The 115343-nt window shown below is 72.8% G+C and carries 96 protein-coding genes and 4 tRNA genes (2 of these 100 cut by a window edge); 51 read left to right on the forward strand and 49 right to left on the reverse strand.

What is annotated here, in order from left to right; genetic code table 11:
• Positions 1-459, reverse strand: the 5' portion of a protein-coding gene (locus HA039_RS23960) for a GntR family transcriptional regulator (RefSeq protein ID WP_167033282.1). Its footprint begins 357 nt before the window's first position; 459 of the gene's 816 nt are visible here — the first part of the coding sequence; it begins with the start codon at positions 457-459; the stop codon falls past the left edge of the window.
• 367 nt (positions 460-826) lie between these two features.
• Between HA039_RS23960 and HA039_RS23965 the strand changes: the two genes are divergently transcribed.
• From HA039_RS23965 to HA039_RS23995, 7 genes are all read left to right on the forward strand, one after another.
• Complete coding sequence (locus HA039_RS23965) at positions 827-1993, forward strand: ABC transporter substrate-binding protein (RefSeq protein WP_243869701.1); 1167 nt, start codon at positions 827-829, stop codon at positions 1991-1993.
• On the forward strand, positions 1993-2886 hold the full coding sequence (locus tag HA039_RS23970; RefSeq protein WP_167033286.1) for an ABC transporter permease: 894 nt from the start codon (positions 1993-1995) through the stop codon (positions 2884-2886). Before HA039_RS23965 ends, HA039_RS23970 begins: the two co-directional genes overlap by 1 nt.
• A complete protein-coding gene (locus HA039_RS23975) occupies positions 2874-3839 on the forward strand; it encodes an ABC transporter permease (RefSeq protein ID WP_167033288.1) in 966 nt (321 codons plus the stop codon). The genes HA039_RS23970 and HA039_RS23975 overlap by 13 nt, the downstream gene beginning before the upstream one ends.
• A gap of 2 nt (positions 3840-3841) precedes the next feature.
• Positions 3842-4954: an ABC transporter ATP-binding protein gene (locus HA039_RS23980; protein ID WP_167033290.1), complete on the forward strand. Its 1113-nt coding sequence runs from the start codon at positions 3842-3844 to the stop codon at positions 4952-4954.
• On the forward strand, positions 4951-5742 hold the full coding sequence (locus HA039_RS23985) for an HAD family hydrolase (protein WP_279592861.1): 792 nt from the start codon (positions 4951-4953) through the stop codon (positions 5740-5742). Before HA039_RS23980 ends, HA039_RS23985 begins: the two co-directional genes overlap by 4 nt.
• Positions 5743-6175: 433 nt before the next feature.
• A complete protein-coding gene (ppdK, locus tag HA039_RS23990; RefSeq protein WP_243870245.1) occupies positions 6176-8827 on the forward strand; it encodes a pyruvate, phosphate dikinase in 2652 nt (883 codons plus the stop codon).
• A gap of 534 nt (positions 8828-9361) precedes the next feature.
• Positions 9362-10399: an ArsR/SmtB family transcription factor gene (locus tag HA039_RS23995; protein WP_208298696.1), complete on the forward strand. Its 1038-nt coding sequence runs from the start codon at positions 9362-9364 to the stop codon at positions 10397-10399.
• On the opposite strand, the gene HA039_RS24000 is transcribed toward HA039_RS23995, so the two are convergent.
• Positions 10369-11523 carry an alkaline phosphatase PhoX gene (locus tag HA039_RS24000; RefSeq protein ID WP_167033294.1) on the reverse strand — a complete coding sequence of 385 codons (1155 nt, stop codon included), beginning with the start codon at positions 11521-11523 and terminating at the stop codon, positions 10369-10371. The genes HA039_RS23995 and HA039_RS24000 overlap by 31 nt on opposite strands.
• A 260-nt stretch (positions 11524-11783) precedes the next feature.
• On the opposite strand from HA039_RS24000, the gene HA039_RS24005 reads away from it, so the two are divergent.
• Positions 11784-13436 carry a glycosyltransferase family A protein gene (locus tag HA039_RS24005; RefSeq protein ID WP_167037505.1) on the forward strand — a complete coding sequence of 551 codons (1653 nt, stop codon included), beginning with the start codon at positions 11784-11786 and terminating at the stop codon, positions 13434-13436.
• A 123-nt stretch (positions 13437-13559) separates the two neighbouring features.
• Positions 13560-14339 carry a sulfite exporter TauE/SafE family protein gene (locus tag HA039_RS24010; RefSeq protein WP_167033296.1) on the forward strand — a complete coding sequence of 260 codons (780 nt, stop codon included), beginning with the start codon at positions 13560-13562 and terminating at the stop codon, positions 14337-14339.
• A 37-nt stretch (positions 14340-14376) separates the two neighbouring features.
• Here HA039_RS24010 and HA039_RS24015 read toward each other — a convergent pair whose 3' ends face one another.
• Together HA039_RS24015 and HA039_RS24020 are read right to left on the reverse strand one after the other, a co-directional pair.
• Positions 14377-15057, reverse strand: a complete 681-nt coding sequence (locus HA039_RS24015; RefSeq protein WP_167033298.1) for a class F sortase — start codon at positions 15055-15057, stop codon at positions 14377-14379.
• 99 nt (positions 15058-15156) lie between these two features.
• A complete protein-coding gene (locus HA039_RS24020) occupies positions 15157-15828 on the reverse strand; it encodes a hypothetical protein (RefSeq protein ID WP_167021952.1) in 672 nt (223 codons plus the stop codon).
• 286 nt (positions 15829-16114) lie between these two features.
• Between HA039_RS24020 and HA039_RS24025 the strand changes: the two genes are divergently transcribed.
• On the forward strand, positions 16115-16834 hold the full coding sequence (locus HA039_RS24025; RefSeq protein WP_243869705.1) for a hypothetical protein: 720 nt from the start codon (positions 16115-16117) through the stop codon (positions 16832-16834).
• A gap of 10 nt (positions 16835-16844) precedes the next feature.
• Here the strand turns inward: HA039_RS24025 and HA039_RS24030 are convergent, their stop codons facing one another.
• Complete coding sequence (locus HA039_RS24030) at positions 16845-17636, reverse strand: aminotransferase class IV (protein ID WP_167033300.1); 792 nt, start codon at positions 17634-17636, stop codon at positions 16845-16847.
• Between the two features lie 77 nt (positions 17637-17713).
• On the opposite strand from HA039_RS24030, the gene HA039_RS24035 reads away from it, so the two are divergent.
• The 3 genes from HA039_RS24035 to HA039_RS24045 all read left to right on the forward strand — a co-directional run bounded on the left by HA039_RS24035 (position 17714) and on the right by HA039_RS24045 (position 19840).
• A complete protein-coding gene (locus HA039_RS24035; RefSeq protein ID WP_167033302.1) occupies positions 17714-18424 on the forward strand; it encodes an NADPH-dependent FMN reductase in 711 nt (236 codons plus the stop codon).
• 122 nt (positions 18425-18546) lie between these two features.
• Positions 18547-19032 carry a gamma-glutamylcyclotransferase family protein gene (locus HA039_RS24040; protein ID WP_243869706.1) on the forward strand — a complete coding sequence of 162 codons (486 nt, stop codon included), beginning with the start codon at positions 18547-18549 and terminating at the stop codon, positions 19030-19032.
• 43 nt (positions 19033-19075) lie between these two features.
• The gene (locus HA039_RS24045; protein WP_167033304.1) at positions 19076-19840 is read left to right on the forward strand and encodes a class I SAM-dependent DNA methyltransferase; all 765 of its coding nucleotides are present in this window, start codon (positions 19076-19078) and stop codon (positions 19838-19840) included.
• Positions 19841-19861: 21 nt separating this feature from the next.
• Here the strand turns inward: HA039_RS24045 and HA039_RS24050 are convergent, their stop codons facing one another.
• The 9 genes from HA039_RS24050 to HA039_RS24090 all read right to left on the reverse strand — a co-directional run bounded on the left by HA039_RS24050 (position 19862) and on the right by HA039_RS24090 (position 38316).
• Positions 19862-20623, reverse strand: a complete 762-nt coding sequence (locus HA039_RS24050; protein ID WP_167033306.1) for a SanA/YdcF family protein — start codon at positions 20621-20623, stop codon at positions 19862-19864.
• 95 nt (positions 20624-20718) lie between these two features.
• Positions 20719-22554, reverse strand: coding sequence for a hypothetical protein (locus tag HA039_RS24055; RefSeq protein ID WP_167033308.1), 1836 nt, complete (start codon positions 22552-22554; stop codon positions 20719-20721).
• Positions 22551-26381, reverse strand: coding sequence for a vWA domain-containing protein (locus HA039_RS24060; RefSeq protein ID WP_167033311.1), 3831 nt, complete (start codon positions 26379-26381; stop codon positions 22551-22553). The genes HA039_RS24055 and HA039_RS24060 overlap by 4 nt, the downstream gene beginning before the upstream one ends.
• The gene (locus HA039_RS24065) at positions 26368-27531 is read right to left on the reverse strand and encodes an AAA family ATPase (RefSeq protein WP_167033313.1); all 1164 of its coding nucleotides are present in this window, start codon (positions 27529-27531) and stop codon (positions 26368-26370) included. The genes HA039_RS24060 and HA039_RS24065 overlap by 14 nt, the downstream gene beginning before the upstream one ends.
• Complete coding sequence (locus HA039_RS24070; RefSeq protein ID WP_167033315.1) at positions 27528-32540, reverse strand: hypothetical protein; 5013 nt, start codon at positions 32538-32540, stop codon at positions 27528-27530. Before HA039_RS24070 ends, HA039_RS24065 begins: the two co-directional genes overlap by 4 nt.
• 56 nt (positions 32541-32596) lie before the next feature.
• A complete protein-coding gene (locus HA039_RS24075) occupies positions 32597-33493 on the reverse strand; it encodes a DUF4132 domain-containing protein (protein ID WP_167033317.1) in 897 nt (298 codons plus the stop codon).
• 219 nt (positions 33494-33712) lie between these two features.
• Positions 33713-35164 carry an amino acid permease gene (locus tag HA039_RS24080; protein WP_243870246.1) on the reverse strand — a complete coding sequence of 484 codons (1452 nt, stop codon included), beginning with the start codon at positions 35162-35164 and terminating at the stop codon, positions 33713-33715.
• A 211-nt stretch (positions 35165-35375) separates the two neighbouring features.
• On the reverse strand, positions 35376-36422 hold the full coding sequence (locus HA039_RS24085) for a hypothetical protein (protein ID WP_167033319.1): 1047 nt from the start codon (positions 36420-36422) through the stop codon (positions 35376-35378).
• A 553-nt stretch (positions 36423-36975) separates the two neighbouring features.
• Positions 36976-38316, reverse strand: coding sequence for a helix-turn-helix domain-containing protein (locus HA039_RS24090; protein ID WP_167033321.1), 1341 nt, complete (start codon positions 38314-38316; stop codon positions 36976-36978).
• A gap of 308 nt (positions 38317-38624) precedes the next feature.
• Between HA039_RS24090 and HA039_RS24095 the strand changes: the two genes are divergently transcribed.
• The 4 genes from HA039_RS24095 to HA039_RS24110 all read left to right on the forward strand — a co-directional run bounded on the left by HA039_RS24095 (position 38625) and on the right by HA039_RS24110 (position 44873).
• Positions 38625-39947, forward strand: coding sequence for a deoxyguanosinetriphosphate triphosphohydrolase (locus tag HA039_RS24095; RefSeq protein WP_167033323.1), 1323 nt, complete (start codon positions 38625-38627; stop codon positions 39945-39947).
• Positions 39948-40063: 116 nt separating this feature from the next.
• Positions 40064-41350, forward strand: a complete 1287-nt coding sequence (locus HA039_RS24100) for an NAD(P)/FAD-dependent oxidoreductase (RefSeq protein WP_167033325.1) — start codon at positions 40064-40066, stop codon at positions 41348-41350.
• A 70-nt stretch (positions 41351-41420) separates the two neighbouring features.
• Entirely contained in the window at positions 41421-43364 is a 1944-nt protein-coding gene (gene dnaG / locus HA039_RS24105; protein ID WP_167033327.1) for a DNA primase, read from the forward strand.
• 318 nt (positions 43365-43682) lie between these two features.
• On the forward strand, positions 43683-44873 hold the full coding sequence (locus HA039_RS24110) for an RNA polymerase sigma factor (RefSeq protein ID WP_425086379.1): 1191 nt from the start codon (positions 43683-43685) through the stop codon (positions 44871-44873).
• 100 nt (positions 44874-44973) lie between these two features.
• Here the strand turns inward: HA039_RS24110 and HA039_RS24115 are convergent, their stop codons facing one another.
• The 4 genes from HA039_RS24115 to HA039_RS24130 form a co-directional block, all read right to left on the reverse strand.
• On the reverse strand, positions 44974-46905 hold the full coding sequence (locus HA039_RS24115) for an ABC transporter ATP-binding protein (protein WP_167033329.1): 1932 nt from the start codon (positions 46903-46905) through the stop codon (positions 44974-44976).
• Positions 46905-48638, reverse strand: a complete 1734-nt coding sequence (locus HA039_RS24120) for an ABC transporter ATP-binding protein (RefSeq protein WP_167033331.1) — start codon at positions 48636-48638, stop codon at positions 46905-46907. Before HA039_RS24120 ends, HA039_RS24115 begins: the two co-directional genes overlap by 1 nt.
• A 171-nt stretch (positions 48639-48809) precedes the next feature.
• Positions 48810-50255 carry an FGGY family carbohydrate kinase gene (locus tag HA039_RS24125; protein WP_167033333.1) on the reverse strand — a complete coding sequence of 482 codons (1446 nt, stop codon included), beginning with the start codon at positions 50253-50255 and terminating at the stop codon, positions 48810-48812.
• A gap of 79 nt (positions 50256-50334) precedes the next feature.
• Positions 50335-50664 carry a YtxH domain-containing protein gene (locus HA039_RS24130; RefSeq protein ID WP_167037517.1) on the reverse strand — a complete coding sequence of 110 codons (330 nt, stop codon included), beginning with the start codon at positions 50662-50664 and terminating at the stop codon, positions 50335-50337.
• Positions 50665-50875: 211 nt separating this feature from the next.
• Between HA039_RS24130 and HA039_RS24135 the strand changes: the two genes are divergently transcribed.
• The 4 genes from HA039_RS24135 to HA039_RS24150 all read left to right on the forward strand — a co-directional run bounded on the left by HA039_RS24135 (position 50876) and on the right by HA039_RS24150 (position 52711).
• A tRNA-Asn gene (locus tag HA039_RS24135) sits at positions 50876-50948 on the forward strand.
• Between the two features lie 5 nt (positions 50949-50953).
• Positions 50954-51026, forward strand: a tRNA-Asn gene (locus tag HA039_RS24140).
• Positions 51027-51192: 166 nt separating this feature from the next.
• Positions 51193-51266, forward strand: a tRNA-Ile gene (locus HA039_RS24145).
• Between the two features lie 422 nt (positions 51267-51688).
• The gene (locus tag HA039_RS24150; protein WP_167033335.1) at positions 51689-52711 is read left to right on the forward strand and encodes an LLM class flavin-dependent oxidoreductase; all 1023 of its coding nucleotides are present in this window, start codon (positions 51689-51691) and stop codon (positions 52709-52711) included.
• A gap of 37 nt (positions 52712-52748) precedes the next feature.
• On the opposite strand, the gene HA039_RS24155 is transcribed toward HA039_RS24150, so the two are convergent.
• Complete coding sequence (locus tag HA039_RS24155; protein ID WP_167033337.1) at positions 52749-53150, reverse strand: MarR family winged helix-turn-helix transcriptional regulator; 402 nt, start codon at positions 53148-53150, stop codon at positions 52749-52751.
• Between the two features lie 135 nt (positions 53151-53285).
• Between HA039_RS24155 and HA039_RS24160 the strand changes: the two genes are divergently transcribed.
• The gene (locus HA039_RS24160; RefSeq protein WP_243869708.1) at positions 53286-54755 is read left to right on the forward strand and encodes an MFS transporter; all 1470 of its coding nucleotides are present in this window, start codon (positions 53286-53288) and stop codon (positions 54753-54755) included.
• 28 nt (positions 54756-54783) lie between these two features.
• Here HA039_RS24160 and HA039_RS24165 read toward each other — a convergent pair whose 3' ends face one another.
• Positions 54784-55692, reverse strand: a complete 909-nt coding sequence (locus HA039_RS24165; protein WP_167033341.1) for a serine/threonine-protein kinase — start codon at positions 55690-55692, stop codon at positions 54784-54786.
• Between the two features lie 70 nt (positions 55693-55762).
• Between HA039_RS24165 and HA039_RS24170 the strand changes: the two genes are divergently transcribed.
• From HA039_RS24170 to HA039_RS24190, 5 genes are all read left to right on the forward strand, one after another.
• Complete coding sequence (locus HA039_RS24170) at positions 55763-56326, forward strand: RNA polymerase sigma factor (RefSeq protein WP_243869710.1); 564 nt, start codon at positions 55763-55765, stop codon at positions 56324-56326.
• A gap of 88 nt (positions 56327-56414) precedes the next feature.
• Positions 56415-57086 (forward strand): hypothetical protein, encoded by a 672-nt coding sequence (locus tag HA039_RS24175; RefSeq protein WP_167033345.1) that lies wholly within the window; start codon positions 56415-56417, stop codon positions 57084-57086.
• A gap of 140 nt (positions 57087-57226) precedes the next feature.
• Positions 57227-57946 carry a hypothetical protein gene (locus HA039_RS24180; RefSeq protein ID WP_167033347.1) on the forward strand — a complete coding sequence of 240 codons (720 nt, stop codon included), beginning with the start codon at positions 57227-57229 and terminating at the stop codon, positions 57944-57946.
• 203 nt (positions 57947-58149) lie between these two features.
• On the forward strand, positions 58150-58986 hold the full coding sequence (locus HA039_RS24185) for an SAM-dependent methyltransferase (protein WP_167033349.1): 837 nt from the start codon (positions 58150-58152) through the stop codon (positions 58984-58986).
• A gap of 94 nt (positions 58987-59080) precedes the next feature.
• Entirely contained in the window at positions 59081-59914 is an 834-nt protein-coding gene (locus HA039_RS24190) for an ATP-grasp domain-containing protein (protein ID WP_167033351.1), read from the forward strand.
• A gap of 49 nt (positions 59915-59963) precedes the next feature.
• Here HA039_RS24190 and HA039_RS24195 read toward each other — a convergent pair whose 3' ends face one another.
• The 3 genes from HA039_RS24195 to HA039_RS24205 form a co-directional block, all read right to left on the reverse strand.
• Positions 59964-61568, reverse strand: a complete 1605-nt coding sequence (locus tag HA039_RS24195) for a GAF domain-containing protein (protein ID WP_208298697.1) — start codon at positions 61566-61568, stop codon at positions 59964-59966.
• Between the two features lie 17 nt (positions 61569-61585).
• Complete coding sequence (locus tag HA039_RS24200) at positions 61586-62725, reverse strand: rod shape-determining protein (RefSeq protein ID WP_243869712.1); 1140 nt, start codon at positions 62723-62725, stop codon at positions 61586-61588.
• A 173-nt stretch (positions 62726-62898) separates the two neighbouring features.
• Positions 62899-63462: a hypothetical protein gene (locus tag HA039_RS24205; protein WP_167033353.1), complete on the reverse strand. Its 564-nt coding sequence runs from the start codon at positions 63460-63462 to the stop codon at positions 62899-62901.
• A gap of 130 nt (positions 63463-63592) precedes the next feature.
• Between HA039_RS24205 and HA039_RS24210 the strand changes: the two genes are divergently transcribed.
• The gene (locus HA039_RS24210; protein WP_167033355.1) at positions 63593-64393 is read left to right on the forward strand and encodes an SCO2400 family protein; all 801 of its coding nucleotides are present in this window, start codon (positions 63593-63595) and stop codon (positions 64391-64393) included.
• Positions 64394-64399: 6 nt separating this feature from the next.
• Here the strand turns inward: HA039_RS24210 and HA039_RS24215 are convergent, their stop codons facing one another.
• Positions 64400-64834, reverse strand: coding sequence for a MarR family winged helix-turn-helix transcriptional regulator (locus HA039_RS24215; RefSeq protein WP_167033357.1), 435 nt, complete (start codon positions 64832-64834; stop codon positions 64400-64402).
• 150 nt (positions 64835-64984) lie between these two features.
• Between HA039_RS24215 and HA039_RS24220 the strand changes: the two genes are divergently transcribed.
• Both HA039_RS24220 and HA039_RS24225 read left to right on the forward strand, forming a co-directional pair.
• Positions 64985-66004, forward strand: a complete 1020-nt coding sequence (locus tag HA039_RS24220) for an NADP-dependent oxidoreductase (RefSeq protein ID WP_167033359.1) — start codon at positions 64985-64987, stop codon at positions 66002-66004.
• Positions 66005-66083: 79 nt separating this feature from the next.
• Positions 66084-66512 carry an organic hydroperoxide resistance protein gene (locus tag HA039_RS24225; protein ID WP_167033361.1) on the forward strand — a complete coding sequence of 143 codons (429 nt, stop codon included), beginning with the start codon at positions 66084-66086 and terminating at the stop codon, positions 66510-66512.
• 106 nt (positions 66513-66618) lie between these two features.
• On the opposite strand, the gene HA039_RS24230 is transcribed toward HA039_RS24225, so the two are convergent.
• A complete protein-coding gene (locus HA039_RS24230; RefSeq protein ID WP_167033363.1) occupies positions 66619-69228 on the reverse strand; it encodes a M14 family zinc carboxypeptidase in 2610 nt (869 codons plus the stop codon).
• A 126-nt stretch (positions 69229-69354) separates the two neighbouring features.
• On the opposite strand from HA039_RS24230, the gene HA039_RS24235 reads away from it, so the two are divergent.
• The gene (locus tag HA039_RS24235; protein ID WP_167033365.1) at positions 69355-70224 is read left to right on the forward strand and encodes an EI24 domain-containing protein; all 870 of its coding nucleotides are present in this window, start codon (positions 69355-69357) and stop codon (positions 70222-70224) included.
• 49 nt (positions 70225-70273) lie between these two features.
• Here HA039_RS24235 and HA039_RS24240 read toward each other — a convergent pair whose 3' ends face one another.
• Both HA039_RS24240 and HA039_RS24245 read right to left on the reverse strand, forming a co-directional pair.
• The gene (locus HA039_RS24240) at positions 70274-71569 is read right to left on the reverse strand and encodes a pyroglutamyl peptidase (protein WP_167033367.1); all 1296 of its coding nucleotides are present in this window, start codon (positions 71567-71569) and stop codon (positions 70274-70276) included.
• A 123-nt stretch (positions 71570-71692) separates the two neighbouring features.
• Entirely contained in the window at positions 71693-72277 is a 585-nt protein-coding gene (locus tag HA039_RS24245; protein WP_167033369.1) for a TetR/AcrR family transcriptional regulator, read from the reverse strand.
• 116 nt (positions 72278-72393) lie between these two features.
• On the opposite strand from HA039_RS24245, the gene HA039_RS24250 reads away from it, so the two are divergent.
• The gene (locus HA039_RS24250; protein WP_425086380.1) at positions 72394-74877 is read left to right on the forward strand and encodes a glycoside hydrolase family 3 protein; all 2484 of its coding nucleotides are present in this window, start codon (positions 72394-72396) and stop codon (positions 74875-74877) included.
• A 112-nt stretch (positions 74878-74989) separates the two neighbouring features.
• Here HA039_RS24250 and HA039_RS24255 read toward each other — a convergent pair whose 3' ends face one another.
• The gene (locus HA039_RS24255) at positions 74990-75979 is read right to left on the reverse strand and encodes an aldose epimerase family protein (RefSeq protein WP_243869716.1); all 990 of its coding nucleotides are present in this window, start codon (positions 75977-75979) and stop codon (positions 74990-74992) included.
• A gap of 99 nt (positions 75980-76078) precedes the next feature.
• Complete coding sequence (locus tag HA039_RS24260; RefSeq protein ID WP_167033373.1) at positions 76079-77056, reverse strand: GDSL-type esterase/lipase family protein; 978 nt, start codon at positions 77054-77056, stop codon at positions 76079-76081.
• 399 nt (positions 77057-77455) lie between these two features.
• Between HA039_RS24260 and HA039_RS24265 the strand changes: the two genes are divergently transcribed.
• Together HA039_RS24265 and HA039_RS24270 are read left to right on the forward strand one after the other, a co-directional pair.
• On the forward strand, positions 77456-77950 hold the full coding sequence (locus HA039_RS24265; protein WP_167033375.1) for a DUF3145 domain-containing protein: 495 nt from the start codon (positions 77456-77458) through the stop codon (positions 77948-77950).
• Between the two features lie 22 nt (positions 77951-77972).
• Positions 77973-78872 (forward strand): NAD(P)-dependent oxidoreductase, encoded by a 900-nt coding sequence (locus HA039_RS24270; RefSeq protein ID WP_279592884.1) that lies wholly within the window; start codon positions 77973-77975, stop codon positions 78870-78872.
• Positions 78873-78981: 109 nt separating this feature from the next.
• Here HA039_RS24270 and fabF read toward each other — a convergent pair whose 3' ends face one another.
• The 5 genes from fabF to HA039_RS24295 all read right to left on the reverse strand — a co-directional run bounded on the left by fabF (position 78982) and on the right by HA039_RS24295 (position 83866).
• Positions 78982-80244 (reverse strand): beta-ketoacyl-ACP synthase II, encoded by a 1263-nt coding sequence (gene fabF, locus HA039_RS24275; protein WP_167033379.1) that lies wholly within the window; start codon positions 80242-80244, stop codon positions 78982-78984.
• A 79-nt stretch (positions 80245-80323) separates the two neighbouring features.
• A complete protein-coding gene (locus tag HA039_RS24280) occupies positions 80324-80572 on the reverse strand; it encodes an acyl carrier protein (RefSeq protein ID WP_167033381.1) in 249 nt (82 codons plus the stop codon).
• A 65-nt stretch (positions 80573-80637) separates the two neighbouring features.
• Positions 80638-81639, reverse strand: a complete 1002-nt coding sequence (locus HA039_RS24285) for a ketoacyl-ACP synthase III (protein ID WP_167033383.1) — start codon at positions 81637-81639, stop codon at positions 80638-80640.
• Positions 81640-81653: 14 nt separating this feature from the next.
• Complete coding sequence (locus HA039_RS24290; RefSeq protein ID WP_167033385.1) at positions 81654-82595, reverse strand: ACP S-malonyltransferase; 942 nt, start codon at positions 82593-82595, stop codon at positions 81654-81656.
• Between the two features lie 89 nt (positions 82596-82684).
• Positions 82685-83866, reverse strand: coding sequence for a PucR family transcriptional regulator (locus tag HA039_RS24295; protein WP_161311900.1), 1182 nt, complete (start codon positions 83864-83866; stop codon positions 82685-82687).
• Between the two features lie 75 nt (positions 83867-83941).
• Here HA039_RS24295 and HA039_RS24300 point away from each other — a divergent pair, with 75 nt between their 5' ends.
• Complete coding sequence (locus tag HA039_RS24300) at positions 83942-84640, forward strand: pirin family protein (RefSeq protein WP_167037526.1); 699 nt, start codon at positions 83942-83944, stop codon at positions 84638-84640.
• 43 nt (positions 84641-84683) lie between these two features.
• Here HA039_RS24300 and HA039_RS24305 read toward each other — a convergent pair whose 3' ends face one another.
• Entirely contained in the window at positions 84684-85502 is an 819-nt protein-coding gene (locus HA039_RS24305) for a serine hydrolase domain-containing protein (protein ID WP_167033387.1), read from the reverse strand.
• A gap of 17 nt (positions 85503-85519) precedes the next feature.
• The gene (locus tag HA039_RS24310) at positions 85520-86011 is read right to left on the reverse strand and encodes a GNAT family N-acetyltransferase (RefSeq protein ID WP_167033389.1); all 492 of its coding nucleotides are present in this window, start codon (positions 86009-86011) and stop codon (positions 85520-85522) included.
• A gap of 85 nt (positions 86012-86096) precedes the next feature.
• Here HA039_RS24310 and HA039_RS24315 point away from each other — a divergent pair, with 85 nt between their 5' ends.
• A complete protein-coding gene (locus HA039_RS24315) occupies positions 86097-86561 on the forward strand; it encodes a MerR family transcriptional regulator (protein ID WP_167033391.1) in 465 nt (154 codons plus the stop codon).
• A 6-nt stretch (positions 86562-86567) separates the two neighbouring features.
• Entirely contained in the window at positions 86568-87596 is a 1029-nt protein-coding gene (locus HA039_RS24320) for an aldo/keto reductase (RefSeq protein ID WP_167033393.1), read from the forward strand.
• Positions 87597-87632: 36 nt separating this feature from the next.
• On the opposite strand, the gene HA039_RS24325 is transcribed toward HA039_RS24320, so the two are convergent.
• From HA039_RS24325 to HA039_RS24335, 3 genes are all read right to left on the reverse strand, one after another.
• Positions 87633-88541, reverse strand: coding sequence for a DUF4429 domain-containing protein (locus HA039_RS24325; protein ID WP_167033396.1), 909 nt, complete (start codon positions 88539-88541; stop codon positions 87633-87635).
• Between the two features lie 56 nt (positions 88542-88597).
• Positions 88598-89818, reverse strand: a complete 1221-nt coding sequence (locus HA039_RS24330) for an alpha/beta hydrolase (RefSeq protein ID WP_167033398.1) — start codon at positions 89816-89818, stop codon at positions 88598-88600.
• A 175-nt stretch (positions 89819-89993) separates the two neighbouring features.
• Positions 89994-90701, reverse strand: coding sequence for a TetR/AcrR family transcriptional regulator (locus HA039_RS24335; RefSeq protein ID WP_243869718.1), 708 nt, complete (start codon positions 90699-90701; stop codon positions 89994-89996).
• Positions 90702-90827: 126 nt separating this feature from the next.
• Between HA039_RS24335 and HA039_RS24340 the strand changes: the two genes are divergently transcribed.
• Both HA039_RS24340 and HA039_RS24345 read left to right on the forward strand, forming a co-directional pair.
• Positions 90828-92435 (forward strand): MFS transporter, encoded by a 1608-nt coding sequence (locus HA039_RS24340; RefSeq protein ID WP_167033400.1) that lies wholly within the window; start codon positions 90828-90830, stop codon positions 92433-92435.
• Between the two features lie 179 nt (positions 92436-92614).
• Positions 92615-92995, forward strand: coding sequence for a peptidase inhibitor family I36 protein (locus HA039_RS24345; RefSeq protein WP_167033402.1), 381 nt, complete (start codon positions 92615-92617; stop codon positions 92993-92995).
• Between the two features lie 187 nt (positions 92996-93182).
• Here the strand turns inward: HA039_RS24345 and aceE are convergent, their stop codons facing one another.
• Complete coding sequence (aceE, locus tag HA039_RS24350) at positions 93183-95927, reverse strand: pyruvate dehydrogenase (acetyl-transferring), homodimeric type (RefSeq protein ID WP_167033404.1); 2745 nt, start codon at positions 95925-95927, stop codon at positions 93183-93185.
• Positions 95928-96341: 414 nt separating this feature from the next.
• Here aceE and HA039_RS24360 point away from each other — a divergent pair, with 414 nt between their 5' ends.
• The 6 genes from HA039_RS24360 to HA039_RS24385 all read left to right on the forward strand — a co-directional run bounded on the left by HA039_RS24360 (position 96342) and on the right by HA039_RS24385 (position 100984).
• Positions 96342-96779 (forward strand): DUF3052 domain-containing protein, encoded by a 438-nt coding sequence (locus tag HA039_RS24360; protein ID WP_161310881.1) that lies wholly within the window; start codon positions 96342-96344, stop codon positions 96777-96779.
• Positions 96780-96899: 120 nt separating this feature from the next.
• Positions 96900-97367, forward strand: coding sequence for a peroxiredoxin (locus HA039_RS24365; RefSeq protein ID WP_167033406.1), 468 nt, complete (start codon positions 96900-96902; stop codon positions 97365-97367).
• Between the two features lie 152 nt (positions 97368-97519).
• The gene (locus tag HA039_RS24370) at positions 97520-98095 is read left to right on the forward strand and encodes a TerD family protein (protein WP_161310879.1); all 576 of its coding nucleotides are present in this window, start codon (positions 97520-97522) and stop codon (positions 98093-98095) included.
• Positions 98096-98274: 179 nt separating this feature from the next.
• Positions 98275-98850: a TerD family protein gene (locus HA039_RS24375; RefSeq protein WP_161310873.1), complete on the forward strand. Its 576-nt coding sequence runs from the start codon at positions 98275-98277 to the stop codon at positions 98848-98850.
• Between the two features lie 50 nt (positions 98851-98900).
• Positions 98901-100049: a DUF475 domain-containing protein gene (locus HA039_RS24380; protein WP_167033408.1), complete on the forward strand. Its 1149-nt coding sequence runs from the start codon at positions 98901-98903 to the stop codon at positions 100047-100049.
• Between the two features lie 194 nt (positions 100050-100243).
• Positions 100244-100984, forward strand: coding sequence for a TerD family protein (locus HA039_RS24385; RefSeq protein ID WP_167033410.1), 741 nt, complete (start codon positions 100244-100246; stop codon positions 100982-100984).
• A gap of 56 nt (positions 100985-101040) precedes the next feature.
• Here HA039_RS24385 and HA039_RS24390 read toward each other — a convergent pair whose 3' ends face one another.
• A complete protein-coding gene (locus tag HA039_RS24390) occupies positions 101041-101928 on the reverse strand; it encodes a TerD family protein (RefSeq protein ID WP_167033412.1) in 888 nt (295 codons plus the stop codon).
• A 186-nt stretch (positions 101929-102114) separates the two neighbouring features.
• Between HA039_RS24390 and HA039_RS24395 the strand changes: the two genes are divergently transcribed.
• From HA039_RS24395 to HA039_RS24405, 3 genes are all read left to right on the forward strand, one after another.
• Positions 102115-103278 carry an HpcH/HpaI aldolase/citrate lyase family protein gene (locus HA039_RS24395; RefSeq protein WP_167033414.1) on the forward strand — a complete coding sequence of 388 codons (1164 nt, stop codon included), beginning with the start codon at positions 102115-102117 and terminating at the stop codon, positions 103276-103278.
• 71 nt (positions 103279-103349) lie between these two features.
• The gene (locus HA039_RS24400) at positions 103350-105998 is read left to right on the forward strand and encodes a phosphoribosyltransferase (RefSeq protein ID WP_167033416.1); all 2649 of its coding nucleotides are present in this window, start codon (positions 103350-103352) and stop codon (positions 105996-105998) included.
• The gene (locus HA039_RS24405) at positions 105995-106879 is read left to right on the forward strand and encodes an HAD family hydrolase (RefSeq protein ID WP_425086381.1); all 885 of its coding nucleotides are present in this window, start codon (positions 105995-105997) and stop codon (positions 106877-106879) included. The genes HA039_RS24400 and HA039_RS24405 overlap by 4 nt, the downstream gene beginning before the upstream one ends.
• 107 nt (positions 106880-106986) lie before the next feature.
• Here the strand turns inward: HA039_RS24405 and HA039_RS24410 are convergent, their stop codons facing one another.
• The 4 genes from HA039_RS24410 to HA039_RS24425 form a co-directional block, all read right to left on the reverse strand.
• On the reverse strand, positions 106987-107208 hold the full coding sequence (locus HA039_RS24410; protein ID WP_167033418.1) for an FmdB family zinc ribbon protein: 222 nt from the start codon (positions 107206-107208) through the stop codon (positions 106987-106989).
• Between the two features lie 44 nt (positions 107209-107252).
• Positions 107253-107846 (reverse strand): DUF4383 domain-containing protein, encoded by a 594-nt coding sequence (locus HA039_RS24415; RefSeq protein WP_167033420.1) that lies wholly within the window; start codon positions 107844-107846, stop codon positions 107253-107255.
• 625 nt (positions 107847-108471) lie between these two features.
• The gene (locus tag HA039_RS24420) at positions 108472-109836 is read right to left on the reverse strand and encodes a coiled-coil domain-containing protein (protein ID WP_167033422.1); all 1365 of its coding nucleotides are present in this window, start codon (positions 109834-109836) and stop codon (positions 108472-108474) included.
• A 73-nt stretch (positions 109837-109909) separates the two neighbouring features.
• Complete coding sequence (locus tag HA039_RS24425; protein ID WP_167037535.1) at positions 109910-110665, reverse strand: DUF4097 family beta strand repeat-containing protein; 756 nt, start codon at positions 110663-110665, stop codon at positions 109910-109912.
• 254 nt (positions 110666-110919) lie between these two features.
• Between HA039_RS24425 and HA039_RS24430 the strand changes: the two genes are divergently transcribed.
• Positions 110920-110994, forward strand: a tRNA-Val gene (locus HA039_RS24430).
• Positions 110995-111055: 61 nt separating this feature from the next.
• On the opposite strand, the gene HA039_RS24435 is transcribed toward HA039_RS24430, so the two are convergent.
• On the reverse strand, positions 111056-111973 hold the full coding sequence (locus HA039_RS24435; RefSeq protein WP_167033424.1) for a hypothetical protein: 918 nt from the start codon (positions 111971-111973) through the stop codon (positions 111056-111058).
• Positions 111974-112438: 465 nt separating this feature from the next.
• Here HA039_RS24435 and HA039_RS34680 point away from each other — a divergent pair, with 465 nt between their 5' ends.
• A complete protein-coding gene (locus HA039_RS34680; RefSeq protein ID WP_388337820.1) occupies positions 112439-112570 on the forward strand; it encodes a hypothetical protein in 132 nt (43 codons plus the stop codon).
• Here the strand turns inward: HA039_RS34680 and sigJ are convergent.
• Both sigJ and HA039_RS24450 read right to left on the reverse strand, forming a co-directional pair.
• Complete coding sequence (gene sigJ, locus HA039_RS24445; RefSeq protein ID WP_167033428.1) at positions 112557-113555, reverse strand: RNA polymerase sigma factor SigJ; 999 nt, start codon at positions 113553-113555, stop codon at positions 112557-112559. The two genes, HA039_RS34680 and sigJ, sit on opposite strands and share 14 nt — an antisense overlap.
• Before the next feature lie 95 nt (positions 113556-113650).
• Positions 113651-114796, reverse strand: a complete 1146-nt coding sequence (locus HA039_RS24450) for an XdhC family protein (RefSeq protein ID WP_167033430.1) — start codon at positions 114794-114796, stop codon at positions 113651-113653.
• 203 nt (positions 114797-114999) lie between these two features.
• Here HA039_RS24450 and HA039_RS24455 point away from each other — a divergent pair, with 203 nt between their 5' ends.
• On the forward strand, positions 115000-115275 hold the full coding sequence (locus HA039_RS24455; protein ID WP_167033432.1) for a DUF2277 domain-containing protein: 276 nt from the start codon (positions 115000-115002) through the stop codon (positions 115273-115275).
• 22 nt (positions 115276-115297) lie between these two features.
• Here HA039_RS24455 and HA039_RS24460 read toward each other — a convergent pair whose 3' ends face one another.
• Positions 115298-115343 carry the final stretch of a DedA family protein gene (locus HA039_RS24460; protein ID WP_167033434.1) on the reverse strand. Its footprint extends 674 nt past the window's final position, so only the last 46 of its 720 coding nucleotides appear in the window; its start codon lies off the right edge, out of view — the gene reads right to left on this strand; the stop codon is at positions 115298-115300.

Here is a 115343-nt window from a genome sequence, read left to right on the forward strand (position 1 = left end):
CTCCCGTACGGCGGGGGCCACCCAGTCCGTGTACGCCGTGCGCTCCACCAGGACCGGTTCGCCGTCCAGCCGTCTCAGCCGCAGCACGTGCAGCACCTCGGCGCCCGGGGTGGTCCCGAGCCGGGACGCCTCCTCCGGGTTCGCGGGGCGCGTCACGCGGCTCAGGATCAGGCTGGACGGTTCGCGTCCCATCGCGTGCGCCCACTGCGCGAAGCTGTTCAACTGCTGGAAGCTGTGGCGCAGTTCCTGGCGCAGTACGACACGTCTCGCGCCCTGCCGGGAGCCGATCAGGCCCTCCTGGGCGAGCAGGCCCACCGCCTGCCGTACCGTGCCGCGCGACGCGGACCACCGGGCCGCGAGGTCGCTCTCCGACGGCAGCCGGGCCCCCACCGGATGCTCACCCGCCAGGATCGCCTGCCTCAGCGCCTCCGCGATCTCCAGATAGCGCGAACTCGGCACGCCTGCCCCCTCGGTCGGTCGGTCGTTCGTTCACGGGCTGCCGATGGTCGGTCGGCCGGCCCGGCTGGTTGAGTCGGACGGTGGAACCCAACTGTGCGCAGGTGCACCTACCCGTCGCCCGCCTGGTCTTCACTCTAACCGCACGTGAAACGTGTGTGTCCAGGGAGGAGATGGCGTGAAAGGTCACGGATGGTGCCGCCCGAGCGGCCGTACGCGGCCGTGATCAGGTCGTTATGGGCATATGTGTCTTCCTCGGGCCGTGTGGTCATGGCCACCGGTCGTTCACGCACCGGACACCTGGGCCGTGCGAACTGATGCCAGCTTGTATGAACAAGTGAGACCACCCTCGCTCCCCGGGAGACACAGCGTGACCCGACTCCGCGTCCGTCCCCACGGCAGGCTGATAGCCGCCGTGGCGCTCAGCACCGCCGCGCTCACCGCGCTCACCGCCTGTGGTGCCAAGTCCGACACCGCCGACGCCAAGACCGCCGGCGGCGTCAAGGCCTCGGCCGCCACCTCCGTGGCCGACTTCGGCACCATGGACGACCTTGTCGCCGCCGCCAAGAAGGAGGGGACGCTCAACGCGATCGCCCTCCCGCCGGACTGGGCGAACTACGGCGAGATCATCAAGGCCTTCGAGGCCAAGTACAAGATCACGATCAAGAACGAGACCCCGGACGCCGCCAGCGCCGACGAGATCAACGCGATCAAGTCCCGCAAGGGCCAGGACCGCGCCCCCGACGTCGTCGACCTCGGTGTCCCGTTCAACCAGAGCGGCGCCGAGGAAGGCCTCTTCGCGCCGTACAAGGTCGCCTCGTACGACAAGATCCCGGCCTCCCAGAAGGACGCCCAGGCCCGCTGGTACAACGACTACGGCGGCTACATCTCCATCGGCTGCGACGCCTCGCGCATCAAGGTCTGCCCCACGACCTTCGCGGACCTCCTCAAGCCCGAGTACAAGGGCAAGGTCGCCCTCAACGGCAACCCGAACAAGTCCGGCTCGGCCTTCGGCGGCGTCTACGCGGCCGCCCTCGCCAACGGTGGCTCCTTCACGGACATCCAGCCCGGCATCGACTTCTTCGGCAAGCTGAAGAAGAGCGGCAACTTCATCCCCGTCGAGTCCACCCCGGCCACGGTCGAGAAGGGCGAGACGCCCATCTCCATCGACTGGGACTACCTGAACGCCAGCTACTCCGGCGAGTTCAAGTCCAAGGGCCTCGACTGGAAGGTCGCCGTCCCGACGGACGGCGTCTACGCCCAGTACTACTCCCAGGCCATCAACAAGGACGCGCCGCACCCGGCCGCCGCCCGCCTGTGGATGGAGTACCTGTACAGCGCCGAGGGCCAGAACCTCTGGCTCAAGGGCTTCGCCCGCCCGGTCCTGCTGCCCTCGATGACCGCCGACGGCACCGTCGACAAGTCCCTCGTCGCCAACCTCCCGCAGGTCTCCGGCACGCCGACCTTCCCCAAGTCCACGGACCTCGACAGCGTCAAGGCCGTCCTCGCCAAGAACTGGGACAAGGCCGTCTCCTGATGTCCACCCAGACCCTGCCCGCACCGGGCGCCGCCGACGGCACACGCCGTCGGCGGCGGGCGCCGCGCGCCTGGCTCGGTACGCTGCCGCTGCTCGTGTTCGCCGGACTCTGCTTCGGACTGCCCGTCGGCGCCCTGCTGTACGGGGCCGTCACGCACAAGGAGCCGGGCCGGGCCACCTCGCTGACCGGCGAGAACATCACCACGACCCTCCACGGGGCCTACCTCAACTCGCTCACGGGAAGCGTGGAGCTGTCCGCGCTCACCGCCCTCGTCGGCACCGTCCTCGGCATGCTCATCGCCCAGGCCGTCGTCACCTCGCGCGGCGGAGCGCTCCGGGAGTCCGTCCTCACCGCGTCCGGCGTGCTCGCCAACTTCGGCGGCATCCCGCTCGCCTTCGCGTTCGTCGCCACCCTCGGGATCTCCGGTGTGGTCACCCAGCTCGTGCACCTCGACACGCTCGGCTGGAACCTCTACTCCTTCACCGGCCTGTCCGTGATCTACCTCTACTTCCTGGTCCCGCTGATGGTCCTGATCAGCGTCCCCGCGCTGGACGGGCTGCGCCCCCAGTGGCGCGAGGCCGCGCAGAACGCCGGCGCCACCGACGGGCAGTTCTGGCGCCACGTCGGCCTGCCGGTCCTCGCGCCCACCCTGCTCGGCGGGTTCGTGCTGCTCTTCGGCAGCGCCTTCGCCGCGTACGCCACCGCCGCCGCGCTGGTCGGCGGTTCCGTACCGCTCGTCACCCTCAAGATCGCGGACGCGCTGTCCGGCAACGTCCAGGTCGGCCAGGAGAACGTGGCGCTCGCGCTGAGCCTCGACATGATCGTGATCGCCGGCCTGGTCATGGCGGTCTATCTGCCCCTCCAGCGACGGAGCACCCGATGGCTGCACTGACCCCCACCGCGAGCGCCGCCCCGCACGACAGCACCCCGAAGGACGGGAGCCGTACGGTACGGGCCCGCCGCCCCCGCCGCCGTGTCTGGCGCGGTGTCGTCCTCGGCCTCGCGGGCGTCTACTTCGTCGTCCCGCTGCTCGCCTCGTTCGTCTTCACCGTCCACACCCCCGGACAGGGCGTCTCGTTCGACGCGTACACCGGCATCCTGTCCGCCGACGGCTTCACCCAGAGCCTGTTCCTCTCCCTGGGCCTGGCCGCCGCGACCATCGCCCTCGTCCTGCTGCTGACCGTGCCGGCCCTGATCGCGGTACGGCTCGGCGCGCCCCGGCTGCGGTCCGTCGTCGAGGTCGTCTGCATGCTGCCCCTGGTGGTGCCGCCGATCGCGCTGGTCAGCGGCATCACGACCGTGCTGCGCTGGGGCCCGGACCACCTGTCCACCACCCCGCTCTACCAGACGTTCATCGCCGTCCAGAACGAGTCGTTCCCGCTGATGCTCGTCTTCGCGTACACCGTGCTGGCGCTGCCGTTCGTCTACCGCTCCCTGGACGCGGGGCTGAGCGCCATCAACGTCACGACCCTCGTGGAGGCCGCCCGCAACTGCGGCGCCCGGGTCCCGTACACCGTCCTGCGTGTCATCCTGCCCAACCTGCGCTCCGCGCTCGCCAGCGCCTCCTTCCTCACCCTGGCGCTGGTGCTCGGCGAGTACACCATCGCCGCGCTGCTCGGATTCCGGCCCTTCGCGGTGTGGATCGTCTCCATCTCCGGTTCCGAGGCGCAGACTTCGGTCGCGGTGTCCCTGCTCAGCCTGCTGATCACCTGGCTCCTGCTGCTGGTGCTCTCCCGCGTGGGGGCCCGCACCGGGGGCGGCGCCGGAGCGGCCACCGCCGGTTCCGCGGCCGGCGCGCCGTCCGCCTCGTCCACCCCGTCCGCCTCGTCCGCCGCCAAGGAGTAGCCATGTCATCCACGTCCACCGCGACCGCAGAGCGGCCCGGGGAGCCGGCCGCTCCCGGAGCCCTGGTCGAATTCCGCGGCCTGCGCCGGGAGTTCGGCCCCACCGTCGCCCTCGACGGGCTCGACCTGACGGCCAGGCCGGGCGAACTGCTCGCGCTGCTCGGCCCGTCCGGCTGCGGCAAGACCACCGCCCTGCGGGTCCTCGCCGGCTTCGAGCACCCGGACGCGGGCGAGGTGCTCGTGGACGGCAAGGACATCACCGAGGTGCCGGCCAACCGGCGCGACGCGGGCATGGTGTTCCAGTCGTACAGCCTCTTCCCGCACCTCAACGCCCGCGACAACGTGGCCTTCGGCCTGCGGGTACGGAAGGTGTCGACCGCCGAGCGCCACCGGCGCGCCGACGAACTCCTCGAACTGGTCGGCCTGCCCACGCACGCCGCCCGCTTCCCGCACCAGATGTCCGGCGGCCAGCAGCAGCGCGTGGCGCTCGCCCGCGCGCTGGCCCTGCGCCCGCGGGTCCTGCTGCTCGACGAGCCGCTGTCGGCGCTCGACGCCAAGGTCCGGCTCTCGCTGCGCGAGGAGATCCGCCGGCTCCAGCTGTCGCTGGGCATCACCACCATCTTCGTGACGCACGACCAGGAGGAGGCGCTGTCCATGGCCGACCGGGTGGCCGTGCTCAACGCGGGGAAGCTGGAGCAGTGCGCGGCACCCTCCGAGCTGTACGAGCGGCCCGCGACGGCGTTCGTCGCGGAGTTCGTCGGCACCATGAACCGGCTGCCCGGACGGCTCACCGACGGCGGCCGGGTCGAGGTCGCCGGCAGTGTCCTGCCCGTGGACGGCGAGATCCCGGCCGGCCGGGACGTGGAGGTCCTGCTCCGCCCGGAGAACGTCACCGCGACGGCGGACCCGGACGGCACGGCCACGGTCGTCTCCGCGTCCTTCTTCGGCTCGGTCACCCGCGTCCTGCTCGACCTGCCCGGCGGCGGCACGGTGAAGGCCGACCTGGCCTCGCGCGACGCCGGCGAGCTGGTCCCCGGGGTACGGGCGTCCGTGCGCCCCGCCGACCGCCCGGTCCTCGTCGTGGCGGCCACCCCGGCTGCCGGGCAGGCCGCGTGAGCGCCCCGGTCCCACCACCCCCCGCGCCGTCGGCGCCCGCCTCCCTCCCCGCCGCCGTGCTGTTCGACATGGACGGCACCCTCGTCGACACCGAGGTGCTCTGGTGGGAGACGGCCGCCGAGGTCGCGGCGGGACTCGGCCACCGGCTCGGCGACGCCGACGCGCCCGAGGTCGTGGGGCGGGCCGTCCAGGACACCGCCGCCCATCTCGTCCGGGTGGCGGGCACCGGTGACGCCGGGCGCGTCGCGGACGAGCTGGCCGGGTCGTTCTTCCGGCGCGTCGAGGAGGGCGCCCCGCTGCGCCCCGGCGCCCAGCGGCTGCTGGCCGGGCTGGAGCGCGCCGGGGTGCCGTTCGCCCTGGTGAGCGCGTCGCCGCGGGCCGTCGTGGACTCCGTGGTCGCGGGGGCGCTCGCCGACGTGTGCTTCGCCTTCACGCTCTCGGCCGACGACACCGTACGGACCAAGCCGCACCCCGACCCGTACCGCGAGGCGGCCGACCGCCTCGGTGTGGCGCCCGGGGTGTGCGTGGCGGTGGAGGACTCGCCCGACGGCAGCGCCTCGGCGCAGGCGGCCGGGTGCGCGGTGCTGGTGGTGCCGTCGCTGCTGCCGGTGCCCCCGGCGGAGGGGCGGTACTTCGCCGAGAGCCTGGAGGACGTGGACCTGGCGGTGCTGCGCGCCTGCGTGAACGGCCCGCTCGCCGACCCGCGCACGGACCTTCCCGCCGGCCCTCGTACCGACGCTCCTACGGGCCCTCCCGCAGACCCTCGGGGGAGACCCGCGGCGGAGTGATTCTTGCCACGTTTGATGCGGCTCGCGCTCAGAGGAGCGGGATCATGGTCGCCGCGTGTGGCTGTACTTCCCAAAGGGGTGGCACCCCGTGCCACCCCTTTCGCCTTCACTTCCTCAACTCAAACGACGCCCTACCTGCTCGCATGAGCGGAAAGGGTCATGGGCGGGTCATGCCCGTTTCGGAGTGTGAAGGAGCGCGAGCGGGGGCGTCTTCCGCCGCGCGCTTTCGATCTGCTGGCGGACGGGTGGTTAAAGCCGTACGACGCTCAGGTGGACGTACCCCCGCACCTTCGATCTGGGTATGTTCCCTCCACGTCAAGGCAGCCACCGCGTCGTCGAGGAGTCGAGACCCGTGTCGGAAAACGAAGATCACCCCGAGCAGGGCGAGCGCGCGGAGAAGTACGTCTACGACTTCACCGAGGGCAACAAGGACATGAAGGGCCTCCTCGGCGGCAAGGGTGCCAACCTCGCCGAGATGACCAACCTCGGGCTGCCCGTCCCCCCGGGCTTCACCATCACCACCAGGGCGTGCAACGTCTACCTCGACAGCGGTACGGAACCGGCCGCCCTGCGCGACGAGGTGAGCGCCCATCTCGACGCCCTGGAGCGGCGGATGGGCAAGCGGCTCGGGCAGTCCGACGACCCGCTGCTCGTGTCCGTACGCTCCGGCGCCAAGTTCTCGATGCCCGGCATGATGGACACCGTCCTCAACGTCGGGCTCTCCGACCACTCGGTCGCCGGGCTCGCCGAGCAGTCGGGGGACGAACGCTTCGCGTGGGACTCGTACCGCCGGCTGATCCAGATGTTCGGCGCGACCGTCCTCGGCGTCGACGGGCACCTCTTCGAGGAGGCGCTCGACGAGGTCAAGCACGCCGAGCAGGCCGCCACGGACGTGGATCTGGACGCCGGGGACCTCGAGAAGCTCGTCGAGCGGTTCAAGCGGATCGTCTCCGACGAGACCGGGCGCGACTTCCCGCAGGACCCCCGGGAGCAGCTGGACCTCGCGATCCGCTCGGTGTTCGACTCCTGGAACACCGACCGCGCCAAGCTCTACCGCCGCCAGGAGCGCATCCCCGGCGACCTCGGCACAGCCGTCACCGTCTGCTCGATGGTCTTCGGCAACCTCGGCCCCGACTCGGGCACGGGCGTGGCCTTCACGCGGGACCCGGCCAGCGGGCACCAGGGCGTGTACGGCGACTACCTCCAGAACGCGCAGGGCGAGGACGTCGTCGCGGGCATCCGCAACACCGTGCCCCTCGCCGAGCTGGAGGCCGTCGACAAGACGTCGTACGACCGGCTGATGGCGATCATGGAGACCCTGGAGACGCACTACCGGGACCTGTGCGACATCGAGTTCACCATCGAGCGCGGGCAGTTGTGGATGCTCCAGACCCGCGTCGGCAAGCGCACGGCGGGCGCCGCCTTCCGGATCGCCACGCAGCTCGTGGACCAGGGGCTGATCGACGAGTCCGAGGCGCTCCAGCGGGTCAACGGCGCCCAGTTGGCGCAGCTGATGTTCCCGCGCTTCGCGGAGGACTCGAAGGGCGAGCTGCTGGGGCGCGGGATCGCCGCCTCGCCCGGCGCGGCCGTCGGCAAGGCCGTCTTCGACTCGTACACCGCGATCAAGTGGTCCCGCTCGGGCGAGAAGGTCATCCTGATCCGCCGGGAGACCAACCCCGACGACCTGGAGGGCATGATCGCCGCCGAGGGCATCCTGACCTCGCGGGGCGGCAAGACCTCGCACGCCGCGGTGGTGGCCCGGGGCATGGGCAAGACCTGCGTGTGCGGGGCCGAGGAGCTGGAGGTCGACACCAAACGCCGCCGGATGACGGCCGGTTCGCTGGTCATCGAGGAAGGGGACGTCGTCTCCATCGACGGCTCGACCGGCAAGGTCTACCGGGGCGAGGTGCCCGTCGTCCCGTCGCCGGTGGTCGAGTACTTCGAGGGCCGCATGCACGCGGGCGCCGAGGAGGCCGGCGAACTGGTCGAGGCCGTCCACCGGATGATGGCGTACGCGGACCGGCGCCGCCGGCTGCGGGTGCGCGCCAACGCCGACAACGCGGAGGACGCCCTGCGCGCCCGCCGCTTCGGCGCCCAGGGCATCGGCCTGTGCCGGACGGAGCACATGTTCCTCGGCGAGCGCAGGACGATGGTCGAGAAGCTCATCCTGGCGGACACCGACGAGGAACGGGACCAGGCGCTGGGGGCGTTGCTGCCGCTCCAGAAGAAGGACTTCGTGGAGCTGTTCGAGGCGATGGACGGACTGCCCGTCACCGTAAGGCTGCTGGACCCGCCGCTGCACGAATTCCTCCCCGACATCACGGAGTTGTCGGTACGGGTCGCGCTCGCCGAGGCGCGGCAGGACCACAACGAGAACGACCTGCGGCTCCTCCAGGCCGTCCACAAGCTCCACGAGCAGAACCCGATGCTCGGACTGCGCGGGGTACGGCTCGGGCTGGTCATCCCCGGTCTGTTCGCCATGCAGGTACGGGCCATCGCGGAGGCGGCGGCCGCGCGGACCCTCGCCAAGGGCGACCCGCGCGCCGAGATCATGATCCCGCTGGTCGGGACGGTCCAGGAGCTGGAGATCGTCCGGGACGAGGCGCTGCTGGTCATCGCCGAGGTCGAGCGGGCCACCGGGGTCGGACTGCCGCTGGCGCTGGGCACGATGATCGAGCTGCCGCGCGCCGCGCTCACGGCGGGTCAGATCGCCGAGGCGGCCGAGTTCTTCTCGTTCGGTACGAACGACCTCACCCAGACGGTCTGGGGATTCTCCCGCGACGACGTCGAGGCGAGCTTCTTCACGGCGTACCTGGAGAAGGGCATCTTCGGGGTGTCCCCGTTCGAGACGATCGACCGGGACGGCGTCGGCGCGCTCGTCCGCAGCGCGTGCGAGGCCGGCCGCGCCACGCGTCCCGGTCTCAAGCTGGGCGTCTGCGGCGAGCACGGCGGCGACCCGGAGTCGGTGCACTTCTTCCACGAAGTGGGCCTGGACTACGTGTCCTGCTCGCCGTTCCGTATCCCCGTGGCCCGCCTCGAAGCGGGCCGCGCGGCGGCCTCGTCGGCCGGGAGCGACTCCCGGTAACGGCCGCGCGGACCGGCGACGGCCGCGCGTACACACCACCCCAGGACACCGGAACCGTCCTTCGGTTCACCCGACCCTCGCCGACCCGGGGGGCGGTTCCGGGGCACAGAGAAGGGGCGGGCGTCCCGTGCGGGAGACGCCCGCCCCTTCGTCATGCCCGCACTTCCTCGTCATGGTCGCGTCATGTTTCTCCGCCGGCGCGGTGAATTATTGAGGAACCATGGAAATAGAACAGCGGGCGGGGCGCGACCCGCGGATCCCCACCCACGGACCGCGCCCCATTACCCGGGCCGGACATGGAGCCGCAACCGCGAACGACCGCCGCCGAGCGCAGAAAGCCCCCCACGGCCTTCACTGCGCTTTACGCTCGTTCAGGTTTCATGCCCGACGAGGTATAGCTTTTCGCCTGGGACCACACCTCCGCGATAGGTTTCAACTGTGGCTGAAACTCCGTGGTGACCGCCTGTGATGGCGTGCATACTCGGTGGTGGGGATAATTGCGGATGCAACCAGCGGTGAACGGGTGGGATTTGAGTGCTGCGTATTCATTTCACGGGGAAGGATCTAGGAGGGGTCCGGATGGCCGCGGGACCCGACCCCCTGTGGGAAACGATTCTCAGCTTTCATCGAATACGGGATCGGCGCGGCCCGCTCGTCTTCGGAGAATGGCGCACGGAAACCCGCGCCCGGTTGAATGGCGAAACACGCCTGCTCTCCGCACTGGTCCCCCAGCGCGGCTATTTCCCCGATTTCCTGACCCCGGCCGAGGGGCGGGACGGCCTCGACGCGGGCCTGGAGGCCCTGCGCGCCACCACCCCCGAGCGCATCCGCGCCGAACTGGCCCTGCTCGCCGCGGGCCGGGGCGCGCGCAAGGCCCGCCCGGCCCGCAAGGCCCCCACCGGGATCGCCGACCTCGCCGAGGGTGAACCGGCCCCGCTGGCCCGGCTCGTGGAGGTGCTGCGCGCCTACCACCGGGCCGCCGTCGAGCCGTACTGGCCGCACATCAGGGCGAGGGCCGACGCCGACCGCGCGCTGCGCGGCCGGGCCCTGCTCGACGGGGGCACGGACGAACTGCTCGCCTCGCTCCCGCCGATGCTGCGCTGGCGCGCCCCTGTTCTGGAGGCGGACTACCCGGTCGAGCGCGAACTGCATCTGGACGGGCGGGGGTTAGTACTCCAACCGTCGTTCTTCTGCCGCAGTACGCCGGTGGTCCTCCACGACCCGGCGCTGCCGCCCGTCCTCGTCTACCCCGTCACGCACTCCGACGTACCGGTGCCGCACGAACGGCCCGGCGCCCGTCTCTCGCTCGGCCGGCTCGTCGGCCACACCCGGTCCGCCGTCCTGGAAGCCATCGAGCACGGCTGCACGACCAGCGAACTGGCCCGCAGGACCGCCGTGTCCCTCGCCTCCGCGAGCCAGCACGCCTCGGTCCTGCGGGAAGCGGGCCTCGTCGTCACCCTGCGGCACGGCAGCTCCGTGCTGCACACCCTGACCCCGCTCGGCGCCGCCCTCCTGGCGGGCGGCGCCTCGGCGGACGCGTACTACGCCCGGAACGGGCCCGTCACCTCGTAGGTGATGCCGCCCGACGAACTCCCGCTCGTGCCCCGCTGGCTGGAGAAGTACAGCCGCCGGCCGTCGGGGGAGAAGGCGGGCCCGGTGATCTCCGACGCGGACTGCCCGCCGACCCGCAGGAACGGCGCGACGACGTCGTCCGGCGTGATCACGCAGATCTCCAGGTTCCCGCCGTCCTCCGCCACGAACAGGTCCCCGGAGGCCGACCCGGTCACGTTGTCGACCCCGGTGAGCGGCGCCGTACCGGACACCAGCGAGTCGTCGTAGGCGAGTTCGAGGGTCGAGGCGGCCGCGTTGTACTGCCAGACGCGGTTGTCGCCCTTGGTGGTGAACCAGCACGTGTCGTTCGCGTAGTAGCAGCCCTCGCCGCCGTTGAACCGCTTGGCGCCCGACACCTGGTTACGGGTGGCGGTGGCGCCGCTCGGGTCGGGCACCGTCCGCCAGGTGACCGGCCCGCTGGTGGCCGTACCCGCCACGAGCACCTCCAGGCGACCCGCGGACAGGTCACCCCAGGTGGTCGGGGTGAAGCGGTAGAAGCAGCCGTCGGTGGTGTCCTCGGTGAGGTAGATCGTCCGCCGTACGGGGTCGGCCGCGGCGGCCTCGTGCTTGAACCGGCCCATCGCGTCCCGCCGCACCGCCGCGTTCACGCCCCACGGGTCGGTCTCGTACACGTAGCCGCGGTCCACCTCCTCGCAGGAGAGCCAGGTGTTCCACGGGGTCTTGCCGCCCGCGCAGTTCTGGTGCGTCCCGGAGAGGATCCGGTACGCGCCGGTGATCGCCCCGGCCGAGGAGAAGCGGACCGCGCCCGCGCCGCCCGACGGGTCGATCTCCGAGTTCGACACGTAGATCCAGCCCGTGCCGTCCGCGTAGCAGGCGCCGCCGTCGGGCGCGTTGTGCCAGGTGTACGCCGTACCGGCCACCTTCTGGCCGGACCGCGCGATCACCCGGCTGGTGAACCCGGCGGGCAGCCGGATGTTGTTGGCGTCCGCCGCGCCGAGGGCCCCGTAGGGCCCGGCGCCCGGCTGGGCGGGGGCGGCGAGGGCCGCGCCGCGCCACAAGGTGCCGCCGAGGGCGGCGGCCGACGTGCCGATGACGGCTCCGCGCAGGAAACTGCGACGTTCCACTGGTCGCTCCATGGGGGTCGTGACCGCCCCACACCACCGGCCGGCGACGCGGGGTCGCACGACGGTGGAGCTTAGGAGACCCGAATGGCCGTGTGCTGAACGGGAGTTGAGCTGGAGCTGTCGCGTGCGGCCGGCCCGGCCGGGGAGCCGGGCCGCGCGGCGGGAGGCCGGGGCCGTACAACTTCTTGCCAACTACAAGTGTCTGGGAGGGAAACGAATCATGTCCTGTGGGGGGAATCTTGATCAAGGTAAGCGTCGTGGTGCCGATCTACAACGCCGGTGCGTACATCGAGCGTTGCGCGCCCTCGCTCGTCAACCAGAGCCTCGGGGCGGACGCGTACGAGGTCCTGTACGTCGACGACGGATCGACCGACGACTCGGCCGAACGCCTCCAACGGCTGGCCGCCGCGCACGCGCACGTCCGGGTCCACCGGCAGGAGAACTCCGGCTGGCCGGGCAAGCCGCGCAACGAGGGGATCGACCGCGCCAGGGGGAAGTACGTCCAGTTCGTCGACCAGGACGACGAGTTGTCGTACGAGGCGCTGGAACGGCTCTACGCCCTGGCGGAACGCAACCACTCCGACATCGTGCTGGGCAAGATCCACGGGACGATGCAGGGACCCAGCAACGTGTTCAAGCGGACGGTCGACCGGTGCACCGCCGCCGACGCGCCGCTCTTCGAGAGCCTGACCCCGCACAAGATGTTCCGCAGGGAGTTCCTGCGCGAGCACGGGATCCGCTTCCCGGAGGGGCGGGTCAGGCTGGAGGACCAGTTGTTCATGGCGCGCACCTACGTGCGGGCCAAGACCGTCTCGATACTCGGCAGTTACCCCTGCTACCAGTGGAACAGGCGGGAGGACGGCGGGAACAACAGCAGCCGCCGGATCACCGCCGACGACTACTACGGCCACCTCGACAAGGTCGTGGAGGCGATCAAGGAGGGCACGCCCCCGGGCGACCTCCAGGACCGCCTGCTCCGCCGCTCGTTCCGGGTGGAACTGCTGCGGCCGGTGAGCGAACCCCGCGTCCTGCGCCGCACCGGCAAGGACCTGGAGGAGTACTACACCACCGTCCGCCGGATGGCGATGACCAGCTATCCGCCCGGGGTGCGCGACGGCCTCCCGGCGATCAGCCGGCTGCGGGCGGAGCTGCTGGTCCAGGACCGGCTGGACTCCCTGGTCGAACTCGCCCGCCGCACCGAGAAGATCAAGGCGCGGGTCGAGGTGGACGACATGCGCTGGCGCAACGGCAAGCTGGTGATCAGGACCCGCGTCGGCATGGTCCGGGCCGACGGCGAACCGCTGACCGTCGTGGAGCGCGGCGGCCGGACGCTGCTCGACCCCGAACTCCTTGACGGCATCGGGGGAGCGGAGGACTGGGAGGTCCCCGACCCCTTCTCGTACGCGTACGGCGAACTCATCGTCCACGACACCGCCAACAACCAATGGTGGTACCCCGAAGGGGAGTTGGCGCCGACCCTGGAACCCCTCGGCGGAGGCCGCCACCGGGTCGTGGTCGCCGGCGAGACGGTCGTCGACCCGCTGACCCTCGCGGGCGGCGCGCCCATGACCCCCGGCACCCACCAGGTCTGGGTCAGCGCCCAACTGCTCGGCGTCGGCCGCCGCCCCCGGCTGACCCCGGCCCCGGGCCGCTCCCGCATCCTGCTCGGCACCGTCGCCGTCGGCGCGCCCCCGCGCCTCGTCCTCCCCGCCTGGGGCGGGCCGGGCGGCCAACTCCGGCTCGACGTCAGCGGCGCGAGCCGGATCGGCACCACCCGCCGCCTCCTGCTCCGTACCGCCGCCGACCACCGCTTCCGCCACGGCGTCCGCGGGGTGCTGCGGCGCCTGCCGCGCGGGGCGAGCCGCAACATCCGCGCGGCCGCGCGCCAGGCCGACCGCTGGATGCTGCGGTAGCGGGCGGGCCCCGGTTGGGCAGGGCCCTTCCCGGCGGGGCGGGGCCTTTCCCGGCGGGGCGGGGGAGGGTCTCGCCCGACCCGCCGGGGAAAGGGCTCCCACCTGCGTCGTAAGGTCGCGGGCGTGCCCGACATATCGATGACCACGCTGCTCCTGCTCTGCCTCGCCGCCGCCGGGGCGGGCTGGATCGACGCGGTGGTGGGCGGGGGCGGGCTGCTGCTCCTGCCCGCCATGCTGCTCGGGCTGCCGCACGTCCCGGCCGCGCACATCCTCGGCACCAACAAGGCCGTCGCGATCGTCGGCACGTCGGGGGCGGCCGTGACGTACCTCAGGAAGGCCCCGGTCGACGTGCGGACCGCCGTCAGGATCGGGGGCGCGGCGCTGGTCGGCTCGATGACGGGGGCGTTCTTCGCGGCCGGGATCAGCAGTGACGTGCTGCGGCCCGTGATCATGGTGGTGCTGCTGGGGGTGGCGGCCTTCGTGATGCTGCGGCCCGCGTTCGGCCGCGCGGAGGGCGGGGGGCCGGTCACCCGGCGCCGCACCGTCACCGCGATCGTCCTGGTCGGCGGCGGGATCGGCTTCTACGACGGGCTCTTCGGGCCCGGTACGGGAACGTTCCTGGTGCTGGCCCTGACCGCCGTCCTCCACCTGGACCTGGTGACCGCGTCCGCCACGGCGAAGATCGTGAACGTCTGCACCAACGCCGGGGCGCTCGCGATGTTCGCGTACCAGGGCACGGTGATGTGGCAACTGGCCGGGCTGATGGCGGTGTTCAACCTGGCGGGCGGGATGTTCGGGGCGCGGATGGCGCTCAGGAAGGGCAGCGAGTTCGTGCGGGGGGTGCTGCTGGTGGTGGTGTTCTCGCTGGTGGCGAAGCTGGCGTTCGACCAGTGGACGGGGTGAGCGGGCCGGGGGCGGGGTGAGTGGCTCGCGGGCAAGGTCAGCGGGTGCCGGTCAGGTGGGCGTACGCCACGACGTTGCCCCGGTAGCCCGTTCCCTCCGTGTAGCCGCCGCCGCAGGTGATCAGCCGCAGCTCGGCCCCGGCGGCCGCTCCGTACACCTTGCGGTCGGGGAAGTCCTCGTTCCGGTGGACCTCGACGGCGTCGACCGTGAACACCGCCGTACGGCCGTCGCGCCGGGTCACCTCGATCCGGTGGCCCTTCCTCAGCGAGCCCAGGGCGTAGAAGACGGCGGGTCCGCGCGCGTTGTCGACATGACCGGCGACGATCGCGGTGCCCCGGGCGCCGGGGGGAGGGCCTTCGCGGTACCACCCGGCGAGGTTCGCGTTCGAGGCCGGCGGCACCTCCAGGCTGCCGTCCGCCCTCAGGCCCAGGTCGGTCAGCGGGGTGTCGACGCCGATCGCGGGGACGCGCAGCCGTACGGGGGCGGAGGGGGCGAGGGGCGGCGCGGTCCGTTGCGGGCCGGGCGAACTCCGGTTCGGCTCCCGCCGGTTCCCTTCGGTCCGCGGGGACTTCTGGTACGGGCCCGGGCCGGCCGCGAAGGCCTCGGAGGGCGGCGGCGCGGGCGGGGTGACCGGTTCGGAGCCGGTCCTGATGAGCCAGACCCCGGCGAAGGCGGCGATCACCAGCAGCCAGGCCTGGCCCTTGACCTGCGTGCTCATGGCGGGGCCTCCGGAGGAAGGGCCCCCGCCCCCGTCAGCGATGAGCGTGACGGGGGCGGGGACGAGGACGGGGGTACGGGGCGGTGGAGACCGGCCCCGTCAGCCGCCCTGCGCGCCGCTCGCCCGGCGGCGCAGGAGCGTGACCCCGCCGACGGCGGCCGCGGCCAGAACGGCCGCGCCCACCGCGATCTGGGTGGTGTCGGGGGCGATGCTGCCGCCGACCCCGGTGTTCACATGGCCCCGGGGCGTCCGGCCGTCCGGGTCGTGGCCCTCCCGGCCCTGCCCGTCGCGCCCGTGGCCCCAGCCCGGCTTCCCGCCGTCCGGGTCGTGGCGGCCGGGGTCGTCCCGGCCCGGGTCGTGGCCGCCGGGCTCCTTGCCGTACGCGTCCTTGCCGTACGGGTCGTCGCCGCCCGGGCCGACGCCCGGCGTGCCCAGGTCTCCCAGGGCGCTCGGGTCGCCGAGGGCACTCGGGTCGGCCGGCGTGCTCCCGGGGGCTTGCGCGTCCTGGTCGGGCCGGTCGAGGTCGGCGAGGGTGTCGCCGGTGGTTGTGGTGCCGTTCTCGCACGCCACGGGGGTGCCCAACGTACCGAGGGGTTCGGCGATCCCTGACGCTGCCGTACCGGCGTCCCGCGTGTCCGGGGCCGCGCAGGGCGCGGCCGGCGCGGACTGGGCCGTACCGCTCGCGAAGGCGGCCGCCGCTCCTCCCGCCGTCAGTACGGTCGCGGCGGCCGCCAGCGCGGTGCCGGTGAGCAGGCGGGCGGTGGTGCGCATGACGGGCCTCCGGAGCGGGGCGGACGATCTGGCGGGGCGGTCTGGTGGGACGGCCTGGTGGGGCCTTCTCCTCCGAGGTAAGGCGCAGCCCGGCCCGCACGCCTGCTGATGGCCGATCAGATTCGCCGTACACGGACCGTCACCCTCGCGCCCGGAGGGGCGTTGTCGCAGGTCATACGGGAGCCCCCGCCTCCTCGCCGCCCCGGCGGCCCGCCCGCGCCGAACGGGTGACGCCACGCCCCTTACTCGCGTGCGGCGCGTCCCCCGGGCTGACACCCTGAGTTCGATGAACGCATCCGACATGACCTCGCCCAGCGCCACCGCCGCCCGGAACAACGCCGACTGGTGCGCGTCCGTCTCCCGGTCCCACGGGATCTCCGGGACCTTCGGCGAGAGGGCGTGGTGGAGCCCGCGCAGGACGCCGCCGTACTACCCGGACGCCGTGACGCTGCGCCCCGACGCGCTCCCCGACGACTTCCTCCCGTCGGTGGACACGGGGGCGCCCGGGTGCTCGGTCAAGGACAGCTTCGCCACGCTGGACCTGGCCCCGGACGGCTTCACCACGATCGTGGACGCGCGCTGGATCCACCGTCCGGCCGACCGGCCCGTGCCCGAGTGGCCGGGACTGCCCGCCGAACGTGTCCTGACCGGCGACCGGCTCGCCGAGTGGCAGACCGCGTGGGCGGGCGGCGAGGACACCCCCGACGTGTTCCGGCCCGTCCTGCTGGACGACCCGACCGTGCTGGTGCTGGCCTTCCGGGACGGGGACGACCTCGCCGGGGGTGTGGTCCTGAACGAGACGGCGGGGGTGGTCGGCGTCTCCAACCTCTTCGCCGTCGAGGGCGCCGCGGTCGCCGACGTCTGGTCCTCGGCGGTGACCGCCGCCGCCGACTACCACCCGGGCCTGGCGCTCGTCGGGTACGAACAGGGCGACGACCTCACGCCCGCGCTCGGCATCGGCTTCGACGCGCTGGGGCCGCTGAGGATCTGGCTGCGCACGTCGTGACGCGGGGCGCTCAGAGGAGGTCCCCCTCCACCGCCTCGTACACCTCCGTCACCGTCTTGAGCAGTCCCGGTTCGCCCGGGAACTCCGTCGCGTCGATCCGGGAGACCGGCGCGATGCCGCGGGAGTTGGTGACGAAGGCCGCCCGGAAGCCGGGGAGGTGCGCGAGGGTCACCTCCCGCCGTACCGACGGCAGTCCGGCGGCGGGCAGCCGGGACTCCAGTACGGCCATGGTGATGCCGACCAGCACCGGCGCGTCCGGCCAGACGAGTGACGTGCCGTCCCAGAAGCAGATGTTGGCGACGGCGCCCTCCGCCACCACCCCGCCGTCCCCGGTGAGGAGCGCGCTGTCGTAGCCCGCGCGGACCGCGAGGCGGCCGTGGTGGACCTGGCCGAAGTCCCCGATGCGCTTGAGGTGCGGGGCGGTCCGCCGGTACGGGACGGACATCAGGGCCACGGGCCGCGCCTCGACCGGGTCGGCGGGCGGCCGCACGGTCACCATGATCGTCGCGTCCGCCGCCGCCTCGGGCCACTGGACGTGGACCCTGGCCGAGGCGTCCCGTACGCCGTCGAGCGCGTGGCGGAGCAGGGCCCGTACCCGCTCCCCGTCCAGACCCGCGCCGAACATCTCCCGCGTGGCGGAGTCCAGCCGGGCCAGGTGGAGCGCGAGGCCGCGCACCCGGCCGTCCCTGACCTGCATGGCGGTGAAGTGCCCGTAGTGGTCCAACGCGCGGAAGCGCAGCCCCTCCTCGGTGGCGGGCCGGCCGTCGATCTCGATGAGCGGATGTGCCGCGGAGAACGTCATGCGTCCACGGTAGGACGCCGCGTGTCCCGCACGTCCCGCTTGACCTCAACCAAGGTTCAGGGACAAGGCTCCTTCTCATGGACCTCAACACGGCACAGCCCGCCGCCCCGGAATCCACCTCCGCCCTCGAATCCACCTCCGCCCTCGAATCCACCTCCGCCCTCGAATCCACCTCCGCCCCCGAATCAGGCGCCGCGCCCGAACCCGCCGTCGCCCCTCTGAAGCTCGCCGTCATCCTCGGCAGCACCCGCGAGGGGCGCTTCGGCCCCGTCGTCGCCGACTGGTTCCTGAGCCGGACCGACCGGCACGCCGGCTTCTCCGCCGACCTGGTCGACCTCGCCGACGTGGAGCTGCCGTCCGCGCTGTCCTTCCGCCCCGGACCCGCGGCGCAGGCCCAACTGGCCAAGGTCAGCCCCCGGTTGGCGGAGGCCGACGCGTTCGTGGTGATCACCCCCGAGTACAACCACTCCTTCCCCGCCGCCCTCAAGTCCCTGATCGACTGGCACTACGGCGAGTGGCAGGCCAAGCCCGTCGGGTTCGTCTCGTACGGGGGAATCTCCGGCGGTCTGCGGGCCGTCGAGCAACTGCGCCAGGTCTTCGCGGAGATGCACGCGGTGACCGTCCGGGACACGGTCTCCTTCCACCACGCGGGCACCCACTTCGACGACGAGGGCAGGCACAGGGATCCGTCCGCCGCCGAGAACGCCGCCACCGCGATGCTCGACCAGCTCGCGTGGTGGGGCCTGGCCCTGCGGGACGCCAAGTCCGCCCGCCCGTACGGGAGCTGAGGGACCACGCGGGCACTCCTGTCCGGAGGCCCGGGGGCCGGCGGATGCGGTAGAACTGCCGGTGGGGAGGGTGACGGTCCCGTCCCCGCGGGCCCCGCCGCCGCCCCGAAGGAGCCGTCCGCGTGTCCCTGCCCGACCACCACCGGGGCGGAGAGCTGCCCTTCTTCGTGTACGGCACCCTGCGGCCGGGTGAGGACAACCACGCCCTCTTCCTGCGCGGCCGCACCACCCGGGAGGAGCCGGCCCGCCTGGAGGGCGCGGCGCTCTACGACGGCCCCGGCTACCCGTACGCGATCGAGACGCCGGGCGGGGCGATCGTCGGCGAGATCGTCTCGGCGCTGCCGGGTCCGGGGTCGGGGCCGGTTTCGGCCCCGGGGGAGGCGTACCGCGAACTGCTCTCCGTCCTGGACGAGTTGGAGGAGTACCGGGCACCCGGCGACCCCCGCAACCTGTACGAGCGGGTGCCGCGTGACGTGCGGCGCGCGGACGGCACCACGGTCACGGCGTGGGTGTACTTCGCCGCGCCGCGGGTGGCCCGCGAACTGAGGGCGGCGGGCCGTCCGATCGCGGGCGGCGACTGGATCGCCCACGTCACCGGCGGCCGTTAATCCTGTCGACAGTGCCCCTCGGCAGGCGGCAGAGTGATGGCCCGTGACGAGTAGTGACCTGTGGAGCCGCGAGACCGCCGAACGTTACGACGCCGGGGAGACCGAGACGTCCTCGCCCGCCGTTCTCGGACCGACCGTCGACTTCCTGGCCGGACTGGCCGGGGACGGCCGGGCCCTGGAGTTCGCCATCGGGACCGGGCGGGTGGGTGTCCCGCTCCGGGAACGCGGTGTGCCGGTCGTGGGCATCGAACTGTCCGAGCACATGGCGGCGGTCCTGCGGCGCAAGGTCGACGAGGACACGCTGCCGGTGACCATCGGGGACATGGCCACGACCGTCGTCCCCGGCGGATTCACCCTGGTCTACCTCGTCTACAACACCATCTCGAACCTGCTCACGCAGGACGAACAGGTCGAGTGCTTCCGCAACGCCGCCCGCCACCTGGAGCCCGGCGGCCGGTTTGTCATCGAGCTGGGTGTACCGCCGCTGCGCTTCCTGCCGCCCGGCCAGGTCGCGGTGCCCTTCGACGTCTCCGAACGCCACCTCGGCTTCGACACCTTCGACCTGGTCGAACAGCTCCTCGTCTCCCACCACTTCTCCCGCGAGGGCGACGGCGACGGTGAGGACAACGGCGGCGCCGGCCACTACCGCCGCGCCGAGTCCCGCCACCGGTACGCCTGGCCGGCGGAGCTGGACCTGATGGCCCGGATCGCGGGGCTCGAACGGGAGCGCCGTGTGGCGGACTGGGACGGGTCCCCTTTCACCGAGGATTCCGGCAAGCACATCTCCGTGTGGCGCAAGCCGGCCTGAGCGGACCCGGGACGCGGACCTCTACCGCGCCGACCCCGACCCGGATCCGGACGCCGCTCCCGAACCCGCCCCGGACCCCAGGGCCTTGGTCACGCCCGTCTCCCTCGGCCCGAGGAAGTGGGGGTCCGGCCGCAGAGCGGCGTCCACCGCCGCCTTGCCGGCCGCGAAGACCTCCCGTACCCCGCCGTAGTACCAGGTCACGTCGTGTCGCTCGTCGACCCCGACCCCGTACGAGTCGATCCCGGCGGAATCGCAGAGCGCCACCGCCCGCCGGACATGGAAGCCCTGCGTGACCAGCACCGCCCGGTCGACCCCGAATATCTTCTTGGCCCGCGCGCAGGAGTCCCAGGTGTCGAACCCGGCGTAGTCACTGACGATGTGCCCGTCCGGCACGCCGTGCCCGGTCAGGTACGTGCGCATCGCGTCCGGCTCGTCGTACTCCACGCGGCTGTTGTCGCCCGTGACCAGCACGACCCGTACCTTGCCCGTGCGGTACAACTCGGCCGCCGCGTCGAGACGGTGCGCCAGGTACGGCGTCGGCCGGCCGTCCCACAACCCGGCGCCGAACACGACGGCGACGTCGTGCGCCGGGACGTCCGCGACCGTACGGATCCGGCTGTCGGCGGCCAGGTGCATCCAGGTCGCGGGTGCCAGCGCGAGCACACACCCCACCACCACGCCTTGCACGGCCCGCCGTTGACCCCGCCGGGTGCGGGGCAGGCGGGGCAGACGCAGCAAGCGCGGCAGACGTGGCAGGCGGCGTGGCGGCTTCGGCGGTGGCATGGGTCTCCCTGACTGGATCGTGCGGGGCGTGCCCGCGTCCGGGTGGCGGGCGCGGGCGTGTGTTCCCCTTCCTTGAGGACGATCGGGGGCGCCGATCAGTTCGCGGCGGGTTCCGCCGGTGTCCAGGCGGCGAGCAGCAGTGATTCCGCCGCCGCCGACGCGTAGACCGCCGCGGCCAGCCACGCCCGCGCGAATCCCGTGGGATCGGCGGGCAGCAGCCGGCCCAGCACGTCGTGGCGCCGGTCCGCCGCCGCCTCGGCGAGTGCCTGGACGCGTTGCGCGCCGGTGGTGAGCCCCACGGCCCGCAGCCGCCGCGGCAGTTCCCCGTCGCCCGCCGCGGCGGCCACCGCCCGCCCGCCCGCGACCCCGCGCTCCACCGCTCGGCGCAGCAGGTCCAGTTCGACCGGCAGCGCGGGCGGCGGGGCGTCCGCGACGGACGCGGCCGGTGTGTCCCGTACCGGCGCGACGTCCGAACGGTGCAGCAGGCGCAGGCCCAGATCCGCCCGTACGGTCCTGTGGTCGTGCCCCGCCCAGGACGCGGCCAGGACGTGTATCCGGTCGGGGCGGTCGGGCACGGCCCGCGCGATCAGCCGCAGCGCCGACCCCGGCCGGGAGGCCAGCAGGCGGACGTTGTCGGCGTACGGGAGCTCGGGGCGTTCGTCCGGGGCGGCCAGGCGGAGGGTCGGGCCGCCCGTCACGGCGAACCCGGCGCCCGTGACCGTACCGTCCAGGAACAGCAGGTCACCGCCCGCCGCCCGGGCGTCCGCCGGTTCGGCCGACCAGCGCAGGGCCGCGGCCAGTTGGGCGGCGGGCGGCCGCTCCCAGAGCCCGGCCAGGGGCGCTTCGTGCCACCCCGCGCCCGTCGCCCGTACGGAACGCACCTGTCCGCCGCCGCCGATCCTGCCGTCCGGGGACACGGTCGGGGAGGTGAGGATGACCCCGCCGCCGTCCCCCAGGTCGCGCAGGCCCAGCGCGCAGCCGCCGGGCACGGGGGAGCCCGATGCCTGGAGTGCCCGTTCCGGACCGCCCGGAGCCACGTCGGAGAGTGTCCTGAGGGTGCCGTCGGGGGCCAGGGCGAAGACGGTGGCGCCCGCGTAGCCGGACGCGGTCACGATCGCCTCGGTGAACAGGCCGTGCAGCCGCAGCGGCCCCTCGGGCCGGTAACCGCGGCGCGCGGGCGCAAGGGCCGCCGCCGAACCCCGTACGAGATCCAGCAGCTCCACCAGATCGGCGGAGAGATCGGACAGCCGGAACGCGGGGTCGTCGGAACGCGCCTCGCCCAGCCGCCGCGCGATCCGCACGGCGGTGGCGGCGGGGCGGTGCAGCCCCGCCAGCCGCGCGGAGTGCGCCGCGTGGAGCAGCTCGGCCCGGTGCACCGCGCCGGACCCGGTGACCCCGGCGACCAGCACGGCCGTCGCCGCCTCGCCCAGCGACCCGAGGGCCGCCGACTGCACGGGGGTGAGCGCCGCGGGCGTGACCTGGGCAGGGGCGCCGGCCGTGGGGGTGTCGCCGGTCGGCGCTGGTACGGCGCCCCTCTCACCGCCCCCGTCCGGTCTGGCGGCGTCGCCCTGACCCGTCACCGTCACGGGCCCGGTCGCCTTGTCGTCTGCCGTTTCCGCTTCGGCCTCCGCCCCCGCCGCCAGGGGTGCGCGCGACAGGACGGCCGCGCGATGCAGACAGGCGGGCGCCAGCAGGCAGCCGCACACGGCGTCCGCCGCGTCGGCCACGATCCCCGCCGTGACCCTCAGCGTCACCACCGTGTCCTCGGCGACCCGGACCAGGACGCCGTCGTCGGTCGCCTCCACCGGCCAGCCGGCCGCCTTCGCCACCGCCCCGTCGACGCGTTTGCGCAGCCGTACGGGCAGCAGGTCGAGCGCGGCGGCCGCGACGTCGGCGGCCACCGGTGGCAGTACCGCGGCGGGACGAGTCATCGGCGCGCACCTCCTACGCGTTCGCCGACCCAGCGGGCCAGCTCCAGAGGGCTCAGCGCCGCGACCGGCATGCCGGCCCCGACCAACTGGCCCGCGATCCCGGTCGAATAGCGCGGCCTGCCCTCGTCGTCGAGCGAGGCGCAGCCGAGCACATGACACCCGGCGTCCACCAGGGCCCGTACCTCCGCGAGGAGCGGCGAGACCGGGCCGCCCTCCTCGAAGTCGCTGATCAGGACGACCAGCGTGCGGGACGGCACCGACACCAACCGCCGGGCGTGGCGCAGGCCCAGCGCGATGTTCGTGCCGCCGCCGACGCTCACCTCCAGCAACAGGCCCAACGGGTCGTCCACCTGGTCGGTGAGGTCGACGACCTCGGTGGAGAACGCCACGAAGTGCGTGCTCACCGCGGGCACCCCCGCCAGCACGGCGGCGGTCAGCGCGGCCCAGACCGTCGAGGCCTCCATCGACCCGGACACGTCCACGACGAGGACGAGCCGCCAGTCGGCCGTCCTGCGCGCACGGGTACGGAACACGGGGCGCTCCGGCAGCACGGTCGTCGCCCCCGTGTCCGGGTCGCGGCGCGCCGTCGCCAGGTTGGCCCGGATGGTCCTGGCCAGGTCCAGCGGACCGCCCGGGCGTCGGGTGGGGCGCGGATGGGAGAGGCCGGTGAGCGCGGGGCGCAGCCGGTTGGCGAGCGCCTCGGTCAACTCGGCCACCAGCCGCGCCACCAGGGGGCGCAGCCGGGCCAGTTGGTGTTCGGGGAGGCCGCCCGCGTACGACAGGACCGTCCGCAGCAGCTCCACGGAGGGGCGGGCCGCGCCGGGGTCCAGCTCCATGGCGGCGTCGATCCGCCCCGCGTCGGCGGCGGCCGCGAGCACCTCCTCGCGGACGCCGGGACCGAACAGCGCGGTCAACTCCTCCGCCCAGGTCCGCACATCCGGGTACGGCGCCCCGTCCCCGCCCCGCGAACCGCCCCGCCCCTCCTCACCACGAGAGCCCTCACCGCGCCCGGCCCCGTACAACTCGTCCAGGGCGGCGGCGATACGCCCGGCCCCGCCCCGCAACTCCCGCCCCCGCCCCAACAACAGCCGCCACCGCTCCCCGGCCGTGAGCACCGCCCCGCCGCCCTCTTCCGGACCACCGCCACCGAGCCCGCCCCCGACGGCCTTGACTGCCTCCGCTCCGGGACCGGTCCCGACCAGCCCGCTCCCGGTCGTGGGCTTTCCTTCCTCCGGGCCCCGTGCCGCGACCGTAGCGTCGGCCGCGACGACCCCCGTCCCGCCCGGCCGCGCTTCGGCGCCCGGGCGAGCGCCGCCCGCGCCCGTCGGCCCGAGCAGACCCCTCGCGGTCAGGGCCTCGCGGCCCGCCAGGTCCGCCGACGCCAGCAGCGCCAGCGCCACCGGGTCCGTCATCGGTCCCGGCAACGTGCCCGCCGCGAGGCCTGTGCGGTCCTCCACCGTGGCCAGGAGGCGGCTCCTCGCCGCCGGGGAGAGCGTGTCGAAGCCCGCGCGCAGGGCGGGCAGCCGGTCCAGGAAGTCCCGGTCCGGCAGTGCCTCGACCCGCTCGATCAGGGGGTCCAGGGCGGGCCCCGTCTCCATCAGCGCCCCCGCCGCGAGCAGCGCCCCGCGCAGGAAGCCGCCCAACTCCGTGCGGAGCGCGGTCGTGGTCGCGCCGTCCACCCGTGACGCCACCCGGACGCCGAACTCCGCCGCGTCCCCGCGCCCCAGCAGCACCCGGGCCACGCCCGCCGCGCCCCGGATCAGCGGGGTCGCGTCGGCCTCCAGCCGTACCAACGCGGCATCCAGCCGCAGACCGCCACCGAGCGCCGCCGCGGCCCGGCCCGCCAGGGAGACCAGCGCCCGCGCGTCCTCCGCGTCGGTGGACCCCGCGAGCCCGTCCAGCGCGCGCACCCCGGCGGCGGTGAGATCGTCGTACGCCTCCGTCAGCGCGGCCCCCTCCCATCCGGCCGGCAGTCCCGGCAGATGGCCCGACCTGATCCGGTCCAACAGCGAGAGCCCGTCGAGCAGTTCGGGCAGGGTCCCGGACGCGGGCAGCGACTCGGCGGTCTCCGCGAGGCGTTCCGCCGCGAGCCCCGGGAGGCCGCAACGCGCGGCCTCCTCCAACCCGGCCAGCACCTCCGGGGCGGTCGGGCCGCCGAGCAGGCGCTCCCGCGCCCGCCGCTGCCGCAGCGTCCCCTCTGCGGCCTGCTCCAGCGTCACCCCCCGCACACCGGTCACGTCGAGCATCGCGGCCGTCGACGGCGTCCAGGACACCGTCCACCGCGTCGTCAACGGGCCCGCGTCGCCCACCCCCGCGACCCCGGCCTCCTCCCCGTACGGCACGCGGCAGGCCGCCAGCCGGCGCAGGGCCACCTCGCGGCGCCGGTCCAGGTCGCCGCGGTGCGCGTCCAGCCGCAGTTCCCGGCGGTCAGGAGCGGCCGGCGTGGGCAGGGACAGTCCGCCGAGGAGCGTCTCGACGGACGGACCGAGCCCCGAACGCGGCGTCCCCGGCGCGAGCCGTCCCCGCCTGTCACCGACCAGCACCTTCTCCATCGCGGCGGCCACGACCCGGCCCCGCCCGTACAACTGCCCCTGGGTGAGCACGGTCTGCGCCGCCTCGACCAGCTCGCCCCGCCCGGCGGCGGGAAGCCCGCGCAGCGCGGCGAGGTCCCGGGCGACGCGGACGACCTCACGGGCGTCGGCGGGGCCGCTGGGGTGCCCGCCGTCCCGCACCGCCACGCAGATCCGGACCGCGGTCGCCGTCAACAGGTCGTCCAGCGGCGCGGGATCGCCCGCGGCGAGGTGCACCCCGCGCTGCCACTCCGGGTCCCTGATCCCCGCGGGATACCCGGACCGCTCGTCCAACAGGGCGTACGAGTACGGCACGAGCGAGGTCACCACGTCGTCACTCCGCGCCCCGCGCGGGGAATCGCTCCCCGGGCCGGGCGCCGCGTCGCCCCCCGCCGGGCGCGACACGTCGGCCTCCGCCGACCGCCGCGCGGGGAACCCCGCCCCCTTCGGGCCTTCCGGCACCAGCGCGGGCGCGTGGAAGGCCCCGATGACCGCCGCCGTGCGGCGGCCGGCCCGTTCGGCCAGGCGGCGGCGCATGTTCGCCTCCCGGCGGAGGTCGTACGGGTCGACCGCACCCGCGTCCGCCCGCAGGGCCCACCCCACCAGCAGCGCGGCCCGCCGCAGGGCTTCCGGCCCCGAGCCCGGGGCCATGGTCTCGACCAGCCGGTCCCACAGATCGTCCCCGGCCCGCCCGCCGGCCCGCGCCCGCAACGCGGCGGTCAACGCCCCACCGTGACCGTCACCGTTCGGCCCCGCCTCCGCGTCCCCCGGAGCCACCCACTCACCCCGGCCCTCCCCGCCCGGGCCACCGCTGTCGGGTCCACCAAGCTCCGGGCCGCCCCCGTCCGGGCCGCCGCCAGTACCCCGCGCCCCCAGCGGCAGGTCGAACGCGACGACCTCCACCCCCGCCTCCCGCGCCCAGCGGATCGCGGCCAGTTCGGGGGAGAACTCCGCGAACGGCAGGAACACCAACCCGCCGCCCGTCCCGTCGGCCCGGCCGCCCGCCAGGGCCACCGGGGGGACCGTCGCCGGGTCGGCGAGATACGGCAGCCAGGGCGCGAACTCCTCCGGCAGTTCCACGAACAGCACCTCCGGCGCCGCGCGCGTCAGCATCGCGGGCACGGCCGCCGCCAACGCGGGGGAGTGGTGCCGTACCCCGATCAGATACGGCTCCCCGCACCCGGCCAGCCGTTCCAAAGCCTCCCCGGGCACCCCCGCCTCGCCGAGCGGCCCCAGCTCGTCCTCACCCGAGTTCATCGCGCAGCTCCCACAGCGTCCGCCACAGCGGGGCACCCGTTTCCGCGCGGCGGCGGATCGGGCCGTCCCAGTAGCCCAGCAGTCGCGCGTGGTCCGCCGGGTCGTCCTTCCGGACCGTGCCGAGCAGGTGGCCGGGGAGCGTGCGCAGGATGTCCCGGCCGTCGCCCAGATACGCCGCCCCCAGGCCCATCGCCGTCGCCACCTGCACCGCCTCCGCCGTCGACATCACCGTCGAGGGGCGCTCGATCTCCCAGCCCTCCGCGCTCCGCCCGGTCCGCAGGTCCCGGAACGCCGTGATCAGGGCTTCGAGCACGGTGTCGTCCACCGAGAACCCCGCCCCGCTCCGCGCCAGCGCCGCCGTCGCCTGGCCGCGTACCAGGGCCGTCTCCGCGTCCAGGTCGTCGATCGGGCCCACCGTCTCGAAGTTGAACCGCCGTTTCAGCGCGGCGGACATCTCCGAGACCCCCTTGTCGCGCAGGTTGGCCGTGGCGATCAACGTGAAGCCGGGCGCCGCGTGCACCGTGCTGTCCCCGTCCTCCCCGCCGGCCAGTTCGGGCACGGACATGCGGCGTTCGGAGAGCAGCGAGACCAGCGCGTCCTGCACCTCGGGCAGGCAGCGCGTGACCTCCTCGATCCGGGCCACCGCGCCCCGGGTCATGGCCCGCAGGACGGGGGAGGGCACCAGCGCGTCCCGGCTCGGGCCCTTGGCGAGGAGCATCGCGTAGTTCCAGCCGTACCGCAGCTGGTCCTCCGTGGTGCCCGCGGTGCCCTGCACGGTGAGCGTGCTCGTGCCGCACACGGCCGCCGCCAGCAGCTCGGAGAGCATCGACTTGGCCGTACCGGGCTCGCCCACGAGGAGCAGCCCGCGCTCGCCCGCCAGCGTCACCACACACCGCTCCACCAGTGAGCGGTCGCCCACGAACTTCCGTGACACCGCCAGCTTCCCGCCGTCCGGCGCCGTGAGCGGCACGCCGTCCGTGCCGCAGACGAACAGCACCACCGCGCGGGGCGTCAGCCGCCAGCCGGGCGGACGCGGCCCTTCGTCGTACGACGCCAGGAACGCCAGCTCCGCCGCGAAGCGGTCCTCCGGCAGCTCCACCTGCCGGGCGCCGCCGCCCGCCTCCGGCGCCGGCACGGTCTGTTCCCTCATCGTCTGCCTCCCCGGGCGCCACGGCCCTTGAACTCCTCGAACGCCGGCAGGTCGCCGCCGTCCACCCGCCGCCACGCGGCCTCGAACAACGCGGGCACCGGCAGGTCCGGCACCACGAAGCCCGGCCTGTCGCGCGGCAGCAGCGCCGTCTTCCAGCTCTCCACGGGCAGCCGGGGCGCGTCCTTCTCCTCCAGCCAGCCGCCGGGCAGGAACAGCGTGCGCCCCGCGCGGGCGCGCCTGCCCTCCACCACCCGCTCCGTGGCGGTCAGTTCGGCCCGCGCCTTCTTCAGCCGGGCCGGCTTCCACCCCGTCCACGCGGCCTGGTTGCGGTCGGTCGGGTCGGGCAGCGCCAGCAGCATCAGGTAGAGCGCGGACGCGTCCTCGGACATCCCGGACCGCTCCGCCACCTCGGCCACCAGCCCCGGCACGCTCGACCGCGGGTCCTGCGCGGGGCCGGCCGGGCCGTCCGCCGAGACCAGCGCCAGGAACTCGTCGCTCAGGACGGCCCGCAGCGCCTCCAGCGCGGACCCCTTCCCCGCCGTGGCCACCAGGAGCGTGAGGTCCGGGTGGTCGGGCCCGCCGCCGCCCCCGCCGTCGACCCCCGGCTCGGGCAGGACCGCCGAGGGCCGCACCCAGATCTCGTCGCTCTCCGTCCGCCACCGTGTCGGCGTCAGGACCAGCGCGGCCGACAGCTCGAAGAACTCGGCGTCGCCCGCCGCCCGCTTGGGCGCCAGCCCGTACGCCTCCCGCAGGCGCGGCGCCACCGGGTCGTAGGCGAAGTCCCGGTCGACGCCCAGGTCCATCAGCAGGCCCGGGTCCGCCAGCCTTTCCCGCAGCCGGAGCACCGTCTGGGGGAGCACCGCCCGCAGCGGATCACCGAACGGGAGCCGGTACGCGAGCCAGCGCAGGGCCTCGACCCAGTTGCCCAGCGTGCTCCCGGTGAGCAGCCGCGTCGCGTCGGCCGGCTCCAACCGGCCCTCCACCAGGCGCTGTTCCGTACGGCCCGTCAGCTCCGCCTGCCACGCCGGGTTGAGCACGGCGTCGACCGCCTGGCTCGCGCGCAACTCCGCCGACACCGCGCGGATCACCGAAGGCGGCAGGACCCGCCGCTTGCCGCGCGCCGCGACCCACTCGCCCACCAGCGGCTCCGCCGGGAACCCGGCGGTCCACAGGTCGGCCACCCGCTCCGGATCGGCAGGCAGCAGCAGGGCGGTGAGGGACCGCCGCTGCTCGGTGCCCAGCGCGCGCAACAGGGACACGGCCCAGTCCAGTTCGGGCTTCTTCACGTCCAGCGGTTCCAGGAATTCGGCCGGCACCTGGTCACCCCCGTAGTGGTTCAGGCCCGGGCAGCCGAGCTGGAACAGCACGCCCGCCGTCGGCGTGATCCCCACGCGCTCCGCGAACTCCACGCCCAGCTCGGGACGGTACGGCAGCGGACCACGCTCACGAACCGACTCCACCAGGCGGCGCACCGCCGGAGCCCGCACCGGGTCGTCCGCCGCGCCCAGCACCTGGGATCCCGTGACGGTGGTGCCCTCCCAGGCCCCGAAGACGCCGGCCGGGTCGTACTCCAGGCACTGCCAGTACTCCTCCTTCTCGTCGGCCCGCGAGCAGCCGACGATCAACAGCCGCCGCGCGCCCGCGTGCCGCACCTCGCCGCGCACCCGCTCGTCGGCCTCCTCCGCCTCCTCGTCCTCGTCCGCTTCCTCCTCGGGGCCGACCGGCATCCGCAGCTCCACGATCCGCAGCCGCCCCCGCGGGTCGACCATGATCGCCGCACCGTCGTCCTCACCGGCCTCCCCGGGACCCGCGCCGGCCTCCGCCCCCGCCCGCACCGCCAGCGCCGCGTCGAGGAACTCCAACAGGGCCTCGCGGCGCGGCTCCGACGTCACCGGCAGGGCGGCGCGGACCGCCAGGGCCACCAGCGTCGATCCGTACAGCGGCACCCAACTGTTGCTCCCGGGCGCGGCCTCGGGCAGCCCCGGCACCCCGTCCGCCGCGAGCAGCCCCGCCACCTGCGCGATCTGGTCGAAGGTCGCCGTCGTCCCCGGGGACGTGCGCCGGTACCCGAAGTGGTACCCGTTGGGCGCGAGTCCCTCGAACGCCTCCCCCAGCACCTGGTCGTACGCGTGCCGCACCGCGGGACCGTCCGCCTCCGACTCCCCGGGACCCCGCTCCGACCGCTCGGCGAGCCGCGCGAGACGCTCCGCGTGGCGGGCCGACTCCTTCACCAGGCCGGCCACCCCCGCCACCAGCCCGGGGTGGGTGACCCCGGGCAGCAGCGCGCGCACCGCGTCCACCGGTTCCGCACCACCGGCGACGGCCGACAGCAGCGCCTCCGCGTCCGCGTCGGTGACCGTGCGCAGCGCCGCCGAACCCCGCTCGTCGCGGGGCCGCAGCGCGTGCCAGTGCGACGTCGGCGGGACGAGCCGCGTGCCCGCGCCGTACGTCCCCTCCGAGCCGCCCGCGGTGTGCCGGGCGACATGGATCCCCTCGCCGTCGTACAGGTCGATCTGCGCGCCGCCGTACGCGGGCGTCTCGCGCGGGTGCAGGATGGCTCCGCCGGGCAGCCGCATCGGCGGCAGCGGCACCCCGGAGTCCTCGGGGACGGCCGGCCCGCGGGTGCCGTCCACCGAACAGGCCGTGAGCGTCTTCGCGTCCGGGTCGTGCGTCACGTACCAGCCCAGCAGCCCGTCCTTCGTCCCGAACGGGGAGGACTCCAGGCCGGGGCGCACCGGAAGCAGCCGGCAGGCCCTCTCCCGCAGCCGGACGGCGTCGCCGGTCAGCGCCGACGCGAAGAAGGCGGGCACGGAGACGCGGCCCCGGCGGGCCGACGCCGGGTCGTACTCCCACCACTGGTCCTCGTGCAGGACCCAGACGGAGATGCCGTCGGAGGCGACCGGCCTGCGCTCGTCCGCGAACGAGATGTCGCCCGGGTGGACCGGCCGCCCGCCGTAGCAGCGGCCCCCGCCGGGCAGGGGGAGCGAGGGCACACCGCCGCCGTTGCCCTGTCCGTGGATCTCGCCCTGGGGCTTGAACACCTCGGTGGGACGGCCCGACCACACACCGCGCCGGTCGTCACCCCATCCGTTGACGACGAGCCACTGACCGTCCACATACGCGACGTGCGTCGTGTCCCACGTGGTCTTCGAGACCGCGGGCAGCGTCAGCGTCCGCCGGTCGAGCACCTGGTCCGGCCCGGCCGCCGCCACCTGGAGGCCGACCCGCACGACCAGCGCCGGCCAGGCGTCCGTCAGCCGGTACGGCTCGTCGGCGCCCTGCTTGGCCCTGCCCGCCGGGGCCCCGTTCCTGGGCGACTTCCCCAGGTGCGGCAGGGCCTCCTCCAGCCCCTGATGACCCAGCTCGTCGAGGATCCCGGCGCGCAGGGTCCGCGCCAGGGCCGGGGCGGGGGACACCGCGGTGATCCGCCGGACCGCCCCGGGCGCGGTGGCCAGCACGGACGGCGACGAGAAGCGCGCCAACTGGTTCAGCCTGTCGTTCAGCTCGGGCATCCCGAACGGCCGGGCCAGGTCGTCGGCCCGCTCCTCCAGCCAGCCCGCGAGCACCGTGCGCAGCGCGGGGTGACGGGCCATCGATTCGAGCAGCTCCGGCGCGTTGCCACGGCCGGCCTCCTGCTCCACGGCCGCACGCAGCGCCCGGGCGAAGCGCGGCTCCGAGGTCACCGCCACCAGGTCCCTGCGGCCCTCCCGCTCGTCGGACAGCCAAGCGCCCAGGTGCACCTCCCGCCCCTCGCCGGAGAGATCCTCGATGGGCACGCCCCAGGCGACACAGGCGTCCAGCAGGTCCAGGTCCACCCCGGTCCGCCAGCCGGTCCCGCTGCCCAGCCGCACCGGCACCGCGTCGGCGACCAGCCGGTCCACCAGCCGCTCCACCAGGGTCAGTTCGGCGGCGAGCCGCGGGGTCTGCCCCCAGCCACGCTGCCGGTGCGCCGCCCAGGACGTCAGCCAGCCCGCCGCCGGGACCGTGCCGTCCAGCAGCAGGTCCACCGCCCCGCACCGCTCCAGCAGGGCCAACCACGCCTCGTCGAAGCCCACCTCGGCGCCGCCACCCGGGGCCGGCATCAGCGACAACAGCCGCTCCCGCACGGTCAGGTCCTCCGTCGCCACGTCCGACAGCGACGCCAGGGCCGTTTGCCAGAAGCTCGCCGCCGCGCGGCTCATCGCCCCCGTGTGGATGATCTCCGCCAGCAGGGACCGCTCCTCGGCGCGCGCGTCGAGCCCGGCTCCCTTCGACAGGCGCCGCAGATCCTCCAGCATGCCCGCGTACGGGGCGAGCCCGGCCGCGCACCGCTCCAGGGAAAGGGTCTTGAACTGCTCGTACGCCTCCGCGGGCGACAGCCGCACCGCGAGCCCCCTCGCGTGCTCCCGCAGCGCCTTGGCGCTGAGCGCGCCCGCCGCGGCGAACTCCAGGAAGACCTCCCGCAGCCGCGCCTCGTCCACCGCCAGCGCGTACCGCTGCTCGGCCGTCCTGGCCTTCCCGAAGAACGTCGCCGCCTGCGCCGTGGACTCCACGGCCAGGAAGAGCCGCGCGACCTGTTCGTAGAAGGTGGGCAGGAAGTGCGGTACGGAACGGTCGAGGCGCTCCCCGATCTCGTCGAACCCCTCCTTCGCCAGGCCGGGCTTGGTGGCGACGAGCCGCGCGAGCCGCTCCATCTCCTTGACCACGGCGAGCGCGTGGTGCCCGTTGCCCGGGTCGTTGACCAGCGCCCACGCCGGGAAGCCCAGGGACTGCCGCTTCACCCGGCCGACCTCGGCGACCTCCTCCGCGGCGAAGCCCAGATACTCCACGGAGAGGTCCTCGGCGGCCCCGATCGCACCGGGGACCAGCCGCACCACCGTGCGCCCGTCGAGCACCGGATGGCCGTACGCCCGCGCCGTCAGCACGTCGCCCGGCGCGGCCCCCTCCTCCGCGCCCAGCGGCAGCACCGCCCCGGCGCCCAGCAGATCCGCCGCCGACAGCCCCGCCCCCAGCAGCCGCCCCTCGCTCACAACGCCCCCACTCACAGCACCCTCAGGCACGACAACCCCGCCCACAGCACCCCCGTTCACAGCGCCCCCTCCTCTTCGCTCTCGACCACACGGCCCGCGAACACCAGCGCGGCCATCCGCTCGCCCTCGGACCAGGCGACCGGGCCCACCTCACCGAGCGGCAGCCGCCGCCCCGTACCGTCCCGCCACTCCAGCGCGCCCGTCCGCGCCTCCGCGTCCGGGTAGTCGCCCCCCAGCCAGTACGCCGCCTCCAACTGCCGCCCGTCCTCGACCAGCCGGCACAACGCCTGACCGCCCCGCACCCGGTAACCGAGCGTCAGCGCCCGCCCGGTGGCGTGCCGCAGCTGCGCGAACTTCCCGTTCGCGTACGCGCTCCAGCCCGTGTCCGTGCCGGCCGCCCCCACGACCCCCTCCGGCCGCTGCCACACCTCGCGGAACAACTGCTCCACCCCCTGCTCGACCTTCAGCTCCGCCGCGAACTCCCGCAGCTCCGCCAGGTCCTCGAGCAGCACCGGATGCGGGATCAGCACCGACGGCACCTCGGCCGGCGCCAGCCACACCGAGTCCCCGTCGAGATCCACGATCCCCAGCCCCTTCACCGGGTCGGCGTCCCGCAGGAACCCGGCGCGCGCGGTGTCCGCCGAGCCGTCCCCCGCCACCGGCGCCACCACCAGGTCGCGCAGCGCCGCCTGCCACGCCGTGTCCGGCCATACCCGCGCCAGCAGCGCGACCGGCACCGGCAGCGACCGCACCAGCCAGGCGTCGACCTGCTCCCGGCACTCGCCCTCGTGCCGCGCCAGCCACTCGGCCAACTGCCGCAGCCTGACGACCTCGACGTCGTCCTTCAGCTTCGGCGGCACCTGCTTCAGCGCCCTGCCGGCGGCATTGCGGCACAGCACCCGCGTGCCTTCCAGCGAGACGGCATACCCGCCCGCCGTTTCGATCCAACCCATGGCAGGACCCCTCCCCGACCTTCTGGTTCTCGAACTGATCACCACGTTAGGCGGGGGGTCTGACAACGCCCCGATCGGCCCGGCGAGCCGGTGGACCAGCGGCCGTGCCGGGCCGCCGAACCGGTCGGGAACGCGCGGAGGGAACGCGCGGAGGGGCCGCGCGCCCACGACGCCCGGCCCCTCCGACAGCGCGGCCTCGTCCCGAGGCGCCGTCCCGCGTCAGACGATGTCCTCCATCTGCTGCATGTCACGGGGCGAGTTGGCGTGCGTACGTGTCTCGCCCGCCCGCCGCGCGACGGGCCAGTACGCCGTCGCCAGCAACAGCGCGCCCGCCAGCGTCACCACGGCGTAGTTCATCGTGTCGATGGTGACGGGATAGCTCTGCGGCAGGCAGAACAGGATCGTGCAGAGGGTCACCCAGATCACCGCCGTCCAGCCCACCAGGTCGCTCCAGCGGCCCAGGTTCCACGGCCCGGGCGTGAACCGCTCCGGGCGGATCAGCTTGAGGAACACCGGGATGATGTACACCGGCGTGATCCCGACGACGCTGATCGCCGTGATGGCGCCGTACGCGGTGGTCGACCACAGCGACGGCAGGGTCAGCGCGAAGGCCGCGACGACCGTCATGCACACGGCCCAGTACGGCACCAGGGTGCGCGGGCTGATGCGGCGCCAGAGGTGCGAGAAGGGCAGTTCGCCGTCACGGCTGACGGCGAAGACCATCCGGGAGCCCGACGTGGTCACCGCGATCGTGCAGAAGAACATCGCGCCGATCACCAGGAGCAGCATCAGCGTCGCCCCGTCCGTGCCGAGCGCGTCGATGAGGATCTGGGCGGGCGGCACCCCGGTCTTGGTCGCCTGGGTGGTCGCGTAGTCCTGGATGGCGAACGTGAGGCCGGCCAGCAGGATGAACCCGCCGATCCACGACCACACGATGGACTTGATGATGCCGCGCGGCGCGGAGACGGCGGCCTGGGTGGTCTCCTCCGACAGGTGCGCGGAGGCGTCGTACCCGGTGAAGGTGTACATGGTCAGGAGTAGGCCGAGCGCGCACACGTACAACGGGTTGGAGAAGCCGGTGTCGTTGACGAACTTCCCGAACACGAAGCTCGGCGACTGGTGGCTGTCGGGCAGGATCCACAGTGTGCCGACGATCGTCACGATGCCCACGAGGTGCCACCACACGCTGAGGTCGTTGAAGAACGCGGCGATCCGCACCCCGCACAGGTTGATCGCCGCGACGACTATCAGGATGACCGCGAGGATCAACAGCGTGGAACCGGGCGTGGGTTCGTAGTCCGTCTGGAGGCTGAGCAGCGCCCCGAGGAAGGCCGCCGCGCCGTAGCCGCTGCCGGCCAGGCCGCCCAGCATGCCGAGCAGGTTGATCCACCCGGTGTAGTAGCCCCAGCGCGGGCCGCCGAGGATGCGGGCCATGTAGTACATGGCTCCGGAGGTCGGGTACGCGCTGGTCACCTCGGCCAGGGCCATCCCGATGACCAGGACCATGGCGCCGGCGCCGACCCAGCCCCACATCATGACGGCCGGGCCGCCGTGGCCCATGCCGTATCCGTAGAGGGTCATGCATCCGGTCAACACCGAGATGACGCTGAAGCTGATGGCGAAGTTCCCGAACGGGCCCATGCGCCGGGCCAGGACGGGCTGGTAGCCCAGCTCCTTGAGGCGCTGCGCGTCCGGTGTGTCGGTGCGGTCCCCGAGCCCGAAGGCGCCGCTCGGGGCGGGGCCGCCGGTGGGGGAGCCGGTGGGTGAGGTGCCTGTCGAGGAAGACAACGGTCGTCCTTCTGCCGTGGTGGTGGGGGATCGGGGGGTGTGACTGACTGGGGGGTGCAACGGACCGGATGACGTACGGGACGGGCGGGCGCGGTCAGGTCGCCGGCCGCTGCCGGTGTCTGCCGAACCGCGGCTGGCTCGTCCGCGCGCCCGCCTCGGCGACACTCAGGCACTGGCTGCGGCAGCGCGCGATGTGGTCGACGAGCGCGTCCTTGTCGGCGGGGTCGGGCAGCCGGAACTGCCAGGGACGCGGCGTGATGTGACGCCCCATCGCCTGGAACACGGCCCCCGCCTCCTTGTACTGCTGTCCGGCCCACAAGGCGTGCGCGAGGTAGTTGAGGTCCTGTACGGAACGCTCCGCCTCCGTACTGAGGGCGAACCATCCGTGGAACGCCGACAGCGCGTCCTGGATCGCGTAGCTGTTCAGCCAGTGCATGTCGAGCGCTTCCCTGGGAAGCCGCAGCCACCGCTCGACGCGTACGTACACCGGCAGCATCAACAGCGCCGCCGCGGCGGGCTGCTCGGCCCGGCTCAGCACCCAGCGCGCGTACCCGTCCGCGTGGCTGATCGCCGAGGCGTCGGGCCGGCTGAGCCAGTACTGGAGCATCCGGTGGTACGCCTCGCGGTTGTACGGGTCCAGGGCGTCCGCCCGCCGCAACAGCCCCCAGGGCCCGGCCGGCAGCATGGGGTCCGAGGCCTTCACCCGGTGCTCGCCCGCCTGTTGGTCCTCGTCTATGACGGCCAGGGCCAGGAAACAGGTCCAGGGCACGGGGTTGTCCAGCGCCGCGTGCACGGCGGTCCGGCAGGCGCCGAGGGCCGTGTGCCACAGGGTGTCCGCGTTCGGGTGCCGGCCGCGGAAGGCCCGGAGCGCCCGTTCCGACGCGACGCGGGCGAGCATCACCGTGGCGGTGGCGCCGGGTTCGTCGTCCGCCCAGGCCTCCACGACGTCCGTGCCGGCGGCGGACGCGGCGAAGACCTGGCTGCGGTACGTCCAGGCCGCCCAGGAGCGTGAGGTGTCCGTCTGCGCGAGCAGCGTCCGCATGGCCATCCACCGGCCGAGCGCCACATCCTCCAGCGCCACCCTCAACTCGTTGTCGGAGCCCGCGGGATGCATCACCGGGCGCCAGTCGCCTTCCGCCATGGTCAGCCCCTCGCCACGCCGGTGCCACCGGCCCGGGCGGCGCACACGGCGGCTGTACGGGGGGTACGGGACACGGCCGGCGCGGTACGGGACCCGGGGCGCGCGTCGCGCGACGCCGGGGCCACGGGGGCCGCATGGCGGGCACGGGGGATCGGGCGGGTCAGCCCCGCGGTCGCGGCGCGGTGTCCGGCGGTCGGGGCACAGTGCCCGGCGCTCGTCATGGTGGGGGGCTCCGAGGGAAAGGGGTGGTGAGAACAGGCCGGCGGCGGGCTCGTCCGGCACGGCACGTGGGGTGGGCGCACCGCGAGCCGGGCGAGGCTCCGGGCGAGTGGCGGACCGGTCGGCCCTCCGGCTGCGCCGACCGGCTCGGTGGCGGGCGCATCCTTACTCTTCTGGACGGAACGGGCGCGCGCCAGTGTTGCCCTGTTGCGCAACACCGGGCACGACAGGGGACGCGCACGCGGGTCACCCGCCGAAGTGGGGCCTTCGGAACATTGCGCTCCGACGCGGGGCCCGGCTGCTCCCGCGAGCCGGGTGGGATCGCCGTACATGGTCAGCCTGCCCCGCCGCCGTCCGCCCCCGGGCACCCGGCCGGGGCCCCGGCCGGATCGGCGCCGTGCAGGTACCAGGACGTCAACCGCGCCGCACACGCGTGCCGTTCGCCCGCCGTCTCCTCCGCCGCGGCGCGCTCACGCGCGTACGCGCGCAACAGGTCGTGGATCTCGTAGCGGTGGACGCCGGTCTCCTCCAGCAGGTGCCGAGCGACCAGGTCGTCCAGGTGCCGCCGGGTCCGAGCGAGCGGCGTACCGGTCAGCGCGGCCACCGCGGCCGTACCGACCGGCGCCACCGGCATCAGACCCAACAGCCGGAACGTACGCGCGACTTCGGGATCCAGCTCGTCGTACGAACGGTCGAACGAGCCCCTGACCGAGAGGCCCGCGTCGTCGTGGTCCGCCAGCACGTCGAGACCGCCGTCCTCCCACTCCTCCACCGCGTGCGACAGCGGCCGGTGCGGATGGCTCGCCAGCCGCTCGGCGGTGACGCGCAGCGCCAGGGGCAGTCGGCCGCAGTGCCGGACGACCGCCCGGGCCGCCGGCCGCTCCGCCTCCACGCGCGCGTGCCCCAGCACGGCCCGCAGGAGGTCCAGGGACTCCCGGCAGCTCAGGGGGGCCAGCGAGACCCGCCGCGCGCCCGTCGTCATGGACAGGCCGGTCAGCCGGCGACGGCTGGTCACGACCACCGCGCAGCCGGCCGCTCCCGGCAGCAGGTGCCTGATCTGCGCGGTGTCCACCGCGTTGTCCAGCACCACGAGCACGGGCCCCGGCCGCTGCGCCACCGCCGTCCGGAACAGCGCCGCCCGCGCCTCCACGGAATCGGGCGGGGTCCCCTGGCCGAGGGCCCGCAGAAAGGCGTCGAGGACCGCGTTCGGGTCGGCCGCGGGGCCGCGCGGGGAATGGCCGCGTAAATCGGCGTACAGAACGCCTTCGGGGAATTGGGCGGCGACGCGGTGGGCCCAGTGCAGGGCCACGGCCGACTTTCCGACCCCGGGCGGCCCGTCGACGGCGACCGTCAGGGCCGCCCCCTCGGCGCGCGCCCGCGCCAGCTCCGCGTCGAGGTCCGCGAGCGTCCCGGCCCGTCCCACGAAGGCGGACACCGGCGCCGGAAGCTGCTCCGGCCGTGCCCCGCCCGTCAGTTCGGCCCGCGCCACCAGCACGCCGCCGGCGCCCAACGCCTCGTCACAGGCCCGCGCCAGCGCCAGCGTCGGGGTGCCCTGGCCGCGCGCGACGCGGCTCAACCACCCCGCGCTGTACCGTACGAGGGCGGAGAGCTCGCGGAGGGAGAGACCTTCGGCCTGGCGCCGCGTCTGCAACGCGGCCGCGAACGTCGTCTCCACAGATCCCCCTTCCCCCGCGGGGCTTCCCCGTGAAGCGTGAGGCTTTCCGTGGAGCAGCCCCCGCCGCGGTCGACTGAACACTACACGGCGTGTTCAGCCACTTACGGAATCTTTTCGCAAATTAAGAACCGCAACTCGGCCACAATGTGCGCACAATGCGCACCTCCGCGCGGTGCGAATCCACTCGCCATTCCCCCTTCGCCCGGATAACCCCCACCCGGGCCTTCCCGGCCCCCTCCGAGCCCGTCCGGGCGATACGCGGCGGCCCGCGCCGACCCGCTGTCGGTCCCGCCGGTTACCGTCGACACATGGCAGGCACCACCGGTACGACCTCGTCCCACCCCACCGTTCCCCCGTCCCCCTACGCGGCCGACGCCACCGAGCGCTGGGCCGCCGAGCCCGACAAGCGGCCCGGCAGGACCGCGTTCCAGCGCGACCGCGCCCGCGTGCTGCACTCCGCCGCGCTGCGGCGCCTCGCGGGCAAGACCCAGGTGGTCACGCCGGGGACCCGTAACCAGGACTGGGACGCCAGCGCGCGCACCCGCCTCACGCACTCCCTGGAGTGCGCCCAGGTGGGCCGCGAGCTCGGCGCGGCCCTCGGCTGCGACCCGGACCTCGTCGAGACCGCCTGCCTGGCGCACGACATGGGCCATCCGCCGTTCGGGCACAACGGCGAGCAGGCCCTCAACGAGTTCGCCGAGGACTGCGGCGGCTTCGAGGGGAACGCGCAGTCGCTGCGCCTGCTGACGAGGATCGAGCCCAAGCGGTTCGTCACGTCCGAGGAGACGGGCGAGCCGGTCAGCGTCGGCCTCAACCTGACCAGGGCCGCCCTGGACGCCGCGACGAAGTACCCCTGGCCCCGCGGCGCCCACCCCACCGAGCCCGCCTCCGCCAAGTTCGGCGTCTACGAGGACGACCTGCCGGTCTTCGCCTGGGCCAGGCAGGGCGCCCCGGCGGGCCGGACGTGCTTCGAGGCGCAGGTCATGGACTGGTCCGACGACGTCGCCTACTCGGTCCACGACTTCGAGGACGGGCTGCACGCCGGCCACGTGGACCCGGCCGCCCTCTCCTCGCCGACCGAGCGCGACGCGATCTGGGCCGTCGCCATAGGGCGGTACGTCCCCGCCGGCACCGACCCGGCCGAGCTGTCCGCCGCGCTGGACCGCCTCATGGGGCAGCGCTGGTGGCCGCACGGCTACGACGGCTCGGCGGTCGCCCAGGGCCGCCTCAAGGACGCCACCAGCCAGCTCATCGGCCGCTTCTGCCTGGCCGCGGAGGGCGCCACCCGCCAGGCGTACGGCACGGGCCCGCTCACCCGGTACGGCGCCGAGCTGGTCGTCCCGCGCGAGGCGCGCCACGAGTGCGCGGTCCTCAAGGCCGTCGCCGACCGGTACGTGATGCAGCGGGCCGAGCAGGAGACCCTGCGCGCCGACCAGCGGATCGTCCTGGCCGAGCTGGCCGGGGCGCTCACGGCGGGCGCCCCGGAGGGCCTGGACCCGCAGTTCCGCGCGCTGTTCGAAACCGCCGCCGACGACCGCGCCCGCAAGCGGGTGATCGTCGACCAGATCGCCTCCCTCACGGACGCGGCGGCCCGCTCCCTCCACAGCGGCCTCCGGGGCGGCACACGCTGACGCCGCCCGACGCTCCTCCGGGGATCGGCGGCACGGCACCGGCGCGCCCCCTCTTCCCCCATTACGCTCCGTACGGGACGCTCGCAGATGGCGGCTGAGCAAAAAGGAGGCATCAAGTGGTCGACGCACATCGGACATTTGTCATCGTCGGCGGCGGGCTCGCCGCGGCGAAGGCCGCGGAGACCCTCCGGGCGGAGGGCTTCACCGGCCGGGTGATCCTGATCGGCGACGAGCGCGACCATCCCTACGAACGCCCACCCCTGTCCAAGGGCTACCTGGTCGGCAAGGACGAGCGCGACAGCGTCTTCGTGCAGGAGCCCGCCTGGTACGCGCGGTCCCAGGTCGAGCTGCACCTCGGCCAGACGGTCACCTCGATCGACCGCAGCACCCGCTGCGTGCACCTCGGCGACGGCACCTCCGTCCCCTACGACAAGCTGCTGCTGGCCACCGGCTCCGAGCCGCGCCGCCTCGACGTCCCCGGCACGGACCTGGCCGGCGTGCACCACCTGCGCCGCCTCGCCCACGCCGACCGGCTGCGCCACGTCCTCGCCGCCCTCGGCCGGGACAACGGTCACCTCGTCATCGCCGGCGCCGGCTGGATCGGCCTGGAGGTCGCCGCGGCGGCCCGGGGGTACGGCGCCGAGGTCACCGTCGTCGAGTCCGCCGCCACGCCGCTGCACCAGGTCATCGGCCCCGAGCTGGGCCAGCTCTTCACGGACCTGCACAGCGAGCACGGCGTCCGCTTCCACTTCGGGGTACGGCTCACCGAGATCGTCGGCCAGGACGGCATGGTCCTCGCGGCCCGCACGGACGACGGCGAGGAGCACCCCGCCCACGACGTGCTCGCCGCGATCGGCGCCGCGCCCCGGGTCTCCCTCGCCGAGGCGGCGGGCCTCACCCTCGCCGACCGCGCCACGGGCGGCGGCATCGCCGTGGACGCGTCGCTGCGCACCTCGGACCCCGACATCTTCGCGGCCGGGGACGTGGCCTCGTTCCCGCTCTCCGGCTGGGGCGAGGGCCTGTCCGCCGACCGGGTGCGCGTCGAGCACTGGGCGAACGCCCTGAACGGCGGGCCGGCCGCCGCCCGGGCGATGCTCGGCCAGGACGTCACGTACGACCGGATCCCGTACTTCTTCTCCGACCAGTACGACCTGGGCCTGGAGTACTCGGGCTGGGCGCCGCCCGGCTCGTACGACCAGGTGGTGGTCAGGGGCGACGCGGGGAAGCGCGAGTTCATCGCCTTCTGGACGAAGGACGGCCGGGTGCTCGCCGGGATGAACGTCAACGTCTGGGACGTCACCGGCGACATCCAGCGCCTGATCCGGTCCGGCGCCCGGCTGGACCCGGACGCGCTCGCCGACCCGTCGGTGCCGCTCGCCTCCCTCGCCGCGGACGGCACCTGACCGCCCCCGGCCGTACCCGTCCCCGGGCGCACGGTCCGCCGACCTCACGGCGCCACCGTAGAATCCACGCGTGGCCGGCAGGATCAACGATGACGACGTGAAGGCGGTTCGGGACGCGGTCCCGATCGACGCCGTCGTGTCCGAGTACCTCCAGTTGCGCAGCGCGGGCGGCGGGAACCTGAAGGGTCTCTGCCCCTTCCACGACGAGAAGTCCCCCTCCTTCCAGGTCAGTCCGAGCAAGGGTCTCTTCCACTGCTTCGGCTGCCAGGAGGGCGGGGACACCATCGCCTTCGTGATGAAGATCGACCACCTCTCGTTCTCCGAGACGGTCGAGCGGCTCGCCGCCCAGGCGGGCGTCACGCTGCGGTACGAGGAAGGCGGCTACAACCCGGCGGGCCAGCGCGGCGAGCGCACCCGGCTGGTGGAGGCGCACAAGATCGCCGCGCGGTTCTACGCCGAGCAGCTGTCGGGCACCGAGGCCGAGATCGGCCGGAAGTTCCTCGCCGAGCGCGGCTTCGACCAGGCGGCGGCCGAGCACTTCGGCGTCGGGTACAGCCCGGCCGGCTGGGACCACCTCACCTCGTACCTGCGCGGCCAGGGCTTCTCCGACAAGGAACTGCTGCTCTCCGGGCTCTCCCAGGACGGCCGCCGCGGTCCCATCGACCGCTTCCGCGGCCGCCTGATGTGGCCCATCAGGGACATCTCCGGCGAGGTCGTCGGCTTCGGCGCGCGCAAGCTGCGCGACGACGACAACGGCCCGAAGTACCTCAACACCCCCGAGACCGCGATCTACAAGAAGTCCCAGGTGCTGTACGGCGTCGACCTGGCCAAGAAGGACATCGCCAAGGCCAGCAGGGCCGTGGTGGTGGAGGGGTACACCGACGTGATGGCCTGCCACCTGGCCGGCGTCACCACCGCCATCGCCACCTGCGGCACCGCCTTCGGCGCCGACCACATCAAGATCCTCAGACGGCTCCTGATGGACAACGGCAGCGCGCGCGTGATCTTCACCTTCGACGGGGACGCGGCGGGCCAGAAGGCCGCGCTGCGGGCCTTCGAGGACGACCAGAAGTTCGCCGCCGAGACGTACATCGCGATCGCCCCCGACAACATGGACCCGTGCGACCTGCGCCTCGCCAAGGGCGACGAGGCCGTCCAGGACCTGGTCGAACCGCGCACGCCCCTCTTCGAGTTCGCGATCCGCCAGATCGTCTCGCGCTACGCGCTGGAGACCCCGGCGGGGCGCGCCGCCGCCCTGGACGAGGCGGCCCCGATCGTGGCCCGGATCAAGAACGGCGCGTCGCAGCACGAGGTCGCCGTCCAGCTCGCCGGCATCCTCGGCATCCTGGACACCCAGTTCGTCGTCAAGCGCGTCGCGCAAGTGGCCCGTTGGGCGCGTGACCGCGGCGGCCGCGGCCCCGCGGCGCCCCCCGAGCGCGGCGCCCGGCGCGGTGACCCGCAGGGGCCCCAGGGACCGCAGGGCTCCCACGGCGGCCCGGGCGCGGTCGGCCGCGGTCCCTCGGGGCCCGCGCTGAACCTCCGCAGCCCCGCCCACCGCACCGAGCGCGAGCTGCTCAAGCTCGCCCTCCAGCGGCCGGAGCTGGTCTCGCCGGCCTTCGACGCGTACGGCGGCGACGAGTTCACCGCCGAGCCGTACGCGGCCGTGCGCCGCGCCATCGAGGACGCGGGCGGCGCCGAACAGGGCGTGGGCGCCGCGTTCGAGTACCTGGCCCGGGTCCGCGAGGCCGCGCCCAACGACGCGGTGCGCGCGATGGTCACGGAGCTGGCGGTCGAGGTGTTCCACGGCAAGACCATCGACGAGGCGTACGCGGGGGAGCAGCTCGTCCAGGTCCGGCTGCGCGCGGTCGACCTGCGGATCCGTGACGTCACGGGCACCCTGACCCGCCTGGGCACGCACTCCGACCCCGAGCACTACGCGGCCGTGCAGAACGAGTTGTGGGTGCTCCAGCAGTACGGCCAGTCCCTGCGCAACCAGGGCGCGGCCGCACTCTGACCCGGCCGCACGCCGTCGCGGCCGGTCCCGCGCGTCCCACCGGCCCCCGTCCCGCCCGCCGCCCGGACGACATCCTTCCGTAACTACCCGGTCACGCACGGGACTCAGAAAGTCGCCGCACGCCCCTCGTGGCGGCTGTGTGTCGTACCCCACACTGGTGGCGGTGCCTGAGTCCCGGGCGCGGCCGACCCGTGAACGAAGGGTGCCGCACCCCCGCGGATCCGCTCATCGTGTACGGGACGGAATGCGGCCCGGCCGCTTGCGTCCCGCTGCCGCACGCCCCCGAACCGGCAGTGATCACCCTGGAGGTCGCCCCCCGTGCAGACCCAGACCCAGTCCGTGAGCCCGGCTTTGACGCTGACCAAGGACCTCGCGGCCCACCTGACCGGACAACCGGCCCTGTCACCGGCCGTCCCGCCCCAGAACCGCGTCGCGCACCACCCCGAGGCGCGCCACCCGCACCACCCCGAAGTCCTCCGGCTCCACCGGGGGAAGCCCGGCCCCGGGGCCGAGGCCCCGGCGACCGTCGTCGAGACCCTCACCGAGGACCCCGTGGACGACGTGCCCGAGCCGCGCCGGAGCACCCGGGCCGACACCGGCGCCACCTCCGACCTGTTCCGCCAGTACCTGCGGGAGATCGGCCGCATCCCGCTGCTCACCGCCGCCGAGGAAGTGGAGCTGGCCCGCAGCGTCGAGGCCGGCCTCTTCGCCGAGGAGAAGCTCGGCACCGCCACCGACCTGGACTCCCGCCTCGCCCTGGACCTCGACCGCCTCGTCGTGAGAGGCCGCGTGGCCAAGCGCCGGCTGATCGAGGCGAACCTGCGCCTCGTGGTCTCCGTCGCCAAGCGCTACATCGGCCGCGGCCTGACCATGCTCGACCTCGTCCAGGAGGGCAACCTCGGGCTGATCAGGGCGGTCGAGAAGTTCGACTACGCCCGCGGCTTCAAGTTCTCGACGTACGCGACCTGGTGGATCCGCCAGGCCATGTCCCGGGCGCTGGCCGACCAGGCCCGCACCATCCGGGTCCCCGTCCACGTGGTCGAGCTGATCAACCGGGTCGTCCGCGTCCAGCGCCGGCTGCTCCAGGAACGGGGCTACGAGCCCTCCGCCGAGGAGGTCGCCGCCCAGTTGGACGTCCCGCCCGAGCGCGTCGGCGAGGTGCTGCGCCTCGCCCAGGAGCCCATCTCCCTGCACTCCCCGGTGGGCGAGGAGGACGACGTGGCGTTCGGCGACCTGATCGAGGACGGCGACGCCGCGTCCCCCGTCGAGTCCGCCGCCTTCCTCCTGCTGCGCCAGCACCTGAACGCGGTCCTCTCCACCCTCGGCGAGCGCGAACGCAAGGTCGTGCAGCTGCGGTACGGGCTGGACGACGGCCGGCCCCGCACGCTGGAGGAGATCGGCAGCATCTTCGGCGTCACCCGGGAACGCATACGCCAGATAGAGGCGAAGACCCTCGGCAAACTGCGCAACCACACCTACGCGGACCAACTGCGCGGATACCTGGACTGAGACCGCCGCGATAACCGGCAGCGCCACCGCGCGAACCGGCAGCGGCGCCGCGCCCCGTCGACCGGGGGCGCGGCGCCGCTGCCGTACACACGAAACCTCGTCAGTCGACCTCGGCGACCGCCTGGGCGAACTGGGAGGCGTACAGGCGCGCGTAGGCGCCCTCCGCCGCGAGGAGTTCCTCGTGGGTGCCCTGCTCGACGATGGACCCGCTCTCCATGACGAGGATGACGTCCGCGTCCCGGATCGTGGAGAGCCGGTGCGCGATCACGAAGCTCGTACGGCCGTGGGCCAGACGGGCCATCGCCCGCTGGATCAGCACCTCGGTGCGGGTGTCCACCGAGCTGGTCGCCTCGTCCAGGACCAGGATCACCGGGTCGGACAGGAACGCCCGCGCGATGGTGATCAGCTGCTTCTCGCCGGCGCTGACGCCCGTACCGTCGTCGTCGATGACGGTGTCGTACCCGTCGGGGAGCGTGCGGACGAACCGGTCGGCGTGGGCGGCCCGCGCCGCTTCCTCGATCTCCTCGCGGGTGACGTCCCGGGAGGCGCCGTACGCGATGTTGTCGGCGATGCTCCCGCCGAACAGCCACGTGTCCTGGAGGACCATGCCTATCCCGGACCGCAGTTGCTCCCGGGACATGCGCGCCACGTCCACCCCGTCGAGCGTGATCCGCCCGCCCGTGACCTCGTAGAACCGCATCAGCAGGTTCACCAGGGTCGTCTTGCCCGCACCCGTCGGCCCCACGATCGCCACCGTCTGGCCCGGCTCCACCGACAGCGACAGATCCTCGATCAGCGGCTTCTCGGGGTCGTACCGGAAGGACACGTGCTCCAGCGCCACACGGCCCTGGGAGCCCTTCCGCAGCCGCTCCACGGCCGGGGCGTCGGGCTCCTGCTCCGGCGCGTCCAGCAGGTCGAAGATGCGCTCGGCCGAGGCGACCCCGGACTGCACCAGGTTCGCCATCGACGCGACCTGCGTCAGCGGCATCGAGAACTGCCGCGAGTACTGGATGAACGCCTGCACGTCACCGATCGACAGGGTGCCCGAGGCGACCCGCAGACCGCCGACGACCGCGATCAGCACATAGTTCAGGTTCGAGATGAAGAGCATCAGCGGCTGCATGATCCCGCTGTTGAACTGCGCCTTGAACCCGGCCTCGTACAGCTTGTCGTTCTCCTCGCGGAACGCCTCCGCGGACTCCTCGGCGCGCCCGAAGACCTTCACCAGCGCGTGCCCGGTGTACATCTCCTCGATGTGCGCGTTCAGCGTGCCCGTGACCTTCCACTGCTGCACGAAGTGCGGCTGCGACCGCTTGCCGATCCTGGTCGCCACGACGATCGACACCGGTACGGTCACCAGCGCCACCAGGGCGAGCAGCGGCGAGATCCAGAACATCATCGCCAGCACACCGACGATCGTCAGCACCGAGTTGATGAGCTGCCCCATCGTCTGCTGCATGGTCTGCGAGATGTTGTCGACGTCGTTCGTCGCCCGGCTGAGCACCTCGCCGCGCGGCTGCTGGTCGAAGTACGACAGCGGCAGCCGCGACATCTTCGCCTGCACCTCCTCGCGCATCCGGTACACCGTGCCGTTGATGACCCGGATCGACAGGCGCGTGGACACCAGCATGAGCAGCCCGGCGCCCAGGTAGATGAGCAGCGTCGCGAGCAGCACCTCGCCGATCGCGTCGAAGTCGATGCCGTGGCCCGGGATGAAGTCCACCCCGGAGAGCAGGTCGGCCAGCCCGTTGTCGCCCTTGTGGCGCAGCGAGTCGATGGCCTCCGCCTTGGTGGTGCCCTCCCGCATCTGCCGGCCGACGACCCCCGCGAAGATCAGGTCGGTGGCCCGGCCGAGGACCTTGGGCCCGATCACCGACAGGGCGACGCTCAGCACCCCGGCGCCCAGCATCCACCAGAGGGTGGTCCGCTCCACGGCGAGCAGCCTCAGCAGGCGCTTGCTCGACCCCTTGAAGTCCATCGACCGCTGCGTGGGGCCCGCGGCCATCATCATGCGTCCGCCAGGACCGCTCATCAGGCAGCCTCCGCCTCGGTCAGCTGGGAGAGGACGATCTCCCGGTATGTCTCGTTGCCCGCCATCAGCTCGTGGTGCCGGCCGCTGCCGACCACCCGGCCCTCGTCCAGGACGATGATCCGGTCCGCGTCACGGATGGTGGACACCCGCTGGGCGACGATCACGACCGTCGCCTCCGCGGTCTCCCGCGCGAGCGCGCGCCGCAGCGCCGCGTCCGTCGCGTAGTCCAGCGCCGAGAACGAGTCGTCGAACAGGTATATCTCCGGCCGCTGCACGAGCGTCCTCGCGATGGCGAGCCGCTGGCGCTGCCCGCCGGACACGTTCGTACCGCCCTGGGCTATCGCCGCGTCGAGGCCGCCCTCCAGCGCGGAGACGAACTCCTTGGCCTGGGCGACCTCCAGCGCGTGCCACAACTCCTCGTCGGTGGCGTCCGGTTTGCCGTACCGCAGGTTCGTGGCGACCGTCCCCGAGAAGAGGTACGGCTTCTGCGGGACGAGGCTCACGGTCTTGGCCAGCAGCGCCGGGTCGAGCCCGCGCACGTCCTGGCCGTCCACGAGCACCTCCCCGCCGGTGGTGTCGATCAGCCGGGGGACCAGGCTCAGCAGCGTCGACTTGCCGCTGCCCGTCGACCCGATGACCGCGGTCGTCTCGCCGGGGCGCGCCACCAGCGAGACGTCCCTGAGGACCGGTTCCTCGGCCCCGGGGAAGCGGAACTCCCCGCTCCGTACCTCCAGATGACCGTGCCGCCGCAGCTCCGTCACCGGGGCCTCGGGCGGTACGACGCTGGACCGCGTGTCCAGCACCTCTTCGATGCGCTCCGCGCACACCTCGGCGCGCGGGACCATCATGAACATGAAGGTGGCCATCATGACGGCCATCACGATCTGCATCAGGTACGCGAGGAACGCCGTCAGCGCGCCGATCTGCATCCCGCCGCTCTCGATGCGGTGCGCCCCGAACCAGACGACGGCGATCGACGAGACGTTGACGACCGTCATCACCGTCGGGAACATCAGCGCCATCAGCCGGCCGGTCGACAGCGCGACGCCGGTCAGCTCGGTGTTGGCGACCCCGAAGCGCTTCTTCTCGTAGTCGTCCCGGACGAACGCCCTGATCACCCGGTTACCGGTGATCTGCTCGCGCAGGATCCGGTTCACCGAGTCCAGCCGGGTCTGCATGGTCCGGAAGAGCGGCCGCATCTTCCGGACGATGAGACTCACCGCGATCCCGAGCACCGGCACCACGGCCAGCAGGACGGACGACAGCGGCACGTCCTGGCCGAGCGCCATGACGATGCCCCCGACACACATGATGGGCGCCGACACCATCAGCGTGAACGCCATCAGCGTCAGCATCTGGACCTGCTGCACGTCGTTGGTGGTCCGGGTGATCAGCGAGGGGGCCCCGAACTGCCCGACCTCGCGGGCGGAGAAGCTCTGCACCCGCCCGAAGACCGCGGCCCGGACGTCCCGGCCGAGCGCGGAGGCGGTGCGGGCGCCGTAGTACACCGCGCCGATGTTGCAGATCACCTGGACCACGCTGACGGCGATCATGATCCCGCCGAGACGCAGGATGTAGCCCGAATCCCCCTTCACGACACCGTTGTCGATGATGTCCGCGTTGAGCGTGGGCAGGTAGAGGGTGGCGACGGTCTGGAGCAGCTGGAGCGCGACCAGCAGGCCTATCGCTTGTCTGTACGGCGCGAGATGGGTACGGAGGAGTCGTAGCAGCACGCGGAGTCTCTCGGGGTCGGCAAGATCGGGGGTCGGACCCATCTTGCGACACCCGGACCGCCGAACCCCACGGATTTACGTCCAAGGCCGGGTCAAGAAGCGCGGTGCGCAGGGCGGGGACGGGAGGGGTGTGGCCTGTCTCACATCGAGGCGGTCGTCCCCCCGCCCCGGTCACATCCCGGGGCCGAACGCCCCCGGGTGGATCTGCTCGCGCGTCGCCGCGTACTGCTGCCGTACGGCCGTCCCGACCGCCGCGTCCTCGCCCGGCTCGAAGACCTGCGCCGCCGCGCCCTGCCAGAGCGGCGGGGTGTGCGGGGCGAGCGTCCCCTGCGAGACCCCCAGCGCCCAGGCCGCCTGGCGGGCCGCGCCGAGCGCGGTGTAGTCGGCGGGCTGCGGTACGACCACCTGGGCCCCGAAGATCGCCGGTGCGGCGGCCTGGACCGCGGGCAGCTCGGCCGCCGCCCCCAGCAGGAAGACCCGCCGGACCTCGACCCCGCGCCCGCGCAGGACGTCCATCGCGTCGGCGAGCGAGCAGAGCATGCCCTCGAAGGCGGCCCGCGCCAGGTGTTCGGGCTTCATCGACTCGCGCCGCAGCCCGGTGAGCGTGCCCGCGGTGTGCGGCAGCTGGGGGGTTCTCTCGCCTTCCAGGTACGGGAGCATCACCAGGCCGGACGCGCCGGGGGTCGACTTGAGCGCCAGGGCGGACAGCTCCGCGAGGTCGGCCGCGCCCACCATCTCCGCCGTACCCCGCAGGGCCCGGACGGCGTTGAGCGTGTGGACGACCGGCAGGTGCATCCCCGTGGCGTCCGCGAACGACGTGATCATCCCGGACGGGTCGGCCAGCGCCTCGTGGTGCACGGCCATCACCGAGCCCGAGGCCCCCAGTGACACGACGGCGTCCCCGACCCCGACGCCCAGACCGAACGCGGCGGCCATGGTCTCGCCCGTACCCGCCGAGATCAGCAGCCCCTCCGGGGTGGTCCCCGCGGAGTCGGCGGGACCGAGCACCTCGGGCAGGGCGGCCTGATGGCCGAGCGCCAGCTCCACGAGATCGGGACGGTACGAGCCGGTCCGCGCCGACCAGTAACCGGTCCCGGAGGCCGCGCCCCGGTCGGTGGTCCGGCGCGCGGGCCGGCCCAGCAGCTGCCAGACCAGCCAGTCGTGCGGCTGGAGGACCAGCGCCGTGCGCTGCGCGGCCTCCGGCTCGGCCCGCGCCATCCAGCGCAGCTTGGAGATCAGCTGGGCATGCTGCGGTACGGACCCGACGGCCTCGGCCCACGCCTGCCGGCCGCCGAGCGCGTCGACCAGGTCCGCGGCGGCGACCTGGGCGCGCTTGTCCTTGCTGAGCAGGGCGGGCCGGACGAGATTCCCCTGCCGGTCCAGCGCGACCATGCCGTGCTGCTGCGCGGCCACGCCGATCGCCTGGACCCCTTCCAGCAGCCCGCCGGACGCGGCCTCGCCGAGCGACAGCAACCAGGCCTGCGGATCGACCTCGGTGGCCTTGGGTTCGACGGGGTGCGCGGCGAAACCCTGGCGCAGCACGGCGCCCGTGTCCGCGTCACAGACGACGATGCGTGTGAACCCGGACGAACTGTCCAACCCGGCGACTATTCCCATGGCACCCGATTCTGCCCCACGCGCACCGCCCGGGACGATCCCGGGACGTCCCGGGTATCAGAGGCGCCCGCCCCCGCCCTCAGGTGGCGCTGCTGCCCCAGTCGTCGTGACCGCTGCCGTTCGCGCGGCCGTTCTGGCTGCGCTCCCGGAGCGAGCGCACGCGCGAGGCGACGGAGCCGGGCATCTTGTCCCCGACCCGGTCGCCGACGACGGCGCTGACCGAGTGGTACGCCTTGCCCGCGTACTCCCGACCCACGGTGCTCGCGGTCTCGGCGGCGTTGCGCACGGCCGGGTTCTGCGACACCTGACGTGCCGACTTCTTGAGCTGCTCGTAGCGCTCGCGCCCGGCCCGCGTGCCGATCACGTACCCGAAGGCCACTCCTGCGATGAACGTGAGGCGGTACCGCATGGCTGCCACCCTTCCCTAGCGTCGAAGTCCCCAGCGTCGGACCGTTGGGCCCTGTCTACCGCGTACCCCGCCAGGGCCTGGCATCACCCGACGTGACCCCGGGGATACCGATTGGCGGAGCACCCCCCTGCTTGCGCTAATGTATGTGTCGCAGCGAACGCGCACACCCCGGGACGCCCGAGGCGGGTGCGTTCCGGTGCAAACGCAGCAATCCCCTGTAGCTCAATTGGCAGAGCAGCCGGCTGTTAACCGGCAGGTTACTGGTTCGAGTCCAGTCGGGGGAGCGCGGTCCCCTGTAGCTCAATTGGCAGAGCATTCGGCTGTTAACCGGAGGGTTACTGGTTCGAGTCCAGTCGGGGGAGCAGCGAGAAAGAGGACCCCTAGGGGTCCTCTTTTCGTTTCCCCGGAACCGTCCGGCGCGCGGTGCGGTCCTCAAGGTCAGGCGATGCCGACCATCCGAGGCAGGAGATCGTATGAGCGGCTATGCTGCGGCTGACGGCGCGCACAAATGTGCGCGACACGCCGCGAGGGGCGGTAGCTCAGCCGGTTAGAGCAGCGGACTCATAATCCGTCGGCCGTGGGTTCGAGTCCCACCCGCCCCACCGAAGTGTCACCGGGAAGAATCGTTCTGACCAGCGGTTACCTGGTCAGGCGTCAGAACGGCCAGGCCCTTGGCGGCCCGCCTCGGCGATGATTACATGATCGTGGGGACGGATCGGGGACGCCGGTCGGGTGGCGCCCGAGGTTCCCTCGTCCGGCCCATCGTCGCACTCCTGTCGGAGCGTCAGTCCCGACAGTCCGGTTCGTGTCGGCCGCCCGGCCGCGCGCGGGACCGCGGACCACAACCCCCCCCGTCGATTCGCGTACGAAATACCATGTCCTATTTCCGCGCCTCGGCGGAGGCGGGTCCTTTGCGCGCATTCTTCGCTCCTCGGTTCCGGGCGCGCCCCGAGCCCGGCGGGCAGCAACGTCTGCCGGCGGTTGATTGAGGAATCAACTAAGAGGGCGGGTCGTTGTGCCTCGTATGAAGCGCATCGGCTTTCTCTCGTTCGGGCACTGGTCCGACACCCCGCACTCCCAGGCCAGGACGGCGGCGGACTCGCTGCTCCAGGCGATCGACCTCGCCGTCGCGGCCGAGGAGCTGGGGGCCGACGGGGCCTACTTCCGCGTTCATCACTTCGCGCGGCAGATGGCCTCGCCGTTCCCGTTGCTCGCCGCGATCGGGGCCAGGACCTCGCGCATCGAGATCGGTACCGGTGTGATCGACATGCGGTACGAGAACCCCCTCTACATGGCCGAGGACGCCGGCTCCGCCGACCTCATCTCCGGCGGCAGGCTCCAGCTCGGCATCAGCCGGGGATCCCCGGAGCAGGTCATCGACGGCTGGCGCTACTTCGGGTACGCGCCGAGCGGCGACGACACCGAGGCCGACATGGCGCGCAAGCACACCGAGGTGCTGCTGTCCGTGCTGGAGGGCAAGGGCTTCGCCCGGCCGAACCCGCGGCCGATGTTCGCCAACCCGCCGGGACTCCTGCGCGTCGAGCCGCACTCCGAGGGCCTGCGGGAGCGCATCTGGTGGGGCGCCGGATCCAACGCCACCGCCGTCTGGGCGGCCGGGCTCGGTATGAACCTGATGAGTTCGACGCTGAAGAACGACGAGGGCGGCGCGCCCTTCCACGTCCAGCAGGCCGCGCAGATCCGTGCCTTCCGGGAGGCGTGGGCCGAGGCGGGCTGGGAGCGGGAACCGCGCGTCTCGGTGTCGCGGAGCGTTTTCGCGCTCACCACCGACCAGGACCGGGCGTACTTCGGCAACGACGGCGACAGCGCCGACCAGATCGGCAACATCGACGCGACCACGCGCGCGATCTTCGGGCGTACGTACGCCGCCGAGCCCGACCTCCTGGTGAAGCAGCTCGCCGAGGACGAGGCGATCGCCGAGGCGGACACGCTGCTGCTGACCGTGCCCAACCAACTCGGCGTCGACTACAACAGCCACGTACTGGAGAACATCCTCACCCACGTCGCGCCCGCGCTCGGCTGGCGCTGAGGACCGCCCCGCGCCACCGGCGGGCGATCGCCGCCCGTCAGTGGCCGGGGGCGGGAGTCATCAGGTCGCGGAGCGTGGACCGCTGGGTCGGGCGCGCCTCGGTGAACCGCTGCGACCCCTTGGGCGTGATGCCGACATACATCGACCGCCGGTCGTCCTCGCACATCGACCGCAGCACCAGGCCCCCCGCCTCCAGGCGGCTGACCAGGCGGGACAGGGCGCTCTGGCTCAGGTGGACGGAGCTCTCCAGCTCGCTCATCCGCACCTGGGTGCCGGACCGGTCGGCCGCGTACAGCTCCTGGAGCACCTCGAAGTCGCTCACCGAGACGCTGTGGCGCTCCATCAGGGTCCGGTCGAGGGCGGTGTTGACGCGGTGGTAGAGGCCCATCACGTCATGCCAGTGGGCTGCGAGTTCATCCTCGTGGGTCGACTTCGACACGGTCGTATCTTAGCACGCGAGAGGCATCCGCATGCATGCGCATTAGATGTGCGTGCATTAGATGCATGTGCTTATATGTCTCGGGTGACTTCGTCCTGCACCGAAGCGGAAGCGAGAACGGCTCCGCTCCTCCCCGTGACCATCCCGTCCCCCGAGTCCCCCACCCCCGACGGTGAGGTACGTGACCTCAACTGGTCGGCCCGCACCTGGGTGCTCCTGTTCGTGCTGTGCGGCGCGCTCTTCCTCGACGGTCTCGACCTCTCGATGGTCGGCGTCGCGCTGCCCTCCATAGGGTCCGACCTGCACCTGGACGGCAGCTCCCTCCAGTGGATCGTCAGCGGCTACATCCTGGGATACGGCAGCCTGCTGCTGCTCGGCGGCCGCGCCTCCGACCTCCTCGGCCGCCGCCGGGTCTTCCTCGCCGCCGTCGCCGTGTTCGGCGCCGTCTCGGTGATCAGCACGTTCCTCAGCAACGACCTCGCGCTCATCGCCCTGCGTTTCGTCAAGGGGGCGTCCGCCGCCTTCACGGTCCCCGCCGGCCTGTCCATCATCACGACGACGTACGCCCAGGGCCCCGCCCGCAACCGCGCGCTCAGCATCTACACCGTCTGCGGCGCGAGCGGCTTCTCCCTCGGCCTGGTGGCCGGCGGACTGCTCACCGAGATCGGCTGGCGGATGACCTTCCTGGCGCCGGGACCGGTGGCCATCGTCCTCCTCCTGGCCGGCCTGAAGGTCATCCCGCACGTCGCGACGGCGCGTGTCGATCTGCGCCACTTCGACCTGCCGGGCGCGCTGACCAGCACGCTCTCCCTGCTGATCCTCGTCTACGCGGTGGTCCAGGCCCCGAACGAGGGCTGGGGATCGGTGCGCACGCTCGGCCTGCTCGCGCTGAGCGCCGTCCTGATGGCCGCGTTCGTGGTCATCGAGCTGCGGCATCCGCACCCGCTCGTGCGGCTCGGCATTCTCCGGTCCTCGGCGCTCGTGCACGCCAACCTGTCCGCGGCGGCGATGTTCGGCGGGTACTCCGCCTTCCAGTTCGTCGTCACGCTCTACGTCCAGAACTCCCTGGGCTGGTCGCCGATCACGATGTCCATGGCGTTCCTGCCGACCGGCGTCCTGGTCGTGGCGAGCGCCCTCAAGATGGAGGCCGTCCTCGACCGGGTGAACACGACCGTGCTCATCTTCTTCGGCCTGCTGGCCTTCATCCTGGCGTACGTCCTGTTCCTGCGGGTCGACCCGGACAAGTCGTACGCCGACTTCATGCTCCCGACGATGCTGCTCCTCGGGATCGGCTTCGCCCTGTGCTTCCCCTCCGTGAGCGCCCAGGCCACCAACGGGGTCGCCGACAGCGAGCAGGGACTCGCCTCCGGGCTGCTCAACACCAGCATGCAGGTGGGCGGCGCGGTCGTGCTCGCGATCTCCAGCGCCGTACTGAGCGCTTCCGGTACGGCTCCGGTACGCCACGAACTGCTGCCCGGGATGTCCGCCGCCATCAGTGTCGCGGCGGGCGTCACGCTGGTGGCACTCCTGTTCACCGCCGCCCGCCTCGTCCGGGGCCGCGCGCGGAAGGATTCCGGGGCGATCGCGGCCGGGAACGCCCGGTGACGCCCTAGGGCCTGTCCGGCGGCCCGGATCAGCGGGCCCACCAGGTCAGGGCCGTGGTCACCAGGAAGACGACGACCGCCGCGGGCCAGACGGCGAGGCCGGGCGTCATTCCGCGCCCGGCCCGCTGCCACGGCGGCGCCTCCCGCGACAGCAGCGCGTCCGCGAACACCCCGGCGCTGGGCGGCCGTCGGCCCGGCTCCACCGACAGCGCCGCGCGAAGCGGCGCGCCGATGTGGTCCGGAACCGCCAGGTCCCTGGGGATCGCGGGCGACGCCGCCACCGGTAGCCGCCATTGCGCGGGGTCCGTACGGCCGCCGGGGCCGAACGGTCTGCGCCCGGTGAGGAGTTCGAACGCGACGACGCCGAGGGCGTACACGTCGGCCCGCTCGTCCAGGCCGCCGGTCTGGAAGGCCTGTTCGGGCGCCATGTACGCGGGAGTGCCCGTGGTCACGGTCAGCCCCGACGCGTCGGCCAGCCGCTTCGCGCTGCCGAGGTCCGCGACCACCACCGCGGCGGGCGTGCGGCCGGTGTCGAGCAGGAGGTTCGACGGCTTGACGTCGCGGTGCACGACACCCGCGTCGTGGAGCACCTGCACGGCCCGGCAGGCCTCGGCCGCCAGGCGGAGCGCGTCCTCGGGCCCGCAGTGCCCGATCATCTGCGCCAGCGTGCCACCCCGGACGTAGTCCATGACCAGGTAGGGCCGGTCGTCCTGGACCCCGAGGTCGTGGACGCGTACGACCCGTGGGCTGGCTATCCTGCGGAGCAACCTCGCCTCCGCCAGGAACCGTTGGCGCACGTCCGCGTCGGACGCCCAGTTCTCGGCCAGCAGTTTGACCGCGACATCCGTGTCGAGCTCGGGATCGTATGCTTTCCAGACGGTGGCGAACGCACCGGCTCCGAGTGTCTCCTCCAGGAGATAACGGCCAAGCTTCCGCATGCGGCGACACTATGCCCCGGAGCGAGAACGCCGGGGACTCGGGTGGCGGGCCGGGCGGATCCGGCCGGACGTGAACGGGGGCAGCCGGGTGATCGAGCAGGACGAGCTCTCACCGCTCGTGGCAGCCGCCCAGGCGGGCGACCGGGCGGCACTGGAACGCCTCCTCGTCCGTCTCCGGCCCATGGTCCTGCGACGCTGCTCCCGGTTCCTTCCCCACTACGCGGACGCCGAAGAGGCGGCGCAGGACGCGCTGCTGTCCATCAGCCTCCACCTGGCCGAGTACCGCGGGCGCGGCTCGTTCCTCGGGTGGGTCACCGTGATCGCCTCGAACGCCGCCAGGTCCACGTACCGCTCGATGCGCCGGCGTGCGGAGGACAGCAGCGCCGTCCTCCCGGAAGGCGCCGACCCGCGGACGACGAGCGTCATCGCCGGAACGCGCCTGGACCTGATGGAGTCGCTGGCCGCCCTCGAGGAACAGCATCCGGCCCTGGTCGAATCCTTCGTGCTGCGCGACCTCGGGGACCTCACCTACCTTCAGGTCGCCGAGATCACCGGGGCTCCCCTGGGCACCGTCAAGGACCGCATCCACCAGGCCCGCCGCTTCATGCGGGAGCGCCTCGGCGCCGGTGCCTGAGGCGTCCCCGGCCCCTCCTCCACCGACCGACATCAGCTCACTGGGAACGGGAGAGGCCGCCGTGCGGGCTCGGAAGATCGTCGTCATCATGGCGGCAGCCGTCGGACTCGGCCTGCTGGCGGGCAGGTTCGTTGTGCCCGCCCGCTCCGCCGGAGCCGCCCCGGCGGCGCGGCCCGCCGGCGGACCCGTGACGGCCCGGCACCTGTTGGACGCGGACGAGTTCAGGAAGGCCGGGATCACCCGGCGCGTCTACGTACAGGACCGGGTCGGGGACGGCAGGTACGCCAACGCCGCCTGCGCCGGGGAGAAGACGCTCGGGGGGACCCTGGGAGGGCCCGGCGCGTACTTCCGCGGGCTGGTGACGACCCGGCGGACGGACAGCGACGACCCCACGCTGGCGGTGGACGCCGGGGACCAGGTCGCGCGCGAGGTGGTCGCCGACGCCGGCAGCCCGGCGTTGGCCCGCAACTTCTTCGAGCGGCTGGTCCTGGAGGAGGTGCCGTGCCAGACGGAACCGGCCGGCCACTGGGTCTACGGGCCCACGCGCACGATCGATGTCGCGCCGGACATCACCGCGAGCTGGATGGGGTCCTACGACGGTGCCCTGAACACCGCGGGGACCGCGCCCCGGGACAAGGAGCCCTGCGGGGGCATCGCCCTGCTCCGCAGCGGCTCCCACTACGGGATCCTGGAGGTCCACGCCTGCCTGGACGGCGAGGCGATGACACGGATCGTCCGGGCGGCCGTGACGCGGCTCTGAGGCCGCCCGCCCCACCCCGGTGGCGGATGTGAGCCGCATCACATCGATTGCCGGGGATCGCGGTCCAACATCCGCGGACCCGCCGGCATCTCCCAGGTGCAGGACGACGCACACCGCGTCGTCACCAGACAGGAGTTGAGATGTCCGGCAAGCAGGCGATCCAGGCCGACCAGGCGATCCAGACGCACCAGGCAACTGACCGGAGGTTCGCGCGGCGCGGCCGTACCGCGGGAGCCGCCGTCCTCGGCGCCGCCCTCCTCGCGCTCGCTCTCGGCGCGCAGCCCGCCACCGCCGACGCGCGGACCGGTGTCCCCGGCGGGCCGGCGGCCGCGCCCGCCGCGCAGGGGCTCGGTTCCGGACACCTGCTGCAACGCCGGGATCTCGTCCAGCGGGGGCTGCGCCCGGTCGGTGCCACGGTGGGTCTGACCGGGAACCAGGCTCTCTCGGCGTGCTCCGGCGAGGAGACCATGCGCGCGCTGGTGCGGGGAACGGCCGACGCGTACGCCGAGGTGACCTGGACCTTCGACACCAGGGACACCTTGCTGATCGAATCCGTCGCGGAGGGTTCCACCGACACGTCCGCCGCGCTGCACGAGCGGGAGCTCAACCAGCTGGTGCGCGACTGCCAGGACGAGCCGGCCGGGCACTGGTACTACGGCACGGGGCACGCGCTCACCACCAAGGCCGGCCGGGCCACTTGGTACCCGGCGTTCAGCGGCGGCGGCGAGGTCTCCGGTGGTGTCGCGGTCATCCGAAGTGGTCACCGGTTCGGCCTCGTCGAGATCGCCGGACAGCCCGGCGACGACCCCGCCCACGTGGCGGGCCTCGCCGCCGCCGCTCTCGACCGCCTGGCTTCCTGACGCCTTCTGACGCCCCGCGTCCCGCACGTGGCCGTCCCGCGGGCCGGAAACCGGTGCGCGGGGCGGACGCAGGGCCTGATCTCGGTCAAAGTGGCTTTCCCGCCGGGCTGTTGGCGGGGAACGAGTGCTCGGGCGGGGCGGGGGAGCTTAGGTTGGGAGGCGGAGAGCCCGACCCCGTGTCCATCCCCTCAGGAGGCCGTACCGTGTCCGATCACGATCCCAGTCTTGAGTCCAGCGCCGCCATCAGGGCCCGGATCGACACCAGTACGCCGCACTCCGCGCGGTTCTGGAACTACTTCGTCGGCGGCAAGGACCACTACGACGTCGACCGCGAGGTGGGGGAGCAGATCAAGGAGATCTTCCCCGGGCTCGTCGACGTCGCCGTCACCAGCAGGCACTTCCTCGGGCGCGCGGTCCGGCACCTGGTACTGGAGCGCGGGATACGGCAGTTCCTCGACATCGGCACCGGCCTGCCCACCGCCGACAACACCCACGACGTCGCCCAGCGCGCGGCGCCCGAGGCGCGGATCGTCTACGTCGACAACGACCCGCTCGTCCTGGCCCACGCCCGCGCCCTGCTCACCAGCACGCCCGAGGGCAGGACGGACTACCTCGACGCGGACCTGTACGACCCGGAGGCCGTCCTCAAGGCGGCGGGCGCGACCCTGGACCTGTCCCGGCCCGTCGGCCTCATGATCCTCAACACGCTCGGGCACGTCGCCGACCACGCCGTCGCGAGCACACTGGTGACGCGGCTCATGGCCGGTCTGCCGTCGGGCAGTTACCTGACGATCTGCGACAGCACGGCCACCAGCCCGGGCATGATCGCCGCCTCCGACGCGTACAACCGCAGTGGTGCCGTGCCCTACTACGTCCGGCCGGTCGACGAGATCGCCGCCCTGTTCCAGGGGTTGGAGCTGGTGGAGCCCGGGATCACCCAGGTCACGCGGTGGCGCCCCGAGCCCGACGGCGCGGGCGGCGCGGGCGCGGGCGAACCCCTGGACGTCGACGCCTATGGCGGGGTGGGCCGCAAGCCGTAAGGTCTGCCGGGAGCAAGCGGCCCCGATCCGAAGCACTCCGGCGTTCCGGCGTGTACGGACGGGGCCGGCCGCACCCCCGAGACCGGACCGACCCATGCGCCCCGAGAACCCGCCCCGCCTCCTCTACGTCACCGACCTCGCCTACGAGGCCAAGGGGCGCCGTTACTGCGACGAGGACATCCGGCTGTCGTCCCGGCTGCGGAGCGACTTCGATCTCGCGCTCTGCCACCCGCTCGACGCCGTACGGCTCATGGGGTCCTTCGACGCGGTCGTGGTGCGCAACAGCGGGCCCGTGCTGCACTACCAGGCGCGGTACGACCACTTCCGCGAGCGCGCGGCGGCGGCCGGGACCCTCGTGTACAACCCGCTGACCGGACGGGCCGACATGACCGGCAAGCGCTACCTCGTCGAGCTGAGCGCCGCCGGATACCCCGTCATCCCGACCGTGGACCGCGCCGAGGACCTCGGCCTGCTGCCCGCCGCCCCCGCGTACGTGGTCAAGCCGGAGGCGGGCGCGGACTCCATAGGCATGGAGACCGTCCCGGCGGAACGGCTCACGGAGATCACCTTCGGCGGTGTGCTGGTGCAGCCGCTGATCCCGTTCCGCTACGAGGTCTCCTTCTACTTCGTGGACCAGGACTTCCAGTACGCGCTCCACGCGCCGGACCCCGCACGGCGCTGGGAGCTGGTGCCGTACGACGCGACCCCGGACGACCTCGCCTTCGCGCGCCGCTTCGTGGCGTGGAACACGCTGGATCACGGGATCCAGCGGGTCGACGCCTGCCGCGCGCCCGACGGGCGGCTGCTGCTCGTCGAGTTGGAGGACCTCAACCCGTACCTCTCGCTGGACTCGGTGGACCCGGGCACGCGGGACGCGTTCGTCGCGCGGATGACCGCCTCCCTCCACGATCTGCTGCGGAGCCGGTAGTCCGGTAGCCGGCAGCGGCCGACCGCGGCCGGATCCGGGTGGGCACGGCCTACGGCGCGTCCCCGCGCGCCGCCTGCCACGTCACCGTCGTGCCGCGCACCCCGTCCTCGCGCACCCCGTCGTCCGTCACCAGCAGCCGCACGCCCCCGTGCCCGTCGGGCAGTCGGAACGCCGCGTCCACCTCCACCTCCATCGCCGTCATCCCCTCCCGCCGGTGCGCCGCCGCCAGCGCGCCGCGCAGCGCCGCCAGGAGCCTGCGGCCCACCGCCTCGTTCACCAGCGTGTCCACCGGGCCCGTGAAGCGCACCGACGGCCGGAAGCCGAAGAGCGCGGCCGCGCCGTCCGTCTCGCGCAGCACACTGCCCCGGACGCTGGTCGGAGCGTCGGCGGGCGGCTGCTGGAGCGCGAAGATCGCGGTCCGTACCTCCTGGATCGTCGAGTCCAGCTCGTCCACGGCCCGCCCGACCAGCTCGTCCAGCTCCGTGGTCCCCGCGCGCCGCCGCGTCGACTCCAGCATCATCTCGGTGGCGAACAGCCGCTGGACCACCAGATCGTGCAGGTCACGGGCGATCCGGTCGCGGTCCTCGTACACCGCGAGCTGCTCCCGGTTGTGCTGGGCGTCCGCCAGCACCAGCGCGAGCGCCGCCTGCGAGGCGAACTGGGTCGCCAGCAGCTTGTCCTCCGCCGTGTACGGGCGTGCGCCCCGGCGGCGCGGCAGGGCCAGTGTGCCGATCAGCTTCCCGCCGCTCTGGAGCGGCAGCATCATGCTCGGCCCGAAGCGCGAGCGCACATGCGTCGTCATCCGGGGATCGGTCGCCGAATCCTCTATGAACACCGGCTCACCGCCCAGCAGTTGGACCAGGACGGGAGCGCCGGGCGCGATGGTCGTGCCGAGGATGCCCGCCGGGTCGTCGTCCGTGGACGCCGTGACGATCTCCATCCCGCCCTCGGGCGTGGGCAGGAGCACCACCCCGGCGTCGGCGTCGGCGAGGGCGCGGGCCGACTCGGCGACGGTCATCAGGGCGTCGGCCGCGCTCTCCCCGGTCAGCAGGGCGGTGGTGACGGCGGCGGCGCCCTCGATCCACCGTTCGCGCTGCCGGGCCGTCCCGTACAGCCGCGCGTTGCCGATCGCGATCCCCGCCTGCGCGGCGAGCACCTGGAGCAGCGCCTGGTCCTCCTCGGTGAAGGGTCCGCTCTCCTTCGCCGTCAGGCACAGGCTGCCGAAGATCTCGGTGTCCACCCGGATGGACACCCCGAGGAACCTGCGCTGCTCCGGGTCCGAGTGCGGCACCCAGAGCGCGCGCGGGTCCGTCGCCACGTCGTCCAGCCGCAGCGGGCGCGGATCCCGGAACAGCACGCCGAGGAGGCCGGCGCTGCCGCCCGGGATCCGCAGGACGCTCTCGTGCTCCTGGGGGGTCAGCCCGGCGGAGAAGAGGTCGGCGAGCTTGCCGCTGTCGGGGTCGGCCACCGCCAGGAGCCCGTACCGCGCCCCGATCAGCTCCGTGGCGGTGCCGACGATGTGCTGGAGGGTCGCCCGCAGTTCGAGATCCGTACCGATGCCCAGGACGGCTTCCAGCAGCATGGGCAGCCGGGGCATCGACTCCGCGGGGTCGGTGTCCCTGGCGGTCCCCCCGCCCTCGCCACCCTCACTCATCGCAACGTCGTTCCACCTCAGCGGGCGTCGGCCAGCGGATCGGTCACCGGCTCGGTCTGCGGTCCGGTCTGCGGTCCGGCCACGGGTTCGGTCCGCGGTCCGGTCCTCGGACCGGCCATGGGATCGGCCAGCGGATCCAGGACCATCGGCTGGATCTTGCCCTCCAGCATCGCGCCGAGGCCGAGCACGGCGCAAATGTCGGGGCGCTCGGCGATGGCGACCGGCATGCCGGTGGCGTCCCGCAGCATCTGGTCGAGGCCCGGCAGCAGCGCGCTGCCGCCCACCATCATGATCCCGCGGTCCGCGAGGTCCGCCACCAGATCGGGCGGGCAGTCCCGCAGCACCTTGCCGATGCCGTCCAGCACGGCGGTCAGCGGGCTGTAGATCGCGTCCCGTACGGCGGCGGTGTCGACGAGCACCGAGCGGGCGATGCCGGTGGCGACGTCCCGGCCGTGGATCTCGGTGGAGGTGGGTCCGTCCGGGCTGAGGCCGTTGCCGCTGAGCGCCAGTTGGAGCGGGCGCACGGACTGGCTGGGCAGCATCAGCTCGTGCTGGTGGCGCAGGTGCTGGATGACCGCGTGGTCGATGGCGTTGCCGCCGACGGGGATGCGCTGGGCCGTGACGATCGCGCCCAGCGAGAGCACCGCGATCTGGGTGGTCGCCGCCCCGCACACCATGATCATGGTGGCGGTGGGCTGCTCCACGGGCAGGCCGCAGCCGACGGCCGCCGCGATCAGGGTGTCGACCAGCTCGACCCGGCGGGCGCCGAGGCCGACCAGCGTCTCCACGGCCGCGCGCTGCGCCAGCGGGTCGCTGTCGTGCGGGGTGGACGCGGCGGCGCGCAGCCGCGGCTTGCGGCGCAGCTGGCGGCGGAGCTTGTCGCCGATGAGGTGGCGCAGCATCCGCTGGGCCATCTCGACGTCCACGACGGTGCCGCCCCGGACGGGGCGCATCACCCGGATGTAGTCGGGGGTACGGCCGGTCATCTGCTCGGCGAGGGCGCCGACGGCGATGAGGGCGCCGGTGCGGGTGTTCACCGCGGCGACGCTCGGCTCGTCCACGACGAGCCCGGCTCCCTTCACGAAGACCCGGGTCCTGGCGGCCCCCAGGTCGACGGCGATGTGGCAACGGCGCAACTGCTCAAGACTGACGGTCACCGCGGGATCTCCCGAGAGCGCTGATCTGATGCACCGGCGGCCGCCGGTCCTGTTCGCATCGTGCGGCTGCGGGGCGCGGCGCGCGCGCTGGGATGAGCCGTCAGGAGTAGTGACGGGGGTACGGAGCTGACGGAACGCCAGATTCCGGCCCCCCGTCACTCCCCGGCCCCCCGTCACTCCCGGGCCCACCCCTGGAGCAGCCCCCACGTGAAGTCGGCGACCGCGCCCCCGCCGCCGGGCAGGGTGAACGCCAGCCGGAGGCGGGTCGGGGCACTGCCTTCCATCGGCCTGGCCGGCGGGAAGGCCCGCGCGACCTCGTCCACCGTGCACGACCAGGGCAGCAGGTCGTCGGGCGTGCGCGGCTCGGGTCCCGCCAGGCCCGGGGTGCGGACCAGCCATTCGTTCCATACGGCCCCGCCGGGCGCGGCCATCGCCTCGAAGCGCAGGTCGGGCCAGAGCGGTACGGGCCACTGGAGGGCCTCGCACTCCAGGTCGCCGATCCGCCGGGGGAACGTCCGCTCGGGCGGGCCGAGCACCGAGCGGTAGCGGGAGAGCGTGCCGCGGGCGCGCGGGGAGCGGACCATCGCCTGCCAACGGCGGTTGGCCTCCCGCATGTCGGCCAGGGACGCCCCGAGTGCGCGGCGGGCGTCGTCGACCAGCTCGGGGTGGTGGTCGGCCATCCTGCGCAGCAGGACGAGCTGGAACTGGAGCGGCCCGAACGGCCCGGTGGACGTCATGCCGCCATCCTGCCCCCGGTGCGTGCACCGCCCGAATCGGGATGACACACCCGCAAGCGCCGAGCCCTTACAAGATCTTCACACTCGGGGTACTCCACGGCATGCCACGGCCGCATAGCCTGCGGGCGCCATGGACTACTGCCATCAGTGCCGTCGGCACCTCAACGGCGCACTGACCTGCGCCGGATGCGGCACAGCCGCAGAGGAGCTGCGGCGGAGAGCCCCCGTACCACCGGAACCGCGACAGAATCGCTCCCCGGGACAGGACGGCAGGGCCGCACAGGATCACGAAGAGTTCGCGGACGCGCCGGAGAGTGAGATCGAGCCCCTCGTGGGCCATCACCCCGACCGCGCGGACCGCCGCGGGCGCCCCGACCGGCGCCGCTCGGCCCCCGCGCGCAGCGGGCCCCGGCGGGCCCGCAGTAAGCGCGGCCGCAGGGTCCTCGTCGGCGTGCTCGGGGTCGTGCTCGCGGCGGGCGCGCTGAGCCTGGCCCAGCTGGCGTTGGAGCCGCCCGGCGAGGACGGCGCCTCGGCGGTCAAGGAGGACACGAACACCGAGTTCGACGGACGCCCGGACGGCACCGCGAAGCCGGTGACGCCCGACGACCCGGGGCCCTCCGCGACCCGGGGTACGGGGAAGGGCGGCTCGCCCGTCCCCGGCGGCAGCGGGAAGCCGGGCGGCACGGGGTCCCCGGATCCCGGCGACTCGGCCTCGTCCTCGGACTCCCCGAGCCCCGGGGACACCGGGTCGGCGGACACCGGCGCCCCGGACTCGCCCGCCTCGCCGGACCCCTCGGACTCCGCGTCGGGACCCGGTACGCCGGGCGGCACGGCGAGCGGGACCCCGACGGCCACGCCGACCTCGGCGTCCCCGACGCCGTCCTCGACGCCCACCGAGAGCTGCACCCGGATCCTGTGGTGGTGCGCGTAAGGCCGGTCAGGCCACGTCCTCGCCCAGCATCCGCCTGAGCAGGTCGCGCAGGACGCGCCGTTCGTCCTCCGACAGCGAGGCCAGCGGCTCGCGCGCGAAGTCCAGCGAGTCCCGCAGCCGGGCCGAGGTCTCCAGCCCCTGTTCCGTGGGCGCGGCCAGCTTCACCCGGCGGTCCGCCGGGTCCGGTCTGCGTTCCACCAGGTCACGGGCTTCCAGTCGGTCCACGATGCCGGTGACGTTGGACGGCTCGCACTTCAGCTTCTGCGCGATCCGGCGCATCGGCAGGGGCTCCAGCGACAGGAGCCCCAGGACGCGCGCCTGGGCACCGGTGAGGGAGTAGCGGGCCGCGGCGTGCTCGTACTCCTCGTAGTAGCGGGCCACGACGGTGCCGATGAGTTCGACGACTTCGAGGGTCAGCGGGTCTCTGCGGGTGGTGGCCATGGGACCAGCGTACCCATTTGCTTGACAACATGAAATATCTAGGAGCATGGTTCTTTCAGGTGGTGAAGCTTTTACTACGGCTCGCTGTCACCCGCACACAGCGAGCCGCCCCCGCCCACCGACCCGCACCCACCGAGGAGGCCCCGCACCATGACCGCACTTCCCGAATCAGGCCGCGCCTGGCATCTCGCCGCCCGCCCCGACGGCTGGCCCAAGCCCAGTGACGTCGCCCTGCGCGAGATACCGGTGGCCGAACCGGGGGAGGGCCGGATCCTGGTCCGGAACCTGTACTTCTCGGTGGACCCCTACATGCGCCCCCGCATGAACGACGCGAAGTCGTACGTGGCCGCCTACGCGTTGGGCGAGCCGCTGGCCGGCCAGGCCGTCGGCGAGGTCATCGCCTCCCGCGCCGAGGGGTTCGCCGTCGGCGACCACGTCCTGCACAACCTGGGCTGGCGGGAGTACGCGGACTTCGAACCGGGCCGCGCCGTCAAGCTCGACCCGTCCGTCGCCCCGCTTTCCGCCTACCTCGGCGTGCTCGGCGCGACCGGGTTCACCGCCTACGCCGGCCTCTTCGGGGTCGGCGCGTTCAAGGAGGGCGACGCGGTCTTCGTGTCCGGCGCCGCCGGCGCGGTCGGCAGCCAGGCCGGCCAGCTCGCCAAGCTCAAGGGCGCCTCCCGGGTGGTCGGTTCGGCCGGCTCGGACGACAAGGTCAGGCTCCTGGTGGAGGAGTACGGCTTCGACGCGGCCTTCAACTACAAGGACGGCTCGGTCAAGAAGCAGCTCAAGGCCGCCGCGCCCGACGGCATCGACCTGTACTTCGACAACGTGGGCGGCGACCACCTCGAAGCCGCGATCAACTCGTTCAGGCCCCACGGCCGGGCGGTGCTGTGCGGCGCGGTCGCCCAGTACAACAACAACGCGCCGGCGCCGGGCCCGAACAACCTCTCACTGGCCGTCACCAAGCGGCTGCGCCTGGAAGGGATCATCGTCACCGATCACTGGGCGCTCCAGCCGCGGTTCCTCCAGGAGGTCGGCCCCCTCTTCGCCTCGGGCCAACTCAAGCACCACGAAACGGTCGTGGAGGGCATAGAGAACGGCTTCGACGCGTTCCTCGGCGTCCTGCGCGGCGAGAACACTGGAAAGATGATCGTCGGACTTACCCGTTGACGACCCCCTATGCTCGACCCCAGGCCGTCGTGGTCCGTGGGCGCGAGCTACGGCGTACAAGCGAAGGAACCTTCCCCGCATGACCATTCAGAAGATCGACGCTCTCTACACCGCCGTCGCCACCGCCGAGAACGGCCGTGACGGCCGCGTCTCCAGCGACGACGGCCAGCTCGACGTCGTCGTCAACCCGCCCAAGTCGATGGGCGGCAGCGGCGCCGGCACGAACCCGGAGCAGCTGTTCGCCGCCGGTTACAGCGCCTGCTTCCAGGGCGCGCTCGGCGTGGTCGCCCGCAAGGCGAAGGCCGACATATCCGGTTCGACCGTGACCGCCAAGGTCAGCATCGGCAAGACCGAGGCCGGCGGCTTCGGTCTCGAGGTCGAACTGGTCGCCTCCATCCCGAACGTGGACGAGGCGACCGCCAAGGACCTGCTGGAGCAGGCCCACCAGGTGTGCCCGTACTCCAACGCGACCCGCGGCAACATCAGCGTGACGCTCGCCGTCGCCTGATCGCACCGCACGAAGAACGCGCGCGGCGCGGGGCCCGTATCCCCTCGGGGGACACGGGCCCCGCGTGTCTGTCACGCCGTCAGGTACGGCCCCGGCGGCGCCCCGCTCAGCCGGCCGCGCCCAGCAGCGCCCGGCCCACCTGCGCGAACACGCCCTTGGGGTGGTCGCGGAACAGCGGCTCCGTACCGAACAGCACCACCCGCGCGCCCCGCGCCGAGTCACCGCTGACGACCGACGCCCGGCCCGCCGCGTCGGCGGGGCCGCCGGAACCGTCCTCCTCCGCCCGCCAGTGGCCCGAGACCAGCAACTTCCCGGTGCCGTACGACTGTTCCGCCCGCACCCCGGCGCCCAGGGCGGTGAACCACCGCGGCCCGTAGACGAAGGTGTGCGCCGGGGCGCCGCCCGTGATCGGGCCGCCCGCGTTCGACACCCGCACCACGCCGTTCGCGTCCCCGTTCCCGGCGACCGCCGTCACGGGCAGCAGCCCCGCCGCCGCGTTCAGGGCCGTACCCCCGGAACCGAGCCCGACCACCCCGCCGCCCCCGGCGAGGAAGCCGTCCAGCGCCGTCCGGGCGGCCGGGGTGAGCGCGCCGTACGTGAGCCCCGTGGAGACGTACAGCACGTCCGCCGCCGACCAGTCGAAGCCCGCGTTCAGGACCGCCGTCGACACCGGCAGCACCTCGAAGCCCATCTCCCGCAGCGCCGCCTGCTCCCCGGCGGTCACCGACGCGGCGACCCGCGTGCGGCGCAGCGCCGTCGTCCCCCGCTCCTTCGTGGCCGCGAAGACCACGCCGTGGCGCTCGGCGAGGACGGCCGCGAGGCGCCGGGCCGACGACGGCACGATCGCCGAGCCGTCGGCCGCCCGCCGCACCTTCACCCCTTGCGCGAGAAGGGAGTTGAGGGCGAGCAGCTCCTCCGGGTCGTCCAGGCGCAGCCGCAGGTCGCCGTGGCCGGCCACCGAGCCGGTGGGCGCGGCGGCCACCACCGGGCGGCCCGGGACCCGCAGGCCGCCGGCCGCGGTCCGTACGGTGTCCACACTCGCGCCCCACAGCAGACCGAGGCTCCATCCCGAGATGTCGTACATGGTGGAGACGTCCGCGCTGATGTCGCGGCCCTCACCGAGGATCACGTTCGCGATGCCGCGCTTCGGCTGGTGCAGGTCGACGACGTACGAACCCGCCTGGTACGTCCGGCCGTTGACGCGGAAGGCGGCACTCGCCCGCTCGACCCGCACGTCGTTGGCGGTCAGGTGGTCCACCAGCCGGGCCGCCGCGGTCGCCGAGCGCTGCCCGGAGCCCGCCGGGATCACGAACGCGCGCGGGAAGTCGGTCGTGTAGACGTCCTCGGGCCCGATGCCCGGCACGCCCGGCACGGTCTCCGCGGACACCGGCCGCTGCGCCTCGCCCGCCGCGCCCCGCCGGAACGTCTCGATCTGGTCGGCGATCACCGAAGTCCGGTGGTCCAGCGTGTAGTTCAGGGTCGCGCGCATCACCGCGCCCGCGATGTCGGTGTTGATGGCGGACCGGCGGCGCAGCTCCTCGACCGGCAGGGTGTCGTACGACCGGTTGTTGACGGTCATCGGGAACTCGACCGTGTGCGAGGCGACCGCGCCCTGGAACGGCATGTACTGCGGCGTGAAGACCGGCGGCCAGTCGTCCCAGCCCTCCTCCTGGTCCCGGAAGGGGATGACGGGCGGCTCCACGCCGTCCTTCGCGGCCGTGTAGCCGAGGTCGTTCACCGCCTTCTCCATGCCGAGGGCGTTGGCGTAGGCGTTCTTGAGGAAGAGGTCGTACTCGTAGTTCTCGCCGTGCGGCGGGGTGGTCGGCTCGATCAGGGTGCCGTTCACGTACCCGTGCAGGTCGAGCATGACGGCGGGCTGCTTGTCGACGGCGATCCGCCGGATCGCGCGGGTCTCGGGCTGGGACGCGGTGATCATGTCCCGGTTGAGGTCGAAGCCGGCGGCGTTGGCGCGGGTCCCGGCGATCCGGCCGTCCGGGTTGGCCGTGACGTTGATGTGGATCCGGTTCCCGGCCAGCAGGTCGCGGGTGCGGGCGTCCCGGGCCGTCGCCAGCTCCTCGATCAGCTCCAGGGCCGCGTCCGTGCCCTCCCACTCGTTGCCGTGGATGTTGTTGTTGATGAACAGCGGTGTCTTGTACGAGGACTTGATGCCCCGGTCCTTGGCGGCCTTCGCGGGGGAATTCTCGATCAGCTCACGCATCCGCTCCTGCGCCCGGGCCTCGCCCGCGCTCTCCGGGGCGGTGACGGTGACGAGGTACAGCTCGTGCCCGCCCGCCGACCGTCCCGCGACCTCCACGCTGACCCGATCGCCCAGCTTCTGGAGGGCGTTGAGGCGCGGGGCGAGCGAGTGGTACGGGGCCAGGCCGAGCTTGACCGACTTGTCGGCCGGGTTCACGGGCGGCGCGTCGAGGACCGTACGCCGGGGGTAGCCGGTTCCCGGGCGCGGGGCCGCCGGCCCGGTGAGGGCGGAGGGCGCGGTGGCGAGGGAGGGCGGTCCTGCGGCGCGGAGGCCGGCCGGGGCGCTCGCGCGCCCGCTCTCCCTGACGTGGTGCGGGCCTTGCGCGCGGCTGTCGGTGGGGTCGCCGGAAGCGCCGGCCGGTCCGCCGTCGCCGGGGACGGCGGAGGCGGCGGGCGGTGCCAGCAGCAGGGCACCGGCCAGAGCGGCGGCGGTGATCAGGGCGGGTCCGGGTATGCGCATACGGGGAGGCCTCCAGGGCAGGCGGGGGTGGACGGGAACGGACGGGAGTGAACGGTGACGGAGGGTCTACCGGTTGTGGGCCCCGGACAACAAGAGGGCCTCGGAAGCGCCGGTAGGGTGGGTGGCATGGGTGATCTCGGTGTGGGCTTCGGCTACTTGATGAAGGGCCAGCGGTGGGTCGCCCGCCACGGCCGGTGGTTCGGATTCGGGCTCCTGCCCGGTCTGGTCACCCTCCTGCTCTACGCGGCGGTGCTCGTCGGCCTCAGCTACGGCGGGGACGACCTGACGACCTGGGTCACCCCCTTCGCCGACGACTGGTCCTCGCCGTGGCAGGGGCTCTTCCGCGGCCTGCTGCTCGTGCTCCTCTTCGCCCTGGTCCTCTTCCTCGCGGTCGTCGCCTTCACCGCGCTGACCCTGCTGATCGGGCAGCCCTTCTACGAGTCGCTGTCCGAGGCCGTCGACCGGGCGGAGGGCGGCGTGGTCCCGGAGTCGGGCCTGCCGCTCTGGCGCGAGCTGTGGATCTCGGCCCGCGACAGCCTGCGGATCCTGGTGCGGGTGGTGCTGTACGGCGTGCTGCTCTTCGCGGCCGGCTTCATCCCCGTCGTCGGGCAGACCGTCGTGCCCGCGATCGGCTTCTGCGTGTCCGGCTTCTTCCTGACGGAGGAACTGGTCGCGGTGGCCCTCCAGCGGCGGCGGATCGACCTCAAGGGACGTCTCACGCTGCTCCGGGGCCGCCGGATGCTCACCCTCGGCTTCGGTGTCCCGCTGACGCTGGCCTTCCTGATCCCCGTCGTGGCGGTGTTCCTGATGCCCGGCGCGGTGGCGGGCGCGACGCTGATGGCCCGCGACCTGACCGAGCCGGAGACGGGCCCGGAGCCGGAGCCGGAGCCGGACGCCGCCGGGACCGTACCCGCCCCCGACGCGACCCTCGCCCTGGGCGCGACCGTCTGGCCCCCGGCCCCGGGCCAGGAACCGCAGGCCCCGCCCCGGTTCTAGCCGCTCCCGCCCCCGCTCCCGCTCCGGACGGGGCCGGGAAGGACAGGGCCTACGCCCCCGCCGCCACGACGATGATCGACCTGATCTGCGCGACGATGTCGAGCCGGTTCCGCACGAACTGCGGGTCGGTCACCGTCCCCGTCGCCGGGTCGGTGTTCCCCGGCCCGAACTCCAGGACTGGCGTGTGCACATGCCCGCCGGGGATGTCCCGGCCCAGCCGGTCGCGCAGCAGCGTCGCCCGGTAGGCGATCTCGTTGGACAGGTAGTCGCCGCCGCCCCCGGCGCGGGCCGCCGAACCGGGGGTCGGGCCCCCGGGCCGTACCACCGGCGCCGCCCCGCCCGCCGGGATCTCCGTCACCGACGTGTTGTCGTACACCGGGAACCGCCCCGTGCCCGCCGCCAGGATCGCGGCGTACGGCAGGCTGGTCGTCGTCCACTGCGGCTGCGACGCCGGGTCGGCGACCGGGACGAGCCCGGTCCGCGAGAGGTTCTCGTTGTCCCCGAAGCCGCCCCGCCAGGCGCCGTTGAAGCGCTCCACGTCGATCCGGCCGACCCGGCCCTGACTGACCGTGGTGAAGACGTCGGCCCGCGACAGCGGCCCTCGCAGGGCCTGTTCGACCGTCCCGGCGGCGAAGTCGTCCCAGCGGACGGGGAAGACGGCCGTCTCGATGCGGGCGGGACCGTCGGCGGTCGTGACCACCGTGCCGTCCAGGGCCAGCGCCGTCGCCCCCGACGGGTTGCTGATCCGGACGTCCCGGTCCAGCGTGAACGGGTCGAAGCCGGTCATCACGATCCGCTTCAGCGCCCGGCCGTGCCGGTCCTCGCCGCCGGACGCCCCGGCGAACGTCATCGAGTCCTGGCCGCGCGACGCGCGCTCCAGCGCCCCCAGCAGCCGCGTCCTCGCCGCCTCCGACACCGCGAACCCCGGCTCCCAGGCGCGCAGTTCGCGGGTCATGCCCAACCGCGCCCAGTACAGGGGCCGGTCGTCGTCCCGGCTCAGGTCACCCCGCGCGGGACCCCGCCCCTGCGCCCGGTCCACCGCCCGCTGCCACAGCCGCTGCCCCTGGCGTACGACCACCCGCTCGGCCGCCGCGTACGACCGGGCCCCGCCCAGCGCCCGCGCGAACGCCGGCGCCACCGTGTCGAAGCCGCCGCGCCGCAGGATCTCCCGCGGGACGGCCCGGTCGAGGCGGGCCTCCTCGACGGTGAACGCCGGTGCGGCGGGCGGCTGTTGACCGGAGACGGGCCGCGCCTGCGCGAGGGCGGACGGCGCGGGTACGACGAGGGCGAGCGCGGCCGTGGTGAGCAGGACAAGACCGGCGCGCGTGTGACTCCTGAGCCTCATGGGGTGCTCCTTCCGTCGGATGGCGGAAGTATCACCGCGGGGCGGCCCGGCCGACCATGGTGCGATACCGGGCACAAACGGCCCGTCGGGAGAACCGGGCCACGGGCCGGGCGCGCACGGCCGTCAGGACGGCGGCGCCGGCCCCCCGGCCCGCAGCAGCGTCAGGAAGTCGCGGAACGCCCCCGGCATGTCGACCGACTCCGGGTCCAGCAGCCACTGGTACTGGAGCCCGTCCATGACGGCCGTCAGCAGCGGCGCCGCCCGCTCCGGGGTCAGCCCGCCCGGCAGCCGGTCGCCGAACTCGTCGCGCAGCACCGCCGCCATGTTGCCCCGCACCTGGTCGTAGCGGTGGGTGAAGAACTCCCGCGCCGGGTGGCCCTCCGACACGCTCTCGCCCAGCAGCGCCGAGAACGTCTGCACCATCCCCGGGCGCATCGCGTTGTACTCCACCAGGGACGTCAGCAGCTCCAGCCGCCACCCCCGCCGCCCCTGGCCCCCGCCGCCCGTGTCCCACTGGTCGCGCTCCTCCAGGACGGCGACGAGCAGCGCCTCCTTGGAGGGGAAGTAGTGCAGCAGGCCCTGCTGCGTCAGGCCGACCCGCTCGGCCACCCCGCCCAGGGTCGTCCCCCGGTAGCCGCGCTCGGCGATCACTTCGAGGGTGGCGCGCAGGATGTCCGCCCGCCGCTCCTCGCTCCTGGCTCTCGCCATCGGCCCGTTCCTCCCGCTCACCATGAAAGTCACAAATCAATAACGAACCCTACCTCCTTACAGGATGAAGGGTCACGATGTCATCGTCCACCGGAACTCAACGAGGAGGTACGGCCGTGGCAGGCGCCCCCGTCACCCGGGCCGATCAGGCACGCACCGCCGCCGTCGAGGCGGCGCTCGGCAAGCTCGACCTGGACGCCAAGGCCCGGCTCCTGGCCGGCCAGGACATGTGGTCCCTGCCCGCGCTCCCCGAAATCGGCCTCGCCTCCGTCGTCCTGTCCGACGGACCCGTCGGGGTCCGCGGGGTCCGCTGGACCGCCGACGACCCGTCGGTCGCGCTGCCGTCCCCGACCGCGCTGGCCGCCACCTGGGACCCGGAGCTGGCCCGCCGCGCCGGCCGGCTGCTCGCCCAGGAGGCCCGCCGCAAGGGCGTGCACGTCCTGCTGGCCCCGACGGTGAACCTCCACCGCTCGCCCCTGGGCGGACGCCACTTCGAGGCGTACAGCGAGGACCCGTACCTGACGGGGGAGATCGGCACCGGGTACGTGCTCGGGGTCCAGGACGGCGGGGTCGGCACGACCGTCAAGCACTTCGTCGCCAACGACGCCGAGACCGACCGCTTCACCGTCGACAACATCGTCGCGCCCCGGCCGCTGCGCGAGCTGTACCTCGCGCCCTTCGAGACCATCGTCGCCCAGGCCCGCCCCTGGGGCGTCATGGCCGCCTACAACCAGGTCAACGGCGCGACCATGACCGAACACCGCCACCTCCAGCAGGACGTCCTGCGCGGCGAATGGGGCTTCGACGGACTCATCGTCTCCGACTGGCTCGCCGCCCGCTCCACCACCGGCGCGCTCCTCGGCGGCCTCGACCTCGCGATGCCGGGCCCGGTGACGGTGTACGGCGAGGCGCTGGCCGCCGCCGTCCGGGCCGGCGAGGTGGACGAACCGGCCGTCGACGAGGCGGTACGGAACGTCCTGCGGCTCGCCGCCCGGGTCGGCGCCCTCGACGGCGCGCCCCCCGTCGTCACCGAACTCCCCGCGCCCCTGGACGGCGACGCGCTGGCCCGCGAGGTCGCCCGCCGCTCCTTCGTCCTCGTCCGCAACGAGCCGGCCGGCGACCGCCCCGTCCTGCCGCTCGACCCGGCCCGCCCCGGCACGATCGCCCTCAGCGGCGCCGCCGCCCGCGACGCCCGGATCCTCGGCGGCGGCTCCGCCGTGGTCTTCCCGCACCACGTCGTCCCCCCGCTCGACGGCCTCACCGCCGCCCTCCCCGAGGGAGCACTGACCTACTCGCTCGGCGCCGACCCCAGCGACGAACTCGCCGACGCCGACCAGGGGTTCACACTGACCGCCGTCTGCCGCGCCGAGGACGGCCGGGTGCTCGGCACGTCGAGCGTCCCCGGCGGCCGGGTGCAGTGGGCCGGCAGCGACCTGCCCGACGGCGTCACCCACGACACCCTGCACACCGTCGAGTTGACCGGCCGCTTCGTACCGAGGGAGAGCGGCGAGCACGCCTTCGGCACCCGCGGCCTCGGCGGCTTCGTCCTGAAGGTGAACGGCGAGACGCTCTTCGACGGGGTCCAGGGCCCCGGCGACGCCGCCGACCCGTTCGAGGCGTTCTTCGGCACCCCCGAGGAGCGCGCCCGCGCCGTGCTCACGGCGGGCGAGGAGGTCGAGGTCTCGCTGCTGCACACCGTCTTCCCGATGCCCGACGACGCCCCGATCAAGGCCGTCGCCTTCTCGCTGCTCCACCTCGGGCCGCGCCACGACCCCGACGAGCTGATCGCGCGGGCGGTCGAGGCCGCGCGCGGCGCCGACTCGGCCGTGGTGGTCGTGGCCACCACCGCCCGCGTCGAGTCGGAGGGCTTCGACCGGACGAGCCTGCGACTGCCGGGCCGCCAGGACGACCTCGTACGGGCCGTCGCCGCCGCCAACCCCCGTACCGTCGTGGTCGTCAACACCGGCTCCCCGGTGGAGCTTCCGTGGCGCGAGGAGGTCGCTGCGGTGCTGCTGACCTGGTTCCCCGGCCAGGAGGGCGGCGCGGCGCTCGCCGACGTCCTCCTCGGCGCCCAGGAGCCCGGCGGCCGCCTGCCCACCACCTGGCCGGTGTCCCTCGCGGACGCGCCCGTCACGGAGACCACCCCGACCGGCGGCGAACTGCGCTACGACGAGGGCCTGTTCATCGGCTACCGCGCCTGGGAGCGGGCGGGCACCACCCCCGCGTACCCCTTCGGGCACGGCCTCGGCTACACCGACTGGGAGTACGAGACGCTCTCCGCGACGCCCGACGAGGTACGGGTCAGGCTGCGCAACTCCGGTGCCCGGACCGGCCGCGAGGTCGTCCAGGTCTACCTGGCACCGACCGCGGGAGCCGCCGGCGCGCCCGAGCGCCCGGCCCGCTGGCTGGCCGGCTTCGCCTCCGTCGAGGCGGCCCCGGGGGAGACGGTCGAGGTCCATGTCCCGCTGCGGCGGCGGGCGTTCGAGGTCTGGGACGAGGGGACGGACGCCTGGGCGTTCGTCCCCGGGACGTACGAGGTCGAGGCCGGCCACTCGGTCACCGACCGCCGCCTCACCGCGACGATCGAGGCACGGGCCTGACCACAGGGCCCTGACCACGCGGGGCAGGGGGACACAGACCGTACGGCCCCGGGGCGGAACCTGACACCACCCCGGGGCCGTACGCATCCCCGCGCACCGGGCGCCGAACGGCTCAGCGCACCCCGAACCCGTACACCGTCGTGGAGGCGAAGACCCCGCCCGGCCGCAGCACCGTGTCCGGGAACGACGGGCGGTTCGGCGAGTCCGGGAAGTGCTGGGTCTCCAGGGCGATCCCGGCACCGGGCCCGTACGGCTTCCCGTCGAAGTGGTCGCCCGTGTAGAGCTGCATCCCGGGCTCGGTCGTCGTGACGGTCAACACCCGCCCCGACACCCGGTCGTACAGCTCGGCGGCCACGCCCGTACCACCCGGGCCCTCGTCCAGCACGTAGTTGTGGTCGTAGCCAGGACCCACCACCCGGGGCTCCCGGAAGTCGAAGCGCGTCCCGTCGACCGGGGACAGCTCCCCGGTCGGCACCCCCGTCGCGTCCACCGGGGTGATCCGGCCGGCCGCGATCCGCAGCACATGACCGGTGGCGAGGCCGGCGCCCGCGCCGCCCAGGTTCCAGTACGTGTGATTGGTCAGGTTGACCGGGGTCGGGGCGTCGGTCTGCGCGCGGTAGCCGATCCGCAGCGCGCCGTCCGCGTCCAGCGCGTAGGTCGCGCTGACCGCGAGGCGGCCGGGGAAGCCCTCCTCGCCGTCCGGGCTGACCCGCGACAGCCGTACGCCGTCACCGTCCCGCTCCGCGTCCCACACCCACCGGTCGAAGCCCCGCTCCCCGCCGTGCAGGCTGTTCGGACCGTCGTTGCGCGCCAGCCGGTACGTCACGCCGTCGAGCGTGAAGGCCCCGCCCGCGATGCGGTTCGCGTACCGGCCGACCAGCGCGCCGAAGTACGGCCCCCGGGAGCCCAGGTACCCCGCGACGTCCGGGAAGCCGAGCACGACGTCCGCCACGGTCCCGTGCCGGTCGGGCACCTCGACGGACTGCACGACCCCGCCGTACGTGAGCAGGCGCACCCGGGTCCCGGCCCGCTCCAGGGTCCAGCGCTGGACGGGCGTGCCCTCGTCGGTCGTACCGACGCGTTCCTCGGTTATGGCAGTCACGGTCAAGCACCTTACGTCGGACCCCGCCACCCCGTCCGCCCCGCCCGGCCCCCGGACCCGCGCCCGGCGACCGACCGCCTCGGCCGCCGGACCCGCCCCTCAGACCGGCGGACGCGCCGCCGTCACGTTCCGGTACGCGATCGCCGCCAGCCGGCTCTGCCCGTCCTTGCTCGGGTGGAACCAGTCCCAGTGGCTCAACTGCTCGACCGTGAACCGGAAGTCGAAGACCGCCCCGCCGTCGTACCGGCACAGCGGATCCTTCGCGCACACGTCCCTGAGCACGCCGTTGTACGCCACGATCCGGTCGTACACCATGCTCCGCCGGGCCGACGCCTTCACACCGACGTCCTGCGCGTCCCCCAGCATCGTCGCGCAGATGCCCAGCTTCCAGATCTGCCGCCCCAGCGGGTCACCGCGCCCGGTGGACCAGAGCCGCTTGAGGTCCGGCACGCTCGACACGTACACCTGCGCGTGCGGCGCGCCCGCCCGCAACCGGTCCATCGACTCCTCGAACGACGCACGGAAGGCGTCCACCGGCGTCATCCGCGCGGCCGAGTCCTGGCACGCGTCGTTGGAGCCCACCATGACCGTGACCAGCCCGGGGTCGTGCCGCGCCGCGCGGGCCATCTGCGCGGGCAGGTCCGACACCTTCGCGCCCGTCTCCGCCTCGTTCCAGCTCCGCCCCGCCGCGCCCGGCGCCCCCAGGAGGCGGTGGGCCAGGCTGCGGACCTCGCCGTCCGTCCCGGTGGCCCAGGACGCCTCGGGGCAGTCCGTGAGCACCGCGCAGGCGTCGAAGCCCCGGGTGATCGAGTCGCCCACGGCGGCCACCGAGTCCGGGGACGGGTCCCACACGGCGGTCGGCCGGGGGGCCGGGGCGCTCCGGCCCGCCGCGCCGTCGGCGGACGACCCGCCCGGCGCGTCGCACCCCGCCAGCGCGCCTCCCGCGGCGAGCACCAGGGCCGTCACCGCCGCGGCGAGGACACCCGGACGGCGCCCGCCACGCCGACGTGGCGCGCGGGTCTCCTCCGCGCGGCGGCGCGCCGGGTCCTGACTCCCGGTCCGTCGGTTCTCCCGCATCCGCGGCCCTCCCGTCGGTTCGTGTGCGTCGTCTCTTCCCATGCTCCCCGAAGGCCTCCGGAGAACCTCCGCCCGGCGCCGCGCCCGGCCGTCCGTACCCCCGCGCGCGCCCCTTCCGGGGCTGCTCAGGACCGGCTCGTACCTCCGGCACATGCGCCCGGCACCGGCAGCGCCCCGGCGAGTGAAAGCTTCGCGCATATCGGCCCCGGGACCGACGGTACGTCACCCCGGGCACCCCGCCGCACGGTAGCTTTTCCCACGTCGGAGGAGAGCGCCCGAACGCGTGGCTCCGGTAAATTACATCACGTCACATACTGTCCCTTTTGTGGAGTTTCACTCCCGATGCTGTTTACTGAGGCCGCTGGGAAAGGCGATCCTCGTCCCACACTGGAGGTCCCGGTGACGACACGTGGAGTTCTGTACGTTCACTCCGCACCGCGCGCGATGTGCCCCCACGTCGAGTGGGCGGTGGCCGGAGTCCTCGGCCTGCGGGTCCAGCTCGACTGGATCCGGCAGCCGGCCTCACCGGGCACCTGGAGATCCGAGTTCTCCTGGAAGGGCGAACCGGGCACGGCGTCCAAGCTCGCCTCCGCCCTGCGCGGCTGGCAGATGCTGCGCTTCGAGGTGACCGCCGAGCCCTGCGCCACGGCCGAGGGCGAGCGCTACAGCGCCACACCCGACCTCGGCATCTTCCACGCCGTGACCGGCCTGCACGGCGACATCCTGATCCCCGAGGACCGGCTGCGCGCCGCGCTGGCCCGCTCCCAGCAGGGCGAGACGCGCCTCGAGGCGGAGATCGCCAAACTGCTCGGCAAGCCGTGGGACGACGAGCTGGAGCCCTTCCGGTACGCGGGCGAGGGCGCCCCGGTCCGCTGGCTCCACCAGGTCGTCTGACCCCTCCCGCGCCCGGCGGCGGATCGGCGGCGCCTACCGTGGACGCATGACCGATCATCTCGCGGTAGCCGTCCTCGGCACCGGAATCATGGGCTCGGCGATGGCCCGCACCCTCTCCCGCGCGGGCCTCGACGTCCGCGTGTGGAACCGCACCCCCGCGCGCGCCGAACCCCTCGCCGCCGACGGCGCGCGCGTCGCGTCCTCCGCGGCCGAGGCGGTGACCGGCGCCGACGTGGTCCTCACCGCCGTGTACGACGGGGCCGCCGTCCGGGACGCCTTCACCGCCGCCGCGCCGGGCCTCGGCGCCGGCACCCTGTGGCTCCAGGCGACGACCGTCGGTGTCGCGGACGTCCCCGCGCTGGCGGCCCTCGCGGCGGCGCACGGCGTGGTCTTCTACGACGCGCCCGTGCTCGGCACCAAGGGCCCCGCGGAGGCCGGACAGCTCGCGGTGCTCGCCGCGGGCCCCGAGGAGCACCGGGACCGCCTCAGGCCCGTCCTGGACGCCATCGGGCGGCGCACCCTCTGGCTGGGGGACGACGGGGCCTCCGCCGCCGCCACGCGCCTCAAGCTCGTCGTCAACGGCTGGACCCTGACCCTGACCGGCGCCGCGGCCGAGGCGGTCGCGCTGGCCCAGGGGCTCGGCGCCGACCCGAGGGCGTTCCTGGACCTGGTCTCGGGCGGCCAGATGGACACGCCCTACCTCCACGCCAAGGCCGGGATGATCATCGACGGGGACTACACGACGAGCTTCTCCGTCGACACCGGGGCGAAGGACGCCCGGCTGATCATCGAGGCGGCGGAGGCCGAGGGGGTCCACCTGGACATCGTGGCGGCGGTCGCGGAACGCTTCCGCCGCGCGAGGGAACTGGGCCACGGCGACAAGGACATGGCGGCCTCGTACTTCGCCAGCTTCGACGAGTGACCCACCCGCTCCACGCGGCGAGGCCCGTCCCCACCGGGGGACGGGCCTCGCGCTGTCGAGCTGTCCGGGCCGCGGGGGCCCTTGCGGACCCTTGCGAATCCCTACGGACTCAGACCGTACGGAGCGCCAGGACCACGTTGTGGCCGCCGAAGCCGAACGAGTTGTTGATCGCGGAGATCGTGCCGCCCGGGAGCGCGCGGGGCTCGCCGTTGACGATGTCCGCGTCGACCTCCTCGTCCTGGTCGGCCAGGTTGATCGTCGGCGGGGCCGTGCGGTGGTACAGCGCCAGCACGGTCGCGACGGTCTCGATGCCGCCCGCGCCGCCCAGCAGGTGGCCGGTCATCGACTTCGTCGCGGACACCGCCACGTGGTCGAGGTCGTCGCCCAGGACCCGGCGCAGGGCCTTGATCTCGGCGACGTCGCCCTGCGGGGTGGACGTGGCGTGCGCGTTGAGGTGCATGACCTCGGACGCCTTGAGGTCCGTGGACGCCAGCAGGTTCTCCAGCGCCTTCGCGATGCCGCGGCCGGTCGGCTCGGGCTGCGCGATGTGGTGCGCGTCCGACGAGATGCCCTGGCCCAGCAGTTCGCAGTAGACCCGCGCGCCGCGCTTGGCCGCGTGCTCCGCGGACTCCAGCACGACGATGCCCGCGCCCTCACCGAGGACGAAGCCGTCACGGGCCTTGTCGTACGGGCGGGAGGCGCCGGCCGGGTCGTCGTTCTTCTTCGACATCGCCATCATGTTCGTGAACGCGGCGATGGGCAGCGGGTGGATGGCCGCTTCCGTACCACCGGCGACCACGACGTCGGCACGGCCGCTGCGGATCATCTCCACCGCGTAGCCGACGGCCTCGGCGCCGGAGGCGCAGGCCGAGACGGGGGTGTGCACGCCCGCCTGGGCGCCCACCTCCAGGCTGACGTTGGCGGCGGGGCTGTTGGGCATCAGCATCGGCACCGTGTGCGGTGAGACGCGGCGTTCGCCCTTCTCCAACAGGACGTCGTACTGGTCGAGCAGGGTCGTCACGCCACCGATACCGGAGGCGATGACGGTCCCGAGGCGGTCGGGGTCGACGGAGGTGTCGTCACCGGCGCGGGCGGTGAAACCCGCGTCCGCCCAGGCCTCGCGGGCCGCGATCAGCGCGAACTGCGCCGAGCGGTCCAGCTTGCGGGCGAGCGGACGGGGCAGTACATCGCCCGGGTCGACCGCCGCCACGGCGGCGATACGGACCGGCAGACCGGCGAAGCGCTCGCCCTCGAGGGGCTTCACCCCGGAACGGCCCGCGAGCAGACCGTCCCAGGTCGATGCGCTGTCGCCACCCAGCGGTGTGGTTGCGCCGATACCGGTGACGACCACGGTGCGATTGGTCGAGCTCACTGGAATTCTTTCTCCACGTGTAGAGGGTGCTGAATTTTATACGGCGCCACCACCGGGTGGCGTCAGCCGCGCTGTGCGGTCAGTCCTGGTGCTTGAGGATGTAGTCCGCGGCGTCCCCGACCGTCTTGAGGTTCTTGACGTCGTCGTCCGGGATCTTCACGTCGAAGCGCTCTTCGGCGGCGACGACGACCTCGACCATGGACAGCGAGTCGACGTCCAGGTCGTCGGTGAAGGACTTGTCCAGCTGGACGTCCTCGACCGGGATACCGGCGATCTCGTTCACGATCTCGGCGAGACCGGTGACGATCTCTTCCTGGGTGGCGGCCATGTGGGCGCTCCTTCGATATTCAGCAGAGGGATATATGGGAACACGTACCGGAGGCTCCGGCGTGACTAGGGGAGGGTAACGACCGTCGCGGCGTACACGAGACCCGCCCCGAAGCCGATGACGAGCGCCGTGTCGCCGCTCTTCGCCTGCCCGGTCGCCAGGAGCCGCTCCATCGCGAGCGGGATCGAGGCGGCCGAGGTGTTGCCGGTGGTCTCCACGTCACGGGCGACCGTGACGCTGTCCGGCAGCTTGAGAGTCTTCACCATCGAGTCGATGATCCGCATGTTCGCCTGGTGCGGGATGAAGACGTCGAGTTCGGCGGAGGTGATGCCCGCCGCGTCGAGGGCCTGCTGGGCGACCTTCGCCATCTCGAAGACGGCCCAGCGGAAGACCGCCTGGCCCTCCTGCGTGATGGCCGGGAACTTCTCCACCGTGCCGTCGCGGTACGCGTCCCACGACACGGTCTGCTTGATGGTGTCGGACTTGTCGCCCTCGGAGCCCCAGATCGTGGGACCGATCATGGGCTCCTTCGCCGGGCCCACCACGACGGCGCCGGCGCCGTCGCCGAACAGGAAGGCCGTGGCCCGGTCCTCCAGGTCGGTCAGGTCGGAGAGCCGCTCCACGCCGATGACGAGGACGTACTCCGCCGAACCCTCGACGACCATGCCCTTGGCGAGGGTCAGCCCGTAGCCGAAGCCGGCGCAGCCCGCGGAGATGTCGAAGGCGGCGGGCTTCCCCGCGCCGATCGCGTCGGCGATCTCCGTGGCGATGGCCGGGGTCTGCTTGAAGTGCGAGACGGTGGCGACGATCACCCCGCCGATCTGCTCGGGGGTGATCCCGGCGTCGGCGATGGCCTTGCCGGACGCCTCGATGGACATCGCGGCCACGGTCTCCTCGGGGGAGGCCCAGTGGCGGCTCGTGATTCCGGAGCGGGAGCGGATCCACTCGTCGGACGAGTCGATCGTCTCGAGGATCACCTCGTTGGGCACGACCCGGGTCGGGCGGTAGCCGCCGACGCCCATGATGCGCGCGTACGGAGCACCCTTGCTGGGCTTGATCTTCGACATGCTCTCTGGCTCCTTTAGTCAGCCGTGGAGGAGTGCTCGGCGATCAGGGTGCGGGCCGCGTCGAGATCGTCGGGGGTCTTGAGGGCCAAGGTCTTCACGCCGGGCAGGGCGCGCTTGGCGAGGCCGGTCAGGGTACCCCCGGGGCACAGCTCGATCAGCGCGGTGACGCCCCGCTCCTGGAAGGTCTCCATGCACCGGTCCCAGCGGACCGGGCTGGCCACCTGGCCGATGAGACGGGTCAGCACGTCGGCGCCGGTGGCGACGGCCTGACCGTCCTTGTTCGAGACGTACGGTACGGCCGGGTCGGCGGGGTCGAGCGCGCGGGCGGCCTCTTCGAGGACCGAGGACGCCGGGGCCATGTGGTGCGTGTGGAACGCGCCGGCGACCTTGAGCGCCACGACACGCCGTACGCCCTCCGGAGGGTTCGCCTCCAGCGCCGCGAGCTGTTCCAGGGTGCCCGCGGCCACGATCTGGCCGGACCCGTTCACGTTCGCGGGCGTCAGCCCGAGCGTCTCCAGGTGCGCCACGGTGGTGTCGGGGTCGCCCCCGAGCAGCGCGGACATCCCGGTTTCGGTGACGGCGGCGGCGTCGGCCATGGCCAGGCCGCGGGTGCGCACGAGCCTGATGGCCGCCTCGTCCGTGAGGACACCCGCGAGGGCGGTGGCGGCCAGCTCACCGACGCTGTGGCCGGCGACCGCGCCGACGTCACGCGCCAGGTCCCCGGTGTCCGGGAAGAGTTGACGGGCCGACAGCAGCGCGGAGGCCACCAGCAGCGGCTGGGCGACGGCCGTGTCGCGGATCTCGTCCGCGTCGGCCTTCGTGCCGTAGTGGACGAGGTCCAGGTCGATGGCGGCCGACCAGGCCCGCAGCCGGTCTTCGGCGCCGGGCAGATCGAGCCAGGGAGACAGGAAGCCGGGCGTCTGAGCGCCTTGGCCGGGAGCGACGAGTACGAGCACCCTCACACTCTCTCTTGTGGATGGCCTTCACCGCCCGTGACGACAGGGACGAAGAACCGTCGGGGGAATTGTTGGAGTACGACAAAAGTCTAGGACTGGGCCTCCCGCTCGGCCAAGCGCCCGAGGATGAGGGCGATCCGGAGCGTGAACGCGGAGCGTACGTCGGAAGGCGACCATCCGGTGACGTCAGTCACTCGTCGGAGCCGGTAGCGCACGGTGTTGGGATGGACGAAGAGCATCCTGGCGGCGCCCTCCAGACTGCTCGCCTGCTCCAGGTAGACACTCAGAGTCTCCAGGAGCGCCGAGCCGGCCTCCTCCAGCGGTCTGTAGATCTCCTCCACCAGCTGGTCCCGCGCGGCCGGGTCGGAGGCGATCGCGCGCTCCGGCAGCAGATCGTCGGCGAGGACCGGGCGCGGGGCGTCCTGCCAGGCGAAACACGCCTTCAGGCCGGCCGCTGCGGCCTGCGCGGACTTCGTCGCGGCCAGCAGGTCGGGGGCCACGGGCCCGGCCACGACGGGCCCCGCCGCGTACGGTCCGATCAGGGCCTTGGCGACCTGGAGCGGGTTGTCGCTGCCGCCCGCGATCACCACCAGCCGGTCGCCGAGCACCCCGGTGAGGACCTGGAGCTTCGCGTGCCGGGCGGCCCGGCGGATCGCCTCGACGGTCAGCTCGCTGTCCCCGTCGGGGGCCGTGCCGAGCAGCACGCAGACGTGCTCGGGGGCGTTCCAGCCGAGCGCCGCGGCCCGGGAGACCGCGCCCTCGTCGGCCTCCCCGGAGAGGACCGCGTTCACCACGAGCGATTCGAGCCGGGCGTCCCACGCCCCGCGGGCCTCGGCGGCCTGTGCGTACACCTGTGCGGTGGCGAAGGCGATCTCCCGCGCGTAGACGAGCAGCGCCTCCCGCAGGACGGACTCGTCGCCGGGGGCCGCGACCTCCTCGATCGCCGTCTCCATGACCTCGATGGTCGTCCGTACCATCTCGACCGTCTGGCGCAGGGTGATCGCCCTGGTCAGCTCCCGCGGGGCCGTGCCGAAGACGTCCGTGGAGATGGCCTGCGGGGTCTCCGGGTGGCGGAACCACTCCGTGAAGGCGGCGATGCCCGCCTGCGCGACCAGCCCGATCCACGAACGGTTCTCCGGCGGCATCGCGCGGTACCACGGCAGCGTCGCGTCCATGCGCGCGATGGCGTTCGCGGCGAGTCGCCCGGCGGACTGCTCCAGGCGGCGCAGTGTCGCGGGGTGGGAGTGGGCTACGTTCGCTGGTTCAGGCACGGGGACAAGACTGCCTTATCGGTACGGGTGAGCGAGCCGCCGGGGCGCTCGGCATCCCCTACGGTGGGACCTGTGATGCGAGTCGTGCGCGCAGAGGAGCGTTACCGGGGCGGCGATCCCTCCGCCGGTATCGAATCCTGGCACGCCCTGTCCTTCGGACGGTTCTACGACCCGGACAACCTGCGCTTCGGCGCGGTGATCGCCTGCAACGAGGAACGGCTCGCGCCCGGCGCCGGTTTCGGCGAACACCCGCACAGCCACACGGAGATCGTCACCTGGGTCGCCGAGGGCGAGCTGACGCACCGCGACTCGGCCGGTCACTCCACCGTGGTCGGGGCGGGCGACGTCCAGCGCCTCAGCGCGGCGGCCGGGGTACGGCACGTGGAGCGCAACGACGCCGAACTGCCCCTGGTGTTCGTGCAGATGTGGCTCGCGCCGCTGGAGCCGGGCGGGGAGCCCGGGTACGAGATCGTGCGCGGCATCGCCGACTCCACCCCGTACGCCCTGCCGCAGGCCGGGGCGATGCTGCACGTACGCCGGCTGCGCGCGGGCGAACGCGCCGCCGTGCCGGACGCGGCGTTCGTGTACGTCCATGTCGTCCGCGGCCGGGTCCGGCTGGACGGCGAGGAGTTGGGCCCCGGCGACTCGGCGCGGGTCACGGACGCGAAGGGCCTGGACGTGACGGGCCTGGACGCGGCGGCTGCGGCGGGTACGGAGACCACCGGCGGCCCGGTGGCGGAGGTCCTGCTGTGGGAGCTGTCGGGCCGGTCCTGAGAGCCCCCTCGCGCCGCGCCCGCCCCTCGGTCGGTACGGAGCGTCAGCCGGTCCGCAGTTCGGCCAGCACCGCGTCGGTGAACGGCGGCCACGCCTCGATCGCCCAGGGGCCGAAGTCCCGGTCGGACAGGGCGACACAGGCGGCTTCCGCGTCCGGGTCGACCCACAGGAACGTACCGGACACGCCGAAGTGCCCGAACGTGCGCGGCGAGGACGAACCACCCGTCCAGTGCGGGGACTTGCCGTCGCGGATTTCCAGGCCGAGGCCCCAGTCGTTGTTCTTCTGCCGCCCGTAGCCGGGCAGGATGCCGCCCAGCCCCGGGTGGACGACCGTCATGGCCTCCAGCACCGTGCGCGGGTCCAGCAGGCGGGGCGCCTGGAGTTCGGCCGCGAAGCGGACCAGGTCGTCGACCGTCGAGACGGCCGCCCTGGCCGGCGAGCCGTCCAGTGTGGTGGACGTCATACCCAGCGGTTCGAAGACCGCCTGGCGCACGTACTCCCCGAACGGGATGTCGGTGGCCTTCGCGACATGGTCGCCCAGCGCCTCGAAGCCCGCGTTCGAATAGATCCTGCGGGTGCCGGGCGGGGCCGTCACCCGGTACTCGTCGGCGGCCAGTCCGCTGGAGTGCGCGAGCAGGTGCCGGACGGTGGAGCCCTCGGGGCCGGCCGGCTCGTCGAGTTCGACCGCGCCTTCCTCGTACGCCACGAGCACCGCGTACGCGGCCAGCGGCTTGGTCACCGAGGCCAGGGGGAAGCGGTGCGAGGTGGGACCGTGCGACCCCACGACGGTGCCGTCCGCCCGCACGACGGCGGCGGCCGCGGTCGGCACGGGCCAGTTCTCGATCAACGCCAGACTCTGCATGGAACGAGCGTAGAGCGCTACAGCGTGAGCCTCATGGCGGGGTCGGGGGTACGGACGAAGCCCAGCGAGGCGTAGAGCGGTTCGCCGTCGCGGGACGCGCGCAGGTCGATCTTCCGGACCCCGCGGGCACGGAACCAGTCGAGCAGCGCCTCCACGCAGGCCCGCGAGTAGCCGCGGCGGCGCAGGTCCGGGTCGGTGGCGACGCTGAACACGTAACCGCTGACGCCGGTGGGGTTGGCGGGGCTGCCGAGGCGGTACTCGACCACGCCGACGGCCGTCGACGCGAGCGCGCCGGGGGTGCCGGGGCGGTCCACGACAAACGCGGCCAGGTCGCCCGACGGGTCCGCGAGCCTCGTCCTGAGCGTGTCCACGGCGGCGGGCTGCCAGCTGAGGTCCGTGACCGGCCCGAGGTGGGAGTCGAGCATCACCGTACGGAGGCGGACCAGTTCCCCGGCGTCGGCGGGGGTGGCGGGTCGTGCGAGGGGCGGGGCGGGTCGTACGAGGGTCATGCGGAAACGCTAGCCGCGCCCGCCGCGAATCTCGTCCCATTATCCCCTTGCTTGGAGTGCACTCGAAGGTTCTAGCGTGTGGGCCATGACGCTGATGGAGACCAGCCCCGCCGTGACGCAACCTGTCGACGTCTGCACCGCGCCGCCGCGCCCCCACCCGTGTCCCGACGGCCGGGACCGGTACACGATCAGCCAGGTCGCCGCCTTCACCGGGCTGACCGCGCACACCCTGCGCTGGTACGAGCGGATCGGGCTGATGCCGCACGTCGACCGGTCGAACACCGGGCAGCGCCGGTTCTCCAACCAGGACCTGGACTGGCTGGAGTTCGTCACCAAGCTGCGGCTGACCGGGATGCCGGTCGCGGACATGGTGCGGTACGCCGAGCTGATCCGGGTAGGCGAGGAGACGTTCGAACAGCGGCAGGAACTGCTGGAGCGGACCCGGCGCGACGTGATCGACCGGATCCGCGAACTCCAGGACACCGTCGCCGTGCTCGACCACAAGATCAGCTTCTACGCGGATGCCCGTCGGGCGCCGGAAAGGGTCTGAAGACCCATGAGCGACAGCACGGTCACCACCCCCTTGACGCAGGTACGACTCGGCACCGCGGGCCCCGACGTGGGCGCGCAGGGATTCGGCTGCATGGGCCTGAGCGAGACCTACGGGCCCACCACGGACGTCGTGGAGGCACGGGCGACACTGGAACGCGCGCTGGAACTGGGCGTCACGCTCTTCGACACCGCGGACGTCTACGGGCAGGGCGGGAACGAGGAGTTCGTCGCCCCCTTCGTCCAGGCGCACCGCGACGAGATCGTGCTGGCGACCAAGTTCGGCCTGGGCGTCTCCCCGGCCGACGGGTCCAGGACGATCCGCAACGACCGGGCGTACCTGCGCGCGTGTGTCGAGGGCAGCCTCACGCGCCTCGGCGTCGACGTCATCGACCTCTACTACATGCACCGCCGGGACGTGGACGTGCCCATCGAGGAGACCGCCGGGGCCATGGCCGAGCTGGTGGCCGAGGGCAAGGTCAAGCACCTCGGGCTGAGCGAGGTCACCGCCGGTGAACTGCGCGCCGCGCACGCCGTGCACCCGATCGCGGCGGTGCAGTCGGAGTGGTCGCTGTTCAGCCGCGACATCGAGGAGCGGATCGTGCCGGCCGCCGTCGAGCTGGGCGTCGCGCTCGTGCCGTACTCCCCGCTCGGCCGGGGCTTCCTGGCCGGCTCGTTCGTCAACGCCGAGCAGGAACTGGGCGAGGACGACTTCCGGCGCCGGCAGCCGCGCTTCAACGGGCCGAACGCCCGCGCGAACGCAGCGCTGCTGGGGCCCGTACGCAAGATCGCCGAAGGCCGCAACGCCACGCTCGGGCAGGTCGCGCTGGCCTGGGTGCAGCAGCGGTCGGCGATCCACGGCCTGACCGTCGTCCCGATACCGGGGACGCGCACCCGCGCCCGGGTCGAGGAGAACACCGGTGCCACGCGGCTGGTCCTGACGGACAGCGAACTGGACCTCCTGGAGCCGATCGCGGCCCGCGTGGCGGGCGGCAGGTCGGCGGACCCGGCGTTCGTGTCGGCGGGCCGCGAGTAGCCGAGGGCGCCGCCCGGCCACCGGCCGGGCGGCCTCTCACAGCTCCGCCAGCAACTCCGCCTTCTTCGCGCTGAACTCGTCGTCCGTCACCAGGCCCGCCTGGTGCAGTTCCCCGAGGTGGCGGATCCGTTCCGCGACGTCCGCCGGGTCGCTGCGGGCCGCCGCCACCGCGTGGACCGGTACCCGCGGCGGGCCGGGGGCCGCCCCGGCGGCCCGTACCGCGTGCAGGACCGCCGCCGCGAACGGCAGGGACTCGTGCACCGGGCCGTAGCCGAGGCCGAAGACCACCGCCGCCGGGTCGTGGTCGGCCTGGGCCGGCCGCGGGGCGCCCGGCAGGTCCGCGCCCCGGCCGTCGCGCGGCAGCAGCCGCAGGTAGCCGTCGAAGACCTCGGGGGAGCGCCACTCGACGCCCTGGAGGTCCCTGACCGGGAAACTCTGGTCGCCGGCCTTCCACTTGGCGGAGGACGCGCCCGTCCACGACCAGCGGAAGGACACCTGCTCCCCGTCGAAGACGGCCTTGCCGTCGAACGCCTTGAAGGTCCTGGGCCGTTCCGGGGGCTCCACCAGGAACCGTTCGGCGGCCTCCGCCCGCTCCCGAGCCCCGGGCCCGTCCGCCAGCGCCGCGCGCAGCTCGTCGGCGTAGTACTCCGCGAGCGTCTCCCGCTCGGCCGGCAGCACCAGCCGGTACGGATCGCTGCTCCCCCTGAGCTGACCGGCGGCCGCCTCCATCAGCGGATCGGCGCCCGGCCTCGGCACCGCGTGCAGCACGACCGTCCCGCGCTTGCCGGGGGAGAGGGTCACGGAGGACAACGCCGCGTGCGGGACACGGCGTTCACCGAGGGCCTGGAAGAGCTTCGGCGCGCGTATCCCCCGTTCGAAGCGGACGAGCACGGAATCGCTCTCGAACTCCCAGGTGGCATGAATTCCGCCCAACACATCACCCATGTGGCACATCGTAGGCGCCGCGCGCCGCCGCGTCGCCTGCCGCAACCGGGGGAGTTCTACGCGCGTCCGATCCCGTCCGCCCGGAGGAGGCCGCTCCGGCAGTCCGCGTCCGCGTCGGCGCACCGCACCGCGCGGTACGACCCGACCCCGATGTCGGCGAAGTTGTCGAGGCTGTCCGTGCCGGGCACGAAGTACCCGCTGTGCCCGATCGCCCCGTCCGCCGACAGGATCCGCGCGCCGAAGTGCCCGCTCACCGGGTCCGCGCCGTGCCCGAGCCCGCCGACGGCCAGGTACGGCACGTCCTGGATCCAGTCGTCGCGGTCCCGCATGGCCCACACCCGGGCGGTGGTGTGCAGTTGGGCGGCGTTGCCGACCCGCATCCCGGGGCTGCCCGCGACCGCCACGTCCGTGACCCGCGCCGGCATGTCGTCGGCGGCGACCCCGCACACGACGGAGCCGTAGCTGTGGCAGAAGAGGGAGACCTCCGACCGGCCGGGCAGTGCCCGGACGAGCGCGGTGAGCCGTACGCCGCCGGCCTCCGCGAGCTTCCCGATGGCCGCGTCCATGCCGAGGCCGGCGGGCGCGGTGTAGTCGGCCCAGGCGATGACCGCGGTACGGGCGGCGGGGTCCGCGTTCCGCTCCGCCGAGTACAGCGCGTCGGCCATCCCGGCCGGCGCCGAGTACTTGCGTTCGGTCCGCTCGAAGGTCAGTACGTTCGTGTCGACACCCGGGACCACGATCGAGACGCGGTCGGCGTGGTCCAGGTCCCCGAACACCTCGGCGGCGCGACCCTTGCCCGACGGGTCGAAGGAGAGCATCCGCCGGTCCTGACGGAGCATCGACGTGTAGCGGTTCATCGTGCGCCCCGCCTGCCTGCGCCCGTCGGGCGACAACCGGACGTCGTGGGTACGGCGCCGCTCGACCTCACGCGCCTGACGGATCGCCAGCCGGTTGGCGAGATAACGCAGCGTCACGGGAGCACCGTTGAGGTTGCCCACGACGAGCGGGTACCTGCGGGCCAGTCCGGACTGCTGAGCGGCCGTCAGCGAGGTGAAGAACGCGGCGATCCGCTTCGGCGGGGCGTCCGCGTCGGGGAGGTGCCGGGTCCCCATACGGCCCCGCTCCCACGCGGAGACGGCGATCTCCATGGGCTCGCTGGGGCCTCGGTGATGGCGTACCGCGGTCCATCCGGTGGTGGCCAGGAGGACGAAGACAACGGCGAGCGCGAGAAGCATGCGCCAGGCGCTGAACGGGGGATCAGTTTCGAAGGAAGTCACTAACTACCAGCCTAGGACGCGCGTAGGTGCCCTCGTGGCGAGGGTGAGGCACATCACGCGCAACGAAGGAATGAACCGACGGTAACGTCACCATGGGTACGCGCGGCGCGTACGCTCCGGCGCGCGACACGCGTGCATGTCACCGAACATGACGTCCCGTGAGGTCGGATCGGCCCTAGGAGAAGGGGTCCTGGGCGGGCGGAGCCGTACGGACCGGGGGAGTGTCCCCGTCCGGCCGCCGCCAGTTCTCCGCGAGCGCGGGACCCAAATGGTCCAAGTACGTCTCCGACAGCGCGCCCAGTGACTCCACGCTCGTGTCGTGGCCCTGGCCCCACAGCCGGCCGGTCACCCGCATGACCCCGGTGAACGCGGCGACGGCCACCCGCGGCCGGGGATCGGCGTCCACGTCGAGCCCCTCGCGGTCCGCGACGAGGCGCGCGATCTCCTCGTCCAGCTCGACGGAGCGCCGCAGGTGCGCGGCGAGCAGCGCGGGGGTCGACTCGATCAGCTGGTAGGTGCGCATGTGCAGTTCGACGGGGACGACGGCCTCGATCGCCTCGCCGACGCCCTGCCAGGCCGAGGTGACGGCTCGTCGCATCGCCTCGAACGGGCCCTCGGCGGCGGGTCGTACACGGAGGGCCTCGACGAACCGGCCCTCCACCATCCGTACGACGCTGAAGACGACCTCCTCCTTGCCGGCGAAGTAGCGGAAGAAGGTGCGCTGGGAGACCTCGACGGCGTCCGTGATCTCGTCGACGGTGGTCTGTTCGTACCCCTGTGTGGTGAACAGTTCCAGTCCCACGCGCAGCAACGCGTCACGGGTGCGCTGTTTCTTGCGGGCGCGCAGACCGACCGGATGCCCGGTCACCGTTTCGTGCACCACCGATTGGTCCTCGTTCCACCGCTTCACACCGCTTTGACCTGCTCAGTGTATCTGTGAGCTACGTGACAGTTACCGACTTGTGAATTGGTTTGTCAACTGTCAGTGGCTGACACTAGCGTGCTCGGTATGACTAGTCAGACCACCGTCGACAAAGCGCCGCAGACCCCGGAACCCCCGGCATCGACGCCCGCCTCAGGGCTGCGCGGCCACCCCTGGTTGACTCTCTTCTCCGTGGCCATCGGCGTGATGATGGTGGCGCTCGACGGCACCATCGTGGCGATAGCCAACCCGGCCATCCAGAAGGACCTCGGCGCGAGCTTCGCCGACGTCCAGTGGATCACCAACGGCTACTTCCTCGCCCTCGCCGTGGCCCTGATCACGGCCGGCAAGCTCGGTGACCGCTTCGGCCACCGCCAGACCTTCCTCATCGGCGTCACCGGCTTCGCCGCCGCCTCGGGCGCCATCGGCCTCTCCCACAGCATCGCGCTCGTGGTCGCCTTCCGGGTCCTCCAGGGCCTCTTCGGCGCGCTGCTGATGCCCGCCGCCCTGGGCCTCCTGCGCGCGACCTTCCCCGCCGAGAAGCTGAACATGGCCATCGGCATCTGGGGCATGGTCATCGGCGCCTCCACCGCCGGCGGCCCGATCATCGGCGGCCTGCTCGTCGAGAACGTCAGCTGGCAGTCGGTCTTCTTCATCAACGTGCCGGTGGGCGTCGTGGCCCTGGTGATCGGCGTCGTGATCCTCAAGGACCACCGCGCCGAGAACGCGCCGAAGTCGTTCGACGTCCTCGGCATCCTGCTGCTCTCCACCGCGATGTTCTGCCTGGTCTGGGCGATCATCCAGGCCCCGACCTGGGGTTGGGGCTCGGGCCGTACCTGGCTCTTCATCATCGGCTCCCTCGTCGCCTTCGGGCTCTTCGCGTTCTGGGAGACCAAGGTCAAGGAACCGCTCATCCCGCTGGGCCTGTTCCGCTCCGTGCCGCTCTCCGCCGGTGTGGTGCTGATGGCGCTGATGGCCATCGCCTTCCTCGGCGGCCTGTTCTTCGTGACCTTCTACCTCCAGAACGTGCACGGCATGAGCCCGGTCGACGCCGGCCTGCACCTCCTGCCGCTCACCGGCATGATGATCATCGCCTCGCCGCTGGCCGGGGTGGTCATCACCAAGGTCGGCCCCCGCATCCCGCTCGCGGCCGGCATGATCTTCACCACCGTCGCCATGTTCGGCATGTCCACGCTGGAGACAGGCACCAGCAGCTTTGTCATGTCGATCTGGTTCGCCCTGCTCGGCATGGGCCTCGCGCCGGTCATGGTGGGTGCGACCGAGGTCATCGTGGGCAACGCCCCGATGGAGCTGTCCGGCGTCGCGGGCGGCCTCCAGCAGGCCTCCATGCAGATCGGCGGCAGCCTCGGTACGGCCGTCCTCGGCGCGGTCATGGCCTCCAAGGTCTCCCACGACCTGCCGGACAACTGGACCGGCGCGGGCCTGCCGCCGCTCACCCCGGACCAGGCCGACAAGGCCGCCGAGGCCGTCCAGGTCGGCGTGCCCCCGGTGGCGCCCGGCACCCCCGCCGAGATCGCCGCGAAGATCACCACCGTCGCGCACGACACCTTCATGTCGGGCATGGGGCTGGCCTGCCTCGTCGCCGCCGGCGTCGGCGCCGTGGCGGTCTTCGTCGCGCTGCTGACGAAGCGGGGCGACAACGCGGCCGCCGCGGACGCGGGGGTGCACATCTGACGTCAGCGCCGGGCTGACCCGACGTCAACTCCGCTCCCCGTACGGCCCCGCCGGAACCTTCCGGCGGGGCCGTCGCCTATCCGGGTGGTGAACCCCCGGGCCCCTTCCCCGGCGGGTCCGGCGCAGGTCAGGGTACGTATCACCAGCAGGACCACGCACGACGACGGGGGATGATCCGCATGCGCGGAACCACACGCACGAGCCTGTTCACCCTGGGGGCGCTGCTCGCCGCCACCACCTTGCTGCCGGCCGAGGGCGCCAGCGCCGCACCACCGCGCCTGGGGACCTGCGCGGCGGGCGAGTTGTGCCTCTGGGGGAAGGACGACTTCACCGGGTCCCGGTGGATCCACGAGCTGTCGGGACTCGACGTCGACAGCTGCGTACCGCTCCCGCCGGGCGCCACGGCCGCCTCGCTCGCCAACCGCACGGGACGGCCCGTGACGACGTACCAGTCGGCGGAGTGCGCGGAGACGGGGGAGTTCGAGACGTACCCGGGCGGCGGCACCTGGGTACCGCGCTCGCCCTACCGGGTCCGGGCGTTCAAGGTCTGGGAAACCTGACGGGACCGCATGTTTGGGTGGCTGAGCGGGGGTAGCCGGAGGGTGCGGGCCCCCGCTCGTGCGGCCGCGGAGGTCGCGGACCGGGCCGGCCCGCGGGAGACACCCGGCGCGCCCCGAAGCCGGGGTCGGCGACACGAAGGGCGGCGGGACCGAGGTCCCGCCGCCCTTCGGCGTGCCACAGGTACGGCTACGCGTCGCCGCCCGCGGGGCCCGGGTCCGCCGCCGCAGTGTCCAGCAGCTGGTAACGGTCCACCGCCTGCTTCAGCACCGAGCGGTCGACCTTCCCCTCCCGCGCCAGCTCCGTGAGGACCCCCAGCACGATCGACTGCGCGTCGATGTGGAAGAAGCGGCGGGCCGCGCCGCGCGTGTCCGCGAAGCCGAACCCGTCCGCGCCCAGCGACTGGTACGTACCGGGCACCCAGCGCGAGATCTGGTCCGGCACGGACCGCATCCAGTCGGACACCGCCACGAACGGCCCCTGCGAGCCGGACAGCTTGCGCGTCACGTACGGGACGCGCTGCTCCTCCTCCGGGTGCAGCAGGTTGTGCCGCTCCACGTCGACCGCCTCGCGGCGCAGCTCGTTCCAGGACGTCGCCGACCACACGTCCGCCCGGACGTTCCACTCCTCGGCCAGCAGCCGCTGCGCCTCCACGGCCCACGGCACGGCCACGCCCGACGCCAGGATCTGCGCCGGGATCTCGCCCCGCTCACCCTGCTTGAAGCGGTGGATGCCCTTGAGGATGCCCTCGACGTCCACGTCGGCCGGCTCCGCGGGGTGCTGGATCGGCTCGTTGTAGACCGTGAGGTAGTAGAAGACGTCCTGGCTCTCGCCCTCCACGGGCGCGCCGTACATCCGGCGCAGGCCGTCCTTGACGATGTGCGCGATCTCGAAGCCGTACGCGGGGTCGTACGCGACACAGCCCGGGTTCGTCGAGGCCAGCAGCTGCGAGTGGCCGTCCGCGTGCTGGAGACCCTCACCGGTCAGCGTCGTCCGGCCGGCGGTCGCGCCCAGTACGAAACCGCGCGCGAGCTGGTCGGCCATCTGCCAGAACTGGTCGCCGGTCCGCTGGAAACCGAACATCGAGTAGAAGACGTAGACCGGGATCAGCGGTTCGCCGTGCGTGGCGTACGCCGAGCCCGCCGCGATCAGCGAGGCCGTACAGCCCGCCTCGGAGATGCCGTCGTGCAGCATCTGGCCCGTCGGCGACTCCTTGTACGCGAGCAGCAGCTCACGGTCCACGGACTCGTACTGCTGGCCCAGCGGGTTGTAGATCTTCGCGCTCGGGAAGAACGAGTCCATCCCGAACGTGCGGTACTCGTCCGGGGCGATCAGCACGAACCGCTTGCCGATCTCCTTGTCCCGCATCAGGTCCTTCAGCAGCCGTACGAACGCCATCGTCGTGGCGATCGACTGGTGCCCCGAGCCCTTGCGCACCGCCGCGTACGTCTTGTCCTCGGGCAGTGCCAGCGGCTTCGCCCGGACGACCCGCGTCGGTACGTACCCGCCCAGCGCGCTGCGCCGGTCGTGCATGTACTGGATCTCCTCCGAGTCCCGGCCCGGGTGGTAGTACGGCGGCGCGCCGTCCTCCAGCTCCTTGTCCGTGATCGGCAGGTGCAGCCGGTCCCGGAAGCCCTTGAGGTCGGCGGTGGTGAGCTTCTTCATCTGGTGGGTCGCGTTGCGGCCCTCGAAGTTCGGCCCCAGCGTCCAGCCCTTGACCGTCTGCGCCAGGATCACCGTCGGCTGGCCCTTGTGGGCCTTGGCCGCCGCGTACGCCGCGTACACCTTCTTGTGGTCGTGGCCGCCGCGCCCCAGGTGCAGGATCTGCTCGTCGGTCATGTTCTCGACCATGGCGCGCAGCCGCTGGTCGTCACCGAAGAAGTGGTCGCGGATGTACGCGCCGGTCTCGGTCGCGTACGTCTGGAACTGGCCGTCCGGCGTGGTGTTCAGCCGGTTGACCAGCACGCCGTCGCGGTCCTGCGCGAGCAACGGGTCCCACGAGCGGTCCCAGACGAGCTTGATGACGTTCCAGCCGGCGCCCCGGAACTGCGACTCCAGCTCCTGGATGATCTTGCCGTTGCCGCGGACGGGGCCGTCCAGCCGCTGGAGGTTGCAGTTCACGACGAAGGTCAGGTTGTCCAGGCCCTCACGGGCGGCGATGGACAGCTGGCCCAGCGACTCGGGCTCGTCCATCTCGCCGTCGCCCAGGTACGCCCAGACGTGCGAGGCGGAGGTGTCGGCGATGCCGCGCGCCTCCATGTAGCGGTTCATCCGCGCCTGGAAGATCGCCCCGAGCGGGCCCAGGCCCATCGAGACGGTCGGGAACTCCCAGAAGTCCGGCATCAGCCGCGGGTGCGGGTAGCTGGACAGGCCGTACGGCGCCTTCGACTTCTCCTGGCGGAACGCGTCGAGCTGCGCCTCGCTCAGCCGGTCGAGCAGGAAGGCGCGGGCGTAGATGCCGGGGGAGGCGTGCCCCTGGAAGAAGATCTGGTCGCCGCCGTCGCCGCCGTCCTTGCCCCGGAAGAAGTGGTTGAAGCCCACGTCGTAGAGGGACGCGGAGGACGCGAAGGTGGCGATGTGGCCGCCGACGCCGATCCCCGGGCGCTGCGCGCGCGAGACCATCACGGCCGCGTTCCAGCGCGTCGCGTTGAGGACCTTGCGCTCGATCTCCTCGTTGCCGGGGAAGAACGGCTCGTCCTTGGTGGCGATGGTGTTGACGTAGTCCGTGCTGCGCATCTCCGGCACAGCCACCCGCTTCTCGCGGGCCCGCTCGATCAGCCGGAGCATCAGGTAACGGGCGCGCTCACGCCCGCGCTCGTCGACGGCGGCGTCGAGCGAGTCGAGCCACTCCTGGGTCTCTTCGGGGTCATAGTCCGGGACCTGGCTGGGAAGGCCGCCAATGATGATCGGGCTGCGATCGGATCCGGAAGCCACGCTGTTCCTTCGCTGTTCGGTCGAGTCGTGCCGCTGCACGGGGTCGATCCATCGTGTACCGCGGCGGCGGATACGTCACCTCTACTGCGGGGTAACCCGCCTTCTACCGCGAGGTAACCCCCTGAATCGCAACCTTACGCCCGCGCCGTCCCCGAGTTTCGTTCGATCGGCGGGACCCGAATGGCGTACCGATCCGGCATAACATTGCAAAGAAGGGCGAAAAGTGTGGTGGGCATCACAGGAGGCGGTGTCGAAGTGGCAGGAGATGCGACGAAGGGGCCCGGAACGTCACCGTTTCGGCGGTCTCGGCCGCCGGGTACTTGCGCGATCCGCCCCGCCCGTGTGGACTACGGCCAATGCCCCGCGTACGCGCGCGGCTGACGCATTTCCCAAAACATGATCAGGAGGCAATCCGTGAGCGCGACCGCGGACCACGCGGAGGAACGGACCAACCTTGCCGCAAGGCTGGGGTTCGAACCCGGACAGGTGGTCCAGGAGATCGGCTACGACGACGACGTCGAGCAGGAGCTCCGCGAGTCCATCGAGGCCCTCATCGGCCAGGACCTCGTCGACGAGGACTACGACGATGTGGCGGATGCCGTCCTGCTCTGGTTCCGTGACGAGGACGGCGACCTTACGGACGCGCTGGTGGACGCCATCGGTCTGATCGAGGACGGCGGTGCGGTCTGGCTGATGACGCCGAAGACCGGCCGTGATGGCTATGTCGAGCCGAGCGACATCAACGAGGCCGGCCAGACAGCGGGCCTGTCCCAGACCCGGAGCGTGAGCGCCGGCAAGGACTGGACAGGCAGCAGGCTCGTCACGCCCAAGGCGGCGAAGTCCAAGCGCTGACACTCCGAGCGCCGCATCCGAGCGCGCAAGCCGCAGCAGTCAGCAGCCTTCGAAGGCAGCTCTGAGGGCCCCCGCCGACCCCGGTCGGCGGGGGCTCCGTGCGCCCGTAGGCTGTACGCCATGGCCATCGAGGTGGGCGCGACCGCCCCGGACTTCGCGCTGCGGGACCAGCACGGGCGGACGATCCGGCTCTCCGACCTGGTCGGGCACGAGGACGCCGTGAACGTGGTGCTCGTCTTCTACCCCTTCGCCTTCACGAGCGTCTGCACGGACGAGATGCGGGCCCTGCGCGACGGGCTGCCCGCGCTCGTCGCCGACGACACCGTGCTCCTCGCCGTCTCCAACGACTCCGTCCACACCCTGCGGGTCTTCGCCGACCAGGAGGGGCTGGAGTTCCCGCTGCTCTCCGACTTCTGGCCGCACGGCGAGGCCTCGCGGGCGTACGGCGTCTTCGACGAGGAAAAGGGGTGCGCGGTGCGCGGGACGTTCATCATGGACAAGGAGGGCGTGGTGCGCTGGACGATCGTCAACGGTCTGCCGGACGCCAGGGACCTCCAGGATTACGTCCAGGCACTCGGCGCCCTCTGAATCCGTCCGGCCCCCCGGAAATCGCACGGTCGCCGGGAACCGGTCACTAGGATCCAGTCGTTGATCCGATGCCAACGCTCCAGGGGGCGCGCGGCCCGCGGCGTGAGTCGCCGACCATGGTTGCCGGCCCCGAGAACACATAGGGAGGACTCGTGGGAGTCAGCCTCAGCAAGGGCGGAAACGTCTCGCTGACCAAGGCCGCGCCCAACCTGACCGCGGTCACCGTGGGTCTGGGCTGGGACGTCCGTACGACCACCGGTGGTGACTTCGACCTCGACGCCAGCGCGCTGCTGACCAATGCCGAGGGCAAGGTCGCCACCGACGGCAATTTCGTCTTCTTCAACAACCTCAAGAGCCCGGACGGCTCCGTCGAGCACACCGGTGACAACCTCACCGGTGAGGGCGAGGGGGACGACGAGGCGATCAAGGTCAACCTCGCCGCCGTCCCCGCCGACGTCGACAAGATCGTCTTCCCTGTCTCGATCTACGAGGCCGAGAGCCGCCAGCAGTCCTTCGGCCAGGTGCGCAACGCGTTCATCCGCGTCGTGAACCAGGCCGACAACAGCGAGCTCGCGCGGTACGACCTGAGCGAGGACGCCTCGACGGAGACCGCGATGGTCTTCGGCGAGCTCTACCGCAACGGCGCGGAGTGGAAGTTCCGCGCCATCGGCCAGGGGTACGCCTCGGGCCTGCGCGGCATCGCCCAGGACTTCGGCGTCAACGTCTGAGCAGCCGACGTCCGAGCAGTCCGCGTCACCCGCTCCACCCGTGTCCGGCGCCGCACGTTCCCGTGCGGCGCCGGACACGTCTGGCCCGAACGGCATGAACGGGGCGGGAACGGGCATGACGTCAGGCGCGTCATGCCAGGCAGTACGGCATCACACCACCATGGGGAGGACTCACCGTCATGGGCGTCACGCTCGCAAAGGGAGGCAATGTCTCCCTCTCCAAGGCCGCACCCGACCTCACCCAGGTGCTGGTCGGTCTCGGCTGGGACGCGCGCTCCACCACCGGAGCGCCCTTCGACCTCGACGCCAGCGCGCTCCTCTGCCAGTCGGGCCGGGTGCTGGGCGACGAATGGTTCATCTTCTACAACAACCTGACCAGCCCGGACGGCTCCGTCGAGCACACCGGCGACAACCTGACCGGTGAGGGCGACGGCGACGACGAATCGCTCCTGGTCGACCTCTCCAAGGTGCCGGCCCACTGCGACAAGATCGTCTTCCCGGTGTCGATCCACGACGCCGACAATCGCGGCCAGACCTTCGGCCAGGTGAGCAATGCCTTCATCCGGGTGGCCAACCAGGCGGACGGGCAGGAACTGGCCCGGTACGACCTCAGCGAGGACGCCTCCACGGAAACGGCGATGATCTTCGGCGAGCTCTACCGCTACGGCGGCGAATGGAAGTTCCGGGCGGTAGGACAGGGGTACGCGTCCGGTCTGCGGGGCATCGCTCTAGACTTCGGGGTCAACGTTTCGTAAAGCAGAGCTCTGCGCGGGGGAAAACCTCGTTAAACCAGATGGGGTAGCCAGTGATCCTGAAAACCTTTGGCTGGTCGTTCGCCATCACGGCGGTCGGCCTGGCCTTCGCGGCCTGGCAGTGGGGGTGGGAGGCGTTCGGGATCGTACTGATCCTGTCGATCCTCGAAATCTCCCTGTCGTTCGACAACGCGGTCGTCAACGCCGGGATCCTGAAGAAGATGAATGCCTTCTGGCAGAAGATCTTCCTCACCGTGGGCATCCTCATCGCGGTGTTCGGCATGCGGCTGGTGTTCCCCGTCGTCATCGTCGCCATCAGCGCCAAGGTCGGTCCGATCGACGCGGTTCAGCTCGCGCTCGACGACCCCGACCGCTACAAGGCCCTCGTCACCGACGCGCACCCGGGGATCGCCGCCTTCGGTGGAATGTTCCTGCTGATGATCTTCCTCGACTTCATCTTCGAGGACCGGGACATCAAGTGGCTCGGCTGGCTGGAACGCCCGCTGGCCAAGCTCGGCAAGGTCGACATGCTGTCCGTCTGCGTCGCGCTGATCGCCCTGCTCGGCACCGCGCTGACGTTCGCCACCCACGCGCACACGAGCACGGGAACGCAGGACAAGTCGGCGACGGTCCTGCTCGCCGGGGTCGCCGGCCTGATCACCTACCTCGTCGTCGGCGGCCTCTCGGCGTTCTTCGAGAACCGCCTGGAGGAGCAGGAGGAGCAGGAGCACGAGGCGGAGGAGAAGGCCAAGGCCGAGGGCAAGGAAGTCTCCGCGATCGGCCTCGCCGGCAAGGCCGCGTTCTTTCTCTTCCTCTACCTGGAGGTCCTCGACGCCTCCTTCTCGTTCGACGGGGTCATCGGTGCCTTCGCCATCACCAACCAGATCTTCTGGATGGCGCTCGGACTCGGCATCGGCGCGATGTACGTCCGGTCGCTCACCGTCTACCTGGTCCGCCAGGGCACCCTGGACGACTACGTCTACCTGGAGCACGGCGCGCACTACGCGATCGGTGCGCTCTCCGTGATCCTGCTGGTCACCATCCAGCACTCGATCAACGAAGTGATCACCGGACTTGTCGGGATTGTTCTGATCGCCGCCTCGTTCTGGTCCTCCGTGCGCCGTAACAAGGCGCTGGAGGCGGCGGGCGGTGACGAGGACCGCAAGGACCCGGACGAGGACAAAACAGCGGTCAGCGTCTGATCCGTACCTGATCCGTACCCGGCCCTTGCGGGACCCGTGCTCCGGTGAGCCCGTGGTGAGCCCGGCCCCGCCGGGTGTGACAGGACGGGGAACGAGGGAACGCTCCGGACGGGGCGGCCGGGAGGCGGAAGCCTCGCGGCCGCCCCGTTGTTCGGTGTGTTGCCGGTGAGTCGACGACGAAGTTGGGGTGGGACATGGCCTTCTGGGACAACCTGTGGCAGGGGGGACGCGCGTCGCAGTTCGATTCGGGGAGTTCGCACACCAACTCCATCGAACTGACGAAGCGCCGTCCGTCGGTCTCGCTCTCCAAGCAGGGCGCGGCGGCGGGCAATCTGCGGGTGAACCTCTCCTGGCGGATGCGTACGTCCGACATCGGGGGCCGGTCCAAGCAGAGCGGCCGGCTGCTGCGCCACCCGCTGAAGCTCTTCCAGCCCGAGGTGGTGCAGGCGCACACCCAGGGGTTCGTCAACGTGGACCTCGACCTGGGCTGCATGTACGAACTGGCCGACGGCAGCAAGGGCGTGGTCCAGCCGCTGGGCAACTTCTTCGGGGACCTCAACGCGGCGCCGTACATCAAGCTCAGCGGCGACGACCGGTTCGGCGGCTCCTCCGGCGAGACGATCTTCATCAACCTCGACCACCACGAGGAGATCAAGCGGCTCCTGGTCTTCGTCTACATCTACGACCAGACGCCGGCCTTCGACCGTACGCACGCCACGATCACGCTCTACCCGAGCAACGGGCCGCGCGTCGAGATCGAGTTGGACGAGCACGCGCCGCAGGCCCGGTCCTGCGCGGTGTTCTCCCTGGAGACCGTCAAGGGCGAGCTGATCGTTCGCCGGGAGGTGAAGTTCGTCTACGGCTTCCAGGCGGAGCTGGACCGGCTGTACGGCTGGGGGCTGCAATGGGGGCGCGGCTACAAGACGAAGACCTGAGCATGGCCGTCGTACGAACCCGTCCCGGACGGGCCCCCGGGCCCGTCCGCCGGTGCCTAGGAGTTGAGGAACTGCGGGCCCATCGGCGGCAGCCGGAAGTTCGGGTCGGGGGCGGGCGCGGCCGCTGCGGCGGGCTGCGGGTACCCGTACGCGGGCTGCGGCGACGCGGCCGGCTGCGGATAGCCGTACCCGGACGGGTCGCCCCCGGCCGCCGGCTGCGGGTAGCCGTACGCGGGCGGCTGCGAGGGCAGCGGCGGCTGGGGTACGTACGCGGGGGCGGCGGGCGGCTGGACGGCCGTCACCGGGCCCGGTCCCGGCCAAGCGGCGGTCGCCTGATCGTCGGGGGAGGGCGCGGCCGGCTCCGGGGCGGAGTCGGCGGGATCGGCCGTGTCGTCCACGGAGACGCCGAACGCCGTCGCCAGGCCGATCAGACCGCTCAGGTAGCCCTGCCCCACCGCCCGGAACTTCCAGGCGTCCCCGCGCCGGTACAGCTCGCCGCAGATGACCGCGGTCTCGTCGCCCGTCTCCGGCTGGACGTCGAACACGGCCAGCGGCTCGCCGTCGGCCACGTGGGCGTCGTACAGCAGGATCCGCAGGTCACGCACCTGCCGGAAGGTGCCCGCCTCCTCGCCGTCGTCGTCGCAGGACGCCGCGAGGACCACTTGGTCCACCGAGCGGTCGAGCGCGCCGAGGTCCGCCTCGACGGAGTCGGTCAGCCCCTCGCTGACCTGCTTCTTCGACAGCCGCCTGACCAGCCCGGAGGGGTGGCGGGGCTGGTTGTAGAACACGAAGTCGTCGTCCGAACGCACCCGGCCGTCGGTCCCGAGCAACAGGGCCGAGGCGTCCACGTCGGGGACCCCGGTGCCCGGGGACCAGCGCAGCACGGCCCGTACGGCGGTGGCGTCGAGCGGGACGTTCGAGCCCTTCAGCATCGCGTGCGTCATGCGGGCCATCCTGCCTTCCCCAGGGCGGCGGGGACAACGTGGGATCGGGCTCCATGTCCAGGACACAGGCACGAAGCGGACGAGTTACCTGGATTTCACGCACACGGGGAACTCTTGACACCTGTCCATACGTACTATTACCGGCCACATGTCCAACCGGCCACACCGGCAGTTCGGGGGATTCACATGCGTCATTTCGGGCATATCCCGCCCACTGCCCGCGAGGGCCTCTTCCATCAGCAGCCGTGCGAGTTCACCGCCGACTCGCCTGCCCGCGTCATGTCGGCCGCCCTCGGGGCGACGCTCTACAGCCCGGCGACGCGCCCGCGCCTCGCCGACGACGTGATCAAACAACACCGCTCGGGAGTCGTCTCCATGGTGTTGTGCCTGGAGGACTCCATCGACGACTCGGAAGTCGAGGCCGGCGAGGACAACCTCGTCCGGCAGTTCGCCGACCTCGAGACGCGCGGGGAAGAACTGCCGCTGCTCTTCATCCGCGTCCGCGAGCCGGAGCAGATCCCGGACCTCGTGGCCCGGATCGGACCCGCCGCCCGGCTGCTGTCCGGATTTGTACTCCCCAAGTTCACCGCCGAGCGCGGCACGCCCTTCCTGGAGGCGATCGCCGACACCGAGGAACGCACCGGCCGCCGGCTCTTCGCCATGCCCGTCCTCGAATCGCCCGAGCTGCTCCACCTGGAGACCAGGGCCGAGACACTCGCCGGCATCGCCGGGATCGTCGACAAGTACCGCGAGCGGGTCCTCGCCCTGCGCCTGGGCGTCACCGATTTCTGCTCCGCGTACGGCCTGCGCCGCTCGCCCGACATGACGGCGTACGACGTACGGATCGTCGCCGGGATCATCGAGGACGTCGTGAACGTCCTGGGCCGCGCCGACGGCACGGGCTTCACCGTCACCGGGCCCGTCTGGGAGTACTTCCGCACCCAGGAGCGCATGTTCAAGCCCCAGCTGCGCCGCAGCCCCTTCCAGGAGGGGCGCGCCGAGGAACTGCGCACCGCCCTCATCGAGCACGACCTGGACGGGCTGCTGCGCGAGATCGAGCTGGACCGGGCCAACGGCCTCCAGGGCAAGACCTGCATCCACCCCTCGCACGTGCTGCCCGTGCACGCGCTGTCGGTGGTCAGCCACGAGGAGTTCTCGGACGCGCAGGACATCCTGCGCCCCGAGCGCGGCGGGGGCGGGGTGCTGCGCTCGGCGTACACGAACAAGATGAACGAGGTGAAGCCCCACCGCGCGTGGGCCGAACGCACCCTCCAGCGCGCCGAGGTCTTCGGTGTCGCGCGCGAGGACGTCGGCTTCGTGGAGCTGCTCACCGCCGGCCTCGCGGAGTGAGCGGGGGGTTCGGAACGACACGTGATCCGTCAACGACACGTGATCCTGTAGGGAAGGAAGAGAGCGCCGGAATGGTGTGGTCGGGTACGTGGGTCGCCGAACGGCTGGGAGTCGAGCTCGCGGACGGGGTCGGGGGCGGTGCCCCGGACGGCCTCGCGGACGGCTCGGCGGGCGGTGGCGCGAGCCTGCGGGACCTGCTCGGTCTGGCCCTGCGGCGCAACCCCAAGCGGGCCCACCTCCTCGTCTCCAACGTGCTGGGCAAACACGTGCCGCAGCACCCCGGACTCGTATACGGCACGGGCGTCCGCCTCGGCGAGCGGGTCCGCGCGCTCCTCGGCCCCGACGTCTCCCGGGCCCTGGTGCTCGGGTACGCGGAGACCGCGACCGGCCTCGGGCACGCCGTCGCGGACGGGGTGCGGGACGCGCCGTACCTGCACTCGACCCGCCGCCCGGTGCCGGGCGTCGCGCGCGCGGGCGGCTTCGAGGAGTCGCACTCGCACGCGACCTCGCACCTCCTGCTGCCCGAGGACCCGGCCGCGCTCGCCGGGGACGGGCCGCTGGTGCTCGTGGACGACGAGTTCTCGACCGGCAACACCGTCCTGAACACCATCAGGGACCTCCACGCGCGCTACCCCCGCTCCTGGTACGTCATCGTCGCGCTGGTCGACATGCGCTCGGCGGCGGACCAGGGGCGGCTGGCAGAGTTCGCGGGGGAGATCGGGGCGCGGGTCGACCTGATCGCCCTGGCGTCGGGCACGGTCGTGCTGCCGGACGGCGTGCTGGCGAAGGGGCAGGCGCTGGTGGCGCGGTACGAGGAGAGCGTGGCGGCCGAGCAGGGCGTGGCGGCCGGGGAGGGTGCGGCGGCCGGGGAGGCCGGTCCCTCCGCCGTCCGGCCCACGGGGGGTGCCACCGTGACCCGGGTGGACCTCGGCTGGCCCGAGGGGCTGCCCGACGGCGGCCGGCACGGCTTCACCCCCGCCCACCGCACCCGGCTGGAGTCCGCCCTGCCTCGCATGGCGGCCGGCGTCGCCGCCGAGCTGGGCGGCGCCCGGAGCGTGCTCGTCCTCGGCTTCGAGGAGCTGATGTACGCGCCGCTGCGGCTGGCCGAGGAGCTGGAACGTACGCTGCCCGCCCCCACCGAGGTCCGCTACTCGACCACCACCCGCTCGCCCGTCCTCGCCGTGGACGACCCCGGGTACGCGATACGGACCAGCCTGGTCTTCCCCGCCCACGACACTGCGGCCTTCCCGTCCGGCGAGGACGGCGGTGCTGTCGGCGGGGACGGCGACCGGTACGCGTACAACGTCGCCGGCGGCGGCTTCGACGCGGTGGTCGCCGTCGTCGACTCCCTGGCCGACTCCACCGAACTGCACGCTCCCGACGGCCTGTTGGCCCGGCTCGCGGCGCACGTCCCCCGCGTGGTGCTGGCGGTCGTCCCCACGTACCTGCCCACCTCCGCCGATCCGCCCGGCCACCTCCCCCCACCCGCGAACCACCCCGAACGGCAGGAACGCCCCATGCTGTCCGAGCCCTCCTCCGAGGCCTCCTCCGAGCCTTCCTCCCCGGCCCGCGCCGCGCGCCCGGCCCAGCCCCTGCGCGGCCCCGCCTTCTCCTCGTACGCGGCCGACGAGGTCGGCTGGCTCCTCCAGGACCTCTCCGACGTGGAGCTGGAGGCCCCCACCGAGGAGCGCGAGGAGGCGATACAGAGCGGTGGCGCGCACTACGCCGAGTCGCTGCCCGTCGAGTACCAGCCCAGCGAGCAGTACCAGGAACTGTTCCGGGCCGCCCTGGAGACCTCGGCCGCCCGGATCGCCCGCGCCGTCGGCACGGTCACCGAGACCGTCCTCGCCGAGCGCTCCCCGCGCCCCGTCCTGGTCTCCCTGGCCCGTGCGGGCACCCCCGTCGGCGTCCTGATGCGCCGCTGGGCCCGGCGGCGGCACGGCCTGGACCTGCCGCACTACGCGGTGTCCATCGTGCGCGGCCGGGGCATCGACGCCAACGCCGTCCGCTGGCTGGCCGCCCACCACGACCCGGCCGACGTCGTGTTCGTCGACGGCTGGACCGGCAAGGGCGCCATCACCCGCGAACTGGCCGAGGCGCTGGGCGCGTTCGAGGGCTTCGACCCCGAGATCGCGGTGCTCGCGGACCCGGGCGGCTGCGTCCGGACGTACGGCACCCGGGAGGACTTCCTCATCCCCTCCGCGTGCCTCAACTCGACGGTCTCCGGGCTCATCTCGCGTACGGTCCTCCGGTCCGACCTGGTCGGCCCCGACGACTTCCACGGCGCGAAGTACTACCGCGAGCTCGCCGGCGCCGACGTCTCGGGGCTCTTCCTGGACCGCGTCGAGGCCCGCTTCGACGAGGTCGTGCCCGCCGTGGACGCGGAGGTCAAGGACCTGCTCGCGGCGGACCGGGCCCCCACCTGGGAGGGCTGGGCGGCGGTCGAGCGCATCAGCGAGGAGTACGGCATCCACGACGTGAACCTGGTGAAGCCGGGCGTCGGCGAGACCACGCGGGTGCTGCTGCGCCGCGTCCCGTGGAAGATCCTGGCCAGGACCGGGGCGGGGGCGGACCTGCACCACGTCCGGCTCCTCGCCGAGCAGCGCGGGGTGCCGGTGGAGGAGGTCGACGGGCTGCCGTACACCTGCGTCGGCCTGATCCACCCGCACTTCACGCGGGGCGCGACGGGGGCGGACGGCAAGGCGGTGGCGGGGCGGTGAACGTCTCACCGGGCCTTGAGCCGGCCGCCGGGGTGAACTCCCCCGACAGGGCTACGACGTTGGTCGCCAGCGACCTCGACAGGACCCTCATCTACTCGACCGGGGCCCTCCAGCTCACCATGCCCGACGCGCTGGCCCCCCGGCTGCTCTGCGTCGAGGTCTACGGGAGCAAACCGCTCTCGTACATGACGGAGACGGCGGCCGGGCTGCTGGACCGGCTCGCCCGTACCACCGTGTTCGTACCCACCACAACCCGTACCCGCGAGCAGTACGGCCGTGTCCGGCTTCCCGGCCCCGCACCCCGGTTCGCCATCTGCGCCAACGGCGGACACCTGCTGGTCGACGGGGTGTCGGACCCGGCGTGGCAGGCGCTGGTCGCGGGCCGGCTGGCCGACGAGTGCGCGTCCCTGGCGGAGGTGCGCGCCCACCTGCTCGCGGTGTCCGACCCCGCCTGGCTCCTCAAGGAGCGCGTCGCGGAAGACCTGTTCGCGTATCTCGTCGTCGACCGGACGCTGCTGCCGGAAGGCTGGGTGCAGGCGCTGGCGGAGTGGGCGGGGCCGCGCGGCTGGACGGTGTCCCTCCAGGGGCGCAAGATCTACGCCGTACCGCGACCGCTCACCAAGAGCGCCGCGATGCGGGAGGTGGCGCGCCGCACCGGCGCCGAACTGACCCTCGCGGCCGGGGACTCGCTCCTCGACGCGGACCTGCTGCTGGCGGCCGACCACGGCTGGCGCCCGGGCCACGGCGAACTGGCCGACTCGGGCTGGAGCGCCCCGCACGTGGAGAACCTTCCGCAGGCGGGGGTGGCGGCGGGCGAGGAGATCCTCCGCCGCGTCCTCGCGGCAACGGGGGCGCAGCCGGTGCTCGACGGGGCGGGCTGAGGGAGCACTTGCCGGCCGGGGAGCCAGTTCGCACGGCACCCCGGCCCGCCGCCCCACGGCCTTCGGCCCTCCTCGGCCTTCGGGCCCGCCACGGCCTTCGGCTTCCCTCAGGCGCAGCAGCCCCCGCCGCAGCAACCGCCTCCGCCGCCCGCCGAGGGGGCGGGGGCGTCGCTGCCCTTGGCGGCGCCGCCGACGGCGACGGTGGAGAGCAGTTTCACGGTGTCCTCGTGGCCTGAGGGGCACATCGCGGGGGCGGCGGACTGTGACATCGGCCGACGGAGCTCGAAGGTGTTCCCACAGGAGCGGCAGCGGTACTCGTAGCGAGGCATGCGCCCAGGCTAGCGGGCGCACCTCCCGCGGGCGCGCGGTCCGCTCATCCCACGCCCGCCCGGTGGCGGCCGCCCCTGGCCCTGCGGCGCTGTTCCCGCTCGGCCTGTTCCGGGTGGCGGGCCCGCCAGTACGGGTTGTCGTGCGGGAGGCCGCCGCTGACTCTCCCGTACATCCCGAAGAACATCAGCAACACACCCACCACAAAGCTGAAGAGCACGTTCTGCATCCGGAACGCCAGGAAGTTGTGGCCGCTGTCGAGCAGGGCCAGGTTGACGAAGCCGCTCCCGATGAAGACCACCCCGAAGAACGCGTTCAGCGTCGAGGCGACGTTCCCGCCGATGACCATGCCGGCGAAGAGGATCACGCCCACGCAGATCGAGATGACGCTGAGGGTGCCGTTGGTGTTCAGGCCGGCGACCGTGTCACCGCCCGTCGAGAAGAAGCCGATCTGGTCGACCAGCCCGAGGATCCCGAAGACGAGCAGCACCAGGCCGATCAGTCCGGCGCCGACGCGGTAGACCTGGTTGAGCTTGTGGTCCACGGGGAGCGCCTCGTCGATCAGCACCCGCCGCCGAGGCCTGGCCCGGAGCGGCCCGGGGGAGCCGGTCCGCCGTGACCGGAGCGAAGACAGAGCCATACGTGACCTCCACACCCCCCACCCCCACCATCCGCCCCCCTCACAGGCCCCACAAGTCGGGCGCCCCGCCCCATGCCCCAGCCGCCCCCTACCCGACCGCCGGGCCCCGGGGGGATACCGGCCTCACACGTCCAGGCTCAGCTTTACGCGGCGGTGCTCAGGCCCCCGAGGTCGGGCCGGCGCCCCAGAGCGCCTAGGCCCGCGCGGCCGGGCACGGCCCTGCGTCTCCGGGCTCACGTCCGCGCGGCCGGGCACAGGCTCCTGCTCCGGCCAGGCCCCCGCAGTGCCTGGGCTCACTGCGCCACCGCAGCCGGGCTCAGCCTTACGCGGCGGTGCTCAGGCCCGCGCAGTCTGGCTCAGGCACGCGGAGCGCCCAAGCCCAGCGGTCACGCCGCGGAGCGGCTAAGCCCAGCGGTCACGCAGGCCCTCGCAGGGCCGGGCCACCGGCCCCCGCGCATCGGGCACAGCCCCGCGGGCTGGAGGAGCCGTTCGTGCCCTCCCTCGGAGGCCGGCCCGATGCGGGACCGGTGGCTCGCACTGGACGATCGGCAGCCGCCGCCCGGCTCAGGCACCCGACCCCGCCAGCCCCCCGCAGCGCGCAAATCCCGGTCCCGGCGCCCCGCGCCTAGGCCCCCGCCCCCCGCTCCTCGCGGATGTCCGACACCACGTGTGCCACCGACTGGCGTACCGCCTCGGTTTCCGTCAGGAAGTGCCAGTAGTCCGGATGCCGGCCCTCCAGCCCCGCCACCGCCCGGTCGAGCCGGGCCACGGAGTCGTCCAGCGGACGGGCGTGCCGTGGCTCCGGCACGCTGCGGCCCGCCATGGCCAGCCGCTGCGCGTCGCGGATCGCGAAGCGGGTGCGGTCGATCTCGTGCTGCGGGTCCTTCGCCACGGCGTTCAGCCGCTGCAAGCGGTCCCCGGCCGCGGACACCGCCTCGTCCGTGCTGTTCAGCAGCGCCCGGACCGTGCCGAGCAGGGCCGTCGCGTCCGGCCACCGCTGCTCCGCGCGCGCCTGGCCCGCCTCCTTGAGCTTCTCCTCCGCCTGGCGGACGGTCGTCGCCGCGTGCTCGGGCACGTGCTGGAGGTCCTGCCAGCACTCCGCGGTGAACCGGCGGCGCAGCTCGCTCAGGATCGGCTCCACCGAGCCCGCGCGGGTCGTCAGCGCCTGCGCGCGGGTGCGCAGCGACACGAGCCGGCGGTCTATCTCCCTGGCCCGCTCGGGAAGTCGGTCGGCCTCGGTCCGTACCGCCTCGGCGTCCCGCAGCACCTGGTCCGCGCGCTGGAGCGTCTCCGTCACGCCGTGCTGCCCGGCGCCCTGGTTCAGCTTCGTCAGCTCGGGGCCGAGCTGGGCGAGCCGCGCGGCGAGGTCGTCGGCGCGCAGGCCGGAGGCCCGTACGGCGTCGAGCGCGTTGCTGGCCGCCAGCAGACCCTGCCGGGCCCGCTCCACGGCGGGCGCGAGCCGGGCGAGCTGGGTCTCGGCCTTGTCCAGCAACGGCCCGAGCCCCTGCTCGAACCGGTCCAGCTCACCCTTGACCCGGTCCAGCTCGTCCTTGGCCTTCGTCAGGTCCGTACGCGCCTTGGCGACGCTCGACGGATCCAGGCCGTCCCGGTCCAGGTCATGGGCGTCAACCGCGCTGATGTAACCGCTGCTGACCTCGTCGATCCGCCGCCCGAGGGCCGTGAAGTCGCTCACGGCCCGCTGAGCGCTCGGCGAGCTGTCCACCGCGGTGATCGTCTCGATCGAGATCCGCAGGTCGCGCTGAGCCGTGTCCAGCTCGTAGAAAGCGGCGGCGGCGGCGTCCTTCGCGGCCTGCGCGTCGGCCCGCGCGCTCTCGCCGCGGCCCCCGAACCAGCGCCGCGTCCCCCCGCCGGCGAACGCCCCCGGCAGGATCGCGATCGCCAGGGGCACCGGCAGCAGCAGGACCGTGAGGACATCACGGACGGCACTCGCCTTCGCTCCAACGTGCGGCTGCGCGTGTGTCGCCGTCACATCCCTCTCCCGTGCCGAGTCCGCCCTGCCCTGGACCATTCTCCCACCAGGTAAGGACGAACACACGGGTCCGTTAGTTCGCGCTTCGGACCGTGACTTGTCCGTTGTCGCTGCGCGCCCTCACCACGTGCGCGCTGTTCCGGTCCGTCGGTACGTCGACGTCGGCCTTCCCGTTGTCGCTGTCGGCCGTCACCGCGTACGAGGCCTTCGACCTGGGCAGATCGATGACGATCTTGCCGTTGTCGCTGGAGGTGTCCACCGAGTCGGGTACGGCGGTGAGCGCGAGGCGGATCGACCCGTTGTCCGCCCTGGCGGTGACCTTCCTGGCGGCGACCCCCTCGGCGACGATCTTGCCGTTGTCGCTGCTGAGGTCGAGCGCGCCGCTGGAGTCCCTGACGGTCACGGACCCGTTCCGCGAGTCGAGCCGCAGCGCGGTGTCGAACCCGCTCGCGACGACCTTCCCGTTGTCCGCGCCGAGGCTCACCGCCACGCCGCGCGGCACCTTCACCTCGTGCTGCCCCTCGCAGTTGCTCGCGACCGCGTCGCACTTCACCCGGAGCGTGAGCGTGCCGCCGGACATCCGCCACTCGGCGTCCGGGCCGGTCCCCATGAACACCCAGCCGTCGACCCGCCGGGTCACGTCCACGGTCTTCACGTCGGCGGGGACGAGCGTGACCGACGAGTTCCCCGCGTCGATGGTCAGCTTCTTCCCGGAGAACGCGAAGGACCGGTGCTCGGCGGGCGCGTCCGACGCGTCGGAGCCACCACCGCACCCGGTGAGAGCGAGCGCGAGCAACGCCCCGCCCCCGAGCGCGGCCAGCGCGCGCACGCGGCCGCGGCCGCGCCTGTCCGTGCGGTCGTGGAAGTCGTCGTGGAAGTCACGGAATGCGTCCAAGGTGATCGTCCCCCAGTTGGTCGTACGGAGTCCCCGCCCCTGCCCTCCCACCGTACGAACGCCACCCCACCCAGGCCGATCCGGCAACCCACCGTCCCCGGGGTAGGGCTACCCCCCGCCTCCCCACCCCTCGCCCGACTGGTTTGCGGCCGGGCCCCCTTGTCCATGTACGCTGTTGCCTCATCCACGGGTGCGTAGCTCAGGGGTAGAGCGCTGCTCTTACAAAGCAGATGTCGGCGGTTCGAAACCGTCCGCGCCCACCACCACAGAGGCCCCCAGCCGATCACGGCTGGGGGCCTCCGCGCGGCCGGCGTGGCGACTTCGTCAATAGATGAGGTCCGTCCCGGCCTTGAGAGGGAGCGCGGGGCAGTCTTCGCTACTCCTCTGCATGGCCCTGCAGTCCAGGACGCGCTGTGTCACCGCGAAGAACTGATCGGGATACGCGGGGATTCCGCGGATCCGGAACTTTTCCTTCGCGTTCCGAATCCTCTGCTTCCGCACTCCTTCCGCGTCTCGGTACTCCGCCTCGAAGGACATCTCACAGTCCTTGATTCCGGAGGAGACCTCGACGTAAAGGCCGCCGGGAGTCGCGCCGTTGCCCAGATCGATCTTCTTGTGCGAGAAGTAGGGTTTCCCTATGTTCTCGTCCGGTGCCAGCGAAACGGGAACCTCTGGATCCGAGAGATCGAAGTGTATCCCGTCGTAAGCTCCGCCTCCCTCCGGATGAATCAGTACCACGGTCTTCGCCGCCGCGGGCTCGCATTCGATCTCCCTGCCTCGCAGCGCGGTAATGGCCAAGCCGGAGGCTCTGTCGCTGAAGAAGTCCATGAGCCAGGCCGAGGTGTAGCCGTCCGACTCCGGAATGCTCGGCAATTGCAGGCCCTGGCCTCCGTGCGAGGTGAGGAGGCTTTCCAGGTACGGGATCACGTCACCCCCGTCCTTCCGCATGAACACGGCCTTCTCCGCAGGATTCAATGGCTTGTCCAGAACGTATGCGAAGTAGATCGCGTCCGCGTCCTCGCGGACAGATGTCGCAAAAGCCGGCCCTTCCCTGTCGAGTTCCTCCTCGACTTCCTTGGTGCGGCGCGTCACCTGCTCGGTCGCGATGTAGTCCAGCATGGAGGGGAATGCCCAGGCCAGAAGCGCTATGACCGCGACAGCGGGCAGAGCCCATTTGATCTTGCGCCTTCGCTGCTCCGGCGGTGTTTCCGACATGCCTGGAATCGCCAGGTCGGCGATCATGTCTCGCACTCGCGGTGTTGTCGTGGCCGGCGCGGGTGCCGGCTGTGGCGCCGGCGGGGCAGGCGCTGGTTCCGGTGAGTCGGTGGCGGCGGCCGCATTGCCGTCGTCCGACGGCTGAGCGGCGGTGGCGTCCGAACTGTGCATGTGCCCTCGGGAGTGGGAGCGGTCGAAAGGTCGGTCGTACATCATGCGCATGGGGTGGTTGGACGACTCAACACTTTCCGCCGAACCGAGCTCAGGACTCCGGCGGGGCCGACCGCGGCCGTCGCGGCGAGACCCGACGTGGTGGGAGGCGGGGGGTGAGGTAGGGCGCACACTGGGGGGATGAGTAACTATCAGGGGCCCGCGACCCTTATCGCCGGGGACTCCGCCATCGAGGTTGTCGCTACGTTGAGTGGGAGTCGGAGCGGGGACGTCAGGCAGTGGGGCGGGAGTGCGCAGACCGGGGAGGTGGGGGAGGGGTTCTTGGCCGCCCTGGAGAGCGGGGTCGTGACGATCCGGCTGCCGGACGGGCAGGAGGGGGTGGTGGTCGCCACGACCACGGCCATCGGGAGCGGGCGGCTGCGGATTTCAGGGAACGGGGTCATTCCGTTCTAGGGCGGGCGTGGAGCGTGGTCAGTTTGTCCGGGTTGGTGATGTTGTAGATGTCGCTCACCCGGTCGCCCTCCGGGGTGAGGTCCACCACCAGTACCGCGAACGCGGACTCCCCGCTGAACAGCACCGCCGACGGGTCCCCGTTGACCTGGCGGTAGTGGATGTCGAGGTCGGCGGGGGCGTGGGTGGCGCGGGCCACCAGGAGGCGGGCCACGTTGTCGCTGCCGTGGATCGGACGGGGACCCGCGGCCCTGGACTTGCCGCCGCCGTCGCTCCACAGCGTGACGTCCGGGGCGAGCAGCCGGAGCAGTGCCTCCAGGTCGCCGCCGAAGGCCGCCGCCACGAAGCGTTCGGTCGCCTGCTGCCGCAGTTTCGGGTCGGCGCGGTAGCGCGGGCGCCGGGCGTGGACGTGTTCGCGCGCGCGGTGGGCGAGTTGGCGTACGGCGGCGGGGGTACGGCCGAGGATGTCGGCGGTCTCCGTGTGGGCGTAGCCGAACACCTCGTGCAGCACGAACACCGCGCGTTCCAGCGGGGTGAGCGTCTCCAGCACCACCATCATCGCCAGCGACACGGATTCCGCGCGCTCCGCCGCGTCGGCGGCGCTCCCGGAGTCCGCCGCCGTGCCGAGGGTGCCGGTGGACGCGGTGACGAGCGGTTCCGGCAGCCATGAGCCCACGTACGTCTCGCGGCGGCGCGTGATGGCCGCCCGGCGGGCGACGGCCCCGTTCACCGCGATCCGTACGAGATAGGCCCGCGGGTGCTCGACGGGGGCCGCGTCCGGTGCCGCGCTCCTGGCCGCCCACGCGAGCCAGGTCTCCTGGAGGACGTCCTCGGTGTCGGCCACGCTGCCGAGCATGTTGTAGACGAGGGAGAAGAGCAGTTCGCGGTGGGTGGTGAAGGCCTGCGTGGGGGTGGGGGGAGTGGGAGTGCGTGTGGGTGTGAGGGGAGTGGGGGTGTTCTTCTGTGGTGGGGGTGGGGTGTTGGACATCTTGGCCTCCTGTCGTGCCGCGCCTCGCGCCGTTCCCCCTGAGAGCGGTGCGGGTCCAGGAGTGTGACATCACCGCCGTACGTGTGACCGGTGTCTCATCCCGCTGCCGGCGTACGGGGATGGATCGGCCTGCGCGCGCCGGACAGCCGGTCCCCCGTGCCGCCCCAGCGGAGCGCGATGATCTCCGCCATGATCGCCACCGCCGTCTCCTCGGGCGTACGGGCCCCCAGGTCCAGCCCGATCGGCGACGCCAGGCGCGCCAACGCGCTTTCCTCCACGCCCACTTCGTGCAGCCGTAGCAGCCGGTCCTCGTGCGTACGGTGGCTGCCCATCGCGCCGATGTAGCGGGCCGGGGTCCGCAGGGCCCGGGCCAGCAGGGGCACGTCGAACTTCGGGTCGTGCGTGAGGACGCAGATCACCGTCTCCTCGTCCACGGTGTGCTCGTCGAGGTAGCGGTGCGGCCACTGGACGACCAGCTCGTCCACCTCGGGGAACCGCTCGCGGGTCGCGAACACCGGGCGGGCGTCGCAGACCGTGACGTGGTAGCCGAGGAACTTGCCCATCCGCGCGACCGCGCTCGCGAAGTCGATCGCGCCGAACACCAGCATCCGGGGCGGGCGCGCGAAAGCCTGGACAAAGACCGCGAGTTGGTCCTGCCGCTGTTCCCCGTGCCGGCCGACGCGCACCACTCCGGTACGGCCCTGCGCCAGCAGCGCCCGGGCCCGGTCGGCGAGAACCGCGTCGAGCCGCGCGTCGCCCAGGGTGCCGGTGGATTCGGGTGGCGCCGCGGCGGCCGTCCCCGTCGTCGCGCCCGCCGTCACGACCAGGTTCCCGCCCGGCGGCCCGTCCTCCGAGACCACCGACGCCACCGCGACCGGCCGGCCCGCGGCGAGGTGGCCGAGCACGGCGGGGAGTTCGGGGAAGTGGCCGCCGCCCACCGGCCGTACGAGCACGTCGATGACCCCGCCGCAGGTCAGCCCCGCCTCCAGCGCGTCGCCGTCACTCACCCCGTACGTCGTCAGCGCGGCCTCGCCCGAGGCGAGCACCTCCCGCGCCACCTCGTACACCGCGGCCTCGACGCAGCCCCCGGACACGCTGCCGAGCACCTCGCCGGTCTCCGCGACCGCCATGGTGGCGCCCGGCCGGCGCGGGGCCGAACGCCAGGTCCGTACGACCGTGGCCAGCGCGAAGCGCGTTCCCGCCGCGTGCCAGGCGCGCAGCCCCTCCGCGATGTCCCGCATCCGCCGCTCCTCCCGGTCTCCCGGTCTCCCCGGCCCCTGGCCTACCGACGCCGTTGCCGACGCCACTTCCGCTGCCGCTGCCGTTCCGCGTCACCATAGGGCGCCGTATCGCGGAATCGCCGTATCGCCGACATGGATGGCGCGGACGGGTCACCCCGCGGGCGGGGCTGCCGCCCGGCCGGCGGACGCGGCACACTGGACGTATGTGCCGCAGCATCAAGACCCTCCGTCCGCCCGTCCTCCCCGAAGAGGCCACCGAGGACGACATCAGGGCCGCCGCCCTCCAGTACGTACGCAAGGTGTCCGGCTTCCGTGAGCCCGCCGCGCACAACCGCGAGGTGTTCGCGCAGGCCGTGGAGGAGATCGCCGAGGCCACCGCCCGGCTGCTCCAGGGCATCGAGGTCCGGGGCGGGGCGAAGCGTTCGGCCGCCGCAACGGGCCCCGATACCGAAGCCGTCAAGGAGAGCGTCGGCGCCTGACCGCCGGCGAGGGAGGCGGCGGCTAGGAAGCGGTCGCCGCCTGTACGGCTTCGCGCGGCTGCGCCTGC

Origin of the sequence: Streptomyces liangshanensis (assembly GCF_011694815.1) — a bacterium.
In the GTDB taxonomy this organism is placed as follows: domain Bacteria; phylum Actinomycetota; class Actinomycetes; order Streptomycetales; family Streptomycetaceae; genus Streptomyces; species Streptomyces liangshanensis.

Excerpts from the sequence above, each read along its gene's own strand:
- HA039_RS23970 (WP_167033286.1), top strand. The coding sequence starts at position 1,993 with ATGTCCACCCAGACCCTGCCCGCACCGGGCGCCGCCGACGGCACACGC.
- HA039_RS23975 (WP_167033288.1), top strand. The coding sequence starts at position 2,874 with ATGGCTGCACTGACCCCCACCGCGAGCGCCGCCCCGCACGACAGCACC.
- HA039_RS23980 (WP_167033290.1), top strand. The coding sequence starts at position 3,842 with ATGTCATCCACGTCCACCGCGACCGCAGAGCGGCCCGGGGAGCCGGCC.
- ppdK (WP_243870245.1), top strand. The coding sequence starts at position 6,176 with ATGAAGGGCCTCCTCGGCGGCAAGGGTGCCAACCTCGCCGAGATGACC.
- HA039_RS24015 (WP_167033298.1), bottom strand. The coding sequence starts at position 15,057 with ATGAGCACGCAGGTCAAGGGCCAGGCCTGGCTGCTGGTGATCGCCGCC.
- HA039_RS24020 (WP_167021952.1), bottom strand. The coding sequence starts at position 15,828 with ATGCGCACCACCGCCCGCCTGCTCACCGGCACCGCGCTGGCGGCCGCC.
- HA039_RS24025 (WP_243869705.1), top strand. The coding sequence starts at position 16,115 with ATGAACGCATCCGACATGACCTCGCCCAGCGCCACCGCCGCCCGGAAC.
- HA039_RS24030 (WP_167033300.1), bottom strand. The coding sequence starts at position 17,636 with ATGACGTTCTCCGCGGCACATCCGCTCATCGAGATCGACGGCCGGCCC.
- HA039_RS24035 (WP_167033302.1), top strand. The coding sequence starts at position 17,714 with ATGGACCTCAACACGGCACAGCCCGCCGCCCCGGAATCCACCTCCGCC.
- HA039_RS24050 (WP_167033306.1), bottom strand. The coding sequence starts at position 20,623 with ATGCCACCGCCGAAGCCGCCACGCCGCCTGCCACGTCTGCCGCGCTTG.
- HA039_RS24055 (WP_167033308.1), bottom strand. The coding sequence starts at position 22,554 with ATGACTCGTCCCGCCGCGGTACTGCCACCGGTGGCCGCCGACGTCGCG.
- HA039_RS24060 (WP_167033311.1), bottom strand. The coding sequence starts at position 26,381 with ATGAACTCGGGTGAGGACGAGCTGGGGCCGCTCGGCGAGGCGGGGGTG.
- HA039_RS24065 (WP_167033313.1), bottom strand. The coding sequence starts at position 27,531 with ATGAGGGAACAGACCGTGCCGGCGCCGGAGGCGGGCGGCGGCGCCCGG.
- HA039_RS24075 (WP_167033317.1), bottom strand. The coding sequence starts at position 33,493 with ATGGGTTGGATCGAAACGGCGGGCGGGTATGCCGTCTCGCTGGAAGGC.
- HA039_RS24085 (WP_167033319.1), bottom strand. The coding sequence starts at position 36,422 with ATGGCGGAAGGCGACTGGCGCCCGGTGATGCATCCCGCGGGCTCCGAC.
- HA039_RS24095 (WP_167033323.1), top strand. The coding sequence starts at position 38,625 with ATGGCAGGCACCACCGGTACGACCTCGTCCCACCCCACCGTTCCCCCG.
- HA039_RS24115 (WP_167033329.1), bottom strand. The coding sequence starts at position 46,905 with ATGAGCGGTCCTGGCGGACGCATGATGATGGCCGCGGGCCCCACGCAG.
- HA039_RS24125 (WP_167033333.1), bottom strand. The coding sequence starts at position 50,255 with ATGGGAATAGTCGCCGGGTTGGACAGTTCGTCCGGGTTCACACGCATC.
- HA039_RS24130 (WP_167037517.1), bottom strand. The coding sequence starts at position 50,664 with ATGCGGTACCGCCTCACGTTCATCGCAGGAGTGGCCTTCGGGTACGTG.
- HA039_RS24150 (WP_167033335.1), top strand. The coding sequence starts at position 51,689 with ATGAAGCGCATCGGCTTTCTCTCGTTCGGGCACTGGTCCGACACCCCG.
- HA039_RS24165 (WP_167033341.1), bottom strand. The coding sequence starts at position 55,692 with ATGCGGAAGCTTGGCCGTTATCTCCTGGAGGAGACACTCGGAGCCGGT.
- HA039_RS24175 (WP_167033345.1), top strand. The coding sequence starts at position 56,415 with ATGGCGGCAGCCGTCGGACTCGGCCTGCTGGCGGGCAGGTTCGTTGTG.
- HA039_RS24180 (WP_167033347.1), top strand. The coding sequence starts at position 57,227 with ATGTCCGGCAAGCAGGCGATCCAGGCCGACCAGGCGATCCAGACGCAC.
- HA039_RS24190 (WP_167033351.1), top strand. The coding sequence starts at position 59,081 with ATGCGCCCCGAGAACCCGCCCCGCCTCCTCTACGTCACCGACCTCGCC.
- HA039_RS24195 (WP_208298697.1), bottom strand. The coding sequence starts at position 61,568 with ATGAGTGAGGGTGGCGAGGGCGGGGGGACCGCCAGGGACACCGACCCC.
- HA039_RS24205 (WP_167033353.1), bottom strand. The coding sequence starts at position 63,462 with ATGACGTCCACCGGGCCGTTCGGGCCGCTCCAGTTCCAGCTCGTCCTG.
- HA039_RS24210 (WP_167033355.1), top strand. The coding sequence starts at position 63,593 with ATGGACTACTGCCATCAGTGCCGTCGGCACCTCAACGGCGCACTGACC.
- HA039_RS24215 (WP_167033357.1), bottom strand. The coding sequence starts at position 64,834 with ATGGCCACCACCCGCAGAGACCCGCTGACCCTCGAAGTCGTCGAACTC.
- HA039_RS24220 (WP_167033359.1), top strand. The coding sequence starts at position 64,985 with ATGACCGCACTTCCCGAATCAGGCCGCGCCTGGCATCTCGCCGCCCGC.
- HA039_RS24225 (WP_167033361.1), top strand. The coding sequence starts at position 66,084 with ATGACCATTCAGAAGATCGACGCTCTCTACACCGCCGTCGCCACCGCC.
- HA039_RS24230 (WP_167033363.1), bottom strand. The coding sequence starts at position 69,228 with ATGCGCATACCCGGACCCGCCCTGATCACCGCCGCCGCTCTGGCCGGT.
- HA039_RS24235 (WP_167033365.1), top strand. The coding sequence starts at position 69,355 with ATGGGTGATCTCGGTGTGGGCTTCGGCTACTTGATGAAGGGCCAGCGG.
- HA039_RS24240 (WP_167033367.1), bottom strand. The coding sequence starts at position 71,569 with ATGAGGCTCAGGAGTCACACGCGCGCCGGTCTTGTCCTGCTCACCACG.
- HA039_RS24245 (WP_167033369.1), bottom strand. The coding sequence starts at position 72,277 with ATGGCGAGAGCCAGGAGCGAGGAGCGGCGGGCGGACATCCTGCGCGCC.
- HA039_RS24260 (WP_167033373.1), bottom strand. The coding sequence starts at position 77,056 with ATGCGGGAGAACCGACGGACCGGGAGTCAGGACCCGGCGCGCCGCCGC.
- HA039_RS24280 (WP_167033381.1), bottom strand. The coding sequence starts at position 80,572 with ATGGCCGCCACCCAGGAAGAGATCGTCACCGGTCTCGCCGAGATCGTG.
- HA039_RS24285 (WP_167033383.1), bottom strand. The coding sequence starts at position 81,639 with ATGTCGAAGATCAAGCCCAGCAAGGGTGCTCCGTACGCGCGCATCATG.
- HA039_RS24300 (WP_167037526.1), top strand. The coding sequence starts at position 83,942 with ATGCGAGTCGTGCGCGCAGAGGAGCGTTACCGGGGCGGCGATCCCTCC.
- HA039_RS24305 (WP_167033387.1), bottom strand. The coding sequence starts at position 85,502 with ATGCAGAGTCTGGCGTTGATCGAGAACTGGCCCGTGCCGACCGCGGCC.
- HA039_RS24310 (WP_167033389.1), bottom strand. The coding sequence starts at position 86,011 with ATGACCCTCGTACGACCCGCCCCGCCCCTCGCACGACCCGCCACCCCC.
- HA039_RS24315 (WP_167033391.1), top strand. The coding sequence starts at position 86,097 with ATGACGCTGATGGAGACCAGCCCCGCCGTGACGCAACCTGTCGACGTC.
- HA039_RS24320 (WP_167033393.1), top strand. The coding sequence starts at position 86,568 with ATGAGCGACAGCACGGTCACCACCCCCTTGACGCAGGTACGACTCGGC.
- HA039_RS24325 (WP_167033396.1), bottom strand. The coding sequence starts at position 88,541 with ATGGGTGATGTGTTGGGCGGAATTCATGCCACCTGGGAGTTCGAGAGC.
- HA039_RS24340 (WP_167033400.1), top strand. The coding sequence starts at position 90,828 with ATGACTAGTCAGACCACCGTCGACAAAGCGCCGCAGACCCCGGAACCC.
- HA039_RS24345 (WP_167033402.1), top strand. The coding sequence starts at position 92,615 with ATGCGCGGAACCACACGCACGAGCCTGTTCACCCTGGGGGCGCTGCTC.
- HA039_RS24365 (WP_167033406.1), top strand. The coding sequence starts at position 96,900 with ATGGCCATCGAGGTGGGCGCGACCGCCCCGGACTTCGCGCTGCGGGAC.
- HA039_RS24375 (WP_161310873.1), top strand. The coding sequence starts at position 98,275 with ATGGGCGTCACGCTCGCAAAGGGAGGCAATGTCTCCCTCTCCAAGGCC.
- HA039_RS24385 (WP_167033410.1), top strand. The coding sequence starts at position 100,244 with ATGGCCTTCTGGGACAACCTGTGGCAGGGGGGACGCGCGTCGCAGTTC.
- HA039_RS24390 (WP_167033412.1), bottom strand. The coding sequence starts at position 101,928 with ATGACGCACGCGATGCTGAAGGGCTCGAACGTCCCGCTCGACGCCACC.
- HA039_RS24395 (WP_167033414.1), top strand. The coding sequence starts at position 102,115 with ATGCGTCATTTCGGGCATATCCCGCCCACTGCCCGCGAGGGCCTCTTC.
- HA039_RS24400 (WP_167033416.1), top strand. The coding sequence starts at position 103,350 with ATGGTGTGGTCGGGTACGTGGGTCGCCGAACGGCTGGGAGTCGAGCTC.
- HA039_RS24410 (WP_167033418.1), bottom strand. The coding sequence starts at position 107,208 with ATGCCTCGCTACGAGTACCGCTGCCGCTCCTGTGGGAACACCTTCGAG.
- HA039_RS24415 (WP_167033420.1), bottom strand. The coding sequence starts at position 107,846 with ATGGCTCTGTCTTCGCTCCGGTCACGGCGGACCGGCTCCCCCGGGCCG.
- HA039_RS24435 (WP_167033424.1), bottom strand. The coding sequence starts at position 111,973 with ATGATCGCCGACCTGGCGATTCCAGGCATGTCGGAAACACCGCCGGAG.
- sigJ (WP_167033428.1), bottom strand. The coding sequence starts at position 113,555 with ATGTCCAACACCCCACCCCCACCACAGAAGAACACCCCCACTCCCCTC.
- HA039_RS24450 (WP_167033430.1), bottom strand. The coding sequence starts at position 114,796 with ATGCGGGACATCGCGGAGGGGCTGCGCGCCTGGCACGCGGCGGGAACG.
- HA039_RS24455 (WP_167033432.1), top strand. The coding sequence starts at position 115,000 with ATGTGCCGCAGCATCAAGACCCTCCGTCCGCCCGTCCTCCCCGAAGAG.